The organism is Xylanimonas ulmi (assembly GCF_004216535.1).
In the GTDB taxonomy this organism is placed as follows: Bacteria; Actinomycetota; Actinomycetes; order Actinomycetales; family Cellulomonadaceae; genus Xylanimonas; species Xylanimonas ulmi.
Map to the genome: position 1 here is coordinate 3,782,043 of NZ_SGWX01000001.1, position 112,551 is coordinate 3,894,593.

Annotated in this window: 116 protein-coding genes and 4 tRNA genes (2 of these 120 running past the window's edge); 90 read left to right on the top strand and 30 right to left on the bottom strand. The window is 72.7% G+C overall.

Annotated elements, in window-relative coordinates; genetic code table 11:
• The 9 genes from EV386_RS17265 to htpX form a co-directional block, all read left to right on the top strand.
• Window positions 1–215 carry the 3' end of an FtsK/SpoIIIE domain-containing protein gene (locus EV386_RS17265; RefSeq protein WP_130416512.1) on the top strand. The gene continues 4,252 nt to the left of window position 1, outside the view, so 215 of the gene's 4,467 nt are visible here — the last part of the coding sequence; its start codon lies off the left edge, out of view; it ends in the stop codon at window positions 213–215.
• A gap of 101 nt (window positions 216–316) precedes the next feature.
• Complete coding sequence (locus tag EV386_RS17270) at window positions 317–613, top strand: WXG100 family type VII secretion target (protein ID WP_130416513.1); 297 nt, start codon at window positions 317–319, stop codon at window positions 611–613.
• A 261-nt stretch (window positions 614–874) separates the two neighbouring features.
• On the top strand, window positions 875–2,284 hold the full coding sequence (locus tag EV386_RS17275; protein ID WP_130416514.1) for an FAD-dependent oxidoreductase: 1,410 nt from the start codon (window positions 875–877) through the stop codon (window positions 2,282–2,284).
• A 100-nt stretch (window positions 2,285–2,384) separates the two neighbouring features.
• Window positions 2,385–2,699: a hypothetical protein gene (locus EV386_RS17280; protein ID WP_130416515.1), complete on the top strand. Its 315-nt coding sequence runs from the start codon at window positions 2,385–2,387 to the stop codon at window positions 2,697–2,699.
• Window positions 2,692–4,215 carry a hypothetical protein gene (locus tag EV386_RS17285; protein WP_130416516.1) on the top strand — a complete coding sequence of 508 codons (1,524 nt, stop codon included), beginning with the start codon at window positions 2,692–2,694 and terminating at the stop codon, window positions 4,213–4,215. Before EV386_RS17280 ends, EV386_RS17285 begins: the two co-directional genes overlap by 8 nt.
• Window positions 4,212–4,820, top strand: coding sequence for a hypothetical protein (locus tag EV386_RS17290; RefSeq protein ID WP_130416517.1), 609 nt, complete (start codon window positions 4,212–4,214; stop codon window positions 4,818–4,820). Before EV386_RS17285 ends, EV386_RS17290 begins: the two co-directional genes overlap by 4 nt.
• The gene (locus tag EV386_RS17295) at window positions 4,817–5,452 is read left to right on the top strand and encodes a hypothetical protein (RefSeq protein ID WP_130416518.1); all 636 of its coding nucleotides are present in this window, start codon (window positions 4,817–4,819) and stop codon (window positions 5,450–5,452) included. Before EV386_RS17290 ends, EV386_RS17295 begins: the two co-directional genes overlap by 4 nt.
• Window position 5,453: 1 nt before the next feature.
• Window positions 5,454–6,233: a hypothetical protein gene (locus EV386_RS17300; protein WP_130416519.1), complete on the top strand. Its 780-nt coding sequence runs from the start codon at window positions 5,454–5,456 to the stop codon at window positions 6,231–6,233.
• 128 nt (window positions 6,234–6,361) lie between these two features.
• Window positions 6,362–7,258, top strand: a complete 897-nt coding sequence (htpX, locus tag EV386_RS17305) for a zinc metalloprotease HtpX (protein ID WP_130416520.1) — start codon at window positions 6,362–6,364, stop codon at window positions 7,256–7,258.
• Here htpX and EV386_RS17310 read toward each other — a convergent pair.
• A complete protein-coding gene (locus EV386_RS17310) occupies window positions 7,252–8,148 on the bottom strand; it encodes an HAD family hydrolase (protein ID WP_130416521.1) in 897 nt (298 codons plus the stop codon). The genes htpX and EV386_RS17310 overlap by 7 nt on opposite strands.
• A gap of 8 nt (window positions 8,149–8,156) precedes the next feature.
• Entirely contained in the window at window positions 8,157–8,651 is a 495-nt protein-coding gene (locus EV386_RS17315) for a YajQ family cyclic di-GMP-binding protein (RefSeq protein ID WP_130416522.1), read from the bottom strand.
• Between the two features lie 134 nt (window positions 8,652–8,785).
• Between EV386_RS17315 and EV386_RS17320 the strand changes: the two genes are divergently transcribed.
• The 6 genes from EV386_RS17320 (at window position 8,786) to EV386_RS17345 (ending at window position 10,413) form a co-directional block, all read left to right on the top strand.
• Window positions 8,786–8,870 (top strand) — tRNA-Tyr (locus tag EV386_RS17320).
• Between the two features lie 141 nt (window positions 8,871–9,011).
• A tRNA-Thr gene (locus EV386_RS17325) sits at window positions 9,012–9,084 on the top strand.
• Window positions 9,085–9,148: 64 nt separating this feature from the next.
• Window positions 9,149–9,225 (top strand) — tRNA-Met (locus EV386_RS17330).
• 102 nt (window positions 9,226–9,327) lie between these two features.
• Window positions 9,328–9,498 carry a 50S ribosomal protein L33 gene (gene rpmG / locus EV386_RS17335; RefSeq protein ID WP_021482899.1) on the top strand — a complete coding sequence of 57 codons (171 nt, stop codon included), beginning with the start codon at window positions 9,328–9,330 and terminating at the stop codon, window positions 9,496–9,498.
• Between the two features lie 22 nt (window positions 9,499–9,520).
• Window positions 9,521–9,988 (top strand): FAS1-like dehydratase domain-containing protein, encoded by a 468-nt coding sequence (locus tag EV386_RS17340; protein ID WP_130416523.1) that lies wholly within the window; start codon window positions 9,521–9,523, stop codon window positions 9,986–9,988.
• Entirely contained in the window at window positions 9,985–10,413 is a 429-nt protein-coding gene (locus tag EV386_RS17345; RefSeq protein ID WP_130416524.1) for a MaoC family dehydratase, read from the top strand. Before EV386_RS17340 ends, EV386_RS17345 begins: the two co-directional genes overlap by 4 nt.
• Before the next feature lie 82 nt (window positions 10,414–10,495).
• Here the strand turns inward: EV386_RS17345 and EV386_RS17350 are convergent, their stop codons facing one another.
• Entirely contained in the window at window positions 10,496–11,596 is a 1,101-nt protein-coding gene (locus EV386_RS17350) for a LacI family DNA-binding transcriptional regulator (protein WP_130416525.1), read from the bottom strand.
• 169 nt (window positions 11,597–11,765) lie between these two features.
• On the opposite strand from EV386_RS17350, the gene EV386_RS17355 reads away from it, so the two are divergent.
• Window positions 11,766–13,022 (top strand): MFS transporter, encoded by a 1,257-nt coding sequence (locus EV386_RS17355; RefSeq protein WP_130417022.1) that lies wholly within the window; start codon window positions 11,766–11,768, stop codon window positions 13,020–13,022.
• A 285-nt stretch (window positions 13,023–13,307) separates the two neighbouring features.
• On the opposite strand, the gene EV386_RS17360 is transcribed toward EV386_RS17355, so the two are convergent.
• The gene (locus EV386_RS17360; RefSeq protein WP_165399989.1) at window positions 13,308–15,536 is read right to left on the bottom strand and encodes an HNH endonuclease signature motif containing protein; all 2,229 of its coding nucleotides are present in this window, start codon (window positions 15,534–15,536) and stop codon (window positions 13,308–13,310) included.
• Window positions 15,537–15,770: 234 nt separating this feature from the next.
• Between EV386_RS17360 and EV386_RS17365 the strand changes: the two genes are divergently transcribed.
• Window positions 15,771–16,943 carry a UDP-N-acetylmuramate dehydrogenase gene (locus EV386_RS17365; protein ID WP_130416527.1) on the top strand — a complete coding sequence of 391 codons (1,173 nt, stop codon included), beginning with the start codon at window positions 15,771–15,773 and terminating at the stop codon, window positions 16,941–16,943.
• Window positions 16,944–16,956: 13 nt separating this feature from the next.
• Here EV386_RS17365 and EV386_RS17370 read toward each other — a convergent pair whose 3' ends face one another.
• Window positions 16,957–17,925: a L,D-transpeptidase family protein gene (locus EV386_RS17370; protein ID WP_130416528.1), complete on the bottom strand. Its 969-nt coding sequence runs from the start codon at window positions 17,923–17,925 to the stop codon at window positions 16,957–16,959.
• 109 nt (window positions 17,926–18,034) lie between these two features.
• Window positions 18,035–19,081: an adenosine deaminase gene (locus tag EV386_RS17375; RefSeq protein ID WP_165399990.1), complete on the bottom strand. Its 1,047-nt coding sequence runs from the start codon at window positions 19,079–19,081 to the stop codon at window positions 18,035–18,037.
• A 186-nt stretch (window positions 19,082–19,267) separates the two neighbouring features.
• Between EV386_RS17375 and EV386_RS17380 the strand changes: the two genes are divergently transcribed.
• From EV386_RS17380 to EV386_RS17610, 47 genes are all read left to right on the top strand, one after another.
• Window positions 19,268–19,343, top strand: a tRNA-Trp gene (locus EV386_RS17380).
• A 93-nt stretch (window positions 19,344–19,436) separates the two neighbouring features.
• Complete coding sequence (gene secE, locus EV386_RS17385) at window positions 19,437–19,691, top strand: preprotein translocase subunit SecE (RefSeq protein WP_130416530.1); 255 nt, start codon at window positions 19,437–19,439, stop codon at window positions 19,689–19,691.
• A 50-nt stretch (window positions 19,692–19,741) separates the two neighbouring features.
• Window positions 19,742–20,590, top strand: a complete 849-nt coding sequence (gene nusG / locus EV386_RS17390) for a transcription termination/antitermination protein NusG (protein ID WP_130416531.1) — start codon at window positions 19,742–19,744, stop codon at window positions 20,588–20,590.
• Between the two features lie 102 nt (window positions 20,591–20,692).
• Complete coding sequence (gene rplK / locus EV386_RS17395) at window positions 20,693–21,124, top strand: 50S ribosomal protein L11 (RefSeq protein ID WP_130416532.1); 432 nt, start codon at window positions 20,693–20,695, stop codon at window positions 21,122–21,124.
• 91 nt (window positions 21,125–21,215) lie between these two features.
• Window positions 21,216–21,932, top strand: a complete 717-nt coding sequence (gene rplA / locus EV386_RS17400) for a 50S ribosomal protein L1 (RefSeq protein WP_130416533.1) — start codon at window positions 21,216–21,218, stop codon at window positions 21,930–21,932.
• A gap of 297 nt (window positions 21,933–22,229) precedes the next feature.
• A complete protein-coding gene (locus EV386_RS17405) occupies window positions 22,230–22,892 on the top strand; it encodes an RNA polymerase sigma factor (RefSeq protein WP_130416534.1) in 663 nt (220 codons plus the stop codon).
• Entirely contained in the window at window positions 22,889–23,386 is a 498-nt protein-coding gene (locus tag EV386_RS17410; protein WP_130416535.1) for a carboxypeptidase-like regulatory domain-containing protein, read from the top strand. The genes EV386_RS17405 and EV386_RS17410 overlap by 4 nt, the downstream gene beginning before the upstream one ends.
• A gap of 94 nt (window positions 23,387–23,480) precedes the next feature.
• Window positions 23,481–25,901 carry a CHAT domain-containing protein gene (locus EV386_RS17415; protein WP_130416536.1) on the top strand — a complete coding sequence of 807 codons (2,421 nt, stop codon included), beginning with the start codon at window positions 23,481–23,483 and terminating at the stop codon, window positions 25,899–25,901.
• 265 nt (window positions 25,902–26,166) lie between these two features.
• Window positions 26,167–26,691: a 50S ribosomal protein L10 gene (gene rplJ, locus EV386_RS17420; RefSeq protein ID WP_130416537.1), complete on the top strand. Its 525-nt coding sequence runs from the start codon at window positions 26,167–26,169 to the stop codon at window positions 26,689–26,691.
• A 93-nt stretch (window positions 26,692–26,784) separates the two neighbouring features.
• A complete protein-coding gene (gene rplL / locus EV386_RS17425) occupies window positions 26,785–27,174 on the top strand; it encodes a 50S ribosomal protein L7/L12 (protein ID WP_130416538.1) in 390 nt (129 codons plus the stop codon).
• Between the two features lie 446 nt (window positions 27,175–27,620).
• Window positions 27,621–31,172 carry a DNA-directed RNA polymerase subunit beta gene (rpoB, locus tag EV386_RS17430; RefSeq protein ID WP_130416539.1) on the top strand — a complete coding sequence of 1,184 codons (3,552 nt, stop codon included), beginning with the start codon at window positions 27,621–27,623 and terminating at the stop codon, window positions 31,170–31,172.
• Between the two features lie 84 nt (window positions 31,173–31,256).
• The gene (locus EV386_RS17435) at window positions 31,257–35,132 is read left to right on the top strand and encodes a DNA-directed RNA polymerase subunit beta' (protein ID WP_130416540.1); all 3,876 of its coding nucleotides are present in this window, start codon (window positions 31,257–31,259) and stop codon (window positions 35,130–35,132) included.
• Between the two features lie 415 nt (window positions 35,133–35,547).
• A complete protein-coding gene (rpsL, locus tag EV386_RS17440; RefSeq protein ID WP_130416541.1) occupies window positions 35,548–35,922 on the top strand; it encodes a 30S ribosomal protein S12 in 375 nt (124 codons plus the stop codon).
• Window positions 35,922–36,392 (top strand): 30S ribosomal protein S7, encoded by a 471-nt coding sequence (gene rpsG, locus EV386_RS17445; RefSeq protein WP_129205575.1) that lies wholly within the window; start codon window positions 35,922–35,924, stop codon window positions 36,390–36,392. Before rpsL ends, rpsG begins: the two co-directional genes overlap by 1 nt.
• Window positions 36,393–36,467: 75 nt before the next feature.
• Window positions 36,468–38,570: an elongation factor G gene (fusA, locus tag EV386_RS17450; protein WP_130416542.1), complete on the top strand. Its 2,103-nt coding sequence runs from the start codon at window positions 36,468–36,470 to the stop codon at window positions 38,568–38,570.
• Between the two features lie 124 nt (window positions 38,571–38,694).
• Entirely contained in the window at window positions 38,695–39,891 is a 1,197-nt protein-coding gene (gene tuf, locus EV386_RS17455; RefSeq protein WP_130416543.1) for an elongation factor Tu, read from the top strand.
• Window positions 39,892–40,425: 534 nt separating this feature from the next.
• Window positions 40,426–40,734: a 30S ribosomal protein S10 gene (rpsJ, locus tag EV386_RS17460; protein WP_012877409.1), complete on the top strand. Its 309-nt coding sequence runs from the start codon at window positions 40,426–40,428 to the stop codon at window positions 40,732–40,734.
• Window positions 40,735–40,750: 16 nt separating this feature from the next.
• Window positions 40,751–41,404 carry a 50S ribosomal protein L3 gene (gene rplC / locus EV386_RS17465; protein ID WP_130416544.1) on the top strand — a complete coding sequence of 218 codons (654 nt, stop codon included), beginning with the start codon at window positions 40,751–40,753 and terminating at the stop codon, window positions 41,402–41,404.
• 5 nt (window positions 41,405–41,409) lie between these two features.
• On the top strand, window positions 41,410–42,111 hold the full coding sequence (gene rplD, locus EV386_RS17470; protein ID WP_130416545.1) for a 50S ribosomal protein L4: 702 nt from the start codon (window positions 41,410–41,412) through the stop codon (window positions 42,109–42,111).
• Window positions 42,108–42,410, top strand: a complete 303-nt coding sequence (gene rplW / locus EV386_RS17475; protein WP_130416546.1) for a 50S ribosomal protein L23 — start codon at window positions 42,108–42,110, stop codon at window positions 42,408–42,410. The genes rplD and rplW overlap by 4 nt, the downstream gene beginning before the upstream one ends.
• A gap of 31 nt (window positions 42,411–42,441) precedes the next feature.
• Window positions 42,442–43,278: a 50S ribosomal protein L2 gene (gene rplB, locus EV386_RS17480; RefSeq protein ID WP_130416547.1), complete on the top strand. Its 837-nt coding sequence runs from the start codon at window positions 42,442–42,444 to the stop codon at window positions 43,276–43,278.
• Window positions 43,279–43,293: 15 nt separating this feature from the next.
• Window positions 43,294–43,575: a 30S ribosomal protein S19 gene (rpsS, locus tag EV386_RS17485; protein ID WP_012867940.1), complete on the top strand. Its 282-nt coding sequence runs from the start codon at window positions 43,294–43,296 to the stop codon at window positions 43,573–43,575.
• Between the two features lie 58 nt (window positions 43,576–43,633).
• A complete protein-coding gene (rplV, locus tag EV386_RS17490; protein ID WP_130416548.1) occupies window positions 43,634–44,008 on the top strand; it encodes a 50S ribosomal protein L22 in 375 nt (124 codons plus the stop codon).
• A complete protein-coding gene (gene rpsC, locus EV386_RS17495; protein WP_130416549.1) occupies window positions 44,008–44,844 on the top strand; it encodes a 30S ribosomal protein S3 in 837 nt (278 codons plus the stop codon). Before rplV ends, rpsC begins: the two co-directional genes overlap by 1 nt.
• A gap of 2 nt (window positions 44,845–44,846) precedes the next feature.
• Window positions 44,847–45,266 (top strand): 50S ribosomal protein L16, encoded by a 420-nt coding sequence (gene rplP / locus EV386_RS17500; RefSeq protein WP_130416550.1) that lies wholly within the window; start codon window positions 44,847–44,849, stop codon window positions 45,264–45,266.
• The gene (rpmC, locus tag EV386_RS17505; protein WP_130416551.1) at window positions 45,266–45,502 is read left to right on the top strand and encodes a 50S ribosomal protein L29; all 237 of its coding nucleotides are present in this window, start codon (window positions 45,266–45,268) and stop codon (window positions 45,500–45,502) included. Before rplP ends, rpmC begins: the two co-directional genes overlap by 1 nt.
• An 8-nt stretch (window positions 45,503–45,510) precedes the next feature.
• Window positions 45,511–45,804: a 30S ribosomal protein S17 gene (rpsQ, locus tag EV386_RS17510; RefSeq protein WP_130416552.1), complete on the top strand. Its 294-nt coding sequence runs from the start codon at window positions 45,511–45,513 to the stop codon at window positions 45,802–45,804.
• Between the two features lie 200 nt (window positions 45,805–46,004).
• Complete coding sequence (gene rplN, locus EV386_RS17515) at window positions 46,005–46,373, top strand: 50S ribosomal protein L14 (RefSeq protein WP_056653778.1); 369 nt, start codon at window positions 46,005–46,007, stop codon at window positions 46,371–46,373.
• A gap of 2 nt (window positions 46,374–46,375) precedes the next feature.
• The gene (rplX, locus tag EV386_RS17520) at window positions 46,376–46,717 is read left to right on the top strand and encodes a 50S ribosomal protein L24 (RefSeq protein WP_130416553.1); all 342 of its coding nucleotides are present in this window, start codon (window positions 46,376–46,378) and stop codon (window positions 46,715–46,717) included.
• On the top strand, window positions 46,717–47,292 hold the full coding sequence (gene rplE, locus EV386_RS17525) for a 50S ribosomal protein L5 (protein ID WP_130416554.1): 576 nt from the start codon (window positions 46,717–46,719) through the stop codon (window positions 47,290–47,292). Before rplX ends, rplE begins: the two co-directional genes overlap by 1 nt.
• A 1-nt stretch (window position 47,293) precedes the next feature.
• On the top strand, window positions 47,294–47,479 hold the full coding sequence (locus tag EV386_RS17530; RefSeq protein ID WP_012877422.1) for a type Z 30S ribosomal protein S14: 186 nt from the start codon (window positions 47,294–47,296) through the stop codon (window positions 47,477–47,479).
• A 106-nt stretch (window positions 47,480–47,585) separates the two neighbouring features.
• A complete protein-coding gene (gene rpsH / locus EV386_RS17535) occupies window positions 47,586–47,984 on the top strand; it encodes a 30S ribosomal protein S8 (protein ID WP_130416555.1) in 399 nt (132 codons plus the stop codon).
• A gap of 20 nt (window positions 47,985–48,004) precedes the next feature.
• Window positions 48,005–48,541 (top strand): 50S ribosomal protein L6, encoded by a 537-nt coding sequence (gene rplF / locus EV386_RS17540; protein WP_130416556.1) that lies wholly within the window; start codon window positions 48,005–48,007, stop codon window positions 48,539–48,541.
• Entirely contained in the window at window positions 48,541–48,912 is a 372-nt protein-coding gene (rplR, locus tag EV386_RS17545; protein WP_130416557.1) for a 50S ribosomal protein L18, read from the top strand. The genes rplF and rplR overlap by 1 nt, the downstream gene beginning before the upstream one ends.
• Window positions 48,913–48,955: 43 nt before the next feature.
• Complete coding sequence (gene rpsE, locus EV386_RS17550) at window positions 48,956–49,624, top strand: 30S ribosomal protein S5 (protein WP_130416558.1); 669 nt, start codon at window positions 48,956–48,958, stop codon at window positions 49,622–49,624.
• Window positions 49,624–49,806 carry a 50S ribosomal protein L30 gene (gene rpmD / locus EV386_RS17555; protein WP_012877427.1) on the top strand — a complete coding sequence of 61 codons (183 nt, stop codon included), beginning with the start codon at window positions 49,624–49,626 and terminating at the stop codon, window positions 49,804–49,806. Before rpsE ends, rpmD begins: the two co-directional genes overlap by 1 nt.
• Window positions 49,807–49,808: 2 nt before the next feature.
• Window positions 49,809–50,288: a 50S ribosomal protein L15 gene (gene rplO, locus EV386_RS17560; RefSeq protein ID WP_130416559.1), complete on the top strand. Its 480-nt coding sequence runs from the start codon at window positions 49,809–49,811 to the stop codon at window positions 50,286–50,288.
• Window positions 50,289–50,559: 271 nt separating this feature from the next.
• A complete protein-coding gene (gene secY / locus EV386_RS17565; RefSeq protein ID WP_130416560.1) occupies window positions 50,560–51,858 on the top strand; it encodes a preprotein translocase subunit SecY in 1,299 nt (432 codons plus the stop codon).
• Window positions 51,859–51,935: 77 nt separating this feature from the next.
• Window positions 51,936–52,493 carry an adenylate kinase gene (locus tag EV386_RS17570; RefSeq protein ID WP_130417023.1) on the top strand — a complete coding sequence of 186 codons (558 nt, stop codon included), beginning with the start codon at window positions 51,936–51,938 and terminating at the stop codon, window positions 52,491–52,493.
• Window positions 52,494–52,504: 11 nt separating this feature from the next.
• Window positions 52,505–53,368 (top strand): type I methionyl aminopeptidase, encoded by an 864-nt coding sequence (map, locus tag EV386_RS17575; RefSeq protein WP_165400039.1) that lies wholly within the window; start codon window positions 52,505–52,507, stop codon window positions 53,366–53,368.
• 300 nt (window positions 53,369–53,668) lie between these two features.
• Window positions 53,669–53,890, top strand: coding sequence for a translation initiation factor IF-1 (gene infA, locus EV386_RS17580; RefSeq protein WP_012867920.1), 222 nt, complete (start codon window positions 53,669–53,671; stop codon window positions 53,888–53,890).
• Window positions 53,891–54,017: 127 nt separating this feature from the next.
• Entirely contained in the window at window positions 54,018–54,131 is a 114-nt protein-coding gene (rpmJ, locus tag EV386_RS17585) for a 50S ribosomal protein L36 (RefSeq protein ID WP_009740505.1), read from the top strand.
• Between the two features lie 169 nt (window positions 54,132–54,300).
• The gene (gene rpsM / locus EV386_RS17590) at window positions 54,301–54,675 is read left to right on the top strand and encodes a 30S ribosomal protein S13 (protein ID WP_130416562.1); all 375 of its coding nucleotides are present in this window, start codon (window positions 54,301–54,303) and stop codon (window positions 54,673–54,675) included.
• A gap of 79 nt (window positions 54,676–54,754) precedes the next feature.
• Window positions 54,755–55,162: a 30S ribosomal protein S11 gene (gene rpsK, locus EV386_RS17595; protein WP_012877434.1), complete on the top strand. Its 408-nt coding sequence runs from the start codon at window positions 54,755–54,757 to the stop codon at window positions 55,160–55,162.
• A 136-nt stretch (window positions 55,163–55,298) separates the two neighbouring features.
• A complete protein-coding gene (locus tag EV386_RS17600; protein ID WP_130416563.1) occupies window positions 55,299–56,303 on the top strand; it encodes a DNA-directed RNA polymerase subunit alpha in 1,005 nt (334 codons plus the stop codon).
• 91 nt (window positions 56,304–56,394) lie between these two features.
• Window positions 56,395–56,946, top strand: a complete 552-nt coding sequence (gene rplQ / locus EV386_RS17605) for a 50S ribosomal protein L17 (protein WP_130416564.1) — start codon at window positions 56,395–56,397, stop codon at window positions 56,944–56,946.
• Between the two features lie 112 nt (window positions 56,947–57,058).
• The gene (locus tag EV386_RS17610; RefSeq protein WP_165399991.1) at window positions 57,059–57,862 is read left to right on the top strand and encodes an alpha/beta fold hydrolase; all 804 of its coding nucleotides are present in this window, start codon (window positions 57,059–57,061) and stop codon (window positions 57,860–57,862) included.
• On the opposite strand, the gene EV386_RS17615 is transcribed toward EV386_RS17610, so the two are convergent.
• Window positions 57,789–58,556: an ROK family protein gene (locus EV386_RS17615; protein ID WP_130416565.1), complete on the bottom strand. Its 768-nt coding sequence runs from the start codon at window positions 58,554–58,556 to the stop codon at window positions 57,789–57,791. The genes EV386_RS17610 and EV386_RS17615 overlap by 74 nt on opposite strands.
• 54 nt (window positions 58,557–58,610) lie before the next feature.
• Here EV386_RS17615 and truA point away from each other — a divergent pair, with 54 nt between their 5' ends.
• Window positions 58,611–59,498 carry a tRNA pseudouridine(38-40) synthase TruA gene (gene truA, locus EV386_RS17620; protein WP_130417024.1) on the top strand — a complete coding sequence of 296 codons (888 nt, stop codon included), beginning with the start codon at window positions 58,611–58,613 and terminating at the stop codon, window positions 59,496–59,498.
• Window positions 59,499–59,703: 205 nt separating this feature from the next.
• Here truA and EV386_RS17625 read toward each other — a convergent pair whose 3' ends face one another.
• The gene (locus EV386_RS17625; RefSeq protein ID WP_130416566.1) at window positions 59,704–60,120 is read right to left on the bottom strand and encodes a DUF5709 domain-containing protein; all 417 of its coding nucleotides are present in this window, start codon (window positions 60,118–60,120) and stop codon (window positions 59,704–59,706) included.
• A 180-nt stretch (window positions 60,121–60,300) separates the two neighbouring features.
• Here EV386_RS17625 and EV386_RS17630 point away from each other — a divergent pair, with 180 nt between their 5' ends.
• The 6 genes from EV386_RS17630 to EV386_RS17655 all read left to right on the top strand — a co-directional run bounded on the left by EV386_RS17630 (window position 60,301) and on the right by EV386_RS17655 (window position 65,178).
• Window positions 60,301–60,873, top strand: coding sequence for a DUF937 domain-containing protein (locus EV386_RS17630; protein WP_130416567.1), 573 nt, complete (start codon window positions 60,301–60,303; stop codon window positions 60,871–60,873).
• A 273-nt stretch (window positions 60,874–61,146) separates the two neighbouring features.
• On the top strand, window positions 61,147–61,596 hold the full coding sequence (rplM, locus tag EV386_RS17635; protein ID WP_130416568.1) for a 50S ribosomal protein L13: 450 nt from the start codon (window positions 61,147–61,149) through the stop codon (window positions 61,594–61,596).
• Window positions 61,597–61,631: 35 nt separating this feature from the next.
• Window positions 61,632–62,126 (top strand): 30S ribosomal protein S9, encoded by a 495-nt coding sequence (gene rpsI, locus EV386_RS17640; protein WP_130416569.1) that lies wholly within the window; start codon window positions 61,632–61,634, stop codon window positions 62,124–62,126.
• Between the two features lie 146 nt (window positions 62,127–62,272).
• The gene (glmM, locus tag EV386_RS17645; protein WP_130416570.1) at window positions 62,273–63,637 is read left to right on the top strand and encodes a phosphoglucosamine mutase; all 1,365 of its coding nucleotides are present in this window, start codon (window positions 62,273–62,275) and stop codon (window positions 63,635–63,637) included.
• Window positions 63,634–64,302 carry a peptide deformylase gene (locus tag EV386_RS17650; protein ID WP_130416571.1) on the top strand — a complete coding sequence of 223 codons (669 nt, stop codon included), beginning with the start codon at window positions 63,634–63,636 and terminating at the stop codon, window positions 64,300–64,302. The genes glmM and EV386_RS17650 overlap by 4 nt, the downstream gene beginning before the upstream one ends.
• Before the next feature lie 156 nt (window positions 64,303–64,458).
• Window positions 64,459–65,178, top strand: coding sequence for a DedA family protein (locus EV386_RS17655; protein ID WP_165400040.1), 720 nt, complete (start codon window positions 64,459–64,461; stop codon window positions 65,176–65,178).
• Here the strand turns inward: EV386_RS17655 and coaA are convergent.
• A complete protein-coding gene (coaA, locus tag EV386_RS17660; RefSeq protein ID WP_130417026.1) occupies window positions 65,126–66,070 on the bottom strand; it encodes a type I pantothenate kinase in 945 nt (314 codons plus the stop codon). The genes EV386_RS17655 and coaA overlap by 53 nt on opposite strands.
• A 135-nt stretch (window positions 66,071–66,205) precedes the next feature.
• Between coaA and glmS the strand changes: the two genes are divergently transcribed.
• Window positions 66,206–68,101 (top strand): glutamine--fructose-6-phosphate transaminase (isomerizing), encoded by a 1,896-nt coding sequence (glmS, locus tag EV386_RS17665; RefSeq protein WP_130416573.1) that lies wholly within the window; start codon window positions 66,206–66,208, stop codon window positions 68,099–68,101.
• A gap of 13 nt (window positions 68,102–68,114) precedes the next feature.
• Window positions 68,115–68,465, top strand: a complete 351-nt coding sequence (locus tag EV386_RS17670) for a holo-ACP synthase (RefSeq protein WP_130416574.1) — start codon at window positions 68,115–68,117, stop codon at window positions 68,463–68,465.
• A gap of 56 nt (window positions 68,466–68,521) precedes the next feature.
• Here EV386_RS17670 and EV386_RS17675 read toward each other — a convergent pair whose 3' ends face one another.
• A complete protein-coding gene (locus EV386_RS17675) occupies window positions 68,522–69,550 on the bottom strand; it encodes a TIGR03560 family F420-dependent LLM class oxidoreductase (protein ID WP_130416575.1) in 1,029 nt (342 codons plus the stop codon).
• Window positions 69,551–69,676: 126 nt separating this feature from the next.
• Between EV386_RS17675 and EV386_RS17680 the strand changes: the two genes are divergently transcribed.
• Window positions 69,677–71,374 carry a bifunctional ADP-dependent NAD(P)H-hydrate dehydratase/NAD(P)H-hydrate epimerase gene (locus EV386_RS17680; protein ID WP_130416576.1) on the top strand — a complete coding sequence of 566 codons (1,698 nt, stop codon included), beginning with the start codon at window positions 69,677–69,679 and terminating at the stop codon, window positions 71,372–71,374.
• Window positions 71,375–71,381: 7 nt separating this feature from the next.
• On the opposite strand, the gene EV386_RS17685 is transcribed toward EV386_RS17680, so the two are convergent.
• Complete coding sequence (locus EV386_RS17685; protein ID WP_130416577.1) at window positions 71,382–72,908, bottom strand: MFS transporter; 1,527 nt, start codon at window positions 72,906–72,908, stop codon at window positions 71,382–71,384.
• A 172-nt stretch (window positions 72,909–73,080) separates the two neighbouring features.
• Here EV386_RS17685 and EV386_RS17690 point away from each other — a divergent pair, with 172 nt between their 5' ends.
• Window positions 73,081–73,710, top strand: a complete 630-nt coding sequence (locus EV386_RS17690) for a TetR/AcrR family transcriptional regulator (RefSeq protein ID WP_130416578.1) — start codon at window positions 73,081–73,083, stop codon at window positions 73,708–73,710.
• A gap of 7 nt (window positions 73,711–73,717) precedes the next feature.
• On the opposite strand, the gene EV386_RS17695 is transcribed toward EV386_RS17690, so the two are convergent.
• Complete coding sequence (locus tag EV386_RS17695; RefSeq protein WP_130416579.1) at window positions 73,718–74,218, bottom strand: glutathione peroxidase; 501 nt, start codon at window positions 74,216–74,218, stop codon at window positions 73,718–73,720.
• 36 nt (window positions 74,219–74,254) lie between these two features.
• Between EV386_RS17695 and EV386_RS17700 the strand changes: the two genes are divergently transcribed.
• From EV386_RS17700 to EV386_RS17725, 6 genes are all read left to right on the top strand, one after another.
• Complete coding sequence (locus EV386_RS17700) at window positions 74,255–75,187, top strand: pseudouridine synthase (protein ID WP_130416580.1); 933 nt, start codon at window positions 74,255–74,257, stop codon at window positions 75,185–75,187.
• Between the two features lie 4 nt (window positions 75,188–75,191).
• Window positions 75,192–76,538, top strand: coding sequence for an alanine racemase (gene alr, locus EV386_RS17705; RefSeq protein ID WP_130416581.1), 1,347 nt, complete (start codon window positions 75,192–75,194; stop codon window positions 76,536–76,538).
• On the top strand, window positions 76,529–77,077 hold the full coding sequence (tsaE, locus tag EV386_RS17710; RefSeq protein WP_130416582.1) for a tRNA (adenosine(37)-N6)-threonylcarbamoyltransferase complex ATPase subunit type 1 TsaE: 549 nt from the start codon (window positions 76,529–76,531) through the stop codon (window positions 77,075–77,077). The genes alr and tsaE overlap by 10 nt, the downstream gene beginning before the upstream one ends.
• A 68-nt stretch (window positions 77,078–77,145) precedes the next feature.
• Window positions 77,146–77,967, top strand: coding sequence for a tRNA (adenosine(37)-N6)-threonylcarbamoyltransferase complex dimerization subunit type 1 TsaB (gene tsaB / locus EV386_RS17715; RefSeq protein ID WP_130416583.1), 822 nt, complete (start codon window positions 77,146–77,148; stop codon window positions 77,965–77,967).
• Window positions 77,967–78,515 (top strand): ribosomal protein S18-alanine N-acetyltransferase, encoded by a 549-nt coding sequence (gene rimI, locus EV386_RS17720; RefSeq protein WP_130416584.1) that lies wholly within the window; start codon window positions 77,967–77,969, stop codon window positions 78,513–78,515. Before tsaB ends, rimI begins: the two co-directional genes overlap by 1 nt.
• The gene (locus EV386_RS17725; protein WP_130416585.1) at window positions 78,512–79,408 is read left to right on the top strand and encodes a sulfurtransferase; all 897 of its coding nucleotides are present in this window, start codon (window positions 78,512–78,514) and stop codon (window positions 79,406–79,408) included. The genes rimI and EV386_RS17725 overlap by 4 nt, the downstream gene beginning before the upstream one ends.
• A 61-nt stretch (window positions 79,409–79,469) precedes the next feature.
• On the opposite strand, the gene EV386_RS17730 is transcribed toward EV386_RS17725, so the two are convergent.
• Window positions 79,470–80,090 carry a malonic semialdehyde reductase gene (locus EV386_RS17730; RefSeq protein WP_130416586.1) on the bottom strand — a complete coding sequence of 207 codons (621 nt, stop codon included), beginning with the start codon at window positions 80,088–80,090 and terminating at the stop codon, window positions 79,470–79,472.
• Between the two features lie 118 nt (window positions 80,091–80,208).
• Here EV386_RS17730 and tsaD point away from each other — a divergent pair, with 118 nt between their 5' ends.
• Entirely contained in the window at window positions 80,209–81,267 is a 1,059-nt protein-coding gene (gene tsaD / locus EV386_RS17735; protein ID WP_130416587.1) for a tRNA (adenosine(37)-N6)-threonylcarbamoyltransferase complex transferase subunit TsaD, read from the top strand.
• A gap of 9 nt (window positions 81,268–81,276) precedes the next feature.
• On the opposite strand, the gene EV386_RS17740 is transcribed toward tsaD, so the two are convergent.
• The 4 genes from EV386_RS17740 to EV386_RS17755 form a co-directional block, all read right to left on the bottom strand.
• On the bottom strand, window positions 81,277–81,768 hold the full coding sequence (locus tag EV386_RS17740; protein WP_130416588.1) for an LURP-one-related/scramblase family protein: 492 nt from the start codon (window positions 81,766–81,768) through the stop codon (window positions 81,277–81,279).
• A gap of 58 nt (window positions 81,769–81,826) precedes the next feature.
• Window positions 81,827–82,984: a glutamate--cysteine ligase gene (locus EV386_RS17745; RefSeq protein ID WP_130417027.1), complete on the bottom strand. Its 1,158-nt coding sequence runs from the start codon at window positions 82,982–82,984 to the stop codon at window positions 81,827–81,829.
• A gap of 72 nt (window positions 82,985–83,056) precedes the next feature.
• The gene (locus tag EV386_RS17750) at window positions 83,057–84,346 is read right to left on the bottom strand and encodes a class I SAM-dependent methyltransferase (RefSeq protein WP_130416589.1); all 1,290 of its coding nucleotides are present in this window, start codon (window positions 84,344–84,346) and stop codon (window positions 83,057–83,059) included.
• 87 nt (window positions 84,347–84,433) lie between these two features.
• Entirely contained in the window at window positions 84,434–85,132 is a 699-nt protein-coding gene (locus EV386_RS17755) for a hypothetical protein (RefSeq protein WP_130416590.1), read from the bottom strand.
• 267 nt (window positions 85,133–85,399) lie between these two features.
• Here EV386_RS17755 and groES point away from each other — a divergent pair, with 267 nt between their 5' ends.
• The gene (gene groES, locus EV386_RS17760; RefSeq protein WP_130416591.1) at window positions 85,400–85,696 is read left to right on the top strand and encodes a co-chaperone GroES; all 297 of its coding nucleotides are present in this window, start codon (window positions 85,400–85,402) and stop codon (window positions 85,694–85,696) included.
• A 142-nt stretch (window positions 85,697–85,838) separates the two neighbouring features.
• Here groES and EV386_RS17765 read toward each other — a convergent pair whose 3' ends face one another.
• Complete coding sequence (locus EV386_RS17765; protein ID WP_129205627.1) at window positions 85,839–86,120, bottom strand: WhiB family transcriptional regulator; 282 nt, start codon at window positions 86,118–86,120, stop codon at window positions 85,839–85,841.
• A 191-nt stretch (window positions 86,121–86,311) separates the two neighbouring features.
• On the opposite strand from EV386_RS17765, the gene EV386_RS17770 reads away from it, so the two are divergent.
• Window positions 86,312–87,391, top strand: a complete 1,080-nt coding sequence (locus EV386_RS17770) for a MerR family transcriptional regulator (protein ID WP_130416592.1) — start codon at window positions 86,312–86,314, stop codon at window positions 87,389–87,391.
• Window positions 87,392–87,493: 102 nt separating this feature from the next.
• Window positions 87,494–89,005, top strand: coding sequence for an IMP dehydrogenase (gene guaB / locus EV386_RS17775; RefSeq protein WP_130416593.1), 1,512 nt, complete (start codon window positions 87,494–87,496; stop codon window positions 89,003–89,005).
• Here guaB and EV386_RS17780 read toward each other — a convergent pair.
• Window positions 88,990–89,784, bottom strand: a complete 795-nt coding sequence (locus tag EV386_RS17780; protein WP_130416594.1) for an exonuclease domain-containing protein — start codon at window positions 89,782–89,784, stop codon at window positions 88,990–88,992. The genes guaB and EV386_RS17780 overlap by 16 nt on opposite strands.
• Before the next feature lie 194 nt (window positions 89,785–89,978).
• On the opposite strand from EV386_RS17780, the gene EV386_RS17785 reads away from it, so the two are divergent.
• On the top strand, window positions 89,979–91,103 hold the full coding sequence (locus EV386_RS17785; RefSeq protein WP_130416595.1) for a GuaB3 family IMP dehydrogenase-related protein: 1,125 nt from the start codon (window positions 89,979–89,981) through the stop codon (window positions 91,101–91,103).
• Window positions 91,104–91,158: 55 nt separating this feature from the next.
• On the top strand, window positions 91,159–92,817 hold the full coding sequence (locus tag EV386_RS17790; RefSeq protein WP_130416596.1) for a succinic semialdehyde dehydrogenase: 1,659 nt from the start codon (window positions 91,159–91,161) through the stop codon (window positions 92,815–92,817).
• Window positions 92,818–92,865: 48 nt separating this feature from the next.
• On the opposite strand, the gene EV386_RS17795 is transcribed toward EV386_RS17790, so the two are convergent.
• From EV386_RS17795 to EV386_RS17815, 5 genes are all read right to left on the bottom strand, one after another.
• Window positions 92,866–93,489, bottom strand: a complete 624-nt coding sequence (locus EV386_RS17795; RefSeq protein ID WP_130416597.1) for a SanA/YdcF family protein — start codon at window positions 93,487–93,489, stop codon at window positions 92,866–92,868.
• A 76-nt stretch (window positions 93,490–93,565) separates the two neighbouring features.
• Window positions 93,566–94,528 (bottom strand): DUF4031 domain-containing protein, encoded by a 963-nt coding sequence (locus tag EV386_RS17800; protein WP_423218986.1) that lies wholly within the window; start codon window positions 94,526–94,528, stop codon window positions 93,566–93,568.
• 91 nt (window positions 94,529–94,619) lie between these two features.
• Entirely contained in the window at window positions 94,620–95,801 is a 1,182-nt protein-coding gene (locus EV386_RS17805) for an acetate/propionate family kinase (RefSeq protein ID WP_130416598.1), read from the bottom strand.
• A 43-nt stretch (window positions 95,802–95,844) separates the two neighbouring features.
• Window positions 95,845–97,935, bottom strand: coding sequence for a phosphate acetyltransferase (pta, locus tag EV386_RS17810; RefSeq protein WP_130416599.1), 2,091 nt, complete (start codon window positions 97,933–97,935; stop codon window positions 95,845–95,847).
• A 98-nt stretch (window positions 97,936–98,033) separates the two neighbouring features.
• Window positions 98,034–100,514: a phosphoketolase family protein gene (locus EV386_RS17815; RefSeq protein WP_130416600.1), complete on the bottom strand. Its 2,481-nt coding sequence runs from the start codon at window positions 100,512–100,514 to the stop codon at window positions 98,034–98,036.
• Between the two features lie 275 nt (window positions 100,515–100,789).
• Here EV386_RS17815 and EV386_RS17820 point away from each other — a divergent pair, with 275 nt between their 5' ends.
• A complete protein-coding gene (locus EV386_RS17820; protein WP_242608027.1) occupies window positions 100,790–101,704 on the top strand; it encodes an SURF1 family protein in 915 nt (304 codons plus the stop codon).
• Window positions 101,705–101,793: 89 nt separating this feature from the next.
• On the opposite strand, the gene EV386_RS17825 is transcribed toward EV386_RS17820, so the two are convergent.
• The 6 genes from EV386_RS17825 to EV386_RS17850 all read right to left on the bottom strand — a co-directional run bounded on the left by EV386_RS17825 (window position 101,794) and on the right by EV386_RS17850 (window position 110,939).
• Window positions 101,794–102,960 (bottom strand): MalY/PatB family protein, encoded by a 1,167-nt coding sequence (locus EV386_RS17825; protein WP_130416601.1) that lies wholly within the window; start codon window positions 102,958–102,960, stop codon window positions 101,794–101,796.
• Window positions 102,961–102,996: 36 nt separating this feature from the next.
• Complete coding sequence (locus EV386_RS17830) at window positions 102,997–104,730, bottom strand: ABC transporter ATP-binding protein (protein ID WP_130416602.1); 1,734 nt, start codon at window positions 104,728–104,730, stop codon at window positions 102,997–102,999.
• A complete protein-coding gene (locus EV386_RS17835; RefSeq protein ID WP_130416603.1) occupies window positions 104,727–106,541 on the bottom strand; it encodes an ABC transporter ATP-binding protein in 1,815 nt (604 codons plus the stop codon). The genes EV386_RS17830 and EV386_RS17835 overlap by 4 nt, the downstream gene beginning before the upstream one ends.
• Before the next feature lie 200 nt (window positions 106,542–106,741).
• On the bottom strand, window positions 106,742–109,561 hold the full coding sequence (locus tag EV386_RS17840) for an ABC transporter permease (RefSeq protein WP_130416604.1): 2,820 nt from the start codon (window positions 109,559–109,561) through the stop codon (window positions 106,742–106,744).
• Window positions 109,558–110,289, bottom strand: a complete 732-nt coding sequence (locus tag EV386_RS17845) for an ABC transporter ATP-binding protein (RefSeq protein ID WP_130416605.1) — start codon at window positions 110,287–110,289, stop codon at window positions 109,558–109,560. Before EV386_RS17845 ends, EV386_RS17840 begins: the two co-directional genes overlap by 4 nt.
• Window positions 110,289–110,939 carry a PadR family transcriptional regulator gene (locus EV386_RS17850; protein ID WP_130416606.1) on the bottom strand — a complete coding sequence of 217 codons (651 nt, stop codon included), beginning with the start codon at window positions 110,937–110,939 and terminating at the stop codon, window positions 110,289–110,291. Before EV386_RS17850 ends, EV386_RS17845 begins: the two co-directional genes overlap by 1 nt.
• A 145-nt stretch (window positions 110,940–111,084) precedes the next feature.
• Between EV386_RS17850 and EV386_RS17855 the strand changes: the two genes are divergently transcribed.
• Together EV386_RS17855 and guaA are read left to right on the top strand one after the other, a co-directional pair.
• Window positions 111,085–111,489, top strand: a complete 405-nt coding sequence (locus EV386_RS17855; protein ID WP_130416607.1) for a DUF3817 domain-containing protein — start codon at window positions 111,085–111,087, stop codon at window positions 111,487–111,489.
• Window positions 111,490–111,512: 23 nt separating this feature from the next.
• Window positions 111,513–112,551, top strand: partial view of a glutamine-hydrolyzing GMP synthase gene (guaA, locus tag EV386_RS17860; RefSeq protein WP_242608028.1) — the 5' portion only. Its footprint extends 551 nt past the window's final position; the window shows 1,039 of its 1,590 coding nt (coding positions 1–1,039); its start codon is at window positions 111,513–111,515; its stop codon lies off the right edge, out of view.

Here is a 112,551-nt window from a genome sequence, read left to right on the forward strand (position 1 = left end):
AGTCCTCGGCGTGGGCCTCGACGTGGCCGCTGCTGGCGGAGGTCAAGGGCTCGCGGCGCGGTCTGCTGCTCCAACCGGAGGGCATCGACGGCGACTCGATCCTCAAGACGTCGCTGCCGCGCGCCGCGAAGGGCGAGTTCCCGGTGGGCCGCGGCGCGTGGGTCGAACGCGGCAGGCATGTGCGCGTGCAGCTGCCGCTGGTGCTGGGGCAGTGATGGGCACCCCTCCCCATCGACGGGCTCGCGTGACCTGACTTAGCCTCCTGGCGGAGAGGGCGGCCGCGGGGGCCGGCCACAACGAGCGAGAGGGACCACCGATGTCCAACCTGAACGTGACTTACGCCGAGCTCGACGCCACCGCCAACCAGCTGCAGCAGGGCCAGGGCGACCTCGAGCAGATCCTCGGGCACCTGCAGCAGCTCGTCGCCAACCTCGTGTCCTCGGGCTTCGTCACGGACGCGGCGTCGGGCGCGTTCCAGCAGTCGTACGACGACTTCACGACGGGCGCCAAGCAGACCGTCGCCGGCCTCGAGGGCATGGCGCAGTTCCTGAAGACCAGCGCCCAGACGCTGTCCGACGTCGACGCGCAGCTCGCCCAGGGCATCCGCGGCTGACGCCCACCACGCATGAGGCGGCCTCGGGCAGCGCCCGGGGCCGCCTCACCCACGTCGACGAGACCGCGCGAGCGCCAGGGGCCGGGCTTGTGCGGATGGTCCGCCGTCCGTGGAGGTTCCGTCCAGATCTTGGGACAGGTGATCCGTCCGGGCTCGGCGCCGCCGGCGCGCCGTAGAATCGTGTGTCGAAACGGGCAGCCGGCGTGTTCGCACTACGTGGCGCCTGGCACGTGCACCCCTGACTGGAAGGCCCCTTCCGCTGTGACCAGCATCCGTCCTCTCCGTGTCGCGATCGTCGGCGCCGGACCCGCCGGCATCTACGCGGCCGACATCCTGTCGAAGACAGACCTGGACGTCTCGATCGACCTGTTCGAGCGCCTGCCGGCCCCCTTCGGGCTGGTGCGCTACGGAGTCGCGCCGGACCACCCGCGGATCAAGCAGATCATCGTGGCGCTCCACAAGGTGCTCGCCCGCGGCGATGTGCGCCTGATCGCGAACGTCGACTACAGCGTCGACGTCAAGTTGGAGGACCTGCGTCAGTTCTACGACGCCGTCATCTTCTCGACGGGCTCGATCAAGGACGCCCCGCTGCCGCTGCCCGGGGTCGACCTGCCCGGCTCGTTCGGCGCCGCCGACTTCGTCTCCTGGTACGACGGGCACCCCGACGTGCCGCGCACCTGGCCGCTCGAGGCCAAGACCGTCGCGGTGCTGGGCGCCGGCAACGTCGCGCTCGACGTCGCGCGCATCCTGGCCAAGCACGCCGACGACCTGCTGCCCACCGACATCCCGGCCAACGTCTACGAGGGCCTCAAGGCGTCCCCCATCACAGACGTGCACGTGTTCGCGCGCCGTGGACCCGCGCAGGTCAAGTTCTCGCCGCTCGAGCTGCGCGAGCTGGGCCACGTGCCCGACGTCGACATCGTCGTCTACCCCGAGGACTACGACTTCGACGAGGGCTCGATGGCGGCCATCGAGTCGTCGAACCAGACCAAGCAGGTCGTCAAGACCCTCACCGACTGGACGCTGACCGACCCGGCGACGCAGACCGCCTCCCGCCGCATCCACCTGCACTTCCTGCACCAGCCCGACGCCATCCTCGGCGACGGCAAGGTCGAGGCGCTGCGCACGGAGCGCACCGCGCTGCAGGGCGACGGCACCGTGCGCGGCACGGGGGAGAAGCACGAGTGGCCCGTCGAGGCCGTGTACCGCGCGGTCGGCTACTTCGGCTCGCCCCTGCCCGAGGTCCCCTTCGACCAGGACCGCGGCGTCATCAGCAACCGCGAGGGCCGCGTCGTCGACCTGGTCGGCGACCACCTGCCCGGCGTCTACACGACCGGGTGGATCAAGCGCGGCCCGGTGGGGCTCATCGGCCACACCAAGTCCGACGCGTCCGAGACCATCCGCCACCTCGTCGAGGACGTCACCGGAGTGGGCGACGGCGGCGACGTGTCGACCGGCGACCTCGCCGGCGGCCGCACGGCCGCGCACGCCGACCCGCAGGCCGTGCTCGACTTCCTCGCCGAGCGGGGCGTCGAGTTCGTCGAGTGGCACGAGTTCGAGCTGCTCGACCAGCACGAGCGCACCCTGGGTGAGCCGCACGGACGTGAGCGCATCAAGGTCGTGCCGCGTGAGGAGATGGTCGACGTCGCCAAGGGGCGCGCCGGGCGCTGAGGTCGACAACGCCGGGGCCACTCGATGGGGAGTGGTCCCCATCGACGTCCGCTGAGTCGGTCAGTAGTTTCCTGAGGGCGACGACCGAGGAGGCGATCGAGTGGCGAGCGGGTACGACTTGGAGATCGACATGACGTCGCTGCGGGAGTTGGCGGACGACCTGCAGATGATCATGGAGGCGTTCGAGGACGCCGACGACAGCGCTGAGAGTGCCCGGCATGCGATCGGACACGACGAGTTGTCCGGTGTGGTCGAGGACTTCGCGGACAAGTGGCGGGTCAAGCGCGGGAAGATGACCGAGGCCGTCACGACGCTGCAGGGCGTTCTGCAGGGCGTCGTCGACAAGTTCACCGAGGTCGACGCCGAACTGGCCAAGGCGCTTGAGGACGCCTCCCGGAGCGTGGGCCGTGGCTGACGTCGAGTTCGAGCCGCTCCTCGGCGACCCGAGCCTCGTCGAGCGCAAGGGCGAGGAGTACAAGAACGTCGCCGACGCCATCCGGCGCTCGTTGGTGAACCTGGACCGCATCACCGAGGAGATCCGGACCAAGTCGCTCGCGATGGACGAGACGCGCAAGCTCGCCGGCGACGTGCGCGACGACATCGTCCGCGCGCTCGACCGCTACAGCGAGACCGGCGAGGCGCTCACCTCCTACGCCCATGGTCTGAGCACCGCCCAGGCCCAGGCCAACGCCGCGATCCTCCACCTGCGCCACGCGCAGAACGACCTGGAGGACGCGGCCTGGGCGGTCTGGGTGGCCAGGAACGACGCGGAGTCGCTCACGGTGGACGCGTCCGCGGCGCAGCGCCAGAGCGCGGACCGCGCCGTGGCTCGGGCGCAGCGCCGTGACGCGGAGGCCCTCGGCGAGGTCGCGCGCCGCGAGCAGGAGTGGCGCGAGGCTCGGGACGCCAAGGACGCCGCCGCGCGTGCCGCGCGGGACAGGATCCTCGACGTCGTCGAGGGCAGCCGCACGCACGGACTGCGCGACAGCGGCTGGGATATCGTGGGCGACTTCGCCGCGGGCGTCTACAAGGTCTTCAAGGCGATCTGTGAGATCGCGGCCATCCTCGCGCCGATCCTGTCCTGGGTGCCGGTCATTGGAACGGCCATCTTCGCGCTCGGGTTGATCGGGACGCTGATCGGGCTGGCCGAGGCGATCGTGACCTTGGTGCGGGAGCGGACGGAGGGCGCGCTCGGCGGGGTCGCGCTGGCCGCGCTCGGCCTGTTCGGCGCCAAGGCCGTCACCGCCCTCGGCAAGTTCGCCTCCGCGCGGCTGGTGGTGGCGACCGAGGCACAGATCCTGGCGACAGGAGCGAAGGCCGCGCCGCGGGTCGCGAGCGCACGTCTGGGCGCGGGGGCGATCCGCGACGCGAAGAGCTTCCTTGAGCCCGCCCAACTGAGGAAGACTGCGGCCGAGGTGTTCGACCCGCGCACCAGCCTGCGCAAGACTCCGGAGTGGGCCAAGGCGCTCAAGGAGGGCAAAGGGCTCCGCGAAGCGTTCGGCAAGGGGTTCCCGGACTCTCCTCACGCATGGCTGGGTGTCGACGACGACATCGCTCAGGCGTGGAAGTCCGTAGGCATGACGCTGCGCGACGGGCCCAACCCGCTGTTCGCCGCCAGCCTGGCCGACGACCCGCTCGCGGCAGCCGCGCTTCGCGTCGGAACCGCGCTCAACGGCGCGCAGATCGCAGTCCGGTTCGATGGCGTCAGGTCGGACGTCACGGCCGCGGTCGACGCGTTCAGCGACGGGAACATCGTCGACGGCGTCCTGAGCGTGGCCGACTCGGCCAACGGTGTGGCGGACAACGGCGTCGTCGCGGACGCTCTCGGCGTCGCGCACGGGATCAACGACGTGGCCAACGCGGTTGACGACCACGACCTGCTCCAGGGCGGCGAGATGCGTGACGTCATCGGCCCAGGTGGCAGACCGTGAGGCAGGCCGTCGTCACGGGATACACGCTTGCGTTCACCGACCGCTGGTTCCCGCTTCCCCCGCCGGCGACGGCCGACTGGGCGCGGGGGCTCGCGGGCGAGATCCTGGGCCGGGCGGACGACGAGGCGCGCGTCGCCGAGCTTGAGCGCGCGCTGCGTGAGGTCGAGGAGGCGGCTCGCACCGTCGACCTGCCCGCCCAGACCGCGGCGGTGCTCGCCCGCACGCCGGGCGCGCCCGTGCTCGACGCGACGCTCATCGTCGGCGTCCACCCGCACGCGACGCGCGAGCTGTTCGAGCTGCGGATGGCCGAGTGGCGCGACGGACGGTTCGCGGGCGGCGAGGTCATGTCCTTCACCGAGGTGACCTCGAGCACCCCCGCGGGCGCGATCGTCGGATGCCACCTGCTGGTGGGACGTCGCGACCCACACTCCGACGCCGGTGTCGCCTACCTCGAGGAGCGGGTCATGCTCGGGGTCGTCCCGGACGTCACACGAGGCGTCATCGAGGTCACCGCGGTCGCGGCCCACTTGGGGGCCTTCGCGGATATGGCGCAGGAGGTCCTCGACCTGGTCGCAGCATTGAGCGTCACGACGGAGAACGCATGAGCATCACCACCACGCAGCGGGGGCGGCTGCGCCGCATGGCCGGCGGCCTGACCATCGTTCTGCCGGGCTCGTGGATCAACGTGCCGCTCGCGGATCCCGAGGAGACGACGGCGTTCGTGCGCCGGGTGGTGCGCGAGCGCGTCGGGGTCGCCGATCGGCTCGCACGGATGCGACGCCTGACCGCCGACGATCTCGTCGCCAACGCCCGCGACGCGGCGAAGGTGGGTGTGCACACCTATCTCATGGCGCTTGAGCTCTACCCGGGCATCCCGTTCCCGGCCGCGCTGCTCCTGTTCGACGCGTCATGGCCGCAGGGATCGGCGCCGGCCCCCGACGCGACCGCGCAGGAGGTCGGCGCCGCGCTGGCCGCCGCGTTCCCCGACGGTGAGCTCGGCCACCTCTCGCACGGCGCGGTCTCCCGCACCGCCACGGTGACGAAGGAGCCGATCGCCGACACCGACAGCGTCCGGCTCACGATCGACTACCGCATTCCCTACCCGGACCGCACGCGGCTGCTCGTGGGCCGGGCCACGATTCCCGCCCTGCCGTCCGCGGAGCCGTTCGCCACCCTGATCGACGCGATCGTCGACTCCATCCAGTTCCCCGTGGCGAGCGCGGACGCGGTGAGGTGAGATGCGACTCAAGCTCGCGCCGTGGGACCCCAACCCGGCCAAGCCGCTGTGGCTGTCCGACCCGCACAGCGCCGACGGCGCACGCCCGTCGGCGCTCGCCGTCGCGCTGCGCCCCTTCGGGTACCTGCTGTACGCCGCGTTCTTCTGGCTGATCCTGCTGATCGTGATCGGGCTGGCGGTCGGTTTCGTCGTCTTCGCCGCCGTCGCGACACGCCCCGACGGCCCCCTGTCCGACGTGGCGTGGGACGGCGCCGTCTCAGGTGCGGTGGAGGGGTTTGGGCGCGTGGGGGCGGTGCTCGTGTGGCTCGTGGTCGCGGTTCTCGCCTCGATGTGCTTCGGAGCGGCGATGCTCGTCTACCTCCCGCTGTCGACCGCAGCCGCCGCGCTGGTCGCGAGTCTGGCGTTCGCGCGCTCGCTCCAGCACCGGTACCGCGAGGAGAAGATCACCGGCACGTCGTGGGCGCGTCCGGGGGACACGCTCGGGTTTCGGTGGCCCGGGCCGGACGGGCGAGGACTGGCGATCACGATCCCCGTGCGCCGCACGCCCTACTCCATCGCGGTGGTGAAACTCGTGCACGCGGGCTACTTCGTCAAGCGGTGGACGTTCCTGGCCGGATGGGCGATCGGCGTGAGTTACGTCGCGACGCTGGTGATCGTCTGGCACGACGTTCCGCCGACAGTCACGGTCGTCGCCGCCGTGGTGGGCGTCGTCGGTCTCGGTCTGTCCGTCCCCGCGTTCGTGCGCGCGCGCCGGGAGTACGTCGACCCGCGGTCGCGCTGACACCGCGCGCCCCGGGGGCGCGCGCGGCACGCCGGGCGCGCCCGCGGCGGGAACCGTGGCCGCTCCCGTCGCGTTCTTCCCGGCAGGGTCGCGCACGCTCGACGCGCGGACCGGGAGGGAATTTCACCATGGGTCAGCGCAACCACTTCAACGGCCTGAAGACCGCCGCACTGTTCGGCGTGATGTGGGCTGTCGTGCTCGGCGTCGGCTGGATCGCGGGCGGCGGCACGCCGCGCCTGCTGTGGCTGTTCACCATCGCGGGTCTGGTCATGACGTTCGTCGGGTACTGGAACTCCGACAAGATCGCCATCCGCGCCATGCACGCCTACCCGGTGACCGAGCTCGAGGCGCCGCAGATGCACCGCATCGTGCGCGAGCTGTCGACGGCGGCCCGCCAGCCGATGCCGCGCCTGTACATCTCGCCCACGCGCGCGCCCAACGCGTTCGCCACCGGCCGCAACCCCAAGAACGCGGCGGTGTGCTGCACCGAGGGCATCTTGCAGATGCTCGACGAGCGTGAGCTGCGCGGCGTGCTCGGCCACGAGCTCATGCACGTCTACAACCGCGACATCCTCACGGCGTCGGTCGCCTCGGCGCTCGCGGGCGTCATCACGTCGCTGGCGCAGTTCCTCATGTTCTTCGGCGGTGGCAACCGCCGCGAGGGCGGCAACCCGCTCGCGGCGCTCGCGATGGTGATCCTCGCGCCGATCGCCGCCACGCTCATCCAGCTCGCCATCTCGCGCACCCGCGAGTACGACGCCGACGAGGACGGCGCGAAGCTCACGGGCGACCCGTTGGCGCTCGCGAACGCGTTGCGCAAGCTTGAGCAGGGCACTGCCGCGGCGCCGCTGCCGCAGACGCGCGAGCTGGAGAACGTCAGCCACCTCATGCTGGCCAACCCGTTCCGCGGCGCGGGCCTGGCCCGGCTGTTCTCGACGCACCCGCCGATGGCCGAGCGCATCCGCCGCCTGGAGTCGATGGCGGGCGGGCACGGCTTCGGCCCGGGCGGCATCACCCGCTACTGAGCGGCGAGCGCGGCCTCAAGAGCCGCGGCGACGCCGTCGGCGTCATTGCTCGCGACGACGGCGTCGGCCGCGGCGAGCACGTCGGGGTGCGCGTTGCCGACGGCGACGCCGCGCCCGGCCCAGCGCAGCATCGGCAGGTCGTTGGGCATGTCGCCGAAGGCCCAGACGTCGGCGGCCGCGATGCCCTCACGGGCGCACCAGCGCGCGAGGGCCGCGTCCTTGGTGACGTGCGGGGCGAGCAGCTCGGCGAGCCCGCCCGCGCCCGAGTAGGCCAGATTGGCGCGGGGGCCGACGACGGCGCGCACGCGGCCGAAGAACTCCTCCTGCGCGGCGGTCGCCGCCACCGGCGCCGTGGCGGGCGTGCTCCACGCCTCGCCGTCGCCTGTGGACCCCGCCGTCGCCGCGTCGGCTTCGGAGTCCAGGTGCGCGTCGAGCGCCAGGATCTTGCCCACCGGCGCCGCGCCGCGCCCGAGCGCACTCTCGACCCCCGGGGTGATCCAGGCCGGGTCGAGCGCCTCGCCCGAGCGGAACGCGGCGTCGTACACAGGTCCGTCGACGCGCTCGAACGCGAGCGCGACGCCCGGCAGCGCGACCCGCAGATCGGCGACCAGCCCGCGGGCGGCGTCGTCGGCGAACCCGTCCACCTCCAGCGCCCGGCCGGCCGCCAGGTCCCAGACCGCCGCGCCGCCGAGGCACACCACGCGTCCGTGCCCGCCGACGACGTCGGCGAGGTGCCCGAGCCAGCGCGGCGGGCGGGCCGTGACGAACAGCACCTCGACGCCGGCGTCCTCGGCGGCCGCCAGGGCGTGGCGCGTGCGCGCCGACAGCGTGCCGTCGCCGCGCAGCAGCGTGCCGTCCAGGTCGGTCGCGACCAGGCGGGGCAGGGGCATCGCGAGGCTCAGCGGTAGTTGGTGAACTGCAGGGCGACGTCGAGGTCCGCGCCCTTGAGCAGTGCGATGACCGACTGCAGGTCGTCGCGCGACTTGCTCGTCACACGCACCTCCTCGCCGGTGATCTGCGTCTTGACGCCCTTGGGGCCCTCGTCGCGGATGAGCTTGGTGATCTTCTTCGCGGCCTCGCCGCTCAGGCCCTCCTTGATCGAGGCGGCCAGGCGGTACTCCTTGCCCGAGGGCTTGGGCTCCTTGTCGCCGGTGTCCAGGGCCTTGAGCGAGATCCCCCGCTTGATCAGCTTGGTCTCGAACACGTCAAGGATCGCCAAGACACGCTCGGCCGAGTTGGCGACCATGAGGATCGACTCGCCACTCCAGGTGATCGAGGCGCCGACGTTCTTGAAGTCGTAGCGCTGCGAGATCTCCTTGCTGGCCTGGTTGAGGGCGTTGTCGACCTCCTGGCGGTCGACCTTGGAGACGATGTCGAACGACGAGTCGGCCACGGCGGGCTCCTTGGGTGCTCGGGAACGGTCTGCTGACGCTCACCGTATCCGTCCGAGCGCCGCGATTTCACGACGAGGCCGATCGGGCGCTATCGTTGCTCCCGCCCTGCCACGGCGGGGTGCGCACCACACCTGGCAGGTTGCCCGAGCGGCCAAAGGGAGCTGACTGTAAATCAGCCGCGTCATGCTACGGGGGTTCGAATCCCTCACCTGCCACCAGCGCGAAGGGCTCGGTCTGCGACCGGGCCCTTCGTCGTGGGAGGGCTCGATAGGCGTCCGCGAGGCGCCCGTCACACCCGGCAGGCGCGGGACGGAGCCGATTTCGCAGCCCGCCGGATGCCGTGTAGAGTCTTCCCCGCTGCCCCGATAGCTCAGTCGGCAGAGCGTCTCCATGGTAAGGAGAAGGTCAAGGGTTCGATTCCCTTTCGGGGCTCTGTGATCACGGCGCGGGGCCGCCTCCGGAGACGGCAGGTGGCCTCGCGTTAAGTCACGTTTGTGGCGGGGTAGCTCAGCTGGTCAGAGCGCACGACTCATAATCGTGAGGTCGCGGGTTCGAGCCCCGCCCTCGCTACCACTTCGACCAGGGTCCTGATGGGCCCGGCGGCACGACGGCCGGCGTCGTCGCCGACTCCGATTTGCACGTAGCGCCTACCGGGGGCGCGAGAGGTGACTCACCATGGCTTCCAAGAGCGCGGACGTCCGCCCCAAGATCACGCTGGCCTGCGTGGACTGCAAGGAGCGGAACTACATCACCAAGAAGAACCGCCGCAACGACCCCGACCGTCTTGAGTTGGCGAAGTTCTGCCCGCGCTGCGGCAAGCACACGGCTCACCGCGAGACCCGCTGAGCCTGGTCGCCCCTCACCGAGAATGACCGACGCGCTGCCCGACCCCGCGTTCACGGGGCGCGAGTACCCGGCCACCGCGCCGTACTCCGTGGGGCGCGAGAGGCTCCGCGAGTTCGCGGCGGCGGTCGGCGCCCGGCACCCCGCCCACTTCGACATCGAAGCGGCGCGGGGTTTCGGCTATTCGGATCTGGTCGCGCCCGCGACCTTTGCGGTCGTCGTGGCACAGCGCGCTGAGGCGCAGTACATCCAGGACCCGGCGGCGCGGATCGACTTCTCCCGCGTGGTGCACGCCGACGAGCGCTTCACCCACCATCGCCCGATCGTCGCCGGTGACGACCTGGTCACGGTGCTGCACGTGGACGGCGTCACGCACCGGGCGGGCCTGGCGATGGTCACCACGCGCTGCGAGATCGCCGCGCTGCGTGACGGCGGCGCCGAGCCCGTCGCGACCGTCGTCTCGACGCTTGCCGTGCGGGGGGAGGACCAGTGACCGCTGAGCGTCCCGCGTTCGAGCCCCTCACCGTCGGCGACGTCGTCGGACAGCGCACGATCGAGCTCGACCGCCCGCGCCTGGTGCGCTACGCGGGGGCGAGCGGCGACTTCAACCGCATTCACTGGGACGAGGCGTTCGCCCAGGGTGTCGGCCTGCCGTCGGTGATCGCCCACGGCATGCTCACGATGGGCGCCGCCGTCGGCGTCGTCGAGGACTGGGCCGGCGATCCCGGGGCCGTGATCGACTACCAGACCCGCTTCACACGGCCCGTGCCCGTGCCCGCCGACGGCGTCGCCGCCGTCGAGGTCACCGCCACGGTCGGCGCGCTCGACGCCGCGGCGCGCACCGCTCGGATCGACCTGACGGTCACGTTCGAGGGCGCCCGCGTGCTGGGCAAGGCCCAGGCGCTCGTCCGCCTCTAGAGCACGGCTCCGGCGCCGGTCGACCCCGCTGCTGGTCGCCTCTGCCGGTCGAGCCTGTCGAGACCACCGCCCGCAGGGACGCCTACTGGTGCGGGGCCGGCCCCGTCGTCGTCCCCTGGACCAGCCGCACCGGCAGCGTCCGCACCTGCGGCTCGTCGCCCGCGAGCAGCCCGATGACGGCGGCGCCCAGGGCCGCGCCCTTCTCGCGCAGCGGCTGGTGCACGCTTGTGAGCACGTCGGGTGACAGCCACGGCAGGTCCAGCCCGTCGAACCCTGCGATCGACACGTCCTGCGGGACGCGCAGGCCGAGCTCGCGCGCGGCGATCACCGCGCCCGCGGCCAGCAGGTCGGAGTGCGCGAAGATCGCCGTCGGGCGCTGTGAGGCCGGAACCCACTGGCCGAGGATCTCGATCGCGGCGTCGCGGCCGTGCTCGACGAGCGAGGCGGGCGTCTCCCACGAGATCACGGGCTCGACGACGTCGCGCACCCCCGCCAGACGGTTGTGGGTGGGCGTGCGGTCGGCGCACGCCAGGCGTTCGGCGTCGACGGGGCCGGACCGCTCGCCGCGGCCGAACGGCAGGGTGATCTCGGCGATGCGCGTGTGCCCGAGGTCGACCAGGTGCCGGATCGCCTCGGCGGCCCCGCTGCGGTCCTCGATGCGCACGAGGGGAGCGTCCGGGACCTCGCGGCCCTCGCCGACGACGATGCGCACGCCCCGCCGCTGCAGCGCCAGGAGGTTCGGGTCGTCGCTCAGCACACCCCAGACGAGGATGGCGACGTCCATCGCGGCGGACTCGACCAGCGGGTCGACGGGCGCGACCTCGTCACTGGGCGTCGGGCCGGCCGGGGAGATCCCGGGCACGAGCAGCACGCCGAGTCCACGCTCGCCCAACACCTGCATGAGTCCGTCGAGCACCTGGACCGAGACCGGATCGCGGAACGCGCGTCCGGGCTTGTCGCCGATGACCACGCCCACGATGCCCGAGCGGCCCGAGCGCAGCTGACGGCCCAGCGGGTTGGGTCCGGAGTAGCCCAGCGCCGCGGCTGCGGTCAGCACGCGCTCGCGTGTCTCGGGTGTGATGGGCCCGGCGCCGGAGAACGCGAGCGAGGCCGTCGAGACCGACACCCCCGCGTGCTCGGCGACCCGGGCCAGTGTGGGGCGGCCGGTGGCGCTGCGGGCCATCACGTCTCCTGTCAGTGCGGCGTCAGTGCGGCTCGCGGCCGCTGTGGCCTCGGCCGGTCGGCGGGGCGAGTGGTCGCGGGCGTGGCGCGAGCCTACCGGGCGCCGACGCCATGGCGCTGCGAAACGATTTGACGAGACGCCCGGCGTCGGGGACCGTCGGGTGGTGAGCATGAGCCCCTCGCGTCCCGGCGACGACGCCGCCACCCGCCGAGCCGTGCGCGCCGCGTGGGCGGTGTTCCTGGTCTTCGCCGCGAACGGCGCGACGTTCGCCACGTGGGCCTCGCGCGTGCCCGCCGTGCGCGACGCCCTGGGATTCTCGGGCAGCCAGATGGGCCTGCTGCTGCTCACGGGCGCGGTCGGCTCGGTCGCGGCCCTGCCCCTGTCGGGTCTGATCACCTCGCGTCTCGGCGCTGCCCGCGCCGTGCTCACCTTCGCGCTCATCGCGGCCGCGGGATACACGCTGGTGTGCGTCGGCGTGGGCACGGTGAGCCCGCTCGCCGTGCGGATCGGCCTGGCCGTCGCCGGGGTCGGCTACGGGGTGTGGGATGCGGCGATGAACCTCGAGGGCGCCGTCGTCGAGCAGCGCTTGGGGCGCGCGATCATGCCGCGCTTCCACGCGGGCTTCTCACTCGGCACGGTGGTGGCCGCGGGCGTCGGCGCGCTGGTCGCACACGCGGGCGTGTCATTCGTCTGGCACATGGGCGCCGGCGTCGCGATCACGACGACGGCGGCGGCCGTCGGTGTGCGCGGCTTCCTGCCGACGCCGCACGCCGCCCCCGAGCCCGTGCTCGCGGCGTCGGGCGCCGACCCTGCGCAGGCCGCGCCCGCGCACGGCCTGCGCGACACGCTCGCCGCGTGGCGCGAGTCGCGCACCCTGTTGGTCGGTGTCGTCGTGCTCGCCGCGGCGCTGACCGAGGGCGCCGCGAACGACTGGACCGGCCTGGCGCTCGTCGACGGGTTCGGCGCCTCGCAGGCCACGGGCGCGTTCGGCCTCGCGCTGTTCCTGACGGCGATGACCCTCACCCGCTTGGCGGGGACCTCGCTCATCGACCGCTTCGGTCGGGTCGCGGTCCTGCGGGCCAGCTCGGCCGCGGCGCTCGTCGGGGTGGGTGCGTTCGCGTTCGCGCCCTGGCTGTGGCTTGCGCTCGCGGGCAGCCTCGTGTGGGGCGCGGCGGCCGCGTTGGGCTTCCCGCTCGGCATGTCGGCGGCGTCCGACGACCCGCGCCGCGCGGCGATGCGCGTCGCGGTCGTCTCGACCATCGGGTATGCGGCGTTCTTTGCCGGTCCGGCGCTCATCGGTTTCGCCGCGGACCACGTCGGCTACCGCCACGCGCTGGCCGTCATCGCGCTGCCGGTGGTGATCGGCCTGGCGTTCGCGGGCAGCGCCCGCCCGATCGCTCCGAGCGCCCCGACCTCGCACACGTAGGGTCCCCGCGGCGCCTGACCCCAGACACCGGGTTTCGCCGGGGTCGCCGCGCGATCCCTGGCCGCGCCGGAGCGCGGGACCGTCTACCGGAGCGAGGAGCGAGGAGCGAGGGGCGAGGGGCGAGGGGCGAGGGGCGAGGGGCGAGCGGCGAGGGGCGCCGGGATCGCTCACGAGGCAGGCACAGGCTCCTCGGGCTCCTGGGCTCCTGGGGAGGCTCGCTTGCTTGCGGTCGTGCTCATGCAGCCCATGCGGACGAGCCCCGCGTGGAGGTGCTTGCGGCTGTGGTCATGGAGCCCGTGTGGCGGACGAGCCCCGCGTGGTGGGACTTTGCGGCGTCCACCGCGGCGGCACCGGCCCGAGCAGGTCGTCGCAGCGTGATGGGCGCACCGTGGTGGGCGCACTCGTCGCGCGTCCCTCGGTCCTCCTTTCCGCGTGTCGCTTGCGACTCTCAGGCGCCTGCGAGCGAGTGTGCTGGTCAGAAGGGTGGGTCGCCGAGGTCGCCGAGGTCGCCGAGGTTGTCGGGGTCGTCGGGGTCGTCGGGGTCGCCGAAGTCGTCCGGGTCGTGGTGGCGAGGTGGCGAGGTGGCATGCCGGCGAGGTCGGGGTGGGGGTCGTCGAGGGCAGGTGGTGGCGGGTCGGGCTCGGGGTCGGGCGGGGGGAGGGCGGCGGGCTGCGGCCGTCTGTCGTGGATGGTGGTGGGCGCTGGCGCGGGGTGGGTGGTGTGCGTGTGCCCGGTCGGCGTGGTCCATGTCAGGGTGCCCTCGTCGTCGTCTTGACGGACGGCGAAGCGGGTTTGGTGCTTGAGGACGTGGTGGTGGCGGCACAAGTGGGCGAGGTTGTCGGGCGCGGTGGGGCCGCCGAGGGCGTGGGCGAGGGTGTGGTCCGTGTCGGCGGTGGCGGCGGGTCGGGTGCAACCGGGGAAGCGACATGTCGTGTCGCGAACCTTGACGTAGTGGCGTAGGTCGGCTGGGGGCCGGTAGGCCTCGACTCCGACTGCGAGGACCCTGCCGGTGTGGGGGTGGGTCAGCAGGCGCGTGAACGAGGTGGCCACACCGGCCAGCTCGCGTGCGGTCTGCGGGTCGATCGGGATGGTCCCGTCGAGCAGCGCGGGCTCGTCCGTCCGGCCCAACAAGGTCAGCACGGGGACGGTGACGTAGATCTTGGGCCGCACCGACCGAGCGATACGGGCCAGGTGGACGTCCGTGTCGCCGAACTCCACATCGCGTGTCGAGGCGCGAGCCGCGCTCGCGTGGTCGAGGGCGTGCCCGGTGTCCGGCCCGAGGGCGGGGTTGGCGACGGCGCCGGCGGCCGTGACGGCGCCGGCGGCCGTGACGGCGCCGGCGGCCGTGACGGCGCTGGCGGTGTTGACAGCGCTGGCGGCGGAGAGGTCGAGGGTGCCGTCGTCCAGCAGGAGGGCGCAGGCGACGTCGGAGCGCAACTGTGTCAGGGTGCGCCCATCGCCCTGGGCGCGGGCGGCGCGGGCGACGGTGGTCAGGCGGTCTTTGATCGCGCAGACGGCCGGCGCGGGTGCGAACAGGGTCAGATAGGCCATGCCGTCGCGCGCGGGGTCGGTCCACACCCCGCGTTTGGTCGCGGCCTCCTGGTGGCGGACCTCGGGCGGGGTGGGGCAGACGCGTTCGCGCGCGCGGCGCACCGTGCGGGCGAACGTGCGCGTGTTCTGGCGGGTGGCGGCGGGTGCGACGGCCTCGTCCAGGCGCGCCGCGGCTCGCTCGTTCAGTTCTGCGACCGTCTCGGCGACCTTGGAGGCGTTCGCCCACGCGGCCCGCCCCGACAGGGCCGCCGTCAGGGTGCGCGGTGCCCGGGCGGCCAGCGCCTGAGCCGCGCACATCCGTGCGCCGATGACCTGTTCGCCCTGGTGGGTGCCCAACGCGATCTCGGCGACCACTGCCCGCCGGGCCAGGTCGGCGCGCCGGGTCGTGCCCGCCGCGCGGAGCATCGGGCCGTGCTCCGCCAGCAGGTCCTCGGCACGCAGCGCCTGCCTGCGCGCCCGCTCCAGCAGCACTCCTTCGAGGGCCTCGAGCGCGTTGACCCGCGAGCGCACCTCGGCGATCGCCTCCACCGTCTCGTCCAGGTCGCTCATCCCGACCGCCCCGCGCACCTGGAGCAGGCTCCTCGCGTCCGACGGCAACGACGGGCAAGGCTCGGGCCAGCTCCGGGCGGCGGGGTCGAGGGGCGAACGGCCCAGCAGCGAGTTGACGAGGCCGGGACGGCCCGGCAGCCGTGACGCGAACGATCCGTCGTCCTCGATCGGCGCCGGCGCGAGCGCCGCCAGGCGCGCACGCACCTCGGCCCGAAGCGGCTCAGGGGTCGGCGCGCCGGTCGCGGCGACAGGGTTCGGACCGGAAGGCCGCGCGCCGAGCGCGGGAGAGTTGACGGCCTCGGGAGCGCCGAGGGGCGCAGGGGAGTTGCCCACCTCGGGCGTGTCGGTGCGGGCGTGGGATCGGCTCGCGCCCGCCACGTCTCCCGCCACGTCTCCCGCACCGTCCTCGACCATGAGGCCAGTCTATTCGAACACCTGTACGAATGACCAGGTCACCGCTCATCCCGCGACACCATTCATCCCGCCGTGATCCGCGCGCGAGCCCTCGGCGGCTCCCCGTGCCCCGGCGCCGGGACGCCCTGCCCCGATCCCGCAACGGGGGATCACCCGCGACCCGATCGCGCGCCCGTCGCTCGCGCAGGCCCGCCACACCGAACGGCCGCTCGCGCAATCTCCTAGTCTGGCTCGGTGAGCATCTCCACCGTCGCCCCCGCCCTGGCCGAGTTGACGACGCTGCGCGTGGGCGGTCCCGCCGACGCGTACGTCGAGGCGACGACCGAAGCCGAACTCATCGACACCGTCCTCGCCGCCGACGACGCCGGTCAGCCGCTGTTGGTCGTCGGCGGCGGCTCCAACCTGCTGGTGTCCGACGAGGGCTTCGGCGGCGTCGTCGTGCGCGACCTGCGCACCGGCTTCACGCTCGACTCCGCGGACACGTGCGGCGGCGCGAGCGTCTCGGCCGTCGGCGGGCAGGACTGGGACGACGTCGTCGCGGCGTCGGTCGAGCAGGGCTGGGTGGGCCTCGAAGCGCTGTCGGGCATCCCGGGCACCGTGGGCGCCGCGCCCGTGCAGAACATCGGCGCGTACGGCCAGGAGGTCGCGGGCGCGCTGTCGACAGTGCGGACCTGGGATCGGCTCAAGGGCCGCGTGCGCACCTTCGCGGTCGGCGAGCTGGGCTTCGGCTACCGCACCTCGGTGCTCAAGCGCTCGATGCGCGGCATGCCCTCGCAGGACGACCCGCAGGCGCCGTGGTTCCCGACGCCGCGCTACGTGGTTCTCGACGTGACGTTCCAGATGCGCCTGGGCACGCTCTCGGCGCCGATCGGGTACGGGGAGCTCGCCGCGCGGCTCGGTGTCGACGTCGGCGAGCGGGCCCCGTCGACGGCGGTGCGTGATGCGGTCCTGGAGCTGCGCGCGGGCAAGGGCATGCTGCAGGACGGCCGGTTCGGCTCGGCGCCCGGCGCCGACCACGACCGGTGGTCGGCCGGCTCGTTCTTCACCAACCCCGTCGTGCCCGCCGAGCAGGCGGACCTGCTGCCGCCCGACGCTCCGCGCTACCCGGTCCGCTCCGCCCGGCCCGCCGCGACCACGGGCCCGAGCCTCGGCGCCGTCGATGCGTCGCTGATCAAGACGAGCGCGGCCTGGCTCATCGCCCGCGCCGGGTTCGACAAGGGCTTCGGGGTGTCAGGTCCGGACAGCCGCGCGACGCTCTCGACCAAGCACACGCTCGCGCTGACCAATCGGGGTGGCGCCTCGGCCGACGACGTCGTCGCCCTCGCGCGCGTGCTGCGCGACGGCGTGCTCGACGCCTTCGGGATCGAGCTCGAGCCCGAGCCGGTGCTCGTGGGCGTCAGCCTCTGACGCGCGAGGCCGGTCAGTAGACCAGGACCGTCGTCCCGATCGGCATTCCCCACGAGTCCCACAGCCAGTTCATGGCCCCGTTCGACACGCGCACGCACCCGTGCGAGGCGGGATAGGGCGGGATCGACCCCGAGCCGTGCACCGCGATCCCGCCGGTGAAGTACTTGGGCCGCCACATGTCCCCGAGTTCGAGCGTCGAGGCGTGCATGCCGTCGTCCTGCATGTACACCTGGAACGTGCCGCGCGGGGTGCGGGCGACGTACTGGCGGCCGAGGGCCTCATACGGCTTGCCGTTGCCCGAGGATGCGTTGATGACCTTGGTGACGTGGCCGTCGTCCACGGCCAGGAGGATCTGACGGTCGATGTCGATCTCGACCACGTGGCCCGACGTCGAGCGCGGCGCCGGGCGGTGGCCCGCGTCGAGCGCCGCCTGCGTCTGCGGGCCGATCACGCCGTCGCGCGCCAGGCCGGCCGCCTTCTGGAACGCCCAGACCGCCTGAAGCGTGGCCGACCCGTACACGCCGTCGGGGTCGACGAAGCCGTAGCCGAGGTCGCGCAGGCGCTCCTGGAGCGCGAGCACCTCGGGGCCCGTCGAGCCGCGCCCGACGTACTCGGGCTCCGGCTCTGGCTCTGGCTCGGGCTCCGGCTCGGCGGTCGGCTCCGGGTCGCTGGTCTCGGCGCCCGGCTCGCCGCCCGCCTCGCCGCTCGGCGTGTCGGACGGCGTGTCCGAGGGGGACTGCGAGGGGTCGGGCTCGGCGGACGCCGACGCCGACGCGTCGGGCGTCGGTGGGGTGGCCGTGGTGGGGAGCGGGGTGGCGGACGACGAGCTCGGGGCCGGCGCGGCGCCGTGCGTCGCGCCCTCGCCCGGCCAGGCGCACGCCGCGAGGGCTGTGACGAGCCCCGCGGCGAGCGCCCGGCGCAGCCAGGCCTTCGCCTGGACCCGCGGGTCCGTGCGTGTTGTGCCGTGCCCGCGGTGACCCATCGAAGCGTGCTTCCTCTCGCCTGTCTCTCGGCCTTCCATCGTGTGCCCAGCGTGCCCGGACAGGCTCACGCCAGGCCCGGCCAGGCGTCGATCGTCACCGGTTCGTGACTTATGCGGGCGCCTCGTCGTCTCCGGGCGCGGGCTCGGCGAGCCAGGAGTCGACGCCCGCGAGCATCCGCCATTTGCTGCCCTCGGACGCCCGGCTCGCGCGGATCGAGGACCGGGCCAGGTCCGCGAGCGCCGCGTCGTCGAACCCGTGCGCGCTGCGCGCGGCCTCGTACTGCGCGACCAGGCGCGTGCCGAACAACAAAGGGTCGTCGGCCCCGAGCGCGACGATCGCTCCGGCGTCGACGAGCGTGCGCAACGGCACGTGGGCGGTGTCGGGGTAGACGCCCAGGCCCACGTTCGAGGCTGGGCAGACTTCGAGCGCGACGCCGCGCGCGACGACGTCGTCCAACGTCGCCGGGTCCTCGCTCGCCCGGACGCCGTGCCCCAGGCGGTCGGGCCGCAGCGTCGTGAGCACCGTGTCCACGTGCTCAGGTCCGAGCAGCTCGCCGCCGTGCGGCACCGAGGCGAGCCCCGCGTCACGCGCGATGCGGAAGGCGCGCGCGAACGCCTGCGTGTCCCCGGACCGCTCGTCGTTGCTCAGCCCGAACCCGACCACCTCGCCCGGGCCCTGTCCCGCGTACCGCGCGGCCAGCCGCGCGAGCGTGCGCGCGTCGAGCGGGTGGCGCGTGCGGCTGGCGGCGACGACGACGGCGACCTCGAGGCCGTGCGCGGCGCTCGCGGTCCGGGCGGCGTCGAGCACGATCTCGACCGCGGGCGTGATGCCGCCCACGAACGGCGCGTACGAGGTCGGGTCGACCTGGAGTTCGAGGCGGACCGAGCCCTCGGCGGCGTCGGCGGCCGCGGCCTCGTCGACGATGCGGCGCATATCGCCCTCGGACCGCACGCACGCGCGCGCCGCGTCGTACAGGCGCTGGAAGCGGAACCATCCGCGTTGGGTCGCCGGGACGCGCAGCGGGTCGCCGTCGAGCAGCGCGGGCGGCACGCGCACCCCGCGCGTCGCGGCGATCTCGCGCAGCGTGGGCACGCTCATCGACCCCGTGAAGTGCAGGTGCAGGTGGGCCTTGGGCAGCCGGGTGAGGTCGCGCACGCCCGCAGTCTCGCATCGGCGCGGTGAGCGCGCCTCGGGCGCGGGACCCGGCGCGCTGCGACCGGTCGGCCGCTGGCGGTTCGACCCAGGGTCCGCGGTCGCGTACAGTGGTCCCTCGGTGGTTGACGGCCGCCATGCTGGTCCGCGCCCTTCGGGGCGCGCGGCGGGGCACGCCGTCGGTCGCAAAGGGTAGTGGCGCAATTGGCAGCGCAGCGGTCTCCAAAACCGCAGGTTGCAGGTTCGAGTCCTGTCTACCCTGCCAGGGGTCCCCGCGGCCTCGGTACGCCAGGTGTCAGTGCCGTCCCGCGTCGCCGGCAGGCGGCGCGGACGCCGTCGGAAGTACGAGGTTGGACGAGTGAGCGAGTCGACCGGAGCCGTTCAGACCGGGGGAGCCGAGGCGCGCGACCGAGAGGGTCGCAAGGGCCTCTTCGCCCGCATCGTGCTGTTCGTGCGCCAGGTGGTCGCCGAGCTCAAGAAGGTCGTCTCCCCGACCCGCCAGGAGCTGCTGACCTACACGGGTGTCGTGCTCGTGTTCGTCGTGATCGTCATGGCCTTCGTGGGAGTGCTGGACTACCTCATCGGGCTGGGCGTCTTCGCCCTGCTCGGCTGAGCCTGCGCATCCCGGCAATACCCATCGAGAAGTCGAAAGCAGGTTCGTTCGTGTCCCAGGAGCCTCTGGACCAGGAGAACGTCGACGTCGCCGAGCCCGTCGAGGGCGTGGAGGCGGACATCGACGCGCCCGCGGACGCGCCCGAGCAGGTCGAGGAGGCCGAGACGGCGCTCGCCGCGGCTGACGAGGCCGACGCGGCAGACGACGACGCCGCGGCCGACGAGGCCGACGCCGAGACCGACGAGGATGCGGGCGAGGAGACCGGCGAGGACGAGTCCCCCGAGATCGCCGACCCCGCCGCGGAGTTCAAGCGCACGCTGCGCTCGCAGATGGGCGACTGGTACGTCATCCACTCCTACGCGGGCTACGAGAACCGCGTGAAGGCCAACCTGGAGAACCGCATCCAGAGCCTGAACATGGAGGACTACATCTTCCAGATCGAGGTCCCGATGGAGGAGGTGACCGAGATCAAGAACGCGCAGAAGAAGACCGTCCGCCGCGTGCGCATCCCCGGTTACGTCCTCGTCCGCATGGACCTCACCGACGAGTCGTGGGGCGCCGTGCGCCACACGCCGGGCGTGACGGGCTTCGTGGGCCACACGCACCAGCCGGTGCCGCTGACGCTCGACGAGGTGTTCTCGATGCTCGCCCCGACGATGCTCGAGGCTCCCGCCGCCACGGCGGGCAAGGCCTCCACGGCGGGCGCCAAGTCGCAGGCCACCGTCCTGGTCGACTTCGAGGTGGGCGAGTCGGTCACCGTCACCGACGGCCCGTTCGACACGCTGCCCGCCACGATCTCCGAGATCAACGTCGAGGCCCAGAAGCTCAAGGTCCTCGTCTCCATCTTCGGCCGGGAGACCCCGGTCGAGCTGTCGTTCAACCAGGTCGCCAAGATCTAGTCGCCCGACGGCGTCGACGGCCCGCGGAGCAGTCCGCGGGCTTCGGCATGCAACCGGTTCATCGCCCACGGCGTCGGACCACGAACAGGAAAGGGGAAGCACATGCCTCCCAAGAAGAAGGTCTCCGGCCTCATCAAGCTCCAGATCAACGCCGGTGCGGCCACGCCCGCCCCGCCGATCGGCCCCGCGCTCGGTCAGCACGGCGTGAACATCATGGAGTTCTGCAAGGCGTACAACGCGGCGACCGAGTCGCAGCGCGGCAACGTCGTGCCCGTCGAGATCACGGTGTACGAGGACCGCTCGTTCACCTTCATCACCAAGACGCCGCCGGCCGCCGAGCTCATCAAGAAGGCCGCGGGCGTCGCCAAGGGCTCCGCCACGCCGCACACCGTCAAGGTCGCCTCGCTCACCGCCGACCAGGTGCGTGAGATCGCGCAGACCAAGATGGAGGACCTCAACGCGAACGACATCGACGCCGCGATGAAGATCGTGGCCGGCACGGCGCGTTCGATGGGCATCACCACCGACCTCTGAGTCACCCCCACGGGTGGTCGAGAGACCACCCGCGAGACAACCCCTGTGGCAGGGCTTCGGCCCGCTACGACCACTCAAGGAGAAAGCCATCATGGCGAAGCACAGCAAGGCCTACCGGGCCGCCGCCGAGAAGATCGACGCCGACGCGCTCTACGCCCCGCTCGACGCGGTGCGTCTGGCCAAGGAGACGTCGACGACTAAGTACGACGCCACCGTCGAGGTCGCCTTCCGCCTCGGCGTCGACCCGCGCAAGGCGGACCAGATGGTCCGCGGCACGGTCAACCTGCCGCACGGCACGGGCAAGACCGCCCGCGTCCTGGTGTTCGCGAACGGCCCCAAGGCCGAGGAGGCCCTGGCCGCCGGCGCCGACATCGTGGGCGGCGACGACCTCATCGCGCGCGTCGCGGGCGGGTTCACGGACTTCGACTCGGCTGTGGCGACCCCGGACCTCATGGGCAAGGTCGGTCGTCTGGGCAAGGTGCTGGGCCCCCGCGGCCTGATGCCGAACCCCAAGACCGGCACGGTCACGATGGACGTCACCAAGGCCGTGACCGAGATCAAGGGCGGCAAGATCGAGTTCCGCGTCGACAAGCACGCGAACCTCCACTTCATCATCGGCAAGGTCTCGTTCGACGAGAAGCAGCTGGTGGAGAACTACGCCGCGGCGCTCGACGAGGTGCTGCGCCTCAAGCCGTCGACGTCGAAGGGCCGCTACCTGACCAAGGCGACCGTCTCGACCACGATGGGCCCGGGCATCCCGGTCGACCCGTCGCGCACGACGAGGCTCACCGAGGAGACCGCCGCCTGAGTCGGCGCCTCGGCACGTCCCACGAAGGGCCTGCGCCCGCCACCGCGACACGCTCGCGGCGGTGGGCGCAGGCCCTTCGATGTGCCCGTGGGGCATCTCACCCGCTCGGGCTCGCCGTGCGCTGTATCAGGAGGCGGCCCGGCGCCTCCTGACCCGTGACAGCAATGCCGCGAGGGCGGGAGGGGTGAAATGCCGTCAGACGGGCGGCTCGACGCCGTCGGCGACGCCTCACGGGCCCTAGGCTCGTCCCGTTCAGGAGGGAGCCTGAGGGCGCCGCCACGACCGCGCGAGGGCACGATGACCACCGACGACGCCGTCCCCGACGAGCCGCACGGCGAGGACGCCACCGCGGCCGACGACGCCGTCGCCCGCGCCGCGGGCACGCTGGGCGACCGCGGCGCGCACGCCCTGCTGGAGTACCGCCAGGGGCGCACGCAGGCGTTGACGGCCCTGGTGCACGAGGCCACTCCGCTGCTGTGGCACACGGTGCGCGCGCAGGGAGTCGACCGCGACACGGCCGACGACGTCGTGCAGTCGGTGTGGGCCGCGCTGGTGCGCAACGCGCACACGATCGCCGAGCCGCACGCGGTGCTCAAGTGGCTGCTGGTCACGGCGCGCCGGGCGGCCTGGGAGGCGGTGCGCCGCTCGCGCGAGGACCAGCGCCGTCGCGCCGACCTGCCCGACGACGCGCCCGACTCGCCGGTCACGCTGCGCGACCCGCAGCCCGGCCCGGACGCGCACGTGCTGACGGCGGAGCGCGACCGCGCGGTGTGGCGGGCGCTGGAGCGCCTGCCCGAGCGGTGCCAGGAGCTGCTGCGGCTCGTCTCACTCGCGGACCGGCCGGACTACCGGATGATCTCGACCGCCATCGGCATGCCCGTGGGCAGCATCGGAGCGACCCGGGGACGGTGCTTGGCCAAGCTGCGCACCGTCCTCGACGACATGGGGGAGGGCCCATGAGCCATCTGAGGTACAGCGAGGACGCCCTGCTCGACCGCGAGGACGTCGCGGTCCTTGACCGGGTGGCGCGCGCCACGAGGGCGCTCGACCCCGTGCCCGAGGGCCTGGCCGAGCGGTCGCTGTTCGCGATGACGCTCGCGGCCCTCGCCGCCGACGTCGAGACGATGTCGATGCGCGAGGTCCACCCGCTCGCCGGCGCCGTGCGCGGTGAGACCACACCCGTGGAGGCCCGCACCATCACCTTCACGCACGACTCACTGACCGTGATGGTCGCGCTGTCGGCGGCCGACGCCGGCCTGGTGCGCATCGACGGCTGGCTCGCCCCCGCGGCGGCGCTGACGGTGGAGCTGCGTCAGCCGGGCGGTGACCGCGTCACCCGCGCCGACGCCGACGGGCGGTTCTCGTTCGACGTGGTGGAGCGCGGGCCCGCAAGCCTGCTGGTGCGTCCCGAGGGCCAGGACGCGCCTGTGCTGACGCCGGTGGTCGAGCTGTGAGCGGCGCCCGGCGGCGCTGATCCCCGGGTGAACCCGTCGCCCGGCGTGATGGACCCCCTCCCGCCGGGGGCGGGCGCGGACGTACTCTCGGGCCGTGGTCGAGGCCCTGGAGCGTTCCTGGTGGGGGATCGCGCACGGCCACGGGGACGGCCGCGACCTGGCGGCCGCGCTCGCGGCGCTCGACGCGGACGAGCGGCGGTGCGCGCGTGAGGGCCGGTCCGACGAGTTGCAGGCGGTGCGCGGCCGGCGCGGCCTGCTCCTGCTGAGCGCGGGGCGGCTCGACGAGGCGCTGGCGGCACTGGGGGCCGTGGTCCCGCGACCTGGGGCGGACCCGAGCGTCGAGCTCGGGGTCGTGCTGCTGCACCGCGGGGCGCTGCGCGTCGAGCGAGGGCGCGTCGAGGCCGCCATCGGCGACCTCACGCTCGCCGTGTCCTACGGCCAGCGCCTGCGTCACGCGGGTCTGACGGCGCTGGCGCGGCACAGCCTGGGCTACGCGCTGTACCTGCAGGGTGACCTGCCGCGCGCGCTGCGCGAGATGTCGGCGGCCGCGGGCGGGCTCGACGAGGCCGTGACCCTGCTGGACCGCGCGCGGGTGCTGGCCGCGGCGGGTCTGGTCGGCGACGCCGTCGCCGTGCTGTCGAGCGCGGTGGCACGCGGCGAGTCGGAGGGGGCCGACGTCGCCCTGGTCGCCGAGACGCGGCTGGAGCTGGCCCGCTGCCTGCTCGACGCGCAGGAGCACGAGCGGGCGCGGGCCGCCGCGCACGCGGCCGCCGCGGCGTTCACGCGCGTCGGCAACGTCGCCTGGGCCCTGCGCGCCCAGGTCGTCGAGCTGGAGGCCCTGCTGGGGGCCGACCGGTGGACGCGCACCCGCGCGCCACGCGCGACGCTGCGCCGCCGGGCCGCGGCGGCGGCCCGGCTCGCGGCCGCGGGCGACACCGGCGTCGTCGGGCGCATGACCGTGACCTACCCCGCGCTGCTGGCGGCCGCCGAGTGGTCGACGCTCGCGGGCGACCTCGCCGGGGCGCGCCGCGACCTGGACGGTGTGCCCGCCGACCTGACGACCGCGCCGCTGGCGGTGCGCGTCGCGCGGGCGGCCGTGGTCGCGCGCCTCGCCTACGCCTCGGGTGAGCGCGGCGCGGGAGTGCGCGCCGTGCGCCAGGGCCAGCGTGTGCTGGCGGCCCACCGCGGCCTGGGGTCGGTCGAGGCCGTGGCCGCCAGCGGCGTCCTGGCCATGAGGCTCAACCTCGTCGACCTGGAGGCGGCGCGCGCCACGGGCGACGGCGCCGCGGTGTTCGACGCGCTGGAGCGCGGCCGCGCGACGGCGGCCGGCGCGGCGCGCGTCGTCCCGCCCGACGACCCCGAGCTGGCCGCGCTGCTCGGCCAGGCGCGCTCCGAGCAGCGCGCGGCCACCGCGCTGGGCACGAGCACGGCGCCCGAGGCCGCCCGCGCCCGCCGCCAGCACCTGGTGCAGGTGCGCCGCCTGCAGGCCGCGGCGCGCGAGCGATCCTGGCAGGTCGAGGGCCAGCGCCGCCTGGTCCAGCCGACGACGGCGCGGTCGCTGCGCGCGGCGCTGCGGCGCGCGGACGAGGAGGCCGGGGCGCCTGTCGTGGCCTCCTACGTCGCGATGGCCGGCAGCGTGTTCGTGGTCCGCCTCGACGCCCGCGGGCAGTCGCTGCGGCGCCTGGCCCCGCTGGACGAGGTGAGCGAGCTGGCGCAGCGCGCGCACGCCGACCTGACGGTCGTGGCCAACACCCTCATCCCCGCCGCGCTGCGCGACGTCGCCCACGCCTCGCTCGCGCGCACCCTCGCCCGGCTCGACGCGCTGCTGGTCGCGCCGTTGGAGGTGGAGGGGCGTCTGCACGTCGCGGCGCGCGGGCGGCTGCTGACGCTGCCCTGGTCGACGCTGCCGTCGCGGGTGGGCCGCTGCACGTGGGTGGGCGACCGCGTCGACGTGCGCTCGGGCGGGCGGGCGCGCCCAGGCGGCGTCGTCGTGCTGGCGGGGCCGGGCACCGACGGCGCGGTGGGCGAGGCCGCGGCGGTCGCCGCGCGCTGGCCCGGCGCGCGCCTGCTGCGTGGGGCGCAGGCGACGACGACGGCGGCGCTCGACGCGTTCGGGCGCGCCGCCGTCGTGCACCTGGCGGCGCACGGCGGTCACGTGCCCGACAACGCGATGTTCTCCTCGCTGCGCCTGGCCGACGGGCCCCTGTACGCCCACGAGCTCGACGGCGTGGACCTGACGGGCGCGGTCGTCGTGCTCTCGGCGTGCGAGCTCGGACGCTCGACCCTCGACGTCGGGGGAGAGGCGCTGGGCTTTGCGAGCGTGCTGCTGCGCCACGGCGCCAGCGCCGTGGTCGCGGCCGTCGCCCCGCTGCGCGACGAGGCCGCCGTGCGGGTCATGCCACGGCTGCACGCCGCACTGCGCGAGGGGCTGCGGCCCGCGGCGGCGCTCGCGGCGGCGACGGCGCCCGAGCCCGAGCCGGCGCCGTTGGTCTGCTTCGGGCCGTTGGCGCTGTGAGGTACGTCGCCCGGGCGCGGTTTCCGGGTTCTGTCGCGGGTGCTGTACTGTGTCCAGGTAACCCAAGACCGCCGGTCGTCTCCGGCTGCCCTCCTGAGCTCAGGCTCTCCCGGTGGGTGGTCATTGACCGAAGCTCCGCAGACGCGGGGGCCCGCGCAGGTGACATCACGCTCTTCGAGCCCCGGTGCGCCTGTGCCGGGGCTCTTCTCGTCTCCCGGGGCTTCGCCATCCTGGAGCCGGTGGCACCACCATCGGAAGGATTGCCATGGCGAGGCCGGACAAGGCAGCCGCTGTCGCGGAGGTTGCGGACAAGTTCCGCGAGTCCAACGCGGCCGTGCTGACCGAGTACCGCGGGCTCACCGTCAAGCAGCTCAAGGAGCTGCGTCGGTCGCTCGGCGGCAACGCAACCTACGCCGTGGTGAAGAACACGCTCACCCAGATCGCGGCCAAGGAGGCGGGTGTCGAGGGTCTCGACGCCGACCTCAAGGGCCCGTCCGCCATCGCGTTCGTGACCGGTGACCCGGTCGAGGCCGCGAAGGGTCTGCGTGACTTCGCCAAGGCGAACCCTGCTCTGGTCATCAAGGGTGGTGTCCTCGACGGGCGCGCCCTGACCGCCGCAGAGGTCACCAAGCTCGCGGACCTCGAGTCCCGCGAGGTCCTGCTGGCCAAGGCGGCCGGCGCGATGAAGGCCAAGCTCTTCCAGGCTGCCTACGTCTTCACCGCGAACACCGCCCAGGCCGCACGCGTCATCGATGCCCTGCGTCAGAAGCAGGAGTCGGCCGCTGCCTGATCCGCTCCGCGGACCGCAGCGAACCCACCCAACCCCCTTTGCTTCTGACGGGCGTCACAGGCGCCAAGAAGCGTGAACGAAAGGAACGCCATCATGGCGAAGCTCAGCACCGAGGAGCTCATCGAGCAGTTCAAGGGTCTGACCCTCATCGAGCTGTCGGAGTTCGTCAAGGCCTTCGAGGAGACCTTCGAGGTCACCGCCGCCGCCCCCGCCGCCGTCGCGGTCGCCGCCCCCGCGGGTGGCGCCGGTGAGGCCGCCGCCGAGGAGGAGAAGGACGAGTTCGACGTCATCCTCACCGCCGCCGGTGACAAGAAGATCCAGGTCATCAAGGAGGTGCGTGCTCTGACGTCGCTCGGCCTGAAGGAGGCCAAGGACCTCGTCGACGGCGCCCCCAAGCCCGTCCTGGAGCACGTCAACAAGGAGACGGCCGAGAAGGCCAAGGCTCAGCTCGAGGGCGCCGGCGCCAGCGTCGAGCTCAAGTGACGCTCGCGGCACTGGCCGCGTGACCTCACGGACGAGGCCCCGTCCCCACCGCGGTGGGGACGGGGCCTCGTCGTCACCGGGGTAGAATCCCGGGAAACCTGTTTGACAGGAAGCATTGCTTGGGCGGCATATGGCGGCCACCGAGACAACGCCTCGTACCCTCCCGGTCTGCGAGTTCGGTCACACCGACCTCGCGCCGACAATGACCGGCCCGGCTTGGCGTCTGTAGGCGCGCCCTCGTGCCTTGGACAAAGCGGTCAGGGCCGACTATGCTAGCGCTTTGCGCTCGCGTGTGCCCTCCTCGCCTTCCTCGACCACCACCTGCCGCCGCCGCGCGCGGTGCGGAACTCTCCGCGCCGTCGCTCCCGACGCCCGGTGCCCGGAAGGATTCGTGCAGGGCTCACGAAGCGTACAGCGTGCCATCGAACTGCAGGGAAGGACCCCTCTTGGCTGCCTCGCGCACCCCTTCTGCTCCGTCCGCCGACGCTATCGCGAACCGCACCGCCTCCCGCCGCGTCTCCTTCGCCAAGATCTACGAGCCGCTCGAGGTTCCTGACCTCCTCGGCCTGCAGACCGAGAGCTTCGACTGGCTCCTCGGCAACGAGGCGTGGCGTGCCCGGGTGGCCGCCGCCTCGTCCGCGGTGCCGGCCACCTCGGGTCTGGAGGAGATCTTCGAGGAGATCTCGCCGATCGAGGACTTCGGTCAGTCGATGTCGCTCTCGTTCTCCAACCACCGCTTCGAGCCGCCGAAGTACACGGCCGAGGAGTGCAAGGAGAAGGACTTCACCTACGCGGCGCCGCTGTTCGTCACGGCCGAGTTCGTCAACTACACGACCGGCGAGATCAAGTCGCAGACGGTCTTCATGGGCGACTTCCCGCTCATGACCCCGCGCGGCACGTTCATCATCAACGGCACCGAGCGCGTCGTCGTCTCCCAGCTCGTCCGCTCGCCGGGCGTGTACTTCGAGCGCACCCCCGACAAGACGTCGGACAAGGACGTCTTCTCGGCCAAGATCATCCCCTCGCGCGGCGCCTGGCTCGAGTTCGAGATCGACAAGCGTGACGCCGTCGGCGTGCGCGTCGACCGCAAGCGCAAGCAGTCCGTCACGGTGCTGCTCAAGGCGCTCGGCATGACCGAGGCGGAGATCCGCGAGGAGTTCGCGCAGTTCCCGGCCGTGCTCGACACGCTCGAGAAGGACCACGTCCACACCGCGGACGAGGCCCTGGTCGACCTGTACCGCAAGATCCGCCCGGGCGAGCCGCCCACGGTCGAGGCCGGCCGCGCGCTGCTGGAGAACTTCTACTTCAACCCCAAGCGCTACGACCTGGCCAAGGTCGGCCGCTACAAGGTGTCGAAGAAGCTCGGCCTGGACGCGCCGCTGACGGACTCGACGCTCAAGCGCGAGGACATCGTCGCGACCATCAAGTACCTGGCCGCGCTGCACGCCGACGTCGTGAACCTGCCGGGCACGCGCAACGGTGAGGCCGTGGAGGTGCGCGTCGAGACCGACGACATCGACCACTTCGGCAACCGCCGCATCCGCGCCGTCGGCGAGCTCATCCAGAACCAGGTGCGCACGGGCCTGTCGCGCATGGAGCGCGTGGTGCGCGAGCGCATGACGACGCAGGACGTCGAGGCCATCACGCCGCAGACGCTGATCAACATCCGCCCCGTGGTGGCCTCGATCCGCGAGTTCTTCGGCACCTCGCAGCTGTCGCAGTTCATGGACCAGAACAACCCGCTCGCGGGTCTGACGCACAAGCGCCGCCTCAACGCGCTCGGCCCGGGCGGTCTGTCGCGTGACCGCGCCGGCATGGAGGTCCGTGACGTCCACCCGTCGCACTACGGGCGCATGTGCCCGATCGAGACCCCTGAGGGCCCGAACATCGGCCTGATCGGCTCGCTCGCGTCGTTCGGGCGCATCAACCCGTTCGGCTTCATCGAGACGCCGTACCGCAAGGTCGTCGACGGCCAGGTCACCGACCAGATCGACTACCTCACGGCCGACGACGAGGACCGCTACGTCATCGCGCAGGCCAACACCCCGCTGACCGCGGACGCCCATTTCCAGGAGTCGCGCGTCCTGGTGCGCGTCAAGGGCGGGGAGACCTCCGACGTCCCGGTGGGCGAGGTCGACTACATCGACGTCTCCCCGCGCCAGATGGTCTCGGTCGCCACCGCGCTGATCCCGTTCCTCGAGCACGACGACGCCAACCGCGCGCTCATGGGCGCCAACATGCAGCGCCAGGCGGTGCCGCTGGTGCGCTCCGACCAGCCGCGCGTCGGCACGGGCATGGAGCGCCGTGCGGCGATCGACGCGGGCGACGTCGTGGTGGCCACCAAGGCCGGCGTCGTCACCGAGGTCTCGGCCGACCTGGTGCTCGTGGCCAACGACGACGCGACGACGTCGTCGTACCGCATCGCGAAGTTCGTGCGCTCCAACCAGGGCACGAGCTACAACCAGCGCGTCATCGTCGACGAGGGCCAGCGCGTCAAGCCGGGCTCGGTCCTGGCCGACGGCCCCGCGACCGACGAGGGCGAGCTCGCGCTCGGGCGCAACCTGCTCGTGGCGTTCATGTCGTGGGAGGGCCACAACTACGAGGACGCCATCATCCTGTCGCAGCGCCTCATCGAGGACGACGTGCTGTCCTCGATCCACATCGAGGAGCACGAGGTCGACGCGCGCGACACCAAGCTCGGCCCGGAGGAGATCACGCGGGACATCCCGAACGTCTCCGAGGACGTCCTGGCCGACCTCGACGAGCGCGGCATCATCCGCATCGGCGCCGAGGTCGGGGCCGGCGACGTGCTGGTCGGCAAGGTCACCCCGAAGGGTGAGACCGAGCTGACCCCCGAGGAGCGCCTGCTGCGCGCCATCTTCGGCGAGAAGGCCCGCGAGGTGCGCGACACCTCGCTCAAGGTGCCCCACGGCGAGTCCGGCACGGTCATCGGCGTGCGCGAGTTCAACCGCGAGGACGGCGACGAGCTGCCCGCCGGCGTCAACCAGCTCGTGCGCGTGTACATCGCCCAGCGCCGCAAGATCACCGTGGGCGACAAGCTCGCGGGCCGTCACGGCAACAAGGGCGTCATCTCGAAGATCCTGCCGCAGGAGGACATGCCGTTCCTGCCTGACGGCACGCCGGTCGACGTCATCCTCAACCCGCTGGGCGTGCCCGGCCGTATGAACGTCGGCCAGGTGCTCGAGACCCACCTGGGGTGGGTCGCCTCGCGCGGCTGGGACATCACCCAGGCCGAGGAGCAGGGCGCCGAGTGGATCGACCACCTGCCCAAGGACGATGACGGCAAGGTTCTGGCGCACGTGCGTCAGGGCGCGCCGAACACCACCGTCGCCACGCCCGTCTTCGACGGTCTGGAGGAGGTCGCGCTGCAGGGTCTGCTCAAGTCGACCCTCCCCAACCGCGACGGCGACCGCATGGTCGGCGACGACGGCCCGCACGGACAGCCCGGCCAGCCCGGCAAGGCGTTCCTGTTCGACGGCCGCTCGGGTGAGCCGTTCCCGGACCCGGTCTCGGTCGGCTACATGTACATCCTCAAGCTGCACCACCTGGTCGACGACAAGATCCACGCGCGCTCGACCGGTCCGTACTCGATGATCACGCAGCAGCCGCTGGGCGGTAAGGCCCAGTTCGGCGGCCAGCGCTTCGGCGAGATGGAGGTGTGGGCCCTGGAGGCGTACGGCGCGGCCTACACGCTCCAGGAGCTGCTCACCATCAAGTCCGACGACGTCCCCGGCCGCGTCAAGGTCTACGAGGCGATCGTCAAGGGCGAGAACATCCCCGACTCGGGCATCCCGGAGTCCTTCAAGGTGCTCCTGAAGGAGATGCAGTCGCTCTGCCTGAACGTGGAGGTCCTGTCCTCGGACGGCTCCTCCATCGAGATGAAGGAGTCCGACGACGAGGTGTACCGCGCCGCGGAGGAGCTCGGCATCGACCTCTCCCGCCGGCCCAACGCCGCGTCCAGCATCGACGAGATCTAAAGCGACTTCGCCCGCCCGCCCACGGGCGGGCGGGCGCGAGCCGCACCTAGACGATCATCTGAGTTTCTGAGGAAGTAGGACACTTTGCTCGACGTCAACGTCTTCGACGAGCTGCGCATCGGCCTGGCCACCGCGGACGACATCCGCGCGTGGTCGCACGGTGAGGTCAAGAAGCCCGAGACCATCAACTACCGCACGCTCAAGCCCGAGAAGGACGGCTTGTTCTGCGAGAAGATCTTCGGCCCGACTCGCGACTGGGAGTGCTACTGCGGCAAGTACAAGCGCGTGCGCTTCAAGGGCATCGTCTGCGAGCGCTGCGGTGTCGAGGTCACGCGCTCGAAGGTCCGCCGTGAGCGCATGGGCCACATCGAGCTGGCCGCCCCCGTCACGCACATCTGGTTCTTCAAGGGTGTGCCCTCGCGCCTGGGCTACCTGCTCGACCTCGCGCCCAAGGACCTGGAGAAGGTCATCTACTTCGCGGCCTACATGATCACGTGGGTCGACGACGAGGGCCGTCACGAGGACCTGCCGCGTCTCCAGAACGAGATCGACCTGGAGAAGAAGGAGATCGCGGACCGCCGCGACAACGACATCAACGCCCGCGCCACCAAGCTTGAGCAGGACCTCGCCGAGCTCGAGGCCGAGGGCGCCAAGGCTGACGCGCGCCGCAAGGTGCGTGACGCGGCCGAGCGTGAGATGGCCAACCTGCGCAAGCGCGCGGACGCCGAGCTCGACCGCCTCGAGACCGTGTGGGACCGCTTCAAGAACCTCAAGGTCGCCGACCTCGAGGGCGACGAGATGCTCTACCGCTCGCTGCAGGACCGCTACGGCACCTACTTCGAGGGCTCGATGGGCGCCGCGGCGATCCAGAAGCGCCTGGAGAGCTTCGACCTGGACGCCGAGGCCGCCAACCTGCGCGAGATCATCCGCTCGGGCAAGGGGCAGCGCAAGACCCGCGCGCTCAAGCGCCTCAAGGTCGTCAACGCCTTCCTGACGACGACGAACTCGCCCACCGCGATGGTGCTCGACGCCGTCCCGGTCATCCCGCCGGACCTGCGCCCGATGGTGCAGCTCGACGGTGGCCGCTTCGCCACGAGCGACCTGAACGACCTGTACCGCCGCGTCATCAACCGCAACAACCGCCTCAAGCGTCTGCTCGACCTCGGCGCGCCCGAGATCATCGTGAACAACGAGAAGCGCATGCTGCAGGAGGCCGTGGACTCGCTGTTCGACAACGGCCGTCGCGGCCGTCCGGTGACCGGCCCGGGCAACCGCCCGCTCAAGTCGATCTCGGACATGCTCAAGGGCAAGCAGGGCCGGTTCCGCCAGAACCTGCTCGGCAAGCGCGTCGACTACTCGGGCCGTTCGGTCATCGTGGTCGGCCCGACCCTCAAGCTGCACCAGTGCGGTCTGCCCAAGCAGATGGCGCTCGAGCTGTTCAAGCCGTTCGTGATGAAGCGCCTCGTGGAGCTCAACCACGCGCAGAACATCAAGAGCGCCAAGCGCATGGTCGAGCGCACCCGCTCGGTCGTGTGGGACGTGCTCGAAGAGGTCATCACCGAGCACCCCGTGCTGCTCAACCGCGCCCCCACGCTGCACCGCCTGGGCATCCAGGCGTTCGAGCCGCAGCTCGTGGAGGGCAAGGCCATCCACCTGCACCCGCTCGTGTGCGCCGCGTTCAACGCGGACTTCGACGGCGACCAGATGGCCGTGCACCTGCCGCTGTCGGCCGAGGCCCAGGCCGAGGCGCGCATCCTCATGCTGTCGAGCAACAACATCCTCAAGCCGTCGGACGGGCGTCCGGTGACCATGCCCTCGCAGGACATGATCATCGGCCTGCACCACCTGACGTCCGACCGCCCGGGCGCCGTCGGCGAGGGCCACGTGTACTCCTCGCAGGCCGAGGCCATCATGGCGTTCGACCGTGGCGCGCTGGACCTCAACGCGAAGATCAAGATCCGCATGTCGGACGTGGTCTTCGAGCCGGGTGAGGAGCCCGAGGGCTGGGAGCCCGACGTCCCGATGCTGTTCGAGACGACCCTGGGGCGCACGGTCTTCAACGAGGCCCTGCCGGTCGACTACCCGTTCCAGAACGGCGTGGTCGGCAAGAAGGAGCTCTCGGCGATCGTCAACGACCTGGCCGAGTCGTACCCGAAGGTCGAGGTCGCCGCGGCGCTCGACGCGCTCAAGGACGCCGGCTACAAGTGGGCGACCCGCTCGGGCGTGACCATCGCCATCTCCGACGTCGCCATGCCGGCGGTCAAGAACGAGATCCTCGACGAGCACGAGCAGCGTGCCCTCAAGGTGCAGCAGCAGTTCGAGCGCGGTCTGATCACCGACGACGAGCGCCGTCAGGAGCTCATCGAGATCTGGACCCAGGCCACCGACACGGTCGCCAAGGTCATGCGCGAGAACCTCGAGTCGAACGCGCGCAACACGCTGTACCGCATGGTGTCCTCGGGCGCCCGTGGTAACTGGATGCAGGTCCGCCAGATCGCCGGTATGCGCGGCCTCGTGGCGAACCCGAAGGGCGAGATCATCCCGCGCCCGATCAAGTCCAACTACCGCGAGGGCCTGTCCGTCCTGGAGTACTTCATCGCCTCGCACGGCGCCCGTAAGGGTCTGGCCGACACGGCGCTGCGCACCGCGGACTCGGGCTACCTGACCCGTCGTCTCGTGGACGTCTCGCAGGACGTCATCATCCGCGAGGAGGACTGCGGCACCGAGCGCGGTCTGACCCTCCCGGTGGCCGAGCGCCTCGGCGACACCCTGGTGCCGCACTCTCGCGTGGAGACGTCGATCTACGCGCGCACGCTCGCCGTCGACGTCACCGACGCGGACGGCAACGTCATCGCGCGCGGTGGGCAGGACGCGGGCGACGCCGAGATCGAGGCGCTGCTGGCCGCGGGCGTCGAGACCGTCAAGGTGCGCTCGGTGCTCACCTGCGAGTCGCGCGTGGGCACGTGCGCCAAGTGCTACGGCCGGTCGCTGGCCACGGGCAAGCTCGTGGACATCGGCGAAGCCGTGGGCATCATCGCGGCGCAGTCGATCGGTGAGCCGGGCACGCAGCTGACGATGCGCACCTTCCACACCGGTGGTGTCGCCTCGGCCGAGGACATCACGCAGGGTCTGCCGCGCGTCACCGAGCTCTTCGAGGCCCGCACCCCCAAGGGTGAGGCGCCCATCGCGGAGTTCACCGGCCGCGTGGCCATCGAGGACGCCGAGCGCTCGCGCCAGCTCGTCCTGACGCCCGACGACGGCTCGGAGGAGATCCGCTACCAGGTCTCCAAGCGCGCCCGTCTGATGATCGAGGACGGCCAGCACGTGCAGGTCGGCACCCAGCTGGTCCAGGGCGCGCGCGACCCGAAGAAGGTCCTGCGCATCCTCGGCCCGCGCGCCGCGCAGAAGTTCCTGGTGGACGAGGTCCAGGAGACCTACCGCAGCCAGGGCGTGGACATCCACGACAAGCACATCGAGGTCATCGTGCGGCAGATGCTGCGCCGCGTGACCGTGCTCGACTCGGGTGACACGACGCTGCTGCCGGGCGAGCTGGCCGAGCGCACGCGCTTCGAGGACGCCAACCGCGCCGCCGTGGCGGAGGGTGGCCACCCGGCCTCGGGCCGTCCGGAGCTCATGGGCATCACCAAGGCCTCGCTCGCGACCGACTCGTGGCTGTCGGCCGCCTCCTTCCAGGAGACGACCCGCGTGCTCACCGAGGCGGCCATGAGCGGGCGTCGGGACCCGCTGCTGGGCCTGAAGGAGAACGTCATCCTCGGCAAGCTCATCCCCGCCGGCACGGGCCTGCCCCGCTACCGCAACGTGGAGATCGAGCCGACCGAGCAGGCCAAGGCCGAGCTGTACCCGAGCTTCGGCTACGACGAGATCGACTTCCCGACGCTCGGCATGGGCTCGGGCGAGGCGATCCCGCTGGAGGACCTGGACTTCGGCGACTTCCGTTGATCCGGCCCTCCGCCTGACCGACACCGAGGCGCCCCCCGTCCACGACGGGGGGCGCCTCGGCCGTTGGGGGACCTCGCCGCCAAGGCGGCCAACGTCACAGCGCTGCGCTTTTGCCCCTGCGCGGCGTGGCGGGTAGTCTTGACGACTGTGCCCGTGCCGTCGCGCGCCCGCTGACGACAGTTCGACCTTGGTCGACTGCCCTGGTGGGTGTGGCGATGTGAGTGCCCGGGCATCCCGCGATCCCGCTGCCGGCGTCCTGTGACAGCCGCGGCCGATCCGGGCCATCGAGCCGGTGGTAAGTGGCGCAGCGGTCCCTTCGTGAGGACTGCGTGCCGTCTGCTGTCGGCACGCACAGCCTGATACATCCGACGGGGACCGGCCGGTCTCCCGTAGCCGACAAGACGACGGAGACGTAGTGCCTACGATCCAGCAGCTCGTCCGCAAGGGCCGAGCCACGAAGCCGGGGAAGTCGAAGACCCCCGCGCTCAAGGGCTCCCCGCAGCGGCGCGGCGTGTGCACCCGCGTGTACACCACCACCCCCAAGAAGCCGAACTCCGCCCTGCGCAAGGTCGCCCGCGTCAAGCTGTCCTCGGGCATCGAGGTCACCGCGTACATCCCCGGCGTCGGCCACAACCTGCAGGAGCACTCGATCGTGCTCGTGCGCGGTGGTCGTGTGAAGGACCTGCCCGGTGTCCGATACAAGATCGTCCGCGGCGCCCTTGACACGCAGGGCGTGAAGAACCGCAAGCAGGCTCGCAGCCGCTACGGCGCCAAGAAGGAGAAGGCCTGATGCCTCGTAAGGGTCCGGCCCCCAAGCGGCCGCTCATCGCCGACCCGGTCTACGGGTCCCCCGTCGTCACCCAGCTGATCAACAAGGTCCTGCTGGACGGCAAGAAGTCCACGGCTGAGGCCATCGTCTACGGCGCCCTGGAGGGTGTCCGCACCAAGACGGACCAGGACCCGGTCGTCGTGCTCAAGCGCGCGCTGGAGAACGTCCGCCCGGCCCTTGAGGTGCGCTCTCGCCGCGTCGGTGGCGCGACCTACCAGGTCCCGGTCGAGGTGCGTCCGACGCGCTCGACGACGCTGGCCCTGCGCTGGCTGACCGACTTCTCGCGCGCCCGCCGCGAGAAGACGATGACCGAGCGCCTCATGAACGAGATCCTCGACGCCTCGAACGGCCTCGGCGCCGCGGTCAAGCGCCGCGAGGACATGCACAAGATGGCTGAGTCGAACCGCGCGTTCGCTCACTACCGCTGGTAGTCGTCCGTCGGCCCTGGGGGTGACCTGCCCCCAGGGCCGCAGGCGCATCACCTCCACCGACAAGGGGACCCCACCGTGGCACTTGACGTGCTGACCGACCTGAACAAGGTCCGGAACATCGGCATCATGGCGCACATCGATGCCGGCAAGACGACGACGACCGAGCGGATCCTGTACTACACGGGCGTCAACTACAAGATCGGTGAGACGCACGACGGCGCCTCGACGACCGACTGGATGGAGCAGGAGCAGGAGCGTGGCATCACGATCACGTCCGCTGCTGTGACCGCCTTCTGGAACAAGAACCAGATCAACATCATCGACACGCCCGGCCACGTCGACTTCACCGTCGAGGTCGAGCGCTCGCTGCGCGTCCTCGACGGCGCCGTCGCGGTGTTCGACGGCAAGGAGGGCGTCGAGCCCCAGTCGGAGACGGTGTGGCGCCAGGCCGACAAGTACGACGTGCCGCGCATCTGCTTCGTCAACAAGATGGACAAGCTGGGCGCCGACTTCTACTTCACGGTCGACACCATCATCAACCGCCTCAAGGCGAAGCCGCTGGTCATCCAGCTCCCGATCGGCGCTGAGAACGACTTCGAGGGCGTCGTCGACCTGGTCGAGATGCGCGCCATCGTCTGGCGCGGCGAGACCAAGCTGGGCGCCGAGTACACGGTCGAGGAGATCCCCGCCGACCTGCGCGACAAGGCCGACCAGTACCACTCGGAGCTCATCGAGGCCGTCGCCGAGACGGACGAGGAGCTGCTGGAGAAGTACCTGGGCGGCGAGGAGCTGACGGTCGCCGAGATCAAGGCCGGCATCCGCAAGCTCACCATCACCGGCGAGGCGTTCCCGGTCCTGTGCGGCTCGGCGTTCAAGAACAAGGGCGTCCAGCCCATGCTCGACGCCGTCGTCGACTACCTGCCCTCGCCCCTCGACGTCCCGGCCATCAAGGGCACCGACGTCAAGGACCACGAGAAGGTCATCGAGCGGCACCCCGACGCGACCGAGCCGTTCGCGGCCCTCGCGTTCAAGATCGCCGCGCACCCGTTCTTCGGCAAGCTCACCTTCATCCGCGTCTACTCGGGCAAGGTGGCGCAGGGCGCCCAGGTCGTCAACTCGACCAAGGGCAAGAAGGAGCGCATCGGGAAGATCTTCCAGATGCACGCCAACAAGGAGAACCCGGTCGACGAGGCGTCGGCGGGCCACATCTACGCGTTCATCGGCCTCAAGGACGTCACCACGGGTGACACCCTGTGCGATTCGAACGCGCAGGTCATCCTCGAGTCGATGACCTTCCCCGAGCCGGTCATCGACGTGGCCATCGAGCCCAAGACGAAGGCCGACCAGGAGAAGCTCTCCACGGCGATCCAGAAGCTCGCCGAGGAGGACCCGACCTTCCGCGTCAAGCTCGACGAGGAGACCGGCCAGACCGTCATCGGCGGCATGGGCGAGCTCCACCTCGACATCCTCGTCGACCGTATGCGCCGCGAGTTCAAGGTCGAGGCGAATGTCGGCAAGCCGCAGGTCGCCTACCGCGAGACCATCCGCCGCAAGGTCGAGAAGGTCGACTACACGCACAAGAAGCAGACCGGTGGCTCGGGCCAGTTCGCCAAGGTCCAGGTGACCTTCGAGCCGCTCGACACCTCCGAGGGCGAGCTCTACGAGTTCGAGAACTCGGTCACCGGTGGCCGCATCCCGCGCGAGTACATCCCGTCGGTTGACGCCGGCATCCAGTCCGCCTTGCAGCAGGGCGTGCTCGCGGGCTTCCCGCTCGTGGGCGTCAAGGCCACGCTGCTCGACGGCGCCTACCACGAGGTCGACTCCTCCGAGATGGCGTTCAAGATCGCCGGCTCGATGGTCCTCAAGGAGGGCGTCAAGCGCGCCGACCCGGCGCTCCTCGAGCCGATCATGGCAGTCGAGGTGCGCACGCCCGAGGAGTACATGGGTGACGTGATCGGCGACATCAACTCCCGCCGTGGCATGATCCAGTCCATGGAGGACGCGACCGGCGTCAAGGTCGTTCGCGCCCAGGTGCCGCTGAGCGAGATGTTCGGGTACATCGGTGACCTTCGGTCGAAGACCCAGGGCCGTGCGGTGTACTCGATGCAGTTCGACAGCTACGCCGAGGTTCCTCGCAACGTTGCTGACGAGATCATCAAGAAGACCCGGGGCGAGTGAGTCCCCACAGGTCGACCAGCTTCACCATCAACCTGTAGGCAAACCCCGTCGCCCCGCGGGAGGTAGGCTTTCCAGCCGAGTCTCGCAACGTTCGGGAACAACAACGAGTCCCAGGAGGACCCCAGTGGCTAAGGCCAAGTTCGAGCGGACCAAGCCGCACGTCAACATCGGCACGATCGGGCACGTCGACCACGGCAAGACGACGCTGACCGCCGCGATCTCGAAGGTGCTCGCCGACACCTACCCGGACCTGCCGGCTAACGTGCAGCGCAACTTCGACGAGATCGACGCCGCGCCGGAGGAGAAGCAGCGCGGCATCACGATCAACATCGCGCACATCGAGTACGAGACGCCTAAGCGTCACTACGCTCACGTCGACGCCCCTGGGCACGCCGACTACATCAAGAACATGATCACCGGCGCGGCCCAGATGGACGGCGCGATCCTCGTGGTCGCCGCCACCGACGGTCCGATGGCCCAGACGCGTGAGCACGTCCTGCTCGCCCGTCAGGTCGGCGTCCCCTACCTGCTCGTGGCGCTCAACAAGTCCGACATGGTCGACGACGAGGAGATCCTCGAGCTCGTCGAGATGGAGGTCCGCGAGCTGCTGTCGTCGCAGGGCTTCGACGGCGACGACGCTCCCGTCGTGCGCGTCTCGGGCCTCAAGGCGCTCGAGGGCGACCCCGAGTGGACCGCCAAGGTCATCGAGCTCATGGAGGCCGTGGACGAGAACGTCCCCGAGCCGGAGCGCGACCTCGACAAGCCGTTCCTCATGCCGATCGAGGACGTCTTCACGATCACCGGTCGTGGCACCGTCGTCACCGGCAAGGTCGAGCGTGGCACGCTCAACCTGAACTCCGAGGTCGAGATCGTCGGCATCCGCGCCGCCCAGAAGACCACGGTCACGGGCATCGAGACCTTCCACAAGTCGATGGACCAGGCCCAGGCTGGTGACAACACCGGTCTGCTGCTGCGCGGCATCAAGCGCGAGGACGTCGAGCGCGGCCAGGTCGTCGTCAAGCCGGGTTCGATCACCCCGCACACCGACTTCGAGGCTCAGGTCTACATCCTGGGCAAGGACGAGGGCGGCCGTCACAACCCGTTCTACTCGAACTACCGTCCGCAGTTCTACTTCCGCACGACGGACGTCACCGGCGTCATCACGCTGCCCGAGGGCACCGAGATGGTCATGCCCGGCGACAACACCGAGATGACGGTCCAGCTGATCCAGCCCATCGCCATGGAGGAGGGCCTCGGCTTCGCCATCCGTGAGGGTGGCCGCACCGTCGGCTCCGGCCGTGTCACCAAGATCATCAAGTGATCTTGCGCTGAGCTGAGCTCCATCGCCTCAGGCCCGGGCCCCCGTCGGGGGTCCGGGCCTCTGCGCGTGCGCGCCGCCGTCGGATGGCGCCGCACCGGCTGGCGCTGGGTGCAGCGTCACAGCCCTCCGGCTTGGGTTCCTCCGGGCCGTATGGCACACTAGGGAAGTTGCCTGTCACGGGCGCGTTCTTTCTCGTGTCGAACAGTGTGTTGCACCGCAGCCGCGCGGACCACAGCGGCCATGCTCCCCAGTGAGCCTGGCCGAGGGTCGAAGGCGCCGGCTGGATCGGGTCCCCCTCCAGGAGGGGTTCGCGGGGTCGCCGTCTGTTCATCACACCTGAGCGCCCCGATCTGACCCGGCCCCGGTGGGACGCACGTCCTCAGGGAGAGGGTTCGGCAGGCCAGACATTCGTCGTGGTCGGTCCCTGATCGATCACAATCAACGGTCCCCAGGACTTCGAGCGGGTCGCTAAGCGACACGCCCGAGCGCGGGGGTCGGACAGTAGCGGTTCGAGAGAGAGAGTCAGACGACGCCATGGCGGGACAGAAGATCCGCATCCGGCTCAAGTCCTATGACCACGAGGTCATTGACAGCTCCGCGCGCAAGATCGTCGACACGGTGACGCGCGCCGGTGCGACTGTGGTGGGCCCGGTGCCGCTCCCGACGGAGAAGAACGTCTTCGTCGTGATCCGGTCGCCTCACAAGTACAAGGACAGCCGCGAGCACTTCGAGATGCGCACGCACAAGCGGCTCATCGACATCATCGATCCCACGCCGAAGGCCGTCGACTCGCTCATGCGTATCGACCTGCCTGCCGACGTGAACATCGAGATCAAGCTCTGAGGCAGGGGAGCGAGAGATGAGCAACCTGCACAAGAACGTGACCGCGGTGCTGGGCAAGAAGCTCGGCATGACGCAGCTGTGGGACGAGGCCGGTCGCCTGGTGCCCGTCACGGTCGTCGCGGTCGACACCAACGTGGTGACCCAGGTCCGCACGACCGAGACCGACGGCTACAGCGCCGTCCAGCTGGCTGTCGGCCAGATCGACCCGCGCAAGGTCACCAAGCCGCTCAAGGGCCACTTCGAGAAGGCCGGCGTCACGCCGCGCCGTCACGTGGCCGAGATCCGCACCGCCGACGCGGCCACCTACACGGTCGGCCAGGAGATCACCGCCGCGGCCTTCGAGGCCGGCGCCGTGGTCGACGTCAGCGGTACGACCAAGGGCAAGGGCACGGCCGGTGTGATGAAGCGTCACGGCTTCTCCGGTGTGGGCGCCTCGCACGGCTCGCACCGCAACCACCGCAAGCCGGGCTCGATCGGTGGCGCGTCGACGCCGTCGCGCGTGTTCAAGGGCCTGCGCATGGCCGGCCGGATGGGCAACGCCCGTCAGACCACCCAGAACCTGACCGTCCACGCGGTCGACGCCGAGAAGGGTCTGCTGCTCGTCAAGGGCGCGGTTCCCGGCCCCAAGGGTGGCGTCGTCGTCGTCAAGACCGCCGCGAAGGGTGCGTGAACCGCATGACTTCCCTCACTGTTGACGTCCTGGACGCCGCGGGCAAGAAGGCCGGCACGGCCGAGCTGCCCGCCGAGGTGTTCGACGTCGTCACCAACGTCCCGCTGATCCACCAGGTCGTCGTCGCCCAGCGCGCCGCCGCGCGTCAGGGCACGCACGCGACCAAGACCCGCGGCGAGGTCCGCGGCGGTGGCAGGAAGCCGTACAAGCAGAAGGGCACCGGCCGCGCCCGTCAGGGCTCGACCCGCGCTCCGCAGTTCGCCGGCGGTGGCACCGTCCACGGCCCGCAGCCGCGCTCGTACGACCAGCGCACCCCCAAGAAGATGAAGGCCGCCGCGCTGCGTGGCGCCCTGTCCGACCGCGCCCGCGCCGGGCGCGTGCACGTCGTGGCCGGCTTCGGCGTCGACGGCACGCCGTCGACCAAGACCGCGCTCAAGACGCTCGCGACCCTGACCGAGCGCGAGCACGTGCTCGTGGTGATCGAGCGCTCGGACGAGGCGACGATCCTGTCGCTGCGCAACGTGCCGACGGTCCACCTGATCGCGGCCGACCAGCTCAACACGTATGACGTCCTCGTCTCCGACGACGTCGTCTTCACGCAGGACGCGCTCGCCGCGTTCCTCGAGGGCCCGGTCAAGGGCGCGAAGGCGACCGCCACCGAGTCCGAGGCCGCGGACGCCGCCGCCGACGAGGAGGCCACCAAGTGACCACCGTGCAGAAGGACCCGCGCGACATCCTGCTCGCGCCGGTCGTCTCCGAGAAGAGCTACGGCCTCCTCGACGAGGGCAAGTACACCTTCGTCGTGGACCCGCGGGCCAACAAGACCGAGATCAAGATCGCGGTCGAGAAGGTCTTCGGCGTCAAGGTCGACTCGGTGAACACGATCAACCGCAAGGGCAAGGCGCGTCGCACGCGTTTCGGCCTGGGCAAGCGCAAGGACACGAAGCGCGCGATCGTCACCCTCCGCGAGGGAACGATCGACATCTTCGGCGGTCCGGTCGGCTGACCCGGACAGAGCAGATCGAGGACTGAATCCCATGGGAATCCGTAAGTACAAGCCGACGACGCCTGGCCGCCGCGGCTCGAGCGTCGCCGACTTCGTCGAGGTCACGCGCTCGCAGCCGGAGAAGTCGCTGGTCCGTCCCCTGTCGAAGACGGGTGGCCGCAACAACTCCGGTCGCATCACGACCCGCCACAAGGGTGGTGGCCACAAGCGCCAGTACCGCGTGATCGACTTCCGTCGTCACGACAAGGACGGCGTGCCGGCGAAGGTCGCGCACATCGAGTACGACCCCAACCGCACCGCGCGCATCGCGCTGCTGCACTACGCGGACGGCGAGAAGCGCTACATCATCGCCCCGAACAAGCTGTCGCAGGGTGACGTGGTCGAGGCCGGCGCCGGCGCCGACATCAAGCCCGGCAACAACCTGCCGCTGCGCAACATCCCGACCGGTACGGTCATCCACGCCATCGAGCTGCGGCCCGGTGGCGGTGCGAAGATCGCCCGTTCGGCCGGCGCCTCGGTGCAGCTCGTCGCCAAGGACGGCCCCTACGCCCAGCTGCGTATGCCGTCGGGCGAGATCCGCAACGTCGACCTGCGCTGCCGCGCGACGGTCGGCGAGGTCGGCAACGCCGAGCAGTCGAACATCAACTGGGGCAAGGCCGGCCGCATGCGCTGGAAGGGCGTGCGCCCGACCGTGCGCGGTGTCGCCATGAACCCGATCGACCACCCGCACGGTGGTGGTGAGGGCAAGACCTCCGGTGGACGCCACCCGGTGAGCCCCTGGGGCCAGCCGGAGGGTCGCACCCGCCGTCCGAACAAGCCGAGCGACAAGCTGATCGTCCGCCGTCGCCGCACCGGCAAGAAGCGCTGATAAGGAGCCTGGAACATGCCTCGCAGCCTGAAGAAGGGCCCCTTCGTCGACGGCCACCTTCAGAAGAAGGTGGACGTGCAGAACGAGAAGGGGACCAAGAACGTCATCAAGACCTGGTCCCGTCGGTCGGTCATCACGCCCGACTTCCTCGGTCACACCTTCGCCGTGCACGACGGTCGCAAGCACACGCCGGTCTTCGTGACCGAGTCGATGGTCGGCCACAAGCTCGGTGAGTTCGCCCCCACGCGGACCTTCCGCGGCCACGTGAAGGACGACAAGAAGGGCCGTCGTCGCTGAGCCCCCGTGGCTCGCGACTGACAGCCCCGACTGTCTGAGAAAAGGAAGCAGGACAGCAATGGAAGCCAAGGCGCAGGCGCGGTTCGTCCGCGTGACGCCGATGAAGGCCCGGCGCGTCGTGGACCTCATCCGTGGCAAGCAGGCCGGCGAGGCCGTCGCGGTGCTGAAGTTCGCACCGCAGGCCGCCGCCGAGCCGGTGCGCAAGGTCGTGGAGTCCGCGATCGCGAACGCCCGGGTGAAGGCCGACCGTGCGAGCGAGCGCTTCGACGAGCAGGACCTCGTCGTCGCCGCTGCGTTCGTCGACGAGGGCCCGACCCTGAAGCGGTTCCGTCCGCGTGCTCAGGGCCGTGCGGCTCGTGTGCTCAAGCGCACCAGCCACATCACGGTCGTCGTCGCACCCAAGCAGACCGAGAAGAAGGAAGGGGCCCGATAGTGGGGCAGAAGGTTCACCCGCACGGGTACCGCCTCGGCATCACCACCGACCACCGGTCGCGCTGGTTCGCCGACAGCACCAAGCCCGGTCAGCGGTACCGCGACTACGTCCGTGAGGACGTCCAGATCCGCAAGCTCATGGGCACTGGCCTGGAGCGCGCCGGCATCTCCAAGGTCGAGATCGAGCGCACCCGCGACCGCGTCCGCGTGGACATCCACACGGCGCGTCCGGGCATCGTGATCGGCCGCCGGGGCGCCGAGGCCGACCGCATCCGCGGCGAGCTGGAGAAGCTCACCGGCAAGCAGGTGCAGCTCAACATCCTCGAGGTCAAGAACGCGGAGATCGACGCGCAGCTGGTCGCTCAGGGCATCGCCGAGCAGCTCGCCAGCCGCGTCTCCTTCCGCCGCGCCATGCGCAAGGGCATTCAGTCCGCGCAGCGCGCCGGCGCCAAGGGCATCCGCGTTCAGGTCTCGGGCCGCCTCGGCGGCGCCGAGATGAGCCGGTCGGAGTTCTACCGTGAGGGCCGTGTGCCGCTGCACACGCTCCGCGCGAACATCGACTTCGGCTTCTACGAGGCGCGCACCACCTTCGGCCGCATCGGCGTGAAGGTGTGGATCTACAAGGGCGACATCACCGAGAAGGAGTTCGCCGCCCAGCAGGCCGCAGCCGCCCCCCGTCAGGGCCGTGGTGGCCCTCGCGGTGAGCGTGGCGAGCGTGGCGACCGCCGTGGCGGGCGCCGCAACGAGCGACCGGCTGCCTCGGCCACCGAGACCCCGGCGGCCCCGGCCGCCGACTCGGCTCCCGAGGCGCCGGCTGAGACCGGAACGGAGGCCTGAGCATGCTGATTCCCCGCAGGCTCAAGCACCGCAAGCAGCACCACCCCGGCCGCTCCGGCGCGTCGAAGGGTGGCAACACGATCGCGTTCGGCGACTTCGGCATCCAGGCCCTCGAGCCCGCCTACGTCACCAACCGTCAGATCGAGGCTGCGCGTATCGCGATGACCCGCCACATCAAGCGTGGCGGCAAGGTCTGGATCAACATCTACCCGGACCGTCCCCTGACCAAGAAGCCCGCCGAGACCCGCATGGGCTCGGGTAAGGGCTCGCCCGAGTGGTGGGTCGCCAACGTCAAGCCCGGCCGCATCGTCTTCGAGCTGGCCGGCGTCCCGGAGCCCCTGGCTCGTGAGGCCATGCGTCGCGCGATCCACAAGCTCCCGATGAAGTGCCGTTTCGTGGTGCGCGAGGGTGGTGCGATCTGATGGCTATCGGTACCAAGGGCCTTGCCCCGACCGACCTGGACGGCTTCGACGACGAGAAGCTCGTCGCCGAGCTGAAGAAGGCCAAGGAGGAGCTCTTCAACCTCCGCTTCCAGTCGGCCACCGGCCAGCTGGAGTCGCACGGCCGCATCAAGGCCGTCAAGCGTGACATCGCGCGGATCTACACGATCCTGCGCGAGCGCGAGCTCGGCATCCGTACGGCTCCGAGCGCTGAGTGAGGCAGAACATGACGAACGAGACGACCCAGCCGGCGGCCGCGGCCGCCCCCGAGCGGGGCATCCGCAAGGTCCGCCGCGGCTACGTGGTCAGCGACAAGATGGACAAGACCATCGTGGTCGAGGTCGAGGACCGCGTGAAGCACGCGCTCTACGGCAAGGTCCTGCGTCGCACGACCAAGGTCAAGGCCCACGACGAGCAGAACAGCGCCGGCATCGGCGACCTGGTCGTCATCATGGAGACCCGCCCGCTGTCCGCGACCAAGCGGTGGCGCCTCGTGGAGATCCTCGAGAAGGCCAAGTGACCCACGCCAGGAAGTGATCTTCGCCGTCCGGGCCCCGAAAGGGGGCCGGACGGCGTAGACTCTTCGATCGGCCTGCCCGCGGCGTGACACACGTATGCGTGCGGGCGGCCACACCCCAACAATCCGTTCGGCCAGGCTCCTCGCCCGCCGCGTGTCCGCACGTGGGCGTGGAGAACCAGCTCGACGACAGGAGCATTTGAATGATCCAGCAGGAGTCGCGACTCCGGGTCGCCGACAACACGGGTGCGAAGGAGATTCTCTGCATCCGTGTTCTCGGTGGGTCGGGCCGTCGCTACGCCGGTATCGGTGACGTCATCGTCGCCACCGTCAAGGACGCGATCCCGGGCGGCAACGTGAAGAAGGGCGACGTCGTCAAGGCCGTCATCGTCCGGACCGCCAAGGAGCGCCGTCGTCCCGACGGTTCCTACATCAAGTTCGACGAGAACGCCGCCGTCATCCTCAAGAACGACGGCGAGCCTCGTGGTACCCGCATCTTCGGCCCGGTCGGTCGCGAGCTTCGCGACAAGCGGTTCATGAAGATCATCTCGCTCGCGCCGGAGGTGCTCTGACCATGGCCAAGATCAAGAAGGGCGACCAGGTCGTCGTCATCTCGGGTCGCGACAAGGGCAAGACCGGCCGCGTGCTCGAGGTCCTGGTGGACTCCGACCGCCTCGTGGTCGAGGGCGTCCAGCGTGTGACCAAGCACGTCAAGGCCGGCCAGACCGCCCGCGGTTCGCGCACCGGCGGCATCGAGACCGTCGAGGCCCCCATCCACGTCTCCAACGTCATGCTCGTGGACCCGGAGACCAAGAAGGGCACCCGCGTGGGCTTCCGCCTCGAGCAGGTCGAGCGCGACGGCAAGACCAAGACGGTTCGCGTGCGCGTCGCGAAGCGCTCGGGGAAGGACATCTGATGAGCGAGACCACTCTCGAGGCCCCGGCCTTGCCGCGCCTCAAGCAGAAGTACCGCGAGGAGATCCTGGCCGGGCTGCGCGAGGAGTTCGGCTACAAGAACGTCACCCTGGTTCCCGGTCTGACCAAGATCGTCGTGAACATGGGCGTCGGCGACGCCGCCAAGGACTCCAAGCTCATTGAGGGCGCGATCCGCGACCTGACCGCGATCACCGGTCAGAAGCCGCAGGTCACCAAGGCCCGCAAGTCCATCGCCCAGTTCAAGCTGCGCGAGGGCATGCCGATCGGCGCCCACGTGACGCTGCGCGGTGACCGCATGTGGGAGTTCCTCGACCGTCTGCTGTCGATCGCCCTGCCCCGCATCCGCGACTTCCGCGGTCTGTCGGCCAAGCAGTTCGACGGCCACGGCAACTACACGTTCGGCCTCACGGAGCAGTCGATGTTCCACGAGATCGACCAGGACAGGATCGACCGCGTCCGCGGTATGGACATCACGGTCGTGACCACGGCGAACACCGACGACGAGGGCCGTTCGCTGCTTCGCCGTCTCGGCTTCCCCTTCAAGGAGGAGAACTGACATGGCGAAGAAGGCCCTGATCAACAAGGCCGCCGCGAAGCCTAAGTTCGCGGTGCGCGCCTACACCCGGTGCCAGCGCTGCGGCCGACCGCACTCGGTCTACCGCAAGTTCGGCCTGTGCCGTATCTGCGTCCGGGAGATGGCCCACCGCGGCGAGCTCCCCGGCGTGACCAAGAGCTCCTGGTGAGCTCGCGCAGCTGGTAATCACCACAACGTCGTAGGTCCTCCGGGACCCGGGGACTGGTTCTCCGAGAGCCGGCCGGAAACCGCGACGAGGAAGGGCACGAGCCCAGATGACGATGACTGACCCGATCGCAGACATGCTCACGCGTCTGCGTAACGCGAACTCGGCGCACCACGACTCCGTGACGATGCCGTCCTCCAAGCTGAAGCTCCACATCGCGGAGATCCTTCAGAAGGAGGGCTACATCGCCGGCTTCGTCGTCGAGGACGCGAAGGTGGGCAAGAGCCTCACCATCACCCTGAAGTACGGCCCGAACCGCGAGCGCGCCCTGTCGGGCATCCGCCGCGTCTCGAAGCCGGGTCTTCGCAAGTACGCGAAGTCGACTGAGCTTCCCAAGGTCCTCGGTGGCCTCGGCGTCGCGATCCTGTCGACCTCGTCCGGCCTCCTCACCGACCGCCAGGCTCAGGCCAAGGGCGTCGGTGGCGAGGTCCTCGCCTACGTCTGGTAATCGGAAGGGAGATACAAGCCATGTCTCGAATCGGCAAGATCCCCGTCCCGGTGCCCGCCGGCGTGGACGTCACCATCTCGGGCGCACTCGTGACGATCAAGGGCCCCAAGGGCTCCCTTGAGCACCACGTGCCCGCCCCCATCACGGTCGCGCAGGAGGCCGCCACGCTCGTCGTGACGCGCCCGAACGACGAGCGCGACTCCCGTGCGCTGCACGGACTGACCCGCACGCTGCTGGCGAACATCGTCACCGGCGTCACGCAGGGCTACGAGAAGAAGCTTGAGATCGTCGGCACGGGTTACCGCGTCACGGCCAAGGGCTCCGACCTCGAGTTCGCCCTCGGCTTCAGCCACCCGGTGCTCGTGAAGGCCCCCGAGGGCATCACGTTCGCCGTCGAGAGCCCCACCAAGTTCTCGGTCTCCGGCATCGACAAGCAGCAGGTCGGCGAGGTCGCGGCGAACATCCGCAAGATCCGCAAGCCCGAGCCCTACAAGGGCAAGGGCGTGCGCTACGCCGGCGAGGTCGTCCGCCGCAAGGTCGGAAAGGCTGGTAAGTGATGGCTATCAAGATCCTGGGCAAGGGCAAGGCCGTCGCTCGTCAGCGCCGCCACCTGCGTCTGCGCAAGAAGATCACCGGTACGCCGGCTCGTCCCCGCCTCGTCGTGACGCGCTCGAACCGCCACATGGTGGCGCAGATCGTCGACGACACCGTGGGCAAGACCGTCGCGTCCGCCTCGACCCTCGAGGCCGACCTGCGGGCGTTCGACGGCGACAAGGTGGCCAAGGCCCGCAAGGTCGGCGAGCTCGTCGCCGCGCGCGCCAAGGCCGCTGGTGTCGAGTCCGTGGTCTTCGACCGCGGCGGCAACAAGTACCACGGCCGCGTCGCTGCTGTCGCAGACGGCGCCCGCGAGTCGGGACTGGCGCTGTGATGGCCCCGGCTCCGACGACCGACCGGAAGATGAGGAACCTCTGATGGCTGCAGGGCAGCGCACCGGCGCCCCCCAGGGCGCCAACGAGTCCACCAACGACGGACGTCGCAGCAACCGCCGCGACGACCGCCGCAACGACCGCCGCGAGGCGGAGAAGAGCGCCTTCGTCGAGCGCGTCGTGACGATCAACCGCGTCGCGAAGGTCGTCAAGGGTGGTCGCCGCTTCAGCTTCACCGCGCTGGTCGTGGTGGGCGACGGTGACGGCACCGTGGGCGTCGGCTACGGCAAGGCCAAGGAGGTGCCCGCGGCGATCGCCAAGGGTGTCGAGGAGGCGAAGAAGAACTTCTTCCGCGTCCCCCGCATCCAGGGCACCATTCCGCACCCCACCCAGGGTGAGGCCGCCGCCGGTGTCGTGTTCCTGCGTCCGGCCTCGCCGGGTACCGGTGTGATCGCCGGTGGTCCGGTGCGCGCCGTGCTGGAGTGCGCGGGCATCCACGACGTCCTGAGCAAGTCGCTCGGCTCGTCCAACTCGATCAACATCGTCCACGCGACGGTGCAGGCCCTCAAGCAGCTCGAGGAGCCGGCCGCTGTGGCCGCGCGCCGTGGGCTCGCCCTTGAGGACGTCGCCCCGGCCGCGCTGCTGCGCGCCCAGGCGGCGGGCTTCGCCGCCAAGAAGGACGCGGCTGGCTCCGACGCGAAGGTGGGTGCGTGATGGCTCGCCTGAAGGTTACCCAGACCAAGTCCGCCATCGGCGGCAAGAAGAACCAGCGTGAGACGCTGCGGACCCTGGGCCTCAAGCGGATCGGCGACACCGCCGTGAAGGAGGACCGCCCGGAGATCCGCGGCATGGTCAACACGGTCTCGCACCTGGTGACCGTCGAGGAGGTCGACTGACCATGGCCGAGAAGAAGACCACGGCGGAGGAGACCTCGGTCAAGCCGCTCAAGGTCCACCACCTGCGTCCGGCCCCCGGCGCCAAGACCGCCAAGACCCGCGTGGGTCGTGGTGAGGCGTCGAAGGGTAAGACGGCGGGTCGCGGCACCAAGGGCACCAAGGCCCGCTACCAGGTCCCGCAGCGCTTCGAGGGTGGGCAGATGCCTCTGCACATGCGCCTTCCGAAGCTGCGTGGGTTCAAGAACCCGTTCCGCGTCGAGTTCCAGGTCGTGAACCTGGACAAGCTCGGCGCGCTCTACCCCGAGGGTGGCGCTGTCACCGTCGAGGACCTTGTCGCCAAGGGCGCCGTCCGCAAGGGCCAGCCGGTGAAGGTGCTCGGCACGGGGGAGATCACCGTCAAGCTGGACGTCGCGGTCGACGCGCTGTCCGGCTCCGCCAAGGAGAAGATCCTGGCGGCTGGCGGCTCGGTCTCGGAGGACTGAGAGGCACCCACGGGGCCGGTGGCGCGACATGCGCCCCGGCCCCGTGTGCTGTCGCGGTTCGCTCTCTGTGGCGAAGTCGCCCGCGCTTCCACGTAGAATCCGTTGCGGTTCGGTCGTGCCTTCCGGTGTGACCTGCGCAGGGGTCGTCAGACTCCTGCCGGACCGCGTCCAATCGGCGCCATGTCGGCGGGGTCAGCCCGTCGGCGAGACGCCCACCCTCGCCGGCAGCCCCGGCGACACGAGAACCCGCCTCGGCGGGCCAGGAGGATAGGTGCTCAGCGCATTCGCCCGGGCTTTCCGGACGCCTGACCTGCGGCGCAAGCTGCTGTTCACGATCGCCATCATGGTGGTCTTCCGTATCGGGTCGTTCATCCCGGCGCCCGGTGTGAACTACACGAACGTCCGCCAGTGCGTCGACCTGGCGGCGAACGACACCTCGCTCCTGGGCCTCGTCAACGTCTTCAGCGGAGGCGCGCTGCTACAGCTGTCGGTCTTCGCGCTCGGCATCATGCCGTACATCACCGCGAGCATCATCATCCAGCTCCTGCGTGTGGTGATCCCCCGGTTCGAGGTCCTCCACAAGGAGGGGCAGGCCGGCCAGGCCAAGCTGACGCAGTACACGCGGTACCTGACGATCGCCCTGGCCATCCTGCAGTCCACGACGGTCATCACGACGGCGCGCCAGGGCGCGCTGTTCCCGAGCTGCAACCTCGACGTCATCGCCGACGGCAGCGTGGTCACCATCCTGCTCATGGTCATCACCATGACCGCCGGCACCGGCCTGATCATGTGGCTGGGCGAGCTCATCACCGAGCGCGGCGTCGGCAACGGCATGTCGCTGCTGATCTTCACCTCGATCGCCGCGAGCTTCCCGGCCGGCCTGTGGTCCGTGGCGGGCGGCAACAACGGCATCCGCAACATCATCATCCTGGTCGCGGTGATCGTCCTGGTCATCGGCCTGGTCGTCTACGTCGAGCAGTCGCAGCGTCGCGTGCCGGTCCAGTACGCCAAGCGCATGGTCGGTCGGCGCATGTACGGCGGCACCAGCACGTACATCCCGATCAAGATCAACATGGCGGGCGTGATCCCGGTCATCTTCGCCTCCTCGCTGCTGGCCATCCCGACGCTCATCGCCCAGTTCGGCGACCAGTCGGCCGGGTGGGTGCAGTGGATCGTCCAGTGGCTCGCGACCCCGAGCTCGCCGCTGCACATCGCGCTGTACGCGCTGCTGATCCTGTTCTTCTGCTTCTTCTACACGTCGATCACGTTCAACCCCGACGAGGTCGCCGACAACATGAAGAAGTACGGCGGCTTCATCCCTGGCATCCGCGCCGGCCGCCCGACCGCGGAGTACCTGGACTACGTGATCACCCGCATCACGTCGGCAGGCTCGCTGTACCTCGTGGTCATCGCACTCATCCCGACGCTGATCGTCGTGGCCCTGGGCCTGACTCACAACCTGCCGTTCGGCGGCACCTCGATCCTGATCATCGTGGGTGTCGGCCTGGAGACGGTCAAGCAGATCGACTCCCAGCTGCAGCAGCGTCACTACGAAGGGTTCCTCCGTTGACAGCCAGCTCCGTTCCCTCGCGTCACGACCTGCACCCGGCCCCCGGGCCGGAGAGCCGCGTGACCCGCCTGCTCATCATGGGCCCGCAGGGCTCCGGCAAGGGCACGCAGGCCGCGCGTCTGGCCGAGGTCTTCGGGATCCCGGCGATCTCGACCGGCGACATCTTCCGCGCCAACATCAAGGGCGGCACCGAGCTGGGCCGCCTCGCGCAGGAGTACACCAACAAGGGTGAGCTCGTGCCCGACGAGGTCACGGACAAGATGGTCCGCAGCCGCCTCGGTGAGGACGACGCCCAGGTGGGCTTCATCCTCGACGGCTACCCCCGCAACCGCAGCCAGGTCGAGGCGCTCGACGCCATCCTGGGGGACCTGGGCTGGCAGCTCGACGGCGTGGTGGAGCTCACCGCCGACCGCGCCGAGCTGCTCGCGCGCATCGCCAAGCGCGCGGAGCTTGAGGGCCGCGCGGACGACACCGAGGAGGCCATCGCCCGCCGCCTCGACATCTACGCCGAGCAGACCGCCCCGCTCACCGCGGCCTACGCCGAGCGCGGCCTGCTGGTCCAGGTCGACGGGATCGGCGAGGTCCCCGAGGTGACCGACCGCATCGTCGCAGGCCTCGCCGCGCAGCTCGGCTGACCTGAATGTCACTGCTGGGACGAGAGCGCGTCGAGCTCAAGACGCTCGAGCAGGTGCGCGTCATGCGGCGCGCCGGCCTCGTCGTGGCGGACATGCTCGCGGCCGTGCGCGCCGCCGCCCGCCCGGGCCGCACGACGTCGGACCTCGACGACGCCGCCCGGGCGGTGCTCGCGCATGCGGGCGCGACGTCCAACTTCCTCGGGTACCACGGGTTCCCGGCGACCGTGTGCGCGTCGGTCAATGACGAGGTGATCCATGGGATCCCCGGGCCTCGCGTGCTGGAGGCCGGTGACGTCGTCTCGATCGACGCCGGGGCCGTCGTCGACGGCTGGCATGGCGACTCGGCCATCACCTTTGTGCTCGGCGCCGACGGCGCGCTGCCGCTCGGCTCGCCCGAGGCGGACCCTGCGGTCGACGACCTGGTGCGCGCGACCGAGGCTGCCCTGTGGGCCGGCATCGCCGCGCTGGCCCCGCGCGGGCGCCTGGGCGACGTCGGGCGCGCGGTCGACACCGCGGTGGAGGTCGCGGCCGCCGCGACGGGCCGCGCCTTCGGCATCGTCGAGGAGTACGTGGGCCACGGCATCGGCACGGCGATGCACCAGCCGCCCGACGTGCTCAACTACGCGACGAGCTCGCGCGGCATCCCGCTCAAGGTCGGCATGTGCCTGGCGGTCGAGCCCATGGTGACGCTCGGCAGCGGCGAGACCCGCGAGCTGGCCGACGGCTGGACCGTCGTGACGCAGGACGGCTCCCTCGCCGCGCACTGGGAGCACACCGTCGCGATCCTCGACGACGGCATCAGCGTGCTCACCGCGCCCGACGGCGGAGCCGAGCGTCTCGCGGCGCTGGGCGTCGACGTCGTCCGCCTCGACTGACCGGCGCTGGACCAGCCGGCGCGAAGCGGATGGCGTCGCACTGGCGGCTGCGGCGTGAGCGACGGCACGCCCGTGCGACTTTCTGATCCTGGCGGTGTCCGGTAGGCTGGTACGTCGGGTGTAGTCCGTTCGCGCCCATCTTCGGTCGACGCCCCGGCGTCGGCGCAGATGACCGGACGGCGACACGCGACATCCCACGTCCCACCACCTGGTGCCACGCCGTCGGCCGTATGCCGCACGGTGCGGCCGGGCTCGCCCGGGGACGACGGGACGAAGTCAGGACGAGAGTTAGCGGAGGACATGGCAAAAAAGGACGGTGTCATCGAGATCGAGGGCAGCGTGGTCGAGGCCCTGCCGAACGCGATGTTCCGCGTGGAGCTGGCCAACGGCCACAAGGTGCTCGCTCACATCTCGGGCAAGATGCGTCAGCACTACATCCGCATCCTCCCCGAGGACCGGGTCGTGGTGGAGCTCAGCCCGTACGACCTGTCCCGCGGCCGGATCGTCTACCGCTACAAGTAGTCACCCGTCACGTCCGTCCGGGTCTCCGGGCGGATTCGCCCTCAACCACGCCGACTCCCACCGCCCGCGGTGGGGTCCTCGCACCGTGTGACGGCCGTGCGAGGCCGAGGCGGCGAAGGAAAGAACCATGAAGGTCAAGCCCAGCGTCAAGAAGATCTGCGACAAGTGCAAGGTGATCCGCCGGCACGGTCGCGTCATGGTGATCTGCGAGAACCTGCGCCACAAGCAGCGTCAGGGCTGAGCAGTCGCATGACCCCCGGCGGCTGAGCCTCCAGCGAGGCCGCCATCAGCGCACCACCACGAAGCCGCGTCCCGACGCGGTGGAACCCCCGGTCCGGAGGCCGGGGCCCGCAGTTCGCGGGAGGGCGGTGCGGAAGACCTCCGGGCGAAGTACAGGAGCCGTCAGGCACATGGCACGTCTTATCGGCGTCGACCTCCCCCGTGAGAAGCGGGTCGAGATCGCGCTCACCTACATCTACGGCGTCGGCCGTACCCGCGCGTCGCAGACGCTGACCGCCACGGGCATCAGCCCGGACGTCCGCGTCAAGGACCTCGACGACGCGCAGCTCGTCGCTCTCCGTGACTACCTCGAGGGCAACTACAAGCTCGAGGGTGACCTCCGCCGTGAGGTCGCCGCCGACATCCGCCGCAAGGTCGAGATCGGCACCTACCAGGGTCTGCGTCACCGTCGCGGGCTGCCGGTGCGCGGTCAGCGCACCAAGACCAACGCGCGTACCCGCAAGGGTCCCAAGCGCACCGTCGCGGGCAAGAAGAAGGCCCGCTGACGTCAGCAGTCCGAGCAGCGGGGCCTCGTGAGAGGCCCGCTCCGGTCCGACGACCTCAGTACTAGGAGAGAACGAGCAGATGCCTCCCAAGACCCGTGCCGCCGCAGGCACGCGCAAGCCGCGCCGCAAGGACAAGAAGAACGTCCCGCTCGGCCAGGCGCACATCAAGTCCACGTTCAACAACACGATCGTCTCGATCACGGACCCGACGGGCGCCGTGATCGCGTGGGCCTCGGCCGGCCATGTCGGCTTCAAGGGCTCGCGCAAGTCGACGCCGTTCGCCGCGCAGCTGGCCGCCGAGTCGGCCGCCCGCCGCGCCCAGGAGCACGGCGTGAAGAAGGTCGACGTCTTCGTCAAGGGCCCGGGCTCCGGTCGCGAGACCGCCATCCGCTCCCTGCAGGCGACCGGCCTTGAGGTCGGCTCGATCCAGGACGTGACGCCGCAGGCCCACAACGGCGTCCGCCCGCCCAAGCGCCGCCGCGTCTGACCCTCTCGGTTGGCCGGGCCCCTCGGGGTCCGGCTGACCGAACCCTGCCCGGACGGAGATCCCCCCGCCCGGTCGTGCGAGTGATCGCTGATCGTGCTGCGTCATATAGCGGACGCACACCGAAAGGACAACCACAGTGCTGATCGCACAGCGCCCCACCCTGACCGAAGAGGTCATCTCGGAGCACCGCACCCGTTTTGCCATCGAGCCGCTGGAGCCGGGCTTCGGCTACACGCTCGGCAACTCGCTGCGCCGCACCCTGCTGTCGTCCATCCCGGGCGCGGCCGTCACCTCCATCCGCATCGACGGTGTGCTCCACGAGTTCACCACCGTGCCGGGGGTGAAGGAGGACGTCACCGAGATCATCCTCAACATCAAGAACCTCGTCGTCTCCTCGGAGAACGACGAGCCGGTCGTCATGTACCTGCGCAAGCAGGGCTCCGGGGCCGTCACCGCCGCCGACATCGTGCCGCCGGCGGGCGTCGAGGTGCACAACCCCGACCTGCACATCGCCACGCTCAACGACAAGGGCAAGCTTGAGATCGAGCTGACCGTCGAGCGCGGCCGTGGCTACGTCTCCGCCGCCCAGAACAAGTCGGTGGACGCCGAGATCGGCCGCATCCCGGTCGACTCGATCTACTCGCCGGTCCTCAAGGTGACCTACAAGGTCGAGGCCACCCGTGTGGAGCAGCGCACGGACTTCGACAAGCTGATCGTCGACGTCGAGACGAAGCCGGCCATCACGCCGCGCGACGCTCTCGCCTCCGCCGGCAAGACGCTCGTCGAGCTGTTCGGCCTGGCCCGCGAGCTGAACGTCGAGGCCGAGGGCATCGAGATCGGCCCGTCGCCGACGGACTCCGCGCTGGCCGCGGACCTGGCGCTGCCGATCGAGGAGCTCAACCTCACGATCCGTTCGTACAACTGCCTCAAGCGCGAGGGCATCCACCAGGTGGGTGAGCTCGTGGCGCGCAGCGAGGCCGACCTGCTCGACATCCGCAACTTCGGCGCGAAGTCGATCAACGAGGTCAAGGAGAAGCTGGCCGAGCTCGGCCTCGCGCTCAAGGACTCGCCGATCGACTTCGACCCGTCCGCCACGTTCTACGACGGCGACGACGCGGGCTACGACGAGCAGCCGTACTGACGACTCTTTCTGCGCGAGCGGCCTCCGCTAGCGCAGGCCCGTCGGCGTGGCTGCGGCCCGCGACGGGATACCCCTCAAGGAGAACCCGAAAATGCCTACCCCCACCAAGGGTCCGCGGCTCGGCGGTGGCCCGGCTCACGAGCGCCTGATCCTCGCGAACCTCGCCACGGCCCTCTTCGAGCACGGCCGCATCACCACCACCGTGACCAAGGCGAAGCGCGTCCAGCCGCTGGCCGAGCGTCTGATCACGTTCGCCAAGCGCGGCGACCTGCACGCCCGCCGTCGCGTCCTGACCGTGGTGCGCGACAAGGGCGTGGTGCACACGCTGTTCACCGAGATCGCCCCGGCCGTGGCCGAGCGCAACGGTGGCTACACGCGCGTCACCAAGATCGGCAACCGCAAGGGCGACAACGCCCCCATGGCCGTCATCGAGCTCGTGACCGAGCCCGTCAGCCCGAAGCAGGCCGTCGTCGCGGAGGCCGAGAAGGCCGCCAAGAAGGCCGCCCCCGTCGAGGAGCCCGTGGTCGCCGAGACCGCCGAGGCCCCCGCCGAGGCCGCCGTTGAGGCGGCGGTCGAGGAGACCGAGGCCGTCGTCGAGGCGACCGAGGCCGCCGAGTCCACCGAGGAGACGAAGGAGGCCTGAGCCTCCCTCTCATCGCGCAGAGCCCCGCACCCGTCTGGGTGCGGGGCTCTGTCGCGTCCGCACCCCGTGGCGTGGCACAGTGGCCAGACACCTTCCCGGCACGGAGCACGACATGAGGGTTCTGAGCGACGACGGCCGCACGCCCGTCGTCCTGGCGCACGGCGCACGCACCTCACACACCATGTGGCGCCGCCAGGTTGACGCGCTCGCCGCGGCCGGGATCCGGGCGGTCGCCGTCGACCTGCCCGGACACGGCGCCCGGCAGGGCGAGCGGTTCACGCTCGACGGCGCAGTCGACGCCGTCGCCCGTGCCGTCGACGACGTCGGCGGGCGCGCGCTGGTGGTCGGACTGTCGCTGGGCGGGTACGTCGCCGTCGAGCATCGGGCGCGGCGGCCGGAGCAGTCGGCCGGCCTCGTCGCGGCGTCGTGCAGCACACCCCCGCAGTCGCGGCTGCGTGAGGCCTGGCTCGTGGCCGCGCGACTGCTCGAGGCCAGCCCGGACCGTGGCGAGCGCCTCAACGACCTGCTGGTGGGCCTGACGCTCGACGCCGAGGCGGCGCGCGACGTCGCCGCGGGCGGCTACGCGCTGACCGTCATGGCCGACGTGCTGCGCGAGGTCGTCGCGAGCGACACCCTGACAGCCCTGGCCCGCGGCGTCAGCCCCGTATGGATCGTCAACGGCCGCTGGGACCACTTCCGCTCCCGGGAGCGGGCGATGCTCGCCGCGGCCCGCTCCGGCGGAGCCGGCGCCCGGCTGATCGTCGTGCCCCGCGCACGACACACCGTGAGCCTCGACGCGCCCGTCGCGTTCTCGCGGGTGCTGCTCGAGGCGGTCGCGGCCGTCAGCCCCAGGTCTCCAGCGGCAGCTCCCACGCGCGGGCCCCGCCCACGAGAGCCGCTGAGTTCGGCACGATGACGACGTCGTCGCCCAGGCGAGCGAGGGCGGCGGGCGTGATGCGGCGTGAGTTGCCGCCGCCCACGTAGAGCCGGTCCCACCAGAAGACCGGGCGTAGGCCCTCGACGACCGCCACGACGCGCCGCGACCACAGCCCGTCGCCCAGGCGCCGTCGCTCGGGCTCGCCGATGAACTCGTCGTAGGTGGCGCCGCGGCGCACGGGCGCCCGCGACCACTCCAGGTGCGGCGCCAGCCGGCCACCGTCGAACGTGGCCGAGCCGAGGCCGGTGCCGAGCGTGAGCACCAACTCCAGCCCCGAGCCCGCGATGACGCCCGCGCCGTGAACCTCGGCGTCGTTGAGCACCCTGGTCGGCACGCGCAGGCGGTCGGCCACGGCCGCGCGCATATCGAAGCTCGACCACGCCGCCACCAGGTCCGGCTCGACGCGCGAGCGCGGCCCTGAGCGGGTGACGTAGTGGGGCGTGTGCACGACGACGCCGTGGCGGATCATGCCGGGCATGCCGACGGTGGCGCGGTGGGCGCGCGGCAGCGAGTCGGCGATGCCCGCGATGGTCTCGACCAGCAGCGTCGGCGGGAGCGGGTACGGCGTCGGGACGCGCACCGGGGCCGCGTGCGCGGTCCCGGCCTCGTCGAGCACGGCGGCCTTGATGCCGCCGCCGCCACAGTCGACGGCGAGGGTGAGTGTCTCGGGCACGGTGCCATCATCGCCCGTGCGGGCCGCGCCGTCCGGGAGAATGGGGCGGTGAACGTGGACAGTGTGCGCGTGCGGCTCGACCTGGCCTACGACGGCACGGACTTCGCAGGTTGGGCGCGGCAGCCGAGACTGCGCACTGTGCAGGGCGCGATCGAGGATGGCCTGGAGCGCGTGCTGCGCCTGGGGCCGCTGGGCCTGCCCGCACCGCGCCTGACCGTCGCGGGGCGCACCGACGCGGGCGTGCACGCGCGCGGCCAGGTCGCACACGTCGACGTGCCCCTCCCGCGGTGGGACGCGCTGCCCGGACGCTCGGACCGCGAGCCCGGCGACGCGCTCGTCGCGCGGCTGGCCGGGGTGCTGCCGCGCGACGTCGTCGTCCACCGCGCGCGGCTCGCCCCCGTCGGCTTCGACGCGCGCTTCTCGGCGCTGTACCGCCGCTACGCCTTCCGCATCGCCGACGACGCCGCGCTGCGCGACCCGCTGCGGCGCGCGAACGTGCTGTGGCACCGCCGGGCGCTGGACGTCGCCGCGATGCACGAGGCCGTCCAGCCGTTGCGCGGCGTGCGCGACTTCGCCGCCTTCTGCAAACCGCGCCCCGGGGCGACCACCATCCGTGAGCTCAAAGAGCTCGACTGGGAGCGGCCCACCGACGGGCCGGACGCCGGACTCGTCGTCGCGCGCGTCGTGGCGGACGCGTTCTGCCACAACATGGTGCGCTCGCTCGTGGGGGCGTCGATCGCCGTGGGGGAGGGGCACAAGCCCGTCACCTGGCCCGCGCAGGTGCTCGCCTCGCGGCGGCGTGAGCTCAACGCGGCCGTCGTCGCCGCGCACGGCCTCGTGCTGGAGGAGGTCGTCTACCCGCCCGACGCCGACCTGGCCCAGCGCGCCGAGCGCGTGCGGGCGCTACGGATGGAGGAGGACGTCTGGGACGGCAAGGGGTAGGGCGGTGCTGCGCTCCGGCTCAGGGCACGGGGCCCGGTGGTCGCCCTGAGCCTGCGCTCCGCTGCGGGCGGATGCCTCGTTCCTCGGCCTCCACCCTGCGCTGCGCTCCGGCTCAGGGCACGGGGCCCGGTGGTCGCCCTGAGCCTGCGCTCCGCTGCGGGCGGATGCCTCGTTCCTCGGCCTCCACCCTCCGCTGCGCTCCGGCTCAGGGCTCCTCGACCCAGTGGACGGCGGCTTCTTCGGCGGAGGCGCCTGCGCCGTCGACGCCGGCGTCGGCGCCGTAGATGTCGTTGGAGCGTTGGCCGCCCGCGTCGTCGGGGTCGGCGTCGTCGTCCTCGACGAGGCGCCCGGCGCGGTTCGGGTCGGCGGGCGGGCGGCGCTCGTCGTCCCACCAGTCGGGCTCCTCGGCCGCGAGGCGCTGGTCGAGCGGCTCGGTGCGCGCCTGCTCCCACGCTGTCTCGCCCCAGTGGTTCGGCCGGTCGCGGTCAGGCGGCGAGACGCCCTCGTCGAGCGGGTCGTAGTCGCCGCGGTCGAACAGCGTGTCGCCGGCCGCGAGTTGGTCGCCGTCGCCCTCCGCCCCGGACTCGGGATTGGGGGCCGTCCCCGGAGTGTCGTCGCTCATGCGACCACGATGGTCCTCTCGCCGTGGCCGCGCAGCACGAGGGGCGCTTTTCGTGACCGTTCGGCCCACTCTGACTCTGGAAGAGCCGTGGTAAACGTTCCCGAGCGCACTGCGCGCCTCGGGGTTACCGTCGAATCAGGCGTGCCCTCCCGCGCACGCCCCGGACGACGGAGCCCCACGATGGCTGGACTGGACGACCTCCTCAAGGCACTGCCGCTCGACCAGCTCGCGGGCAGCCTCGGCGTCGACGCGGACACCGCGCAGTCGGCGGTCGGCGGACTGCTCCCCGCGATCTTCGGCGGACTGCAGGCGAATGCGGCCGACCCGGCGGGCGCCGCCTCGCTCGGCCAGGCCCTCGCCCAGCACAGCGGCGGGCTGGTCGACGGCGGCGTCAGCCTCGACGACGTCGACACCGACGACGGCGCGAAGATCGCCGCGCACATCTTCGGCTCGCAGCAGGACCAGGTGGTCGCGAAGGTCGCCGAGACGACCGGCGCCTCCAGCGGGCTGCTGCAAAAGCTCCTGCCCGCCCTGGCGCCCATCGCCATGTCGTTCCTGTCGAAGCAGTTGGCGTCCAAGGCGCAGGGATCGGCCGTGCCCGAGGCCACGGGGCAGGACGCCGGTGGGATCGGGGGCGTCCTGGGGTCGATCCTCGGCGGTGGCTCGGGCGGCTCGGGAGCCCAGGGCGGCGGGTTCGACATCGGCTCGATCCTCGGCGGGCTCGGCGGACTGCTGGGCGGCGGACGCCGCTGACCGCAGCATGGCCCCACGCGGGGCGCCTCCGCGTGCCACCGTGCGGGCCGTGACCGAACTCGCTTTGGCGATCGGTCGGGCGCCACGCTAGACTGGCCAGTCGTTGTGCTTAGTTCCGACGTCCCGCGAATCTCAGCGCGCCCACTCGCACCGAGTTCGCATGGCCTGGACGTCTTGTGCCGTTGACTCGGCAGGAGCCTCCCGCGCACAACGTGCTCTCATCGGGCGCCGCTTCTTGCCCGACGACTACCGAACACGAAAAGGTTACGAACCGTGCGTACGTACACCCCGAAGCCCGGCGAAGTTCAGCGCGACTGGTACGTCATCGACGCGACCGACGTCGTCCTGGGCCGCCTGGCGACTCATGTCGCCACTCTCCTGCGCGGGAAGCACAAGCCGACCTTCGCCCCGCACGTCGACGGCGGTGACTTCGTCATCGTCATCAACGCCGACAAGGTTGCCCTGTCCGGCAACAAGCGGGCCACGAAGCTGGCCTACCGCCACTCCGGTTACCCGGGTGGTCTGCGTTCCGTCGCCTACGGCGAGCTGCTGGAGAAGAACCCCGAGCGCGCCGTCGAGAAGGCCGTCCGCGGCATGCTGCCCAAGAGCTCGCTCGGCCGTCAGCAGCTCGGCAAGCTCAAGGTCTACCGCGGTGCGGAGCACCCGCACGCGGCCCAGCAGCCCCAGCCGTTCGAGATCACCCAGGTTTCGCAGCAGGCCTGAGCCGCTGCTGAAGACGACACCGAAGGAACCGCAAAGTGGCAGAGACCACCGTCGACACCATCGACACCGAGCTGGACGAGACGCCCAGCACCTACACGACCGAGACCGAGGCGCCCGTCGCCAACAGCGGTCAGTCCATCACCGCCCCGGGCCAGGCCCTGGGCCGCCGCAAGGAGGCCGTGGCGCGCGTGCGCCTCGTCCCCGGCACCGGCCAGTGGAAGATCAACGGCCGCACCCTGGAGGACTACTTCCCCAACAAGGTGCACCAGCAGCTGGTCAACTCCCCGCTGAAGCTGGTCGAGGTCGAGGGCCGTTTCGACGTCGTCGCCCGCATCACCGGCGGCGGCTCGTCGGGCCAGGCCGGCGCCCTGCGCCTGGGCATCGCCCGCGCGCTCAACGAGATCGACCGTGACGCCAACCGCGCCGCGCTGAAGAAGGCCGGGTTCCTGACTCGCGACGCCCGCGTCGTGGAGCGCAAGAAGGCCGGTCTCAAGAAGGCCCGCAAGGCCCCGCAGTACTCCAAGCGCTGATCCCACCCGATCGCGCTGCGCACGGCCCCGCCGGACACCGTCCGGCGGGGCCGTCGCCGTCTGGCCGCAGTTCGGCATACGGCCACCGCGCACAGCGGCCCGCCGCGGGTGTCTACCATCGTCAGGTCTGTCCGAGGAGGAAACACATGGCTCGTTTGTTCGGCACCGACGGGGTGCGAGGGCTCGCCAACCGCGACGTGACCGCGGAGCTCGCCCTCGCGCTCGGGAGCGCGGCCGCGCACGAGCTCGCGTCGGCGCCCCAAGCCCCCGGCCACCGCTCACGCGCCGTGCTGGGCCGCGACCCGCGCGCGTCGGGCGAGTTCCTGGGGGCGGGCGTCACCGCGGGGCTCGCGAGCGCGGGCGTCGACGTCATCGACCTGGGCGTGCTGCCGACGCCGGCGCTGGCGTACCTGGTCAGCGCGCTCGACTGCGACCTGGGCGTGATGATCTCGGCCTCGCACAACCCCATGCCGGACAACGGCATCAAGTTCTTCCAGCGCGGCGGCCTCAAGCTCGACGACGCGGTCGAGGACCGCATCGAGGCATGGATCACCGAGACGTGGGAGCTGCCCACGGGCGCCGGGGTGGGGCGCGTGCGCGTCGACAACGGCAGTGCCGTGGACCGCTACGTCGAGCACCTGGTCTCGAGCATCGGCACGACGGCGGACCACCGTCCGCTCGAGGGCCTGCGCATCGCCGTCGACGCCGCCAACGGCGCCGCGAGCGTCGTCGGGCCCGAGGCGCTGCGCCAGGCCGGCGCCGACGTCGTCGTGATGAACGCGAGCCCCGACGGGCGCAACATCAACGAGAAGGCCGGGTCCACGCACCCTGAGCAGCTGCAGGCCGTCGTCGTGGCCGCCGAGGCCGACTTCGGTGTGGCGTTCGACGGGGACGCCGACCGGTGCCTGGCCGTCGACCACGCCGGCGCGCTGGTGGACGGCGACCAGATCCTCGGCATCCTCGCGCGCGCCATGAAGGCCGAGCAGCGCCTGCCCAACGACACGCTCGTGGTGACCGTCATGAGCAACCTGGGCCTGCTGCTGGCCATGCGGGAGTCAGGCATCACCACGCTCCAGACGGGCGTCGGCGACCGGTACGTGCTGGAGGAGATGCGCGCCGGCGGGCACGGCATCGGCGGTGAGCAGTCGGGGCACATCATCCTCGCCGAGCACGCGACCACGGGCGACGGCGTCCTGACGGCGCTGCACCTGGCCGCCGAGGTCAAGCGCTCGGGCATGCGCCTGGCCGACCTCGCCGCGCTGATCCCGCGCCTGCCGCAGACCCTGGTCAACGTCAAGGGCGTCGACAAGGCGCGCGCGGCGAGCGACGAGGGCGTGCTGACCGCCGTGGCGGCCGCGGAGGCGCTGCTGGGCGAGACGGGGCGCGTGCTGCTGCGCCAGTCGGGCACCGAGCCGCTGGTGCGCGTCATGGTCGAGGCCGCGACGCAGCAGCAGGCCGACGGCGTCGCCGACTCGCTCGCGGCCGTCGTGCGTGAGCGGCTCGCGCTGTGAGCGCGGGCTTCACCGGGCCCGTCGACGTCACGCTGCGCGCGCACGTCGAGGGACTGCTCACCACGGCCGGCCCCGGCGGGGCGCTGCCCATCGTGCAGGCCGGCGAACCCGTGCTGCGCCAGCGTGCGGCAACCTACACGGGCCAGCTCGGCGACCTGCTCGTGCCGTTCGTCGAGGCCATGCGACGCACCATGTACGCGGCGCCCGGCGTCGGGTTGGCCGCGCCGCAGGTGGGCGTCGGCCTCGCCCTCGCCGTCGTCGAGGACCGCGGATCCGAGCAGGACCCGCGCGAGCGCACGCCGCTGCCGTTCCGTGTGCTGGTCAACCCCGACTACGCCCCCGCCGACGAGCCCGACGGCGGCGCCGCGCAGCGCGTGTCGTTCTTCGAGGGCTGTCTGTCGATCGACGGGTGGCACGCGCTCGTCCCGCGGCTGCGCCGCGTGCGCCTGACGGGGCAGGACGAGACGGGGGCGCCGATCGACGAGACGCTCGTCGGGTGGCCCGCGCGGATCATCCAGCACGAGACCGACCACCTGCGCGGCGAGCTGTACATCGACCACGCCGTGCCGCGCTCGTTCGCGAGCAACGCCAACCTGGTGCGCCTGTGGGGTGGGGCCGCCGACCCGGCGCCCGTCGCCGAGGCGCTGGGGTTCGAGATCCCCTGACCGTGGGGGTGGCGGCCGGGGTGAGGGCGGCGAGAACCAGGGTTCACCCAGGGGGATCCCCGGCGCGCAGCGGTCCGGCGCGCACCTAGGCTTGGCGCGGACGCCGCCCGAGACCCGGGCGGGCCGCCGAGGGAAGGGGACCCGCGCGTGGATCTCATGACGATCCTGAGCCAGGTCGAGGACTGGATCCTGGCGACATCCGGCGCCGGGTGGGTCTACCCGCTCATGTTCGCCCTCGCGCTCATCGACGGGTTCTTCCCACCTCTGCCGAGCGAGTCGGTCATCATCACGCTCGCCGTCGCCTCGGTCGCGACCGGATCGCCCTGGCTCGTGGGCGTGCTGGTCGCCGCGGTGCTCGGCGCCTGGTGCGGCGACCAGATCGCCTACCAGATCGGCCGGTCGATCGGCACCGAGCGCATCGCCATCCTGCGCACCCGCCGCGGCCGCTCCACCGTCGCGTGGGCGCGTCTGGCCCTGGCGCGCCGCGGCGCCGCGTTCATCATCGCCGCGCGGTACGTGCCGATCGGCCGCGTCGCCGTCAACATGACGGCGGGCGCCGTCGGGTACTCCCGACGGCGGTTCCTGGGCTACTCGGGCATCGCCGCCGTCGTATGGGGCGTGTACTCCGTCGCCGTGGGCCTGACCGCCGGCGCCTGGCTCCAGCACAACCCCCTGCTCGCCATGGCGGTCGGGATCGTCGCGGGCGTCCTGGTCGGCGTCCTGCTCGACCGGGTCGTGCGCGCCGTGCTACGCCGCCGCGGTGAGGCGGTCGACGAGATGGTCGGTGAGATGGTCGAGGGGAGCGACGACCAGCCCGCCGCCGTCACAGCTTGCGCAGCCGCACCCGCTGGAGCGAGTGGTCGCCGCCCTTGGTGAGCACCAGGGTGGCCCGCCCGCGCGTGGGCAGGATGTTCTGCTCCAGGTTGGGGGCGTTGATCGCCTCCCAGATCGACAGCGCGCGCGTCGTGGCCTGCTCGTCGGTGAGGTCGGCGTAGCGGCGAAAGTAGCTCTCCGGGCGCGAGAACGCCGTGCGGCGCAGGCGCAGGAACCGGTCCACGTACCACTGGCGGATGTTGCGCGTGCGCGCGTCGACGAAGATCGAGAAGTCGAAGAAGTCGCTCACCGCGACCGTGGAGTCCTCCGCGGCGCCGGGCCGGGCCGGCTGCAGCACGTTGAGCCCCTCGACGATCAGCACGTCGGGGCGGCGCACCACGACCTCCTCGCCCGGCACGATGTCGTAGGTGACGTGCGAGTAGACGGGCGCGCGCACCTCGTCCTGGCCGGCCTTGACGCGTGAGACGAACCGCACCAGGGCGCGGCGGTCGTACGACTCGGGAAAGCCCTTGCGCTCCATGAGGCCACGGCGGCGCAGCTCGGCGTTGGGGTAGAGGAAGCCGTCGGTCGTCACGAGCTCGACGCGAGGCGTCTCGGGCCAGCGCGCCATCATCTCGCGCAGGATGCGCGCCACGGTCGACTTGCCGACGGCGACCGAGCCCGCGACCCCGATGACGTAGGGCGTGCGGGGGGTGGCCTCGCGCAGGAACGTCGAGGTCGCCTGGTGCAGGCCCGCGGTCGCCGTCACGTACAGGTTGAGCAGACGCGACAGCGGGCGGTAGACCGCGTCGACCTCGGCCAGGTCGATCGGGTCGCCCAGCCCGCGCAGGCGGTGCACGTCGGCGTCCGTCAGGGGCAACGGCGTCGACTCGGACAGGCGGCCCCACGCCGCGCGGTCCAGGTCGACATACGGCGACGACGTCCGGCCGCCCAGCGGGAGCGGGAGGGCCGACGGCTCGGCGCGCGCGAGGGCGCCGTCGTCGGCGCGGTCGAACAGAACAGCCACGCCACGATTGTGCCGCACGCCCGGCGGCGTCCGAGGCGTGCGTCCGCCGATAGACTCGTGCGCATGTGTGGAATCGTCGGTTACGCGGGTCTGGGCCTGTCCGAGGGTGGGGCGGCCGGCTCCCCGGCCGCGACGCGGCACCCGCTCGAAGTGGCCCTGGAGGGCCTGCGCCGCCTGGAGTACCGCGGCTACGACTCGGCGGGCGTCGCCCTCGCCGGGCCGGGGCAGGCGCGCATCGCGTTCGCCAAGAAGTCGGGCAAGCTCGGCAACCTGGTCAGCGAGCTCGACGCGCACCCGCTGCCCGACGCGACCGCCGCCATCGGCCACACGCGCTGGGCCACCCACGGCGGCCCGACCGACGTCAACGCCCACCCGCACCTGGCCGACGGCGACAAGCTCGCCGTCATCCACAACGGCATCATCGAGAACTTCGCCCAGCTCAAGGCCGACCTGCTGCGTGACGGAGTCTTCTTCCGCAGCGAGACCGACACCGAGGTCGCCGCCGCGCTGCTCGCGCGCGAGTACGCCGCGACCGGCGACCTGACCGCCGCCATGGCCGCCACCGCGCGGCAGCTCGAGGGCACGTTCACCCTGCTGGCCGTGCACGCCGACGACCCGCTCACGGTGGTCGGCGCGCGCCACGACTCGCCGCTCGTCGTCGGGCTCGGCGACGGCGAGAACTTCCTCGGCTCCGACGTCGCCGCGTTCATCGCCTTCACCAAGGAGGCGCTCGAGCTCGGGCAGGACCAGATCGTCACGATCACCCCCACGTCGGTCGACGTGAGCGACTTCCACGGCAAGCCCGCCGAGGCCAAGCGGTTCACCGTCGACTGGGACGCCGCCGCGGCCGAGAAGAGCGGCTACGACTCCTTCATGGACAAGGAGATCCACGACCAGCCGCAGGCCGTGGCCGACACGCTGCTGGGCCGCACCGACCTGGACGGCAAGCTCACGCTCGACGAGATCCGCATCGACGAGGCGGTGCTGCGCTCGATCGACAAGATCATCGTCATCGCGTGCGGCACCGCGGCGTACGCGGGCCACGTGGCCAAGTACGCCGTCGAGCACTGGTGCCGCATCCCCGTCGAGGTCGAGCTCGCGCACGAGTTCCGCTACCGCGACCCCATCGTCAACGAGAAGACGCTCGTCGTGGCGATCTCGCAGTCGGGCGAGACCATGGACACGCTCATGGCCGTGCGCCACGCGCGCGAGCAGGGCGCCAAGGTGCTCTCGATCGTCAACACGCAGGGCTCGACCATCCCGCGCGAGTCCGACGCCGTGCTCTACACGCACGCCGGACCCGAGATCGCCGTCGCCTCGACCAAGGCGTTCCTCTCGCAGATCACCGCGGCCTACCTGCTGGGGCTCTACCTCGCGCAGCTGCGCGGCAACAAGTTCCCCGACGAGATCGCGGCCATGCTGGGCGAGCTGCGCGGGCTGCCCGCCAAGGTGCAGACCGTCATCGAGCGCGGCGAGTACGTGCGCGCCACCGCCCGGTCGATGAAGGACGCCACCTCGGTGCTGTTCCTCGGGCGCCACGTGGGCTTCCCGGTCGCCCTGGAGGGCGCGCTCAAGCTCAAGGAGCTCGCCTACATCCACGCCGAGGGCTTCGCCGCGGGTGAGCTCAAGCACGGCCCGATCGCGCTCATCGACGAGGGTCAGCCGGTGTTCGTCGTCGTGCCCTCGCCGCGCTCGCGTGACGGGCTGCACTCCAAGGTCGTCTCCAACATCCAGGAGATCCGCGCGCGCGGGGCGCGCACGCTCGTGATCGCCGAGGACGGCGACGACGAGGTGCGCAAGTACGCCGACGAGATCTTCTGGATCCCCGCCGTGCCGACGCTGCTGCAGCCGCTGCTCGCGGTGGTGCCGCTGCAGATCTTCGCGATGGCGCTCGCGACCGCCAAGGGGCTCGACGTCGACCAGCCGCGCAACCTGGCCAAGTCCGTCACGGTCGAGTGAGCCGGGCGGGCGCGTGATCGTGGGCGTGGGCGTCGACGTCGTCGACGTCGCGCGGTTCGTCGCGACGCTCGAACGCGCGCCGCGCCTGCGCGAGCGGTTGTTCACGCCCGCCGAGCGGGACCTGCCGCCGAACTCCTTGGCCGCGCGGTTCGCGGCCAAGGAGGCGATCGCCAAGGCGCTGGGGGCGCCCGGCGACCTGCGCTGGCAGGACTGCACCGTGCGCCGCACGGTGGGCGGCCCACCGCAGGTCGAGCTGCGCGGGACCGTCCTGGCCCGCGCTCAGGCCCTGGGCGTGACCCGCTGGCACGTCTCGATCAGCCACGACGCGGGCATCGCCTCGGCACTGGCCATCGCGGAGTCCTGACCGGCGCGCAGCCCTGACCGGCCCCGCCCCCCGCCCCGGGGAGGCGGGGCGCCGGGTCAGCGCAGGGTGGGGATGACCTCGTCGGCGAAGAGCGCGAGCTGGTCGCGGTCGCCCGCGGCGTTCGGGAAGTACGTGATCGCGTACTCCAGACCGGCCGCACGGAACGCGGTGAGCCGCTCGGCGACCTGCTCGGCGGTCCCGCGCAGCGGTGTCGTGCGCCAGCTGTCCAGCTCGGCGTCGGCCTTCTCGGGTGTGTGCGTGCGGTAGACCGACTCGAGCCACGCCTCCTTGTCGGCGATCTCCTGCGGGCTGCCGATGAGCACGTTGAAGTTGGCCGATCGGGTGATCTCGCCGAAGTCGCGCCCGATGTCGCGGCAGTGCGCCTCCAGCACGCGTGACTTGTGCTCGAAGGTCTCCAGGTCGCCGCCGAAGTTGGTGTACTGCGCGTACTTGGCCGCCGTCAGCAGCGTCTTGCGCTCGCCGCCGCCCGCGATCCACAGCGGGATCGAGGGCACGTCCAGCCCGTCGACGCGCACGGACTGCAGCGGCTGCGGGTGGCACAGCGCGCCGTCGACCCGGTAGCGCTGGCCTGCGAAGGCGCCCGAGGAGCCCGTGCGCCACATCCGCGCCATGATCTGCACGCCCTCGTCGAGCGCCGCGAGCCGCTCACCCGCGCGCGGGAAGCCGTACCCGTACGCGCGCCACTCGTGCTCGTACCAGCCCGCGCCGATGCCCATCTCGGTGCGCCCGCCCGAGATGGCGTCGACCGTGGCGGCGACCTTCGCGAGGTACGTCGGCTCGCGGTAGGCCATGCACGTGCACATCTGGCCGAGGCGTACGCGCTCCGACGACGCCGCGAAAGCCGCCATGAGCGTCCAGGCCTCGTGCGTGGCCTGGTCGGTGGGCGCCGGAACCGTGTGGAAGTGGTCGTACACCCACACTGAGGTCCACGCGTGCTCGCCGTCGGAGGCGGTCGCCGTGTCCGCGTGACGGACCAGGGAGCGCATGGTGTCCCAGTGGTCGGCGGGCGCCACCTCGGTCAGGTCGTGACGCCAGCCCTGGGGGATGAAGAGGCCGAATCGCATAGCGCCACGGTACTCGCCGGGTCGAATCGATGCGGCGCCCCGACCCGCGCCGTCGTTCGGGGCCAGGTGGGGCGCGGGCGCGCCGACCCCCTGCCGCCGCGGCGCGCGCCGTCCATGATGGGGTGCATGATCCAGGCCTGGTCCGCCGACGACGTCCGTGCCGCCGAGGAGCCGCTGCTGACCGCAGGGGTCGCGCTCATGCGCCAGGCCGCATTCGCGCTGGCCGTGATCGTGCGCCGGGACCTGGCCCGACGGCGGGCCGTGGCCGGGCCCGATGGCGAGCTGCGCGACGGTTCGGTCCGCGGCGCGCGGGTCGCGCTGCTCGTGGGCGCCGGCAACAACGGCGGCGACGCGCTGCACGCGGGGGCGTTCCTCGCCCGTCGCGGGCTCGCCGTGACCGCGTACCTCGCCGCGCCGCGCGTGCACGAGGGCGGGCTCGCGGCGCTGCTCGCCGCAGGAGGGCGCGCGGTGACCGTCGACGCCACCCCCACGGCTGGACCCGCAGGCGACTCGGCGACGAGCGTCCCCGAGGCCGCCACGGCGGCGGCCGGCGCGGACGTGATCGTCGACGGCCTGCTCGGGATCGGGGCGCGCGGTCCGATGCGCGGCACGGGCGCGACGCTGGTCGAGGCGTTGGCCGCCGCGCTGGCCGATGCGCCGAGCGACGGGTCGAACGACGGTCGGAACGACGGGCCGCACGCCGTGGAGGCGCCGCCGCGCCGCGCGCACGCGAGCGCGTCGGCCGCCGCGACCCGGCCGTGGGTCGTCGCGGTCGACGCACCCTCGGGCATCGGGATCGACGACGGGACGCTGCCCGGGCCCGTGCTGCCCGCCGACCGCACCGTCACGTTCGGCGCCGCCAAGCCCGGCCTGCTGCTGCCGCCCGCGACCCACGTGACCGGCGCGGGCGCCGTCATCGACATCGGCCTTGAGCTGCCGCCCCCCGGCCGTCCGGGGCAGGCCCCCGCCGTCGTGCGCCTCCAGGACGCCGACGTCGTCTGGCCCGTGCCCGGCCCCCACGACCACAAGTACACGCGCGGCGTCGTCGGCGTCGTGGCCGGCACCGCGACCTACCCGGGCGCGGCCCTGCTCACCGCGAGCGCCGCGGTCCAGGCCGGCGCCGGCATGGTGCGCTATCAGGGCCCCGCCGACGTGGGGCGCGCCGTCGTGGCGGCCCGACCCGAGGTGGTCACCGCGGGCGGTCGCGTGCAGGCGTGGGTGCTCGGCTCTGGCCTACCGGCGACGGGCGGCGACGACGGCCAGCGCGGGCGGGCACGCGCGGCGCTCGCGGCGGCGTCGGGCAGGCTCGCCGGCGCCCAGGAGCCCGTGCCCGCGGTGGTCGACGCCGGCGCCCTCGGGCTGCTCGACCACACGTGCCCGGCGTGGGTCGTGCTCACGCCGCACGCCGGTGAGCTCGCGGCGCTGCTCGTCGCGCGCGGCGAGGCGGTCGATCGGGCCCACGTCGAGGCCGAGCCGCTGCGCTGGGCGCGGCGCGCGCACGAGGCCACCGGCGCGACGGTGCTGCTCAAGGGCGGCGCGAGCGTCGTCGTCGGCCCGGGGGTCGTCTACGCGCAGGCGGACGCGCCCGGGTGGCTGGCGACGGCGGGCGCGGGCGACGTGCTCGCGGGGCTGTTGGGCGCGATGCTCGCCGCGCGCGCGCCCGAGATCGTGACCCACCCCGAGCGCGCGGCGCAGGTGGCGGCGGCCGCGGCGCTCGTGCACGGGCGGGCGGCCGAGCGCGCGAACCCGGGTGGTCCGATCACGGCGCTCGCGGTGGCCGACGCGATCCCGGGCGCCGTCGCGGCCCTGCTCGCGCAGCGATAGACCCTGCTCAGGCCGCCACGCGCACCTCGCCGGCGGCCGCCACCGCAGCCGTGGCGCCGTCCGTGGCCGCGCGACGGCGGAACAGCAGTCCGGTGAGCACGGCGCCCGCGGCGAAGATGAGCGCGGAGGCGCGGAACGCCGTCGTGTAGCTGTCGATCGCGGCCTGCGCGAGCACGCCGGGGGCGGGCGGGCTCGTGGTCGCGTGGGCGGCGACGAACGCGCTGGCGGCCGAGGTCGCGATGGTGTTGAGCACCGCGGTGCCCACGGCGCCGCCCACCTGCTGGCTCGTCGAGACGACGGCCGAGGCCACGCCCGCGTGCTCGCGGTCGACGCCGAGCGTCGCGGTCTGGATCGCGGCGGGCATCACCGTGCCCATGCCCGCGCCCATGATCATCAGGCCGGGCAGCACGTCGGCCGCGAACGTCGAGTCGAGGTCGATGCGGGTGAGCATGGCCAGCCCGACGGCGGCCAGGCCGAGGCCGATCGGCACCATGACCTTGGGCCCGAAGCGCGGCAGGAAGATGTTGGTGCACAGTTGCGCGCACGTGGCCAGCACGAGGATCTGCGGCAGGAACGCCAGGCCGGTCTGCCACGGGCTGTAGCCCAGTTGCGTCTGCATGTAGAAGGTGCCGAACAGGAACGCGCCGAACATGCCCGCCCCGGCCACGAGGATCGCGAGGAAGGCCGCGCCGCGGTTGCGGTCGAGCACGACGGGCAGCGGCAGCAGGGCGCGTGACCCGGCCTGACGCTGGCGCACGACGAAGGCGATCAGCAGGAGGCCCGAGGCGACCAGCGGCGCCCACGTCCACGGCGAGTCCCAGCCCTTCGGCTCGGCGCGCGAGAAGCCGTAGACCAGCGCGAACAGGCCCGCGCCTGCGAGCACGGCGCCGACGATGTCGAGCCGCTGCGCGCGCCCGCGCGTGGCGTGCAGGAACGTCAGCCCCCCGGCGACGGCGAGCGCGGCGAACACGAGGTTGATGTAGAGGGTCCAGCGCCAGTCGAGGTGTTCCGTGAGGAACCCGCCCAGCAGCAGTCCGATGGCGCCGCCGGCGCCCGCGAGCCCGCCGAAGACGCCGAAGGCGCGCGAGCGCTCCTTGGGGTCGACGAACGTGGTGGTCAGCACGGACAGCGCGGCGGGCGCGAGCACGGCGCCGAACGCGCCCTGGAGCGTCCGGGCGCCCACGAGCATGCCGAATGACTGTGACGCGCCGCCGAGCGCGGAGGCGCCCGCGAAGCCGACGAGCCCGATGATGAAGGTGGTGCGCCGCCCGATCAGGTCGGACAGGCGTCCGCCGAGCAGCAGCAGCGAGCCGAACGCGAGCGCGTAGGCCGTGACGACCCACTGGCGGTCGTTGTCGGAGAAGACGAGCTCGGCCTGCGCCGAGGGCATCGCGATGTTCACGACGGTGGCGTCGAGCACCACCATGAGCTGGGCGATCGCGACGGTGGCGAGGATCCACCAGCGCCGCGGGTCGTGGGCGGAGGCCACGGCCGGGGAGGCGGCGTCGGGCGCCGCGGGGGAGGGGGAGGGCATGGGGGACTCCTGCGGGGGCGGGCGGCGTCGTGGCGGCGTCGCTGAGCGCCACGGTAGGCGCCGCCGCGCCGATTACGGAACCCTTTAGTTCCGTAACCAGGACCCTGATCGCTCAGGGCAGAATGGACGGTGTCGGCGCCGCGTGGCGCCGCCCACGCGCGAGGAGGCGACGATGGCGAGCTCGGTGGCGGGAACCCCCCGGCGTCCCCGGGCCGCCCGCGCGGGCCGACCCCGTGACCTGACGCGCGACGCGGACATCCTCGAGGCCGCGCGCGCCGAGCTCGCCGCGCACGGGTACGAGCGCATGACCATGGCGGGCGTGGCCACGCGCGCCGGCGCCGGCAAAGCCACCGTCTACCGGCGCTGGCCGTCCAAGGCCGAGCTCGTCATCGACACCATCGCCTGCACCGCGCGCGCCGCACTGCGGCTTGAGGACGTGCCCGACACGGGATCGCTGCGCGGGGACCTCGACGCGCTGCGCGCGCTCAAGCACAAGGACGAGGGCGTCTGGGAGGCGCTGGCGGGCATCGCCGCCGAGCTGCAGCACTCGCCCGAGCTGGCCGCCGTCGCCAAGGAGCGCCTGGTGCGCCCGCGCGTGGCGGTGGTGCGCGGGCTGCTCGCGCGGGCGCAGGAGCGCGGCGAGCTCGCAGCGGGCCTCGACCTCGACCTGCTGGCACTGGTGCCGACCGCGATGCTCGCCTACCAACTGGTCATGGACCGCCAGGGCCTCGACGACGCGTTCCTGCGCTCGCTCACCGACGGCCTGCTGGTGCCCCTCGCCACGGGCGGGCGGGGGCGCTGAGCCGCCGTCAGCGCGGCAGGTGCTCCTCGATGACGCTCACGATCGACGGATCGTCGGGCACGGTCTTGGGCTCGAAGCGCCGCACCTGCCCGCCCGGCAGCACCAGGAACTTCTCGAAGTTCCACCGGACGCGCCCGTCGTGGCCGCCCGGGTCGGGAGTGCGCTTGAGCGTCTCGTACAGCGGCGCCGTGCGACGGCCGTTGACCCGGATGCGGTCCATGACGGGGAACGTCACGCCGTACGTCGTCGAGCAGAACTCGGCGATGGCCTCGTTCGAGCCGAGCTCCTGCAGGAACTGGTTCGACGGGAAGCCGACCACGGTGAACCCGCGCTCCGCGTACCGCTTGTGCAGATCCTCGAGCGCCGCGTACTGCGGCGTCAGGCCGCAGCGCGAGGCCACGTTGACCACCAGGACCACCTGGTCGCGATCGCCGTCCAGCACCTGAGCCAGCGACGTCGACGACCCGTCCATCCGTTTGAACGGGATGTCGTAGATGTCTGTCCCCATAGGTCCATCCTGCACCCGCGATGGGACGATGGGGCAGTGCCCCGTCCGCCGCTGCCCGTCCGTGACGGACTCAACCCCACCCGCCTCGTGCTCCCGCACGACGCCGCGTCGGTGGCGCGGTGGGGCACCGCCCTGGCCTACCTGCTCGACCGCTTCCCCCACGACGCCGCCCGCCTGCGCGAGAAGGTCGCCGCGGGCGAGGTGGTCACCGGCCGCGGCGCCGCCGTCGACCAGGCGACGGCCTACGAGCCGCGCGGACTGCTCTACCTGTACCGCGACCCGCCCGCCGACGAGCCGCGCGTGCCCGCGCTCGACGAGCTCGTGGTGCTGCACCGCGACGAGAGCCTGCTGGTGGTCGACAAGCCCCACCTGGTCGCGACCATGCCGCGCGGGCGCTGGGTCACCCAGACCGTGCTCGTCCACCTGCGCCGCACGCTCGACCTGCCCGAGCTCGCCCTGGCCCACCGCCTCGACCGGCCGACGGCGGGCGTGCTCGTGCTCACCGTGCGCGCGTCGGCGCGCGGCGCCTACCAGGGGCTCTTCCAGGAGCGGCGCGTGCGCAAGGTCTATGAGGCCGTCGCCCCGCTGCCCCCGGACGGCGTGACGCTCCCGACGACGGTGCGCTCGCGGATCGTCAAGCGCCGTGGCGTCGCGCCCGCGCAGGAGGAGCCGGGGAAGCCCAACGCGGAGTCGCGCGTCGAGCTGGTCGCGCGCGATGAGGCCCGTGGGCTCGGCCTGTACCGGCTGGAGCCGCACACCGGCAAGACCCACCAGCTCCGGCTGCACCTGGCGAGCCTCGGGATCCCGATCCTGAACGACCCGTTCTGGCCCGTGCTGCTGCCCGACGGCCAAGAGGACCCGGCCCGCCCGCTCCAGCTGCTGGCACGGTCGCTGCGCTTCGACGACCCGCTGACCGGTCAGCCGCGCGAGTTCGTCTCGCGGAGACGGCTCGCGCAGTGGCCGCGGTGAGAGGATGACGGGCGTGACCTCCGCCCCGGCCTTCCCCGCCGACTTCCCGGCCCGCGCCGTCGTCGACCTGGAGGCGGTGCGCGACAACGTGCGCGCGCTGCGCGACCACGCGCCGTCGTCGGCGCTCATGGCCGTGGTCAAGGCCGACGCCTACGGGCACGGCCTCGTGCCGTCCGCATGGGCGGCGCTCGCGGGCGGCGCCACCTGGCTCGGAGTCGCGCAGGCGTCGGAGGCGCTCGCGCTGCGCGCCGCGGGCGTCGGCCCCGACGACGCGCGCATCCTGACCTGGCTGGCGGCCCCGGGAGTGGACTTCGCCGCCCTCGTGGAGGCCGACGTCGACGTCTCGGTCGCCGCGGCCTGGGCGCTCGACGGCGTCGCCGCGGCCGCGCGCGCGACCGGCCGCACCGCGCGGGTGCATCTCAAGGTCGACACCGGTCTGGGCCGCAACGGCGTCATGCCCGCCGACCTGCCCGCCGCCGTCGCGCGCGCCGCCGCGCTGCAGGCCGAGGGGGTCGTGCGCGTCGTCGGGGTGTGGACGCACCTGGCCTACGCCGACGCGCCTGGGCACCCGACCATCGCCGCGCAGCGCGTCGTGCTCGACGAGGCCGTGCGCACCGTCGAGGCCGCCGGGATCGACGTCGAGGTGCGGCACGCCGCCAACTCGGCCGCGACGCTGACCGCGCCCGCGCTGCACTACGACCTGGTGCGCCCGGGCATCTCCGTCTACGGCCTCTCGCCCGTGCCGCAGGTCGCGGCGGCGTCGTCGTTCGGGCTGCGGCCCGCGATGACGCTCCAGGCGCGGCTCGCGACGGTCAAGGACGTGCCCGCCGGGCACGGCGTGTCCTACGCCCACCTGTACACGACGCCGCAGGCCACTCGGCTGGGCGTGGTGCCGCTCGGGTACAGCGACGGCATCCCGCGGCACGCCTCGGGCGGGTCCGCGGGCGTCGGCGGCCCGATGTACGTGGGCGGCCCCCCGACGGCGGGCGTCGGGCCGGGCGCGCGCGGCGCGGACGCCGACGGCGGGCGCGTGCTGCGCGTCGCCGGGCGCGTGTGCATGGACCAGGTGGTGCTCGACCTTGGGCCCTACGCGAGTGAGCGGGCCGGTGACGTGGTCACGCTGTTCGGCTCGACCGACGGGCTCGCGCACGCCGCGGCCGTGCCCAGCGCCGAGGACTGGGCCCAGGCCGCCGACACCATCTCCTACGAGATCGTCACGCGGCTCGGGGCGCGCGTGCCACGCGTGTACGTGGGCCAGGACGTGCTCGGCGAGCGGGCGCGGGCCGCGCTCGGCCGCGGCGGCGCCGGCCTGCGCGCGGAGCAGACCCCGGAGGCGGCCCGGTGGTCGTGACCCAGGCGCGCGTCGACCTCCCCTCGGCCGAGGCGACGCGCGCGCTCGGCGCGGCGCTCGCGGACGTGCTGGCGGCGGGTGACCTGGTGATCCTCACGGGCGACCTCGGCGCGGGCAAGACCACGTTCACCCAAGGGCTCGGCGCGGCCCTGGGCGTGCGCGGCCAGGTCGCCTCACCCACCTTCATCGTCGCGCGCGAGCACCCGCCGGGGCCGCGCCGCGACGGGTCGCTCGGCCCCGGGCTCGTGCACGTCGACGCCTACCGGCTCGGCGGGCTCGGCGAGCTCGACGCACTCGACCTCGACGCCTCGCTCGAGGAGTCCGTGACCGTCGTCGAGTGGGGCCGCGGGCTGGCCGAGGCGTTGGCCGACGATCGGCTCGAGATCGAGCTCGTGCGCCCGCGTGGGGGAGACGTCGACCTGGAGCACCCCGAGGCGGGAGTGCGGCACGCGACGCTGCGCGGCGTCGGGGACCGGTGGGCGGGCGTGGACCTGCAGGCGCTCGCGGACGCGGTGGCCGGGGGCGCCGAGCGGGGCTGAGGGCGCCGACGCGACATCGCTCGCCGTCTGCGCTCCGGGACGCGGTCCGCGCGCCCTAGGCTGACCGTGTGGCAGTCCTCTCGATCGACACGTCCGCCGCGGTCGCCGTCGCGCTCGTCTCCGACGACGGGGCGCGTCTGGCCTCCCGCGCCGTCGACGAGCGCCGGCGGCACGCCGAGCGGCTCGCCCCGATGATCGCCCAGGCGCTCGACGACGCCGGGCTCGACCGCGGCGACCTGACCGCCGTCGTCGCCGGGACCGGGCCCGCGCCGTTCACCGGCCTGCGCGTCGGGCTCGTCACGGCGCGCACGCTCGCCCTCGCGCTCGGCGTGCCCGTGCTCGGCGTGCCCAGCCTCGACGCGCTCGCGGTCCAGGCCGTCGCCGACCTCGGCCTGGCGCCCGACGACGAGGCGCTCGTCGTGACCGACGCGCGCCGCCGCGAGGTCTACTGGGCGCGCTACCGCGTCGTCGCGCACGAGGGGCCGCGCGGTGTGCCCGTGGTCGAGACCGTGGCGGGGCCCGATGTCGGCAAGGCCGCCGACGTCGCGGCTGCGCTCGGCATGACGGTGGGTGGCATGACGGTGGGCGGCGTGACGGTGGGCGGCGGTGTCGGCGCGCCGGGCGCGCGGCTCGCCGTCGTCGGCGAGGGCGCGGCGCTCTACCCCGACGCGCTCGTGGCCGACGAGGACGCGCCGACGCTCCCGGACCCCGTGGTGCTCGCGCGCGTCGCGCTGCAACGCCGTGCCGCCGGGGTCGCGCTACCGACCGAGCCGCTCTACCTGCGCCGCCCCGACGTGCACGAGCCCGCACGCGCCGTGCCCGCGCTGGCGCCCGCGGCCGTGGGGGCTGGCGGGGTCGACGGCGCCGCCCGCGCCGCAGGAGGCGCGTGATGGCGGCGGGTCCCGCGGTGCGGCTGCGCGAGCTGCGCCACGACGACTTCGACCGCGTGCTCGAACTGGAGCGCGTGCTGTTCGGCGCGGGCGCGTGGACGTACGGGATGCTCGCCGAGGAGCTCTCGGGCTGGGGGCGCTGGTACGTCGTCGCCGAGCCGGACGAGCCCGACGTCGTCGGACGGGACGGCGCGGGGCGACTGGCCGCGCGGACCACGCGCCGGGCGGTCGGTTACGCGGGCCTGTGGTTCGACGGTGACGTCACCCAGGTCATGACGGTGGGCGTCGACCCCGCCTGGCAGCGCCACGGCGTCGGGCGCGCGCTCATGGACGCCCTGATCGCGCGCTCGGTCGACCTCGGGGCCGGCGCGATGCTGCTGGAGGTGCGGGTCGACAACGAGCCCGCGCTCGCGCTCTACGCCGACCTGGGCTTCGAGCGGATCGGGCTGCGCAAGCGCTACTACCAGCCTGAGGACAAGGACGCCTACACCATGCGGCTGGCCCTGCCCGGCCGCGGGCAGGGCGCTACGGAGGGGGAGGGACCATGACCGAGGCCGAGACGCGTGCCGCCGTGCTGGTGACCGTCGACGAGCTGGCCGCCGACCTCGGGCTGGGCGGTGACGACCCGGCTCCGGGGCCGCCCGTGCTGCTCGATGTGCGCTGGGCGCTGGCGCCGGCCGGGCAGACGTTCGACGGCCTGGCGCACTACCGGGCAGGCCACCTGCCGGGCGCGGTCTTCGCCGACCTGGAGTCCGAGCTCGCCGCGGAGCCGTCGGCCGCGCAGGGGCGCCACCCGCTGCCCAGCGCCGCCCAGGTCCAGGCGGCCGCACGCCGCTGGGGTGTGCGGCAGGACTCGCGGGTGGTGGTGTACGACGCCGCAGGCGCCCTGGCCGCCGCGCGCGCCTGGTGGGTGCTGCGCCACTTCGGGCTGCGTGACGTGCGCATCCTCGACGGCGGGCTGGCGGCGTGGGAGCGCGCGGGCCGGCCCGTGGAGTCGGGCGACGTTTCGGCGCCGGAGGGCAACGTCGTGCTGGCGCCGGGCCGCTTGCCGACGCTCACCGCGACCGACGCCGCCGCGCTCGGGCAGGGTGAGGGGGTGCTGCTCGACGCGCGCGCCACGGAGCGCTACCGCGGAGAGTCCGAGCCGATCGACCCGCGCGCGGGGCACATCCCCGGGGCGCTCAGCGCGCCGACGTCGGACAACCTGACGGCCGACGGCGCATTCCTCTCAGCGGCGCAGTTGGCCGAGCGCTTCGCGGCGCTCGGGGTGCGGCCGGGCGGGCCGCGCGTGGGCGTCTACTGCGGCAGCGGCGTGACGGCCGCGCACGAGATCGCGGCGCTGGCGACGCTCGGCGTCGAGGCGGCGCTGTACCCGGGCTCGTGGAGCCAGTGGTCGGCCGATCAGTCGCGCCCGGCGGCCACCGGACCCCGTCCGGCCTGACATCTCCCGGCGCGACGTCGCCCCGCCCTCCACGAAAGGAGGGCGGGGCGAGGCGGGGTACTCAGAGCGTCTTCGTGACCTCGTCGAGGTCGAAGCGGGGCAGACGCGGGTACTCGGTGCCCGCGCCCTCGGCGTGGCCGACGTTCACCACGAGGAACGACTTGAAGCCCGACCCGGCGAAGAGCTCGGCGTCGACGGCGTCGTAGTCGGCGGCGTGCATCGGCCCGGCCGCCAGGCCCGCGGCGCGCAGGCCGACGATCAGGTAGCCCGTCTGGAGCAGGGCGTTGGTCCGCGCCATGGTGTCGCGCATCTCGACGGCGGGGGCGAACTGCTCCCTCACACCCGGGGCGTGCGGGAACAGGGTGTCCATGTGCTCGTGGAAGTTGGGGTCGTACGCGAGCACGAGCGTCGCCGGGGCCGCCTCGACCTTGGCCTTGTTGCCGTCGGGCATGAGCTCCAGGAGGCGGGCCTTGGCCTCGGGCGAGCGGACGATCGCGAAGCGCAGCGGCAGCGAGTTCATCGCGGTGGGGCCGAACTTGGCGAGGCTCCAGGCGGCCTCGATCTCGTCGTCGGTGACCTGGTCGGGCGTCCACTGCATCGCGGTGCGAGCGTTGCGGAACAGCAGGTCGGCGGCCGTCTCGTCGATGGCGAGGGCGGTCGGGGAGGTCAGGGTCTCGGTCATGCCTGCGTGAACAACGGTGGCCCGAGCTAATCATCCAACTTTCAACAGTGAGATGCGGCACAGCGGGCGCCCCCTGGTCGGCGTCACGCGGCGCCGACCGGCGCCCACGGGTGCGAGGATGGGCGCCATGGCATCAGGCGACCCCCTCGTGCTCGGGATCGAGACGTCGTGCGACGAGACGGGTGTCGCGCTCGTGCGCGGCGACGAGCTGCTCGTCGACGCCACCGCGAGCTCGATGGACGAGCACGCGCGCTACGGCGGGATCATCCCCGAGGTCGCCAGCCGCGCCCACCTCGAGGCGATGATCCCCACGATCCAGCAGGCCGTCGGCGAGGCCGACGTCGACCTGTCGCAGGTCGACGCCATCGCCGTCACCGCGGGGCCGGGGCTCGTCGGGCCGCTCACCATCGGCGCCGCGGCCGCCAAGGCCCTGTCGATCGGTCTGGGCAAGCCGCTGTACGGCGTCAACCACGTCATCGGGCACGCGTGCGTGGACCAGCTCGTCGACGGGCCGTTCCCGGGCCGTGTCATGGCGCTGGTCGTCTCGGGCGGCCACAGCTCGCTGCTGTTGGTCGACGACGTCGCCACCGCCGTCACCGAGCTCGGCTCCACGCTCGACGACGCCGCGGGCGAGGCGTTCGACAAGGTCGGCCGCCTGCTCGGGCTGCCCTACCCGGGCGGGCCGCATATCGACCGTCTGGCGCGTGCGGGCGACCCGAACGCGATCCGGTTCCCGCGCGGCCTGACCGCCGCCAAGGACCAGGACAAGCACGCGTACGACTTCTCGTTCTCCGGCCTCAAGACGGCGGTCGCCCGTTGGGTCGAGGCCGAGCAGGACGCCGGGCGCGCCATCCCCGTGGCGGATGTGGCCGCCTCGTTCGCCGAGGCCGTCGTGGACGTGCTCACGGCCAAGACCATCGCGGCGTGCCGGCGGCACGACGTCGACACGCTCGTGGTCGGCGGCGGGTTCAGCGCCAACAGCCAGTTGCGCGAGAAGGCCGCGCAGCGCTGCGCCGAGGCGGGCGTCGACCTGCGCATCCCGCCGATCCGCTACTGCACCGACAACGGCGCGATGATCGCGGCGTTGGGCTCCGCCGTCGTGCGCGCCGGGGTGGCGCCGTCGACGCTCGACATCGGCGTCGACTCGTCGATGTCGCTGACCACGGTCTCGGTCTGACCCGCGCCGCTACGTCGACGCGGCGGCGGCGCTCTCGGAGCGTTTGACGTAGTCGATCGCCAGGACGATGCCCAGGACCACCAGCTCGTCCTCGGGGCGCTCGATCTCGACGGCGTAGGTGTCGCGGATCGACATCCACCTCTTGTCGACCCGCCCGATGGGCGCCCCGCCGCGCAGCAGCTCGAAGCTCATGTCCCACAGGTTCCCGGTGACGGTGATGCCCGGGCCGTCGATCGTGTAGCGCGGGCGCAGGAAGGTCAGCTCCTTGCGGATGGTCGCGACCGGGGCGCCCTCGACCTCGACGAAGAACCGCGGCAGCCATGACAGCGGCTTCTTCCACACCCGGGCGCGCTCACGGCCGGCGACGTCGCGGATCGTGAACTGCTTCGGGATCTGGAACAGGCTGCCCTCGACCTGATAGACCGGCCCGCCCATCTCGTCGTTGACCGTGAACCGCTCACGCACCGACAGCAGCTTCTGGTCGACGATCAGGCGGCGCATCGGGCTCCTCGGGGTCGGGGTGGGTGGTGGTTTCGACAGGCTCAACCACCGGGCGGGCTCAGCCGCCGGGACTGAGTGGGTGGCCTGCGCGCAGCTCGGCGACCAGGTGCGCGACGACGGCCTCCAAGCCCTCGTGGCCGGGGCCGTGAGCGGCGGCGACGGCGCGCTGCCGCTGGTAGGAGGCGCCCTGCTCGACGATGTCGAGCACGCCGGCGAGCTCGGCCACGCAGCCCAACCGCTCGGCGGCGGGCTCGAGCTCGGCCACGAGCTGGCGGGTGGCGTGCGCGACGTGCTCCTCCTTGCCGGCGTCGTCGAGGATGATGATCGCGTCCATGCCGTAGCGGGCGGCACGCCACTTGTTCTCCTGCACGAACCACTGCGGCATGGACGGCAGGGGGCGCCCGTCGTCGATCCGCGTCGAGAGGTGCTCGACCAGGCAGTGCGTCAGCGCGGACAGCGCGAGCAGCTCGGTGAGGTTGGAGACGCCGTCGCACACGCGCACCTCGATGGTGCCGAACCGCGGGGCGGGCCGCACGTCCCAACGCACGTCGTTGAACTCGTCGATCACGCCGGTGCGCAGCATGTCCTCGACGTAGTGCTCCAACTGGCCCCAGGTCTCGAACTGGTACGGCAGCCCCGCCGTCGGCAGCTGTTGGAACAGCAGCGCGCGCATGGACGCGTACCCGGTGTCGCGCCCGTCGAAGAACGGCGACGACGCCGACAGCGCCTGCAGGTGCGGGTAGTAGACGAGCAGCGAGCGGATGATCGGCAGCACCTTGGCGCGGTCCTCGACGCCCACGTGCACGTGGACGCCGTAGATGAGCATCTGCCGGCCCCACATCTGCGCCCGGTCGACGACGGTGTGGTAGCGCTCCTTGTCGGTGACCTTCTGGGTCGACCAGTGTGAGAACGGGTGCGTCCCGGCGCTGACGAGCTCGACGCGCATGGGGTCGGTGACGGCGCGCACCTCGGCGAGGGTGCGCATCAGGTCGGCGCCCGCGGCGCCCACGGTCCGCGCGACGCCCGAGACCAGCTCGACCGTGTTGCGCAGGAACTCCGGGTGCACGTGGGGGTGCGGGCGCACGCCGTCGGGCGAGAGGGCGGCGACGACGGAGGGCCCCGCCTGCCGCATGTCTCCCGAGTCGGCGTCGACGAGCGCGAGCTCCCACTCAAGCCCGACGGTCGAGCGCGCCGAGCGCGCGAACTCCAACCCCATGCGGCCCATGCTCGCACGCGGCGTCCCAGGTGGCCCGACGGCGTCCACCATGGTCACGCCGCCATCGTCAGGTCACCGCGGTCCGCCGCCGCGGGGCTCGGTGTGCGTGATCGGCTCGACGACCAGCACCTTCTGCGCGTCGGCCACGCGCGTGAGGATGAGCGTCGCCTCGCGCGGCCCGTGCAGCGACAGTTGGGCGCGCAGTGCCTCGGGCGTCACCGCTGTGCCGCGCTTCTTGATCGTCACCCGGCCCACGTCGCGCTCGCGCAGGTAGGACTTGAGGCGCTTGACCCCGAACGGCATGACGTCCAGCACCCGAAAGCCCGTGGCGAGCGGCGCCTGGCCCGAGGCCGGGTCGACCGCGTCTGCCGGGGCCGGCTGGTCGGTGGTGACGTAGGCGATGGTCGCGTCGAGCAGGCGGCCGCCGAGGTCGTGGGCGGCCTGCCCGACCAGGCCCGCGCGGATCACCGCGCCGTCGGGCTCATAGACGTAGCCGCCGACCGGACCGACGGGGGGCGCCTGGTCGTAGGCGGGTCCGGCGGCGTGCGCCCCGACGGGGACGGGGCTGCGCAGCGTGCGCGTGAGCGTCCCGGCGCCGCGGGTGTGCAGCAGCAGCGCCGAGCGGCCAGGCCCCTGGGGCGCGAGCGGACCGAACCACAGCCCCGCCTCGACGACGTCGCCGTCGACCGAGACCCACTGCGTCTCGGCGTCCGCGGGCAGCCCCTGGTGGGCGATGCCCGGACCGACCTTGATCCCGACGGCGGGCGCCTGCGCGCGCAGCGCCCAGACGGCGTCGAGCGGCGGGGCGTAGTCCTTCGGGTCGAAGACCCGCTTGCCGCCGCGGGTGCGGCGGGCGGGGTCGGCGTACACGCCGTCGACGCCCTCGGCGGCGAGGTCGAGGCTCAGGCCGTCGGTGTGCCGCACCTCGGCCTCGGGGAAGTGCCGCAGGTTCATGGTGGCCATCGCGGCGGTGACCTCGTCGATCTCGGCCGCGAGCACGCGCAGGCCCACACCCGCGAAGGCGAGCGCGTCGGCGCCGACGCCGCACGTCAGGTCGGCGACCTTGGTGACTCCCGCGGCGAGGTAGCGGCGCGCGTGCAGCGCCGCGACGATGAGCCGCGTGGCCTGCTCGACGCCGTCGGGGGTGAACAGCATGCCGTCGGCGAAGTCGCCGAGCTTGGCGCGGGCCTTGGCGCGCAGCCGACTCTGGGTCAGCGCCGCGGCCGCGAGGTCGGGGTCGACGCCCTGGTCGCGCAGGCGCATCGACAGCGCCATGGCCTGCTTCTCGTCGTAGGGCGGCAGCGCCGCGAGCAGCGCCCACCCGTCGGGGCTGAGCAGCTTGCTGAGTGTCGCCGGATCCACTCCGTCATGGTGTCAGACCGGGCGACCCGAGCGCGCCGCGGCGCCGCCTGGGGCCCGGTGACGGGTCCGGACAGGTGACCGGCGCGGTCAGGCGGCGAGCGTCGTCAGCAACTCGGCGGCGGTGTGCGGCGCGGTCGAGAAGACGGCGAGGTGTGTCGCGGCGTGCTGCGTGATGGCGGCGCGCACCGCGGCGACGCCCGCGGGGGCGTCGGCGTCCGTCGACGGCGGGGTGGCGCCGGCGGCGGGTGCGGCGACGAGTTCGGCGGCGCCGAGCTTGCGCCAGATCGCGCTCAGGCCGACGTGCGGGGCGAGCGCGTCCGCGACCGCGACGGTGGGGGCGGGCTCGGGCTCCATGCCCTTGAGCGTCGCCACGAGCCCCTCGGCCTCGCCCCAGGCGACGTACTCGGTCAGGAACTCGACGGCGTCGTCGGCGGCCTCACGCGCCGAGGGCCGCGCCAGCATGCGCTTGGCCCCCGCGACGGCGTCGATGTCGGCCAGCGCCTCGGGCACGTCGCGCTCCAACTGGCGCACGGCGTCGGCGTCCTGCGCGCTGACGGGGGCGAGCGTGACCGCTGCGGAGATGGCGCGCAGCCGGTCGGCGTCCGCGGCGCCCAGCGCCAGCACCTGCCACGCCGTCTCGGCGCCGAGGCGCACGGGCGTCAGGCGGGCCTTGAGCGCGTCGAGCGCGCGCTCGGCGTCGAGGCGCACCAGGGAGCGCTGCGCCTGCACCTGCGCGTAGTAGTCCGCCCAGAGCCGGGCGCGGTCGACGATCTGCTGCGTTTCCATCGGGCGACATGGTGCCTGGTCGAGCCGGGTCGGCGCCAGTGGGTGTCCGCGAGCGGGGGCGAGGGGTGTCCGGCGAAATCGACGCCGACGCCGTGACCTGCGGCGACGTGATCGAGTGCGACAGACTTTGGCACTCGACTTGTCAGAGTGCTAACGGCGCTCCTAGATTGGGCGCAGCGCGACCTGCTGCGCCGGCACCCGCGACGACGGCCAGCTCGGTGGCGCACACCAGTCCATCACGCATCACAGCGAAAGAGGAGGTCCGACGTGTCGGTCCCCATCAAGCCGCTCGAGGACCGGATCGTCGTCAAGGCCATTGAGGCCGAGACCACGACGGCTTCCGGCCTGGTCATCCCGGACACCGCCAAGGAGAAGCCCCAGGAGGGCGAGGTCCTGGCGGTCGGCGACGGCCGTTTCGACGACAACGGCAAGCGCATCCCCGTGGATGTCAAGGTCGGCGACAAGGTCATCTACAGCAAGTACGGCGGCACCGAGGTCAAGTACGCGGGCGAGGAGTACCTGGTGCTCTCGGCTCGCGACGTCCTCGCCGTCGTCGTCAGCTGACGACAGTCTGACGACAGGCGGGCGCACCGCCCGCCTCGCACGCCAGCACGACGAAGCCTCCGCACCATCGCTGGTGCGGAGGCTTCGTCGCGTTCTGGCTGGGTGCGGCTGGGGTTCGACCAGGTCGCACGGGGGCGAGGGGTCAGCCCGTCCGCTTGGCGAGGATCGCGGCGCGCTCGTCCTCGGAGAGCCCGCCCCAGACGCCGTAGGGCTCGCGCACGCGCAGCGACTGCTCGCGGCACTGCATCATCACAGGGCACGTGTTGCAGATGGCCTTGGCGGCCTCTGCGCGTCGGCGGCGGGTCGAGCCCCGCTCACCTTCGGGGTGGAAGAACAGGGTGTCGTCCGCGTCGCGGCACGCGCCCTGATACTGCCACTCCCACAGCTCCATTACCGGACCTGGCAGCCTCGAGATCTCCGTCATGCGCACAACCTACAAGTTGTGCAGAAGTTGTTCAAGGCCCGGTCTGCTCGGTGGGACCTGGACCGACCTCGGGCAACTTCGTGCGCTGTTGACCGGGTGTGCGCCTCGGTTTGACGAGATCGATCATGTCGAATCGCGCCACCGGTCGTGGCGCGGTGGCACGGCCGTAGGGCCATCGGCACAATCGAGCCATGACGCCCTCACGGCCCGCCTCTTCGGGCAGGCCCAGCACGCCGAGCCCTGGGCTCGCCGTCGCGGCAGTCGCCCGTCGTCTGGGGGTCGCTCCTGCGACGCTTCGCACCTGGGACCGCCGTTATGGACTTGGACCGTCCGGCCGCACCGCCGGGTCCCACCGCCGCTACACCCCGGAGGATGTGGCCCGGCTCCTGGTGATGCGCCGCCTGACCGTCGAGGGCGTCGCGCCCGTCGACGCGGCCCGCGCAGCCCTGGAGACCGAGGTCGACGACCTCGACATCGCGGTGCGCGGCCCCGGCGCCAGGGCGGGCGCCGAGGGCGACAACGGCGGCGCCGCGCGCGGCCACCTGCGCGCCCTGCCCGGCGGGGGCGAGGGCGCCCGCGGCGCGGGGGCGACGTCGCTGCCCGGGGCCGCGCCGTCGACCGTCTCCGCGCGGGTCGCGGCCGTCATCGACGCCGCGCTCGCCTACGACCAGGCCGCGTGCGACGCCCTGCTGCGCATCGGCGCCCAGGGCGATCCGGCCGCGTGGTGGACCCAGCTCGTCGAGCCGGCGTGGCTGCGCATCGCGCAGCGCACCGTGCTCGGCACGCCGGGCGAGGCGCCCGAGCTCGTGCTCGCGACGGCGGCGCTGCGCGCGCTGCGCGAGTTCACGCAGGCGTTCGAGCAGGCCCTGGTCGCCGCGGGCAACCCGCCCGCGAACCACCCGAGCCGGATGCGCAAGATCGTGCTGATCTTCGCCGCGCCCGACGAGGTCGTGCCGCTGGCCGCACACGCCCTGGCGGCCGCGCTCGTCGCGCAGGGCGCCACGGCCCGCATCGTGACCGGTCCGGCGAGCACGCACCGCGCGGTCGAGCTCGTCACCATGGTGCGCCCCGCGGCGCTGGTCCTCGCGACCACGCTCGCGCGCCCCGACCTGGGCGTCGTCCACTCGGTCCACGACGCCTTCGCGAGCCTGCCGATCTTCGTCGGCCTGCGGCGCGACGACTCCGTCAGCGAGGTGCCGCTCGCGGCCACCGTCCAGCGTGTGCGCTCGTTCACCGGCCTGCTGCACGAGGTGCTCGCCGTCGTCGCGTGAGCCGACGACGGCGTCCGCGTGGCGGTGGTCGCGGCGCGCGCGGGGCCTCGCGCACGGCGTTCGGCCGCCGTCGCACGTCTGCCGGAAACGTAGACTCTGGCTATGACGGACTCGACCCCGCACGACCCCTTCGCGAACCTGGGACTCACGTATGACGACGTGCTGCTCCTGCCGGGCTACTCCGATCTGGCGCCCTCGGACATCGACACCACCACGCGCCTGACGCGCGAGATCTCGCTGCGGGTGCCGCTCATCTCGGCCGCGATGGACACCGTCACCGAGGCGCGCATGGCGATCGCGATGGCGCGCCAGGGCGGCATCGGCGTGCTGCACCGCAACCTGTCGATCGAGGACCAGGCCCGTCAGGTCGACCTCGTCAAGCGCACCCAGACCGGCATCATCGACAACCCGGTGACCATCGGCCCGGACAAGACGCTGGAGGAGCTCGACAAGCTCGCGGGCGAGTACCGCATCTCGGGCTTCCCCGTGGTCGACGGCGAGGGTCACCTCATCGGCATCGTCACCAACCGCGACCTGCGCTTCACCCCGGTCGCCGAGTGGGCCACGACCAAGGTCGAGGAGGTCATGACCCCGGCGCCGCTCATCACCGGGCCGTCGACCATCGGGCGTGAGGAGGCCACGCTCCTGCTGCGCCGCCACAAGCTCGAGCGCCTGCCGCTCGTCGACGCCGAGGGCCGGCTCACGGGTCTGATCACCGTCAAGGACTTCGTCAAGTCCGAGCAGTTCCCGCACGCCTCCAAGGACGGCCAGGGCCGTCTGCTGGTCGCCGCCGCGATCGGCTACTACGGCGACGCGTGGACGCGCGCGACGACGCTCATCGACGCGGGCGTCGACGTGCTCGTGGCCGACACCGCGCACGGCAACGTGCGCATGCTCATCGAGATGGTCGAGCGGCTCAAGAAGGACCCGGCGACGCGCGACGTGCAGGTCATCGGCGGCAACGTCGCCACGCGCCAGGGAGCCCAGTCGTTTGTCGACGCCGGCGCCGACGCGATCAAGGTGGGTGTGGGCCCGGGCTCGATCTGCACCACGCGCATCATCACCGGCGTGGGCGTGCCGCAGATCACCGCGGTCTACGAGTCGGCGCTCGCCGCCCGCCCCGCGGGGGTCCCCGTGATCGCCGACGGCGGCATGCGCCACTCGGGCGAGATCGGCAAGGCCATCGTGGCCGGCGCCGAGACCGTGATGCTCGGCTCGATGCTCGCCGGGACCGCGGAGGCCCCGGGCGAGACGATCCTGGTCAACGGCAAGCAGTTCAAGGCCTACCGCGGCATGGGGTCGATCGGCGCGATGTCCTCGCGGGGCAAGAAGTCCTACTCCAAGGACCGCTATTTCCAGGCCGAGGTCGCCGACGACTCGCTCATCGTGCCCGAGGGCGTCGAGGGCCAGGTGCCGTTCAAGGGCTCGCTCAGCACCGTGACGCACCAGCTCGTCGGCGGGCTGCACCAGACGATGTTCTACGTCGGGGCGCAGTCCATCCCGGAGCTGCAGGCCAAGGGGCGCTTCGTGCGCATCACGGCGGCCTCGCTCAAGGAGAGCCACCCGCACGACGTGCAGATGACGGTCGAGGCGCCGAACTACACCGGGTTCTGACCCGGATCGGCGCTTGAGCCCGTCGAGACCGCCGGCCGGCGCCCCGCGGGCTCGACGGGCCACGCCGTCGAGGCGCCCGGCCCGGGCAGCCCCTGGTCCGCGCGCCACTCGTTGAAGTTGCGCGCCCACGCGTGGTGGGCGCCCACCTGCGCCTCGTGGAGGTCGTCGAGCGTCAGCTCGCTCAGTCGGGGGAAGTGGCGCACCAGCGCGTCGAGCACGTCGAGGGTGGCCAGCACGTCGACGTCGGCCGCGTGCAGGTCGTCGGCCGCGTGCACCCCGTAGTGCGCGACGAGGTCGCCGAGGCGGCGCTTGCCGCGCCGGTAGCGGTCCTGCCAGCGGTCGATGACGAGCGGGTCGAGCACGGGTGCGACCGGGCGGCCGAGCCGCTCGGGCAGGGTCGCCAGGCCGTGACGGGCGAGTTCCGCGTCGAGCAGCGACAGGTCGAACGCCGCGTTGTACGCGACCAGCGGGACGCCCTCCCGCAGGTGCGCGGTCAGCTCGGCGGCGATCTCCTCCAGCGCGGCGGCGGGCGACTGACCGTGGGCGCGCGCGTGCTGCGTGCTCACCCCGTGGATCGCGGCGGCCTCGGCCGGAATCTCGACGCCCGGGTCGATCAGCCACGTGCGCACGGTGGTGCTCACGCCGGGGACGCGCAGCACCACTGCGGCCGTCACGATGCGGTCGGCGGCGACGTCGACCCCGGTCGTCTCCGTGTCGAAGCCCACCAGCGGGCCGCGCGCCCATCCGGCGTCGTATGCCTCGTATGGCTGCTCACCCATCGACCGCTCCTTGTCGTGCTGCCTCATGCCCGCTGCCGTGCCTGCCCTGCGCGTGCGTCTCCTGATGCCGCAGACCCTGCCACCCGGCACTGACACGGCCGCCCGCGCGCCCTCCCGCGCCTGTCCGCACCCGCGCCGCAACCGCTTGCGGACACCATCCGGTCGCCGTGGCGCACCGCCGGTAGGCTGGCCCGGTGAGCAACGAGATCGAGATCGGCCGCGGCAAGCGCGGGCGCCGCGCGTACTCCTTCGACGACATCGCCGTCGTCCCCTCCCGCCGCACGCGGGACCCGGAGGACGTCTCGGTCGGCTGGCAGATCGACGCCTACCACTTCGACCTGCCGATCATGGCCGCGCCCATGGACTCGGTCATGAGCCCCGGCACCGCCGTCGAGCTCGGCCGGCTCGGCGGACTCGGCGTGCTCGACCTCGAGGGCCTGTGGACGCGGTACGAGTCGCCCGAGGCGCTGCTCGCCGAGATCGCGCAGCTGCCCGAGGACGAGGCGACGCGCCGCATGCAGGAGATCTACGCCGAGCCCATCAAGCCCGAGCTCATCACGCAGCGCCTGAAGGAGGTGCGCGCCGCGGGTGTCACCGTCGCGGGCGCCCTGAGCCCGCAGCGCACGCAGGAGCACTACAAGACGGTGGTCGACGCCGGCGTCGACCTGTTCGTCATCCGCGGCACCACGGTCTCGGCCGAGCACGTCAGCGGCAACGCCGAGCCGCTCAACCTCAAGCGCTTCATCTACGAGCTCGACGTGCCCGTCGTCGTCGGCGGCGCCTCGACGTACACCGCGGCGCTGCACCTCATGCGCACGGGCGCCGCGGGCGTCCTGGTCGGCTTCGGCGGCGGGGCCGCGCACACCACGCGCGTCAGCCTCGGCATCCACGCGCCCATGGCCACCGCGGTGTCCGACGTCGCCGCGGCCCGCCGCGACTACCTCGACGAGTCGGGCGGCCGCTACGTGCACGTCATCGCCGACGGCGGCGTGGGCCGCTCGGGCGACATCGTCAAGGCCGTGGCGTGCGGCGCCGACGCCGTCATGCTGGGCGCGGCCCTCGCGCGCTCGTCGCAGGCGCCGGGACGCGGCTGGCACTGGGGCCCCGAGGCGCACCACTCGGTGCTGCCGCGCGGCGAGCGCGTCGAGGTCGGCACCGCGGGCACGCTCCAGGAGATCCTGTTCGGACCGGGACGCCAGGCCGACGGGACGCTCAACCTGGTGGGCGCGCTCAAGCGGGCGATGGCCACGACGGGCTATTCGGACCTCAAGGAGTTCCAGCGCGTCGAGGTGGTCGTCTCGCCGTACACCCCGCACTGAGGCGCGCTCCGGGATGGGCCTGGGGCGTGTGGGCGCCCGTGTGTAGGGTGACCGCATGGCCACCGCGAACGAGGGCGACGACGCCCTTCCGGACGCCCTGAACGACGCGGTCGCCGGTGCGCTGCGCGGCGTCGTCGACCCCGATCTTCCGGGCGGCACCTACGCGCTGGAGCCCGACGTCGTCGCGCCGCTGCTCGCCCGCGTCGTGACCTCGCATCGGGCCGGTGAGCACCGCGCGTTCCTGCCGTTCACGGGCGCGCCGCTCGTCTCGCTCCCGCTGTCCTCGCCCGCGGACGTCGCGGGCGCCGTCGCGCGGGCGCGCGCCGCCCAGCCGGCGTGGGCCGCGACGGCGCCCCGTGAGCGCGCGCGGGTGCTGCTGCGCGTGGCCCGCGCGGTGCTCGACCGGCAGTCCGAGGTGCTCGACCTGGTGCAGATGGAGGGCGGCAAGGCGCGCGCGCACGCGTTCGAGGAGGTCGCCTACGCCTCACAGCTCGCGCGGCACTACGCCGTGGCCGGACCCGGCTACCTGGCGCCGCGGCGGGTGCGGGGCATGATCCCGCTGCTGACCGCCACGACGCGGCTGCTGCACCCGGTGGGCGTGGTCGGCGTCATCGCCCCGTGGAACTACCCGCTGGCGATGGTGGTCTCCGAGGCGCTGCCCGCGCTGCTGGCGGGCAACGCGGTCGTCGTCAAGCCCGACCCGCAGACCTCGCTCACGGCGCTGTGGGTCGCCGAGCTGCTCGAGTCGTGCGGGCTGCCGGCCGACCTGTTCGGTGTGGTCGCGGGCGCGGCCGAGGCCGGCACGGCCCTGATCGACGCCGTCGATCACATCGCGTTCACGGGTTCGACGGCGACGGGGCGCCTGGTGGCCGCGCACGCGGGACGGCGGCTCATCGGCGCGACGCTTGAGCTCGGCGGCAAGAACGGCATGTACGTCGCCGCGGACGCCGACGTCGACGCCGCCGTGCGGGGCGGGCTGCGGGCGTGCTTCGCGAACGCGGGGCAGCTGTGCGTCTCGGTCGAGCGACTGGTGGTCCACGAGGCGGTCGCCGAGGAGTTCGTGGGCGGCTTCGTCGCGGGCGCGCGCACGCTGCGGCTGGGCGGCGGCCTCGACTACCGCGCCGACGTCGGCTCGCTCGTCTCCGCCGATCAGCTCGCGCGCGTCGTCGCGCACGTCGACGACGCGCTCGCGCGGGGCGCGCGCGCCCTGGCCGGGGCGGTGCACCGCGCCGACGTGGGGCCGTTCTTCTACGCGCCCACGGTGCTCGACGGCGTGCCCGACGACGCCCTGTGCGCGCGCGAGGAGACGTTTGGTCCGGTCGTCTCGATCCGGCGCGTGGCGTCGGACGACGAGGCGGTCGCGGTCATCAACGACTCCGAGTACGGGCTGAGCGCGTCGGTGTGGTCGCGCGACGTGCGGCGCGCCCGCCAGATCGCGGCCCGGCTGCGCGCGGGCGCGGTCAACGTCAACGACGGGTACATGGCGGCGTTCGGGTCGGTCGCGGCGCCCATGGGCGGGTTCGGCGCGTCCGGGCTGGGGCGGCGCCACGGGCGCGAGATCGTCGAGGCCCTGAGCGAGCCGCAGACGGTCGCGACGCAGCGCGCGGTGAGCCTGGGGCTGTCGATGGACCGCCTGTACGCCCTGGGCGGCGAGCGTGCGGCGGCCGCCCTGACGGCGGGTATGCGCGCGCTGCGGGCGGTGCGCGCGCGCTGACGCCCGCGCTGCCCGCCCCGCTGGCAAGCCCGCCCCGCTGGGGGACCCTCAGAGCCCGAGGAGCTCGCGCACGCCCGCCCGCCACGAGGCCGGCGCCTCGCGCGCGTGCCACCACAGCCACCGCAGCGGGTTCGACGACTCGGCCGAGGCGCCGACCCCGACGGCGTCGACGCCGGCCCGCGCGCAGCCGAACAGCGCCCGCGGCAGGTGGTAGTCCTGTGTGACGACGACGGCGGCGCGCACCCCGTAGACCTCGTGCGCGCGGCGGCAGGTGGCTGTGGTCTCGAAGCCCTCGCGGTCGAGCACCAGCGCGCCCGCAGGGACGCCGAGGCCCACGATCCAGTCGCGCATGGACCCCGGCTCGTCGTAGGCCGTGCCGTCGGGACGCTCGTGCGCGTCGCCCGACAGGATCACGCGCGGCGCCACACCGCGCCGGTACAGGTCGGCGGCGACCGCGAGCCGCCGCCGCAGGAAGGGCGACGGCGTGCCGTCCGCACGCAGCCCCGCGCCGAGCACGATGACCGCGTCCGCGGGCCCCGCGTCGTCGGGCTCGCGCACGTGGGCGTGCCCGACGGCCTGGACCCACACGACGGGCGCCGCGACCGCCAGGACGAGCAGTCCGGCCCCCCACAGGACGCGCCGGCGCCGTCTCCCGGCGCGCGGGCGTCTCATCGCGGGCAGTGTCACGGGCGGGCCGCCGGGAGCGCCGGAGGCGATCGGCGATGTCACGCGGGCCTCGCGCTGAGCCTCACGCCGGGCGGGCCCGCAGCGCGGCGAGCTCGGCGCGCAGATTGGCGCCGGCGCGCGGCGCCCAGACGGCCCGGGCGGCGTCGGTGCGAAAGAGCGTCGGCAATCCGAGGAGTTGGTCGAGCACCGCGGCCCGGCCCTCGCGGAACTGCGCCTCGGGCACGTCGGCGTACTCGGCGCGCACCTGCTGGGTGTAGCGGGTGTAGCGGTCGGGCGCGGCGGCCAGGATCGCGAGGTCGGCGTCGCTCACGAGCGCGCCGAGCGTGTCGCCGGGCGCGGGGTCGTGCGCCGCGGTGAGCAGGACGAGCCGCGCGACGTCGTCGTGCTCGGCGGGCGTGAGGCGACCGGCCTCGACCCCGGGCGCCAGGAGCCGGCGCGCGAGGTCGGCCGAGCGCTCCTCGTCGCGGCCCGCGACGCCGTCGTGCACCGCGTCGTGGAACCACAGTGCGAGCCGGGCGGTGCGCGCCTGCGCCGGGCCGACGCCTCGGGCGGCGTGCGCGGAGGCGAGCAGGGCGTCGAGCGCGTCGAGGGTCGCCGCGAGGTGCAGGCGGCCGTGGTAGACGCGATGCGGCTGCGCCCACCGCTCGATGAGGTCGTGCGCGGCGGCGTCGAACGGGTCCGAGGACGCCGACGCCTCGCCCCGCTCCGGCGCGTCGGCCCACAGGCTCCGCCAGCGCCGGTGGAGCGCGTCGCGCTTGGCCGGGGCGCGCTCATGGCCCGCGACCCGCAGTCCCGAGGCGGTCAGCCGCCGCGCGAGCGTGCGCCCGTCGACGGCGGTGGCGCCCGCCGCGCGCAGCTCGGCGTGCCGCTCGGCGGGGACGTCGTAGTGGTCGAGGTCGAACCCGCGGTCGGGCACCCCCGCGGCGCGGGCGAACGCCCGCAGCTCCCACAGCGAGGTGTCCGAGACGAGGTGCGACCACACGCGCCCGTGCGCGGCCCACACGGGCGGGTCGAGGAGGATCACGCCCCGACCCTAAGCCCGCACCCGCGCCCCGACGCGAACGACCCCCGCGAGGCCACCGGTCCGGGCGGCCTGGCGGGGGTCGGGTTCGGGGTCAGGCGATGGCGGCGACGGACAGGCGGGCGATCGCCAGCTCCTCGTTGGTCGGGACCACCATGACCAGCGGGCCCTCGTGGCCGTCGGGGCTGATGACGCGCGGCTCCTTGGAGCGCACGGCGTTCTTGGCCGGGTCGATGGCCAGGCCCAGGAACGCCAGCGCCTCGACGACCTCCTCGCGCAGCGGCGCCGAGTTCTCGCCGACGCCGGCCGTGAAGGTCAGCACGTCGACGCCGCCCAGCACGGCGGCGTAGGCGCCCACGTACTTGACGAGCCGGTGGCGGTAGACGGCCAGCGCAAGGAGCGCGGCCGGGTCGCCGGCCTCGGCGGCCGAGCGCACCTCGCGCATGTCGTTGCGCCCCGCGATGCCCTTGAGCCCCGACCGCTTGTTGAGCAGGTTGTCGATCTCGTCGACGTCGAGCCCGGCCACGCGGCGCAGGTGGAACACGATCGCCGGGTCAAGGTCGCCCGAGCGGGTGCCCATGACCAGGCCCTCCAGCGGCGTCAGGCCCATCGAGGTGTCCACGGCGACCCCGGACGCGACGGCCGACGCCGAGGCGCCGTTGCCGAGGTGCAGCACGATCTGCTTGAGGTCGTCGCGGCCCAGCACCTGTGCGACGCGCTGCGAGACGTACTCGTGCGACGTGCCGTGGAACCCGTACCGGCGGATCTGGTGCTCCTTGGCCACCGCGGCGTCGATCGCGTAGGTGTAGGCGGACTCGGGCAGCGACGCGAAGAACGCCGTGTCGAACACGGCGACGTGCGGCACGTCGAGCAGCTCGCGCGCGACCTTGATGCCGGTCACGTTGGCCGGGTTGTGCAGCGGAGCGAGCGGGATGAGCGCCTCGATGCCCGCCACGACGTCGTCGTCGACGACGGTGGGGTGGGAGTAGGCGGTGCCGCCGTGCACCACGCGGTGCCCGACGGCGACGACGCCCGCCGCATCGAGCGACGGGCCGACCTCGTCGAACAGGCCCAGCACGAGGCGCAGCGCCTCGCCGTGGTCGGGGATCGGCAGCTCGCGCATCGTCTCCGCCTCGCCCACCTCGTGCGTGAGCACGCCCAGCGGCTCGCCGATCTTCTCGACGAGGCCGACGGCGAGCGCCTCACCCGTGTCCGGGTTGACGAGCTGGTACTTGAGCGACGAGGAGCCGCTGTTCAGGACGAGGACGGTGCTCACTGCGTGAACCCTTCGACGGCGGGAGTCTGGCGGGAGGATCCTGTCATGCCGAGGCCCCCTGGGCCTGGATGGCGGTGATCGCGACGGTGTTGACGATGTCCTGCACGAGCGCGCCGCGCGACAGGTCGTTGACCGGCTTGTTGAGGCCCTGGAGCACCGGGCCGACGGCGACGGCGCCGGCCGAGCGCTGCACGGCCTTGTAGGTGTTGTTGCCGGTGTTGAGGTCGGGGAAGACGAACACGGTGGCGCGCCCGGCGACGTCGGAGCCGGGCAGCTTGGAGGCGGCGACCGCGGCGTCGACCGCGGCGTCGTACTGGATCGGGCCCTCGACCGACAGGTCGGGGCGGCGCTCCTTGACCAGGGCCGTCGCGGCGCGGACCTTGTCGACGTCGGCTCCCGAGCCGGACTCGCCGGTCGAGTACGACAGCATCGCCACGCGCGGCTCGACGCCGAACTGGGCGGCCGTGGCGGCCGAGGCGATCGCGACGTCGGCGAGCTGCTCCGTCGTCGGGTCGGGGATGACGGCGCAGTCGCCGTAGACCAGCACGCGGTCCTCGAGGCACATGAGGAACACGCCCGACACGGACGAGATGCCCGGGGCCGTCTTGATGATCTCGAACGAGGGGCGGATGGTGTGCGCCGTGGTGTGCGCGGCGCCCGAGACCATGCCGTGCGCGTCGCCCAGGTGGACCATCATCGTGCCGAAGTAGGAGACGTCGGTGACGATCTCGCGGGCGCGCTCGACCGTCATGCCCTTGTGGGCGCGCAGGCGCGTGTACTCGGCGGCGTACCGCTCGACGTGGTCGGGGTCGGTGGGGGACAGCACCGTGGCGTTCGAGATGTCGAGGCCGAGCTCGGTGGCGCGGGCGCGCACGCTGGTCTCGTCGCCCAGGATCGTCAGGTCGGCGATGCCGCGCGCGAGCACGGTCGAGGCGGCGCGCAGGATGCGGTCGTCGTTGCCCTCGGGCAGCACGACGCGGCGGCGGTTGGCGCGGGCGCGCTCGATGAGCTCGTACTCGAACATGAGCGGGGTGACGACCTCGGGCCGCGGCACGGCCAGCTTGGCGAGCAGCTCCGCGGTGTCGACGTGGGCCTCGAACAGCGAGCGGGCGACGTCGATCTTGCGCGTCGAGCCCACGGTCACGCGGCCGACGGTGCGGCCTGCGGCGCGCGCGACCGGGAAGGTGTCCTGCTTGGTGACGATGACCGGGACGTGCGGGTTCATCGCGCGCACCAGGTCGCCGATGCGGCCCCCGGGCGTCATGCCGCCGGTCAGGATGATGGCGGCGAGCGACGGGAAGCTCGCGGCGGACTGCGCGGCCAAGAGGCTGAGGATGACGTCGGTGCGGTCGCCGGGGGTGATGACGACGGCGCCGTCGGACAGGTGGTCGAGCAGGTGCTCGACCGACATCGCGCCGACCAGCACGTTGAGGGCCTCGCGGGGCAGCAGGTCGGGGTCGCCCAACCACAGCTCGCCGTCCGAGGCCTCCATGAGCTGGGCGACGGTCGGGGCGTGCAGGAACCGCTCCTCGGGCAGCGCCCAGATGGGCAGCGTCGGGTCCGCGGTCAGCGGGGAGAGGTCGGCGGGCACCGCGCCGTCGTAGCGGTTGATGACGACGCCGATGGGCTGGGCGTGGTTGGCGCGCAGTTCGCCGAGGCCGATGCCCGACAGCGCCTTGACGTCCTCGTCGCTGCGGCCGCGGCCCGAGACGACCAGCAGCACGGGGGCGCCGAGGTTGGCGGCGATCTTGGCGTTGAACGCGAGCTCGGTGGGGCCCGACACGTCGGTGTAGTCGGTGCCGAGCACCACGACCGAGTCGCACTTGGAGGCGACCTCGTGGTAGCGGGCGACGATGCGGCTCATGGCCGCGTCGAGGTCGGCGTGGACGTCGTCGTAGGTGATGCCGACGGACTCGTCGTAGGTCAGGTCGACGCCGTCGTGCTGGAGCAGCATCTCCAGCACGTGGTCGCGCTCGCCGTCGGGGCCCTCGCTGGCCGAGACGCGCGAGACTGGCCGGAACACGCCGACACGCTGTCCCTGTCGCACCAGCACGTCGATGACGCCCAGGGCGACCGTGGACTTTCCGGAGTCTCCCTCAGGGGAGGCGATGAGGATGCTGCGCGTGGCCGGCATGGGTTAGCTGCTCCTTGTTCAGATCAGGTTGGTCCGCCTGGGGGCAAGCGGGCGTGAGCCCGGCCGGGGGCGGCGCCCCGGCCGGGCTCACCGGATGGTCATTCGTTGTCGCCGCCCGTGCTCAAGGTCGCAGTGACCTCGGCGTTGGCGGCGAGCTCACGCGCGTCCGGCCACACCCAGTCGCGAACCTCGGGGAGGTCGTCCCCGTGCTCGCGAGTGTAGGCGCGGGCGAGGATGCGGGCGTCCTGCATGCGCTGGCGCAGGCCGGCGTAGCGCTGGCTCATGCCCGGGACCCGGTCGATGACATCGATGACCAGGTGGTAGCGGTCCATGTCGTTGAGCATCACCATGTCGAACGGCGTCGTGGTGGTGCCCTCCTCCTTGTAGCCGCGGGCGTGGATGTTGTCGTGCCCGTTGCGGCGGTAGGTGAGGCGGTGGATCAGCCACGGGTAGCCGTGGTAGGCGAAGATGATCGGCTTGTCGGTCGTGAACAAGCCGTCGAACTCCTTGTCCGACAGGCCGTGCGGGTGCTCCTTGGGGTCCTGAAGCTTCATCAGGTCGACGACGTTGATGACGCGGACCTTGAGCTGTGGGGCCTCCTGGCGCAGGATGTCGGCCGCCGCCAGGATCTCCAGCGTGGGCACGTCGCCCGCGGCCGCCAGCACGACGTCGGGCTCCTCGCCGTCCTTCTCGGTGCCGGCCCACTCCCAGATGCCCAGGCCGCGCGTGCAGTGCTCGACGGCCTGCTCCATGGTCAGCCAGTTGGGCGCCGGCTGCTTGCCCGAGACGACGACGTTGACCAGCTGGCGCGAGCGCAGGCAGTGGTCGTAGGTCGACAGGAGGGTGTTGGCGTCGGCCGGCAGGTACACCCGGACGATCTCAGCCTTCTTGTTGACCACGTGGTCGATGAACCCGGGGTCCTGGTGGCTGAAGCCGTTGTGGTCCTGGCGCCACACGTGGCTCGACAGCAGGTAGTTGAGCGACGCGATCGGCCGCCGCCACGGGATGTCGTTGGTGACCTTGAGCCACTTGGCGTGCTGGTTGAACATCGAGTTGACGATGTGGATGAACGCCTCGTACGAGCTCATCATGCCGTGGCGGCCCGTGAGCAGGTAGCCCTCGAGCCAGCCCTGCACCTGGTGCTCGGACAGCATCTCGACGACACGGCCCGCGCGGGCCATGTGCTCGTCGACGTCGGGGCCGAAGAACTCGGCGTTCCACTGCTTGTCGGTGACCTCGTACACGGCCTGCAGGCGGTTCGACGCCGTCTCGTCCGGGCCGAAGATCCGGAAGTTGTCCGGGTTGCGGCGGATGATCTCGGTGAAGAACTTGCCGAGCTCACGCGGCGCCTCGGACATCGACCCACCGGGCGTCGGGACGTCGACGGCGAAGTCGCGGAAGTCGGGCAGGCGCAGGTCGCGCAGGAGCAGACCGCCGTTGGCGTGCGGGTTGTCGCTCATACGCAGCCTGCCCGCGGGGGCCAGGGCGGCGATCTCGGGCAACACCGACCCGTCGGCGTCGAACAACTCCTCAGGCCGGTACGACTGGAGCCACGCCTGAAGGTCGTGCAGGTGCTCGTCGGTGTCGCGCGCGCTGGCCAGCGGCACCTGGTGGGCGCGCCACGAGCCCGTGGTCTTCTTGCCGTCGATCGTCTCGGGGCCGGTCCACCCCTTGGGGGTGCGGAACACGATCATGGGCCAGGCCGGGCGAGACAGGTCGCCCGCCGCGGCGCGCGCCTTGATCTCGGCGATCTCGTCGAGCACCTCGTCGAGCACCGCGGCGAACCGGCGGTGGATGTCGACGTGGGACTCGGTCGAGCCGTCGGCGACCTCGAAGAAGTGCGGCTTGTGGCCGTAGCCCTCCATGAGCGCCTGAAGCTCGTCCTGGGGGATGCGCGCCAGCACGGTCGGGTTGGCGATCTTGTACCCGTTCAGGTGCAGGATCGGCAGCACGACGCCGTCCTTGGCGGGGTTGACGAACTTGTTGGAGTGCCAGGAGGTGGCCAGCGGGCCGGTCTCGGCCTCGCCGTCGCCGACGACGGCCGCGATCAGCAGGTCGGGGTTGTCGAACGCGGCGCCGTAGGCGTGCGAGAGCGCATAGCCGAGCTCGCCGCCCTCGTGGATCGAGCCCGGGGTCTCGGGCGCGACGTGCGAGGGGATGCCGCCCGGGAACGAGAACTGCTTGAACAGGCGGCGCACGCCCTCGGCGTCCTTGGTGATGTCCGAGTACACCTCGGAGTAGGTGCCGTCGAGGTAGGCGGCCGCCACCAGGCCGGGACCGCCATGGCCCGGGCCGGTGATGTACACCGTCGACTGCTCCCGCTCCTTGATGGCGCGGTTGAGGTGCGCGTACAGGAACGTCAGTCCCGGGGTCGTGCCCCAGTGGCCCAGCAGTCGCGGCTTCACATGGTCGCGGTGCAGGGGCTCGCGGAGCAGAGGGTTGTCGAGCAGGTAGATCTGGCCGACCGACAGGTAGTTGGCTGCTCGCCACCACTTGTCGATCAGTTCGAGCGTCTCCTCCGGCAGGTCCGCCACGCCGGTGGACCGCCACGTGGTTGCGGCGGTGGTCGTCAGTGTCATCACACGCTCCCGTTCTTCAAGGGCTCGCAGGTGCCCGACGCTCATTCCACCGCAGAACCCCCCGGTCCGCAGGGGAGACCGGGGTGACTTGGCGCGCGGATGTCGCCGGGAGGTCGGCTCGATGCGGCCGCCTGTGGACAGACCTCATCGCTCCCCGCATCCTGCCACCCCACGCGGCGCCGTCCGGCCGCCGTGACGCGCACCGGGACGTGAGCCGCGGCACATCTGGCGCTCGGGGTTCGTGGCGCGCCCGCCAGCGTCGATACCGTGGGCGCGTGCCCGAGCCGCTGACCGTGCGCCCGTCGACCTGGCGCGCGCTGTTGCGCCCCCGCATGCTCCTCCTCCTGGTGATCGCGCTGACGGCCGCCGCGCTGTGCGCCCGGCTCGGCCTGTGGCAGTGGCACCGCGCGCTCGAACGCTCGGCCGCCGCGGAGCGGCACGCCGTGGCCGAGGTGGCCGCCGCCGGGCCGGTGGGGCTCGGCTCGCTCGTCGCGCCGCAGTCGCCCATGCCCGGCGACGACGTCGGCCGGACGGTGTGGGCGCGGGGGACCTACGAGGCCTCGGGTCAGCGCCTGGTCCGCGGGCGCGCGCTCGACGGCGAGGTCGGCTACCTGGTCCTGACGCCGCTGCGAGTCGCCGACGACGGCACGGGCGGCGACTCGTGGGCGGACTTGTCCGGGCAGCCCGTGCTGGCCGTGGTGCGCGGATGGGTCGCCGCTCCGTCCGACGCGCCGGGCCTGGCCGTCCCCGCGGGCGAGGTCCAGGTGACGGGTTGGCTGCAGTCCGCCGAGGCCACCTCGGGGCAGGTCGCGCCCGACAACCCGGGCGGGCCGCCCCTGACCGACGCGATCGCCCCGTCGGCGCTCGTCAACGACTGGGGTGGACCCATCTGGGACGGCTACCTGGTGCTGACGGCGTCCGATCCCGCGCAGGTGGCCGCCTCCGACGGCGGCCCGGCCGCGCTGCCGCGCCCCGTGATCGAGGGCGGGTCGGGGCTCAACCTGCAGAGCCTCTTCTACGCGATCGAGTGGGCCGTGTTCGCGCTGTTCGCGCTCGCCTTCTACGTGCGCCTCGCGCGCGACGAGCTCGCCGTCGAGCGCGGGGCGCCGGCGCCGCCGGGGTCGGGCGGCCCGCCCGTCGTGCGCCCGCCCCGCGGGCAGGACGCCGGCATCGCGGGTCTGCCCGGCTGAGCGCCGGACGCTGTCAGCCCGGCTGAGCGCCGGACGCTGTCAGCTCGTCGTCGTGGGCCCCGGCTGCCCGGCGCCTGGCTGCGGCGCCGTCAGGCCCGCGCGCCGAGCGCGTCCGTCACCCTAGACAGCAGCGTCCGCAAGACGGGCCGCGGGGTGGCGAGCGTGAGGCGGACGTGCCCGGCGCCGGCGCGGCCGCAGTCCTCGCCGTCGGTGAGCGCGACCCGGGCGTGCTCGCGCAGCCAGCGGGCGGGCTGGTCCAGTCCGAGCGGGCGCAGGTCGAGCCAGGCCAGGTAGGTGCCCTCGGGCGGTGTGTGCCCGACGGCCGGGGCATGCCGTGCGAGGTGCTCGGCGGTCAGGCGGCGGTTGCCGTCGAGATACGCGAGCACCTGCGCGAGCCAGCCCTCGCCGTCGTCGTACGCGGCGGTGTGCGCCAGGACGCCGACCGTCGAGGTCAGGTGCTCGGTCCACACGCCCGCGCGCCGCCACACCTGGGCGGCGTCGTCGTCGGTCAGGATGAGCTGCGCGGCCTTGAGGCCAGGGATGTTCCACGCCTTGGACGCCGACGTCGCGGTCACGGCGTGCCCGGCCGCCACCGCGGACACCGACGCGTAGGGCACGTGCGCGCGGCCCGCGTAGACGAGCGGCGCGTGGATCTCGTCGGCGAAGACCCGCCCGCCATGTCGCTCGACGACGGCGGCGACCGCCTCCAACTCGTCGCGCTCGAACACGCGGCCGGTCGGGTTGTGCGGGTTGACCAGCACGAGCAGCCGCGCGCCCGCCGCAAAGGCGGCGTCGATCCCGTCGAGGTCGTGCGTGAGCGGGCCGCCGTCACGCGCCAGGGGGACCTCGATGACCTCGCGGCCCAGGTCGCGCAGCAGCGGGGCGAACGGCATATAGGCCGGCGTCGGCAGGATGACCGGCGAGCCGTCGGGCGTCAGGTGCCGCACGACCGCCTCGAACGCCGCGAGCACGTCGGGCACGGGCCGCACCCGCTCGGGGTCGGGCGACCAGCCGAAGCGCCGCTTCGCGAACCCGGTGTACGCGCGCTGCAGGTCGGCGGTCGCGTGGTCGGGCAGATAGCCGAGCAGCCCGCGGTCGACGGCCTCGTGCGCCGCGCGGGTCACCGCCGGCGCCGTGCCGAAGTCCATCTCGGCGACGAACGCGCCGATCGCCTCGCCGAAGGCCGTCCACTTGACGCTGCCGGAGGCGCGCAACTGGTCGAGGGTGATCGCGTCGAGCTCGCTCGCAGTGGGCATGGGCCCATCCTGCCGCGCCTGACCCGTCGGGTCAGGTCACTCGTGTTGCCAGGAGTGCCACAGGGCGGCGTAGGAGCCGCCTGCGGCCACCAGGTCGTCGTGGGAGCCCAGCTCGGTGATGCGGCCGTCCTCGACGACGGCGACCCGGTCGGCGTCGTGCGCGGTGTGCAGGCGGTGGGCGATGGCCACGACCGTGCGCCCGCGCAGCACGGCGGCCAGCGACCGCTCCAGATGCCGGGCCGCGCGCGGGTCGAGCAGCGAGGTCGCCTCGTCGAGCACCAGCACGTCGGGGTCGAGCAGCACCAGCCGCGCGAGCGCGACCTGCTGCGCCTGCGCCGGGGTCAGGGCGGCGCCGCCCGAGCCCACCTCGGTCGCCAACCCGTCGGGCAGGGCGTCGACCCAGTCGAGCGCGTCAACCGCAGCCAGCGCCTCGCGCAGCCGCGCGTCGTCGGCCGCGGCGTCGGCCAGCCGCAGGTTGTCGGCGATCGTGCCGACGAAGACGTGGTGCTCCTGCGTCACGAGCGCGACCCGGCGGCGCAGCTCGTCCAGGGGCAGGTCGACCAGCGGCACGCCGCCCACCGTGACCGACCCGCCGGTGGGCGGGTGGATGCCGGCGAGCATGCGCCCCAGCGTCGACTTGCCGGCGCCCGACGGCCCGACGATCGCGAGCCGCTCCCCGGGGCGCAGGTCGAGGTCGATCCCGTGCAGCACGTCGTGGCCCTCGCGGTAGGCGTACCGCACGCCGCGCGCCTCCAGGTCGCCCGACGACGGCGTGGCCGTGCCCGTGGCGCGGTCCGGGGGCACGAGCCGCACACCGATGATGCGCGCGAGCGACACCGCCGAGACCGAGATCTCGTCGAGCCAGTACACGAGGTTCCACACCGGTCCCGTGAGCTGGAACGTGAACATGACGACGGCGGTCACGGCGCCCATGGTCACCGCGCCCTGCGCGACGAGGAACGCGCCCCACACCAGCACGGCCACGGGCGCGATCACGAACGTCACGTCGACGCCCGGGAAGAGCACGGTGCGCAGCCGCAGCGTGCGCATCTCCGCCTCATAGGCCGCAGCCAGGTCGGCGTCGGACCGGTTGTCGCGGCGCAGGCCCAGGTCGAGCGCGTCGACGGTGCGCACCCCCTCGACCGACTCGGTGACCGTGCCGTTGAGCTCGGCATAGGTGGCCGACTCGCGTTGATAGGCGGCGGGCGCCCGGCGCAGGTACCAGCGCATGACCGTGATCAGCAGGGGCGCGCCCACGAACATCGCGACCGCGACGAGCGGGGACAGCACCAGGCACGCGGCGACGGTCAGCGTGATCGTCACGACCGAGACCACGAGCTGCGGGAGCCCGAACCGCACGGCGTTCTGGATCTTCGACACGTCGTTGGTCGTGCGAGCCACGAGGTCGCCCGTCCCGGCGCGCTCGACGGTCGAGAGGGGAAGCGCCGTGACGGTGGCGAGGAACTCCTCGCGCATCGACGCGAACACCGTCTCGCCGAACACCATCGAGCGCTGCTGCGCGACCTTCTGCACGGCGGCGCGCGCGAGGATCGCGACGACGGCGATGAGCACGAGGTCGCGCACATGCCCCGCCGTCGTGCCCGCGCGCACGTCGTCGACCAGTCGGCCCAGCAGCCAGGGGCCGACGAGCCCGGCCAGCGCCGCGAGCACGTGCAGCGCGGCGATCGCCGACAGCTCGCGCCGGTTCGCGCGCAGCAGGCCCGCGGTGTAGCGCCAGGTGGTGCGGGCGTCCGCGATGGGGAGCCTCATGAGCGCGCCTCCGCGGTCTCGTCGTGCCTGGTCTCGTTCTGCCTGGCCCCGTTCTGCCCGTTCTCGTCCCGCAGGGTGCGCCCGACGACGGCGCGGTAGCGCGCCGCGGCCTGCCCGCCCTCGGCGGCGCCCGCGTGGTTGAGCAGGTCGCGGTGGGCGCCGCGCACGGCGACGCGCCCGCCGTCGAGGAACAGGACCTCGTCGACGTGGTCGAGCACGAGCGGGCTCGCGGTGACGATGAGCGTCGTGCGGCCGCGGCGCGCGTCGGCCAGGCGCGCGGCGATGCGGGCCTCGGTGTGGGCGTCGACCGCGCTGGTTGGCTCGACCAGCACGAGGATCTCGGGGTCGGTCAGCAGGGCGCGCGCGAGCGCGACGCGCTGGCGCTGCCCGCCCGACAGCGAGCGGCCCTTCTCGGGCAGGTCGCCGGCGAGTCCGTCGGGCACCGAGTCGAGCACGTCGTGGGCGTCGGCGACGTGCACGGCCCGCTCCAGGTCCGCCAGCCCCGCGCGCGAGCGCGCGTCGAGCTCGGCGCCCAGGCGCCCGGAGAAGATGGTCGGCGTCGCCTCGGCGACCACGATCCGCTGGCGCAGGTGCTCCTTGGGCAGCGAGGCCAGCGGCGTCCCGCCGAGCGTCACGGGCGTGCCGGCCTCGGCGGCGTCGTCGAACCGGCCCAGGCGCACCGCGACCGCGGCGGCCTCGTCGGGGTCGGCCGCGACCAGCGCGAGCACGCGGCCCGGGGTGAGCTCGACGCCGGTCGTCTCGTCGCGCAGCACGGCGCCGGGGGCGGGCGGGGTCGCCGTCGCGGGGGCCGCGCCCGTGGCGGGCACGACCCGCAGCACCTTGACGACCTTGGCCGCCGAGACGTGCGCGTTGGTGGCGATCTTGAGGTACTGGGTCGCGAGCTGCACCGGCCAGCCGAGGAACGCCGCATACCCATAGAACGACACGAGCTGGCCGGCGGTGATGTGGCCGTCGACGGCGGCGAGCGCGCCGAGGTAGACCACCACCACGACGAACAGCCCCGGCAGCAGCACCTGCAGGGCGTCGAGCCACGACTGCGTTCCGGCCACGCGCACGCCCGCGGCGCGCACGGCCTGCGACTGGGCGCGGTAGCGCGCGGCGAACACGCCCTCGCCGCCGATGCCGCGCAGGATGCGCAGGCCCGAGACGGTGTCGGCGCCCAGCGTGGTCAGGCGTCCCGTGGCCTCACGCTGCGCCGCCTGGCGGCGGGAGAGCGGCTTGACGAGGAAGGCGAGCACGATCGCGACGACGGGCAGGCCCGCCGCGACGACCAGGCCGAGGCGCACCGACGCCGAGAGCATGAGCGCGGTGGTGACCGCGTAGGCCACCAGCGAGCCGAGGAACTGCGCCGACATCGCGAACAGCTCGCCGATGCGGAACGTGTCGTTGGCGACGGCTGCGACCACCTCACCCGTCGGCAGCTCGGCCGACACCGCGTGCCCCGAGCGCGACACGGTGCGCGAGACGAGCTGCGAGGAGCGGAACGCCGCGTGCATCCAGTTGCGGATGTCGAAGCGGTGCCCCACGACCGACACCGCGGCCATCGCGACGCCGACCGCGAGCAGCGCCCCGGCCCAGCGCCAGGTCGCCGCGTCGAGCCCGCCGTCGAGCGCCGAGTCCACGACGCGCCCCAGCAGGAACGGCTGCACCGCCTGCGCGCCGAACGTGATGACCCCGCAGGTCAGCGCGGCGGCGAGCGTCGCGGCCTGGCGCCGCGCGAGCCAGCCGAGGAACGACCACGGACCGCGCAGCGGGGGCGCGCCCGGGTCGGACAGGGGGAGGGGTCGCACGAGGAGTCACGCTAAGCCGGGGGACCGACACCCGTCGACGCCTTATCCAGGGTGTGGGGGGCGCGGGTGTGCGTCAGGCATGGAGTGTTCGAGCGCTTCGTGCGGTGTTCGAGCGCACGGGCGCTCGAACACGCCCCCTACCGCTCGAACGCGCCGCAGATGCTCGAACACCCGTGCCCTCCGGGATCCGGCCCGGGCGGTCAGCCTGCCGTGCGGTGGGTCAGGACCAGGCGGCTGCGGGTGACCAGCCAGGCGGCGGTGACCGCCAGGAGCGGCAGGCCGACGACGAGTCCGGCCAGCACGGGCCAGGGGACCACGACGGACCAGGTGGGATCGGGTCCCCCGAAGCCGCGCGCGTCGCGGTAGCGCTCGAACAGGACGAACGCCGCCCCGAGCGCGACGCCCGAGGCCGCCCCGACGAGGGCGCCGATCCCCGCGATCGTGCCGGCCTGGGCCGCGACCAGCCGTTTGCGGGTGCTGGGTTTGGCGCCGACGGCGGCCAGCGTCGCGAGGTCGGGCCGGGACTCCGTGGCGGCGAGCGCCGTCGCGATCCAGGCTGCGGCGAGCGCGAGCAGGCCCGCGCTCCCGGCGATGATCAGGGTGCTGAGCCACTGCGGCGCGCCGAGCTCCCGGGGCGGCCCGCCGACGCCGACGCCGACGGGCGGCCAGCCCTCCGGGGTCGTGCCGAGCTCGTCGCCGATGAGGTCGTCCAGGGTGCGCTGCTCGGCGTTGCTGAACCGGTGCGGAGTCCGGGCCAGGACGCCGCCGGTGACGACCTCGCCCCCGAGGCGCTGCGCGACCGCGGCGGGCAGGACCGGAAGGGCGGCGTTGCTCGGCCCGACGGCGTCGCCGACGCCGAGGGCGGGCGCCTCGACGACGTCCTCGCGCAGCGGTGCGCCGGTGTCGACCGCCCAGTGCTGGACGCGCAGCCGCGCGACGCCGTCGGTCTCGTCGCCCGCCAGGACGACGGCCTTGCCCGCCTCCAGGGCGGCGCGGGCCGCAGCGGCGTCGGGCAGGCCCAGCAGGTCGACGAGTCCGCCGTCGTCGACGACCGGGCCGGTGATGGCGTTGCCGACCTGGACCCACCCGCGCTCGACGTCGGGCGATCCGGTCAGCACCGACGACCCGACGCCGTCGACATCCGGCATCCGCAGCACGGGCACAGGGTGGACGTCGACGGGCGCCGCGGCGACCTGCGCGATGGCGTCCCTGACGGCGTCGACCTGCTCGGACGTGAGCCCCTCGGCGGCGCTCGCGCTGACGAGCAGCACGTCTGGCGCCGCAGTGACGAGCTGGCTGCGGATGTCGTGCTGCGACTGCGCGTAGCTGTAGACCAGGCCCGCCGAGGCTCCGGCGCATGCCACGAGCACGGCCGCGATGGCCGGGGAGGTGCGCGACCGGTTCCGGGCGGCGTCGCGCAGCGCGAACCGCCAGGCGAGCGGGAGGCGCCCGGCGAGGCGTCCGAGCAGGGCGATGATGCCCCCGCACGCCATGACCAGGCCGATCTCACCGATGATGACGCCGGCGGCGAGCGCGAGCGGCTGGCGGGCGACGCCCGCGCCGATGGCGGCGCCGAATCCCGCCACGGCCAGGACGCCGCCCGCGATGGCCGGCCAACGGCGGTGGGACGTCTCGCCGCGCCGTCCCGCGAGGACCGCGACGACGTCGGCCTTCGAGGCGCCGCGGGCCGGGAGCCAGGCCGCGACCGTGGCCAGGCCGACGCCCACGAGGCCGATGCCGAGCACGGGCGCCGTGGGAACAGCGAAGTGCCGCAGGCTCTCCGCCCCGTCCATGCGTGCGACGAGCACGGCCGCTGCGGCGATCCCGAGCAGGACGCCGGCGCTCGCGGCGGCGGCGCCGATCACGACGCCGGCGCCCAGCACCATCGCCCGGACGGTGCGCGCCGTCCCGCCGTTCGCGGCGACCACGGCCAGCGCGCGCGCCGAGCGGCGCGCGCCCACGGCGAAGGCCGGGCCGATGAGCAGCACCGCCTCGAGCAGTGCGATGGCGATGACCGCGACGACGGGCCCCCACTGCGCGATGCGGTCGAAGACCGGGCGCTCCGGTTGGCTCTGGAAGTAGGGGACCGCCGCGCGGTCGGGTGGGTTGAGCAGCACGTCGCGGCTGACCGCGACCACGCCGACGTCGTTGAGACCGAGCACGTCGCCCCAGGTGACCGGGGTGGCGCCGCTGACGAACCAGCCGACCGCCGCGAACGCGCTCGACAGGTCCACCACGTCCGGCGTCGTGAGCACGCCGGACGGGGGCAGGAGGAGGTCCGCGCCCTGCGGTTGGTCGGCGAGGAGCAGGCCCGAGACGGTCGCGTCGCGGCGCTGCGCATCGGCGTCGTCCTGCGAGGTCGTCACGGTGTCGCCGACGCCGACGCCGAGCTCGTCCGCCACGATCGCCGCGATCGCCACCTCGCCGTCGCCCGGCAGGTGGCCCTCGGCCAGCGGGAACGCGGCCGCGACGGCCGGTGAGGTCGGATCGGTCTGGAGGGCGGTCGCGTAGGTGTGCAGGCGCGGGCCGTCGACCCGCAGGGCGTCCGCGGCGAACGGGACGAGGCTGTCGGCGGTGGGCAGCGCGGCGGCGACGGCGGCCTCGACGTCGGCGACCGCGGTCGTTGTCGGCGCCAGCCCGTCGGGGGCGGCGGCCGCGCCGTCGTTGGCGGAGTCCGTGGCGGGGCTCGTACCGAAGCCGATGCCGCGCGGGTCCTGGACCACGATGTCGCCGACGTACCGCAGGCTCGCCTGGAGGTCGGGGCCGAGCTCGGTGGCGACCTGCCGTTCGGGCGTGTCGCGCGCCGTCCACAGGGTGACCGACGCGAACGTCCCGAGTGCGACGGGAAGCGTCACCATGACCGCGACCAGTGCGGTGCGGCCCTTATGACGGCGTGCGTCCCGGGCTCCGTAGCGCAGGGCCACCCGCCAGCGGCCGCGCAGGCGGGCGCCGGGGCGGCCGGGGCGCGTGCCCTCCGGGCGGGCGGCCGACCGCGAGGGCCGGTCGAGCGTCGCGGTCATGGCCGCGCCGCCTCGGACAGGAGCTGGTCGGGGCCGCCCGCGGCCCCGGTGTCGTCGACGACGAGCCCGTCGCGCAGGAAGACGATCCGGTCCGCCCAGGCGGCGTGCCGGGCGTCGTGGGTCACCAGCAGCCCGGACGCCCCGGCGTCGACCCGCGCGCGCAGGACGCGCATGACGGCCTCGCCGGTCACGGAGTCGAGCGCCCCGGTCGGCTCGTCGGCGAGCAGGAGCCGCCGGGGACCGACGAGCGCGCGGGCGATGGCGACGCGCTGGGCCTGGCCGCCCGACATGTCGTCGGGGAACCGGTCGGCGAGGTCGTCCAGGCCCACCTCGGCCAGCGCGGCCGTCCCGGTGGCGCGCGCCCTGCGGGCGGGCACGCCGTCGAGTTCGAGCGGCAGTGTGACGTTCTCCAGCGCGGTCAGCGCCGGAACCAGGTTGAGGTCCTGGAACACGTAGCCGACGTGCCGGCGCCGCAGGCGGGCCCGGCCCTGGGCGTCGAGGGCGCCGACGTCGTCGCGGCCCACCCGCACCGAGCCCGACGTCGGGGAGTCCAGGCCCCCGGCCAGGTGCAGCAGCGTGGACTTGCCGGAGCCGGAGGGGCCCATGACGGCGACGAGCTCGCCCATGGCGACGGTGAGGTCGACGCCGCGCAGCGCGTGCACCTCGGCCGCGCCGTGGCCGTGGACGCGGGTGACGCCGCGCATGGTGAGCATGACGGGGGAGGGCATCAGCGGCCTGCCTTCGGGCTCGGTGCGGGGGTGGTGGCCGCGGTGTTGGTCGGGGTCGGCTCGGCCGGCGCCGTCTCATGCGCGGGCCGGCGGGTGTGCGCGGCGCGCAGCACCGACGTCTCGACGTGGTCGAGCCACCGGACCTCGGCCTCGGCCGCGAAGATCAGCGAGTCGAGCACGAGGGACCAGGCGAGCCCGGGCCCGTCGGCGGCGGCCTCCCGCTTGAGCCGCGTGTAGTCGCGCAGCGCCCGCAGGGTCTCGGTGCGCTGCCGCTGGACGACGGACCCGACGTCAACGCCCTGGACGGTGACGGCCAGCGCGAGCTTGATGGCGAGTTCGTCGCGGGCGGGGGCGTTGCGCTCGACGGGTCGGCCCCACCAGGCCGTCGCCTCGGCGCGCCCGGCGTCGGTGAGCCGGTAGCGCTCGGCGCTCGGTCCGCCCTTCGGCGGCCGCGGAGCCTCGATCGGCGCGTGGTCATCGGGCACGGGCTCGACGAGTCCGTCGCGCTGCAGGCGCGCGAGCGTCGTGTACGCCTGCCCGATGTTGAGCGGCCACGTGCCGCCGGTGCGGGCCTCGAACTCCTGGCGAAGTTGGTAGCCGCCCATGGGCTGCTCGGTGAGGAGGGCGAGGAAGCCTTGCCTGATCGACATCGGGGTCTCCCTGCTTACTGGGTAAGGACGGTGCGCTGGACCCGATACTTACCGAGTAAGGGCGTGACGTCAAGGGCGGCGCGGCGAGTCCGCGCAGTCTGGGACGGCGGCGATCGCCACGCGCCGCGCTGGCTATGGTGTTCCCGTGACCGAGGTATCCACCGCGCAGGCCGCCACCGCCATCCGCAAGGCCCGGGGCGCGCTCTCCCGCTACCGCTTCATGGCGATCCTGACCGGCGTGATGCTGCTGCTGCTCACCGCCTGGTGTGTGGTCAAGTACGTCTTCGGCGACTGGTGGGGCCTCGACGTCGACGCCGTCGTCGACGCGACCTGGATCGTGGCGCCCGTGCACGGCTGGGTCTACGTCGTCTACCTCGCCACGGTGCTGCACGCGTGGTCGACCATGCGCTGGGGCTGGGGCCGGCTGGCCACGATGGTGCTGGCCGGCGTCGTGCCCGTGATGTCGTTCGTCGTCGAGCGGCGTGTGCACGCCGACGGGCAGGACAAGCTCGACGCGCTCGCCCAGCGCTACGCGGTGGCAGGCGCCTGAGCGCCACGAACTACGATTGGCGGGTGACGACGCCCCCCGCTCCCGCCGTCTCGACCCCCCGCCCCGTGCTGGTGGTCGACTTCGGCGCCCAGTACGCCCAGCTCATCGCGCGCCGCGTGCGCGAGGCCAAGGTGTACTCCGAGATCGTGCCCCACAGCATGTCCGTCGCGGACATGCTCGCCAAGGACCCGGCGGCGATCGTGCTGTCGGGCGGCCCGTCGTCGGTCTACGCCGACGGCGCCCCGTCCGTCGACCCCGCGCTGTTCGAGGCGGGCGTGCCCGTCATGGGCATCTGCTACGGCTTCCAGGTCATGGCTCAGGCGCTCGGCGGCGACGTCGCGCGCACCGGCCTGAGCGAGTTCGGCGGCACCGCCGTCGAGGTGTGCGCCACGGGCGTCCTGCTCGACGGCACCCCCGCCCACCAGAGCGCGTGGATGAGCCATGGCGACGCCGTGCGCCGCGCCCCCGAGGGCTTCGACGTGCTCGCGACGACGGCGGGCGCCCCCGTCGCGGCGTTCGAGGACCGCGAGCGGCGGCTGTTCGGCGTGCAGTGGCACCCCGAGGTGCGCCACTCCGAGTTCGGCCAGAGCGTGCTCGAGCACTTCCTGTACGACGGCGCAGGGCTGGCGCCCGACTGGACGCCCGGCAACGTCATCGCCGACCAGGTCGCCGCCATCAAGGCGCAGGTGGGCGACGCGCGCGTCATCTGCGCGCTGTCGGGCGGCGTCGACTCCGCGGTCGCCGCCGCGCTCGTGCAGCGCGCCGTCGGCGACCAGCTCACGTGCGTGCACGTCGACCACGGCCTCATGCGCGAGGGCGAGGTCGAGCAGATCGAGCGCGACTTCGTCGCCGCCACGGGCGTCAACCTCGTCGTGCGCGACGAGAGGGAGCGGTTCCTGTCGGCGCTCGCGGGCGTCACCGACCCCGAGACCAAGCGCAAGATCATCGGCCGCGAGTTCATCCGCGTGTTCGAGGACGCCCAGCGTGACATCGTCGCGCAGGCGGGCGCGCACGGCGAGGAGGTCAAGTTCCTGGTGCAGGGCACGCTGTACCCCGACGTCG

Coding starts and splice junctions, on each gene's coding strand:
- EV386_RS17270 (WP_130416513.1), top strand. CDS start 317: ATGTCCAACCTGAACGTGACTTACGCCGAGCTCGACGCCACCGCCAAC.
- EV386_RS17295 (WP_130416518.1), top strand. CDS start 4,817: ATGAGCATCACCACCACGCAGCGGGGGCGGCTGCGCCGCATGGCCGGC.
- EV386_RS17300 (WP_130416519.1), top strand. CDS start 5,454: ATGCGACTCAAGCTCGCGCCGTGGGACCCCAACCCGGCCAAGCCGCTG.
- htpX (WP_130416520.1), top strand. CDS start 6,362: ATGGGTCAGCGCAACCACTTCAACGGCCTGAAGACCGCCGCACTGTTC.
- EV386_RS17310 (WP_130416521.1), bottom strand. CDS start 8,148: ATGCCCCTGCCCCGCCTGGTCGCGACCGACCTGGACGGCACGCTGCTG.
- rpmG (WP_021482899.1), top strand. CDS start 9,328: ATGGCTTCCAAGAGCGCGGACGTCCGCCCCAAGATCACGCTGGCCTGC.
- EV386_RS17340 (WP_130416523.1), top strand. CDS start 9,521: ATGACCGACGCGCTGCCCGACCCCGCGTTCACGGGGCGCGAGTACCCG.
- EV386_RS17350 (WP_130416525.1), bottom strand. CDS start 11,596: ATGGCCCGCAGCGCCACCGGCCGCCCCACACTGGCCCGGGTCGCCGAG.
- EV386_RS17355 (WP_130417022.1), top strand. CDS start 11,766: ATGAGCCCCTCGCGTCCCGGCGACGACGCCGCCACCCGCCGAGCCGTG.
- EV386_RS17360 (WP_165399989.1), bottom strand. CDS start 15,536: ATGGTCGAGGACGGTGCGGGAGACGTGGCGGGAGACGTGGCGGGCGCG.
- EV386_RS17370 (WP_130416528.1), bottom strand. CDS start 17,925: ATGGGTCACCGCGGGCACGGCACAACACGCACGGACCCGCGGGTCCAG.
- rplK (WP_130416532.1), top strand. CDS start 20,693: ATGCCTCCCAAGAAGAAGGTCTCCGGCCTCATCAAGCTCCAGATCAAC.
- rplA (WP_130416533.1), top strand. CDS start 21,216: ATGGCGAAGCACAGCAAGGCCTACCGGGCCGCCGCCGAGAAGATCGAC.
- EV386_RS17405 (WP_130416534.1), top strand. CDS start 22,230: ATGACCACCGACGACGCCGTCCCCGACGAGCCGCACGGCGAGGACGCC.
- EV386_RS17410 (WP_130416535.1), top strand. CDS start 22,889: ATGAGCCATCTGAGGTACAGCGAGGACGCCCTGCTCGACCGCGAGGAC.
- rplJ (WP_130416537.1), top strand. CDS start 26,167: ATGGCGAGGCCGGACAAGGCAGCCGCTGTCGCGGAGGTTGCGGACAAG.
- rplL (WP_130416538.1), top strand. CDS start 26,785: ATGGCGAAGCTCAGCACCGAGGAGCTCATCGAGCAGTTCAAGGGTCTG.
- rpsG (WP_129205575.1), top strand. CDS start 35,922: ATGCCTCGTAAGGGTCCGGCCCCCAAGCGGCCGCTCATCGCCGACCCG.
- rpsJ (WP_012877409.1), top strand. CDS start 40,426: ATGGCGGGACAGAAGATCCGCATCCGGCTCAAGTCCTATGACCACGAG.
- rplC (WP_130416544.1), top strand. CDS start 40,751: ATGAGCAACCTGCACAAGAACGTGACCGCGGTGCTGGGCAAGAAGCTC.
- rplD (WP_130416545.1), top strand. CDS start 41,410: ATGACTTCCCTCACTGTTGACGTCCTGGACGCCGCGGGCAAGAAGGCC.
- rplB (WP_130416547.1), top strand. CDS start 42,442: ATGGGAATCCGTAAGTACAAGCCGACGACGCCTGGCCGCCGCGGCTCG.
- rpsS (WP_012867940.1), top strand. CDS start 43,294: ATGCCTCGCAGCCTGAAGAAGGGCCCCTTCGTCGACGGCCACCTTCAG.
- rplV (WP_130416548.1), top strand. CDS start 43,634: ATGGAAGCCAAGGCGCAGGCGCGGTTCGTCCGCGTGACGCCGATGAAG.
- rplP (WP_130416550.1), top strand. CDS start 44,847: ATGCTGATTCCCCGCAGGCTCAAGCACCGCAAGCAGCACCACCCCGGC.
- rpmC (WP_130416551.1), top strand. CDS start 45,266: ATGGCTATCGGTACCAAGGGCCTTGCCCCGACCGACCTGGACGGCTTC.
- rpsQ (WP_130416552.1), top strand. CDS start 45,511: ATGACGAACGAGACGACCCAGCCGGCGGCCGCGGCCGCCCCCGAGCGG.
- rplN (WP_056653778.1), top strand. CDS start 46,005: ATGATCCAGCAGGAGTCGCGACTCCGGGTCGCCGACAACACGGGTGCG.
- rplX (WP_130416553.1), top strand. CDS start 46,376: ATGGCCAAGATCAAGAAGGGCGACCAGGTCGTCGTCATCTCGGGTCGC.
- rplE (WP_130416554.1), top strand. CDS start 46,717: ATGAGCGAGACCACTCTCGAGGCCCCGGCCTTGCCGCGCCTCAAGCAG.
- EV386_RS17530 (WP_012877422.1), top strand. CDS start 47,294: ATGGCGAAGAAGGCCCTGATCAACAAGGCCGCCGCGAAGCCTAAGTTC.
- rpsH (WP_130416555.1), top strand. CDS start 47,586: ATGACGATGACTGACCCGATCGCAGACATGCTCACGCGTCTGCGTAAC.
- rplF (WP_130416556.1), top strand. CDS start 48,005: ATGTCTCGAATCGGCAAGATCCCCGTCCCGGTGCCCGCCGGCGTGGAC.
- rplR (WP_130416557.1), top strand. CDS start 48,541: ATGGCTATCAAGATCCTGGGCAAGGGCAAGGCCGTCGCTCGTCAGCGC.
- rpsE (WP_130416558.1), top strand. CDS start 48,956: ATGGCTGCAGGGCAGCGCACCGGCGCCCCCCAGGGCGCCAACGAGTCC.
- rpmD (WP_012877427.1), top strand. CDS start 49,624: ATGGCTCGCCTGAAGGTTACCCAGACCAAGTCCGCCATCGGCGGCAAG.
- rplO (WP_130416559.1), top strand. CDS start 49,809: ATGGCCGAGAAGAAGACCACGGCGGAGGAGACCTCGGTCAAGCCGCTC.
- EV386_RS17570 (WP_130417023.1), top strand. CDS start 51,936: ATGGGCCCGCAGGGCTCCGGCAAGGGCACGCAGGCCGCGCGTCTGGCC.
- infA (WP_012867920.1), top strand. CDS start 53,669: ATGGCAAAAAAGGACGGTGTCATCGAGATCGAGGGCAGCGTGGTCGAG.
- rpmJ (WP_009740505.1), top strand. CDS start 54,018: ATGAAGGTCAAGCCCAGCGTCAAGAAGATCTGCGACAAGTGCAAGGTG.
- rpsM (WP_130416562.1), top strand. CDS start 54,301: ATGGCACGTCTTATCGGCGTCGACCTCCCCCGTGAGAAGCGGGTCGAG.
- rpsK (WP_012877434.1), top strand. CDS start 54,755: ATGCCTCCCAAGACCCGTGCCGCCGCAGGCACGCGCAAGCCGCGCCGC.
- rplQ (WP_130416564.1), top strand. CDS start 56,395: ATGCCTACCCCCACCAAGGGTCCGCGGCTCGGCGGTGGCCCGGCTCAC.
- EV386_RS17610 (WP_165399991.1), top strand. CDS start 57,059: ATGAGGGTTCTGAGCGACGACGGCCGCACGCCCGTCGTCCTGGCGCAC.
- EV386_RS17625 (WP_130416566.1), bottom strand. CDS start 60,120: ATGAGCGACGACACTCCGGGGACGGCCCCCAATCCCGAGTCCGGGGCG.
- EV386_RS17630 (WP_130416567.1), top strand. CDS start 60,301: ATGGCTGGACTGGACGACCTCCTCAAGGCACTGCCGCTCGACCAGCTC.
- glmM (WP_130416570.1), top strand. CDS start 62,273: ATGGCTCGTTTGTTCGGCACCGACGGGGTGCGAGGGCTCGCCAACCGC.
- EV386_RS17655 (WP_165400040.1), top strand. CDS start 64,459: ATGACGATCCTGAGCCAGGTCGAGGACTGGATCCTGGCGACATCCGGC.
- glmS (WP_130416573.1), top strand. CDS start 66,206: ATGTGTGGAATCGTCGGTTACGCGGGTCTGGGCCTGTCCGAGGGTGGG.
- EV386_RS17675 (WP_130416575.1), bottom strand. CDS start 69,550: ATGCGATTCGGCCTCTTCATCCCCCAGGGCTGGCGTCACGACCTGACC.
- EV386_RS17680 (WP_130416576.1), top strand. CDS start 69,677: ATGATCCAGGCCTGGTCCGCCGACGACGTCCGTGCCGCCGAGGAGCCG.
- EV386_RS17685 (WP_130416577.1), bottom strand. CDS start 72,908: ATGCCCTCCCCCTCCCCCGCGGCGCCCGACGCCGCCTCCCCGGCCGTG.
- EV386_RS17690 (WP_130416578.1), top strand. CDS start 73,081: ATGGCGAGCTCGGTGGCGGGAACCCCCCGGCGTCCCCGGGCCGCCCGC.
- EV386_RS17695 (WP_130416579.1), bottom strand. CDS start 74,218: ATGGGGACAGACATCTACGACATCCCGTTCAAACGGATGGACGGGTCG.
- alr (WP_130416581.1), top strand. CDS start 75,192: ATGACGGGCGTGACCTCCGCCCCGGCCTTCCCCGCCGACTTCCCGGCC.
- rimI (WP_130416584.1), top strand. CDS start 77,967: ATGGCGGCGGGTCCCGCGGTGCGGCTGCGCGAGCTGCGCCACGACGAC.
- EV386_RS17725 (WP_130416585.1), top strand. CDS start 78,512: ATGACCGAGGCCGAGACGCGTGCCGCCGTGCTGGTGACCGTCGACGAG.
- EV386_RS17730 (WP_130416586.1), bottom strand. CDS start 80,090: ATGACCGAGACCCTGACCTCCCCGACCGCCCTCGCCATCGACGAGACG.
- tsaD (WP_130416587.1), top strand. CDS start 80,209: ATGGGCGCCATGGCATCAGGCGACCCCCTCGTGCTCGGGATCGAGACG.
- EV386_RS17740 (WP_130416588.1), bottom strand. CDS start 81,768: ATGCGCCGCCTGATCGTCGACCAGAAGCTGCTGTCGGTGCGTGAGCGG.
- EV386_RS17745 (WP_130417027.1), bottom strand. CDS start 82,984: ATGGGGTTGGAGTTCGCGCGCTCGGCGCGCTCGACCGTCGGGCTTGAG.
- EV386_RS17755 (WP_130416590.1), bottom strand. CDS start 85,132: ATGGAAACGCAGCAGATCGTCGACCGCGCCCGGCTCTGGGCGGACTAC.
- EV386_RS17765 (WP_129205627.1), bottom strand. CDS start 86,120: ATGACGGAGATCTCGAGGCTGCCAGGTCCGGTAATGGAGCTGTGGGAG.
- EV386_RS17770 (WP_130416592.1), top strand. CDS start 86,312: ATGACGCCCTCACGGCCCGCCTCTTCGGGCAGGCCCAGCACGCCGAGC.
- guaB (WP_130416593.1), top strand. CDS start 87,494: ATGACGGACTCGACCCCGCACGACCCCTTCGCGAACCTGGGACTCACG.
- EV386_RS17780 (WP_130416594.1), bottom strand. CDS start 89,784: ATGGGTGAGCAGCCATACGAGGCATACGACGCCGGATGGGCGCGCGGC.
- EV386_RS17790 (WP_130416596.1), top strand. CDS start 91,159: ATGGCCACCGCGAACGAGGGCGACGACGCCCTTCCGGACGCCCTGAAC.
- EV386_RS17795 (WP_130416597.1), bottom strand. CDS start 93,489: ATGAGACGCCCGCGCGCCGGGAGACGGCGCCGGCGCGTCCTGTGGGGG.
- pta (WP_130416599.1), bottom strand. CDS start 97,935: ATGCCGGCCACGCGCAGCATCCTCATCGCCTCCCCTGAGGGAGACTCC.
- EV386_RS17815 (WP_130416600.1), bottom strand. CDS start 100,514: ATGACACTGACGACCACCGCCGCAACCACGTGGCGGTCCACCGGCGTG.
- EV386_RS17825 (WP_130416601.1), bottom strand. CDS start 102,960: ATGCCCACTGCGAGCGAGCTCGACGCGATCACCCTCGACCAGTTGCGC.
- EV386_RS17830 (WP_130416602.1), bottom strand. CDS start 104,730: ATGAGGCTCCCCATCGCGGACGCCCGCACCACCTGGCGCTACACCGCG.
- EV386_RS17840 (WP_130416604.1), bottom strand. CDS start 109,561: ATGACCGCGACGCTCGACCGGCCCTCGCGGTCGGCCGCCCGCCCGGAG.
- EV386_RS17845 (WP_130416605.1), bottom strand. CDS start 110,289: ATGCCCTCCCCCGTCATGCTCACCATGCGCGGCGTCACCCGCGTCCAC.
- EV386_RS17850 (WP_130416606.1), bottom strand. CDS start 110,939: ATGTCGATCAGGCAAGGCTTCCTCGCCCTCCTCACCGAGCAGCCCATG.